This window comes from Pseudomonas sp. TE4620 (assembly GCF_056279045.1).
Genome location: NZ_JBWBQO010000001.1, coordinates 849,061 through 963,140, shown reverse-complemented (window position 1 = coordinate 963,140; position 114,080 = coordinate 849,061). Strand labels below are relative to the sequence as shown.

Here is a 114,080-nt window from a genome sequence, read left to right as displayed (position 1 = left end):
ATCGGTTTCACCCAGCGACAGCAGCAGGATCGCAGCCTTGTCGACACGGGTCAGTTTGGCGGTAAGGGCTCGGTTATCACTCATCGGCGTTGATCCACTCTTTCACGACCTGGGCCACGCGACCCGGGTCTTCGGCCACCAGGCTCTTGATTGCATTGAGCTGTGCGTCATAACCCTCGCTCGGGCTTGGCAGCAGAATGCTTTGCGGACCACCCAGGCTGACGCGGTCGTTGGCCAGCTCGCCATCCAGACCGAGCATGCCGCCCAGTTCCATGTCGCCATCGGCACCGGCGCCTTGCTTGCCATTGCCGGTGATGTTGTTAAGTACCGGACGCAGCACGCCGAACACCAGGACGAGGATGAACAGTACGCCCATGACCTGCTTGATGATGTCCCAGAACCACGGCTGCGAATAGAACGGAATCTCGGCAATTACCTCGCCACGGTCGGCGGCGAACGGCACGTTGATCACGCTGACACTGTCACCACGGCTGGCATCGAAGCCCACCGCGTCCTGCACCAGGCGGGTAAAGCGCGCCAGGTCTTCGGCAGCCCACGGGGTGCGCGCGGCATCACCGGTGGCCGGGTCGATCTTGAGCTGGTCATCGACCACCACCGCTACCGACAGGCGGGTCAGACGACCCTGCTGCTGGCGGGTGTGGCTGATGGAACGGTCAAGCTCGAAGTTCTTGGTAGACTGCTGACGCTTGTCGGCCGGGTACGGTGCAAGCATCGGCTGGCCGGTGGCCGGGTCCATGATCTGCTGGCCGTTGGCATCGAGCAGCGGCTGGCCAGGCTGGATGGCGCTGGCGGCGGTTTGCGTGCCACCGGTGGTTTGCGGCGCCGAGGCCGGGCCGGGCGGCTGGTTGCTGAGGGCACCAGGCACGCCCTGCGGGCCCATGCTGCTGGAGCGCTGTTCGTTGACCGACTGCTCGCTGCGCAGCGCCGGCTGGTCAGGGTTGAACTGCTCGGAGGTGGATTCGACCGCGCTGAAGTCAACGTCCGCCGATACTTCGGCCTTGTAGCGGTCGTTGCCCAGCACCGGCTGGAGAATGTTGTGCACACGCTGGGTGAGCAGGCCTTCCATGCGGCGGCTGTAGTCGAACTGCTTGCCGGCCATGGTCAGCTCGGAATTCTCGACCTGATCGGAGAGCAGGTTGCCCTTCTGGTCGACCACGGTGACCTGGGACTTGTTCAGTTCCGGCACGCTGGTCGCCACCAGGTTGACGATGGCCATCACCTGACCGGCTTCCAGGGCGCGGCCCGGGTACAGCTCGACCAGTACCGAAGCACTTGGCTTGCGCTCGTCACGGACGAACACCGAGCTCTTCGGGATCGCCAGGTGCACGCGTGCACCCTTGACGTTGTTGAGGCTGGAAATGGTCCGCGCCAGTTCGCCTTCGAGGCCACGACGGTAACGGGTGGCTTCCATGAACTGGCTGGTGCCCAGGCCCTGCTCCTTGTCGAGGATCTCGAAACCGACATTGCCATCGCTCGGCGCCACGCCGGCGGCTGCCAGCTTCAGGCGGGCACGGGAAATATCGTCGGCCTTGACCAGCAAGGCGCCGGAATTGGGTTCGACGTTGTAGGGGATATCGGCAGCGGCCAGGGTCTCCATGACCTGCTTGGTGTCCATGCCGGCCAGGCTGCCGTACAGCGGCCGGTAGTCCGGTTGCTGCGACCACAGCACCACGGCAAAGCCGATCGCCACGCTGGCGGCCAGACCGACCAGCAGGCCGACCTGACGCAGCATGGGCATCTGCGAGATGTTTTCCAGGAACGACATGCCGAACAACGGCGGCTTGGGCGCTGCTGCGCTGCTTTTCGCGGGCACGTTATCGACGACTGCTTCGGCCATGACTCAATCTCGCCCTTATACCGGCATCTGCATGATGTCTTGATAGGCCTGCACCAGCTTGTTACGCACCTGGGTCAAGGCCTGGAACGACACAGTGGCTTTTTGCGAAGCGATCATCACGTCGGTCAGGTCAACCCCGCTCTTGCCGATTTCGAAGGCGCTGGCCAGCTGCGAGGAAGCCTGCTGGGTGTCGTTGACCTTGTTGACGGCCTGGCCGAGCATGTCGGCAAAACTGCTGGAGCCGACCTCAGGCGCAGCGGCAGCCTTCGGCATCGACATGGCGTCCATTTGCATGGCTCGCATGTCCAACATCAATCGATTAAATTCAACACCTTGGCTCATGGACTTCTCTCTCCGACGGCCCGCATTTTTTTGACACTCACGCAGCGGATAGGCAGGACATAGCAACAAGAGTGCCAGCTCTGCCCGCGGCCCGAACAAAAACTCTAATTCATTAATGGCTCAGCTGGCGTACAGGCTGGCCTCGACATCCATGCCGGCATCACGCATCTGCGCCAGCTTGTAGCGCAGGGTGCGCGGGCTGATGCCCAGGCGCTCGGCGGCCTCCTTGCGACGACCGCGCTCGGCGCGCAAGGTGTCGATGATCATCTGGAACTCATGGCGACGCATGTCATCACCCAGACCGCCCGCCGCCTCGGTTTCAATATTCGGCACGACTGCGGCGACCGGCGCTGCAGCGAACATCGGCAGGACCCCGGCGAGACAGAAATCCGCCGCTTCGATCACCCCACCCTGCTGCAGGATCAAGGCACGCTGAATGGCGTTGTCCAGTTCGCGTACGTTGCCCGGCCAGGCATAACCTTGCAGACACGCCTGAGCATCAGGCGAGAGTCGAACCGGGGCATGCTTCATTTTATTGACGTGGCGCGCCAGCAATCGCTCGGCCAGCGGCAGAATATCGGCGCTACGTTCGCGCAGCGGCTTCCACGCCAGCGGGAACACCGACAGGCGATAGAACAAGTCTTCACGAAAACGCCCCGCCGCCACCTCGCCGGCCAGGTCACGGTTGGTGGTGGCGACCACGCGAATGTCCAGGGCAATCGGCTTGCGCCCGCCAACCCGCTCCACCTCACGCTCCTGCAACACCCGCAGCAGCTTGGCCTGCAAGCCCAGGGGCATTTCGGAAATCTCGTCGAGCAGCAAGGTGCCGCCATCGGCCTGTTCAAATTTGCCGGCCTGGGCGGCGATGGCGCCGGTGAACGAGCCTTTCTCATGACCGAACAGGGTGGCTTCGAGCATGTTGTCGGGGATCGCCGCACAGTTGATCGCCACGAACGGCTGCTCGGCGCGCAGGGACTGCTGATGTATGTAGCGCGCCAGCACCTCTTTGCCAGTGCCTGACTCGCCGGAGATCAGCACAGTCGAATCGCTGCGCGCAACCCGCGCCGCCAGCTCCAGCAACTGCGCACTGGCAGGCTCGCGCGCCACCGGTCCGTCGCCTTCGCCCGCCGCAGCCACCCCCAGAGCATGGCGTGCCACCAGCTCAAGCAATGCCTTGGGCTCAAATGGCTTGACCAGGTAATCGGCCGCGCCCTGGCGCATGGCCTCGACCGCGCGCTCGACGGCGGCATGCGCGGTCATCAGCAACACCGGCAACTGCGGCTGGCGCGCGCGCAGCAGGGCCAGTAACTGATGGCCGTCCATGCCGGGCATGTTCACGTCACTGACCACCAGGCTGAACGCCTCGCCAGCGACCACTTCCAGTGCTTCTTCGGCCGAACCTACGGCCTGGTAGGCAAAGCCGCCCAGCTCCAGGGTATCGGCCAGTGCCTGCCTCAGGGCGCGGTCATCTTCGACCAGCAGCACCTTGATTGCTTTCATTACTCTGCCTCCACCGACTGCGCGCCGATCAGCGGCAGGCTGATCCGGGCGCAGGTGCCGCGACCGGGTCGCGAACGTAATTGCAAACTGCCCTGGTGGGCCCTTGCCACCGCCTTGACTACCGCCAGACCGAGCCCGGTGCCGGTAGCCTTGGTGGTCAGGAATGGCTCGCCCAGGCGCGCCAGCAAGGCACTGTCGATACCGGCGCCGGCATCACTGATACACAGGTGCAAGACCTGCTCGCGCCGGTATAGGTGAACCTTGAGCCGCGCAGGCTCGCCACTGGCCTGCAGGGCGTTTTCGATCAGGTTGAGCATGGCGCCGACCAGGGTGTCGCGGTTGCACAGCAACTCGCCCAGGTGACTGTCGCACTGCCAGCGCACCGCATGACCCTGAACATGGGTCTGCGCCGCCTGCTGCAGGGCCTGGAACAATGCCTTGGGTGTCAGCCGATCGGTCAGCGGCAACTCGCCGCGGGCGAACACCAGCATGTCGCGCACCTGGTGCTCGAGCTCGTGCAGGCGCTCCTTGAGGTTGCCGGCAAAGCGTTGCTGGGTTTCCACCGGCAAGTTCTGCTCGGCCAGGTGGCTGGCGTAGAGCATGGCCGCCGACAAAGGCGTGCGGATCTGGTGGGCCAGCGACGCAACCATGCGCCCCAGCGACGACAAGCGCTGGTGGCGGGCCAGTTGGTCCTGCAGGTGACGGGTTTCGGTCAGGTCATTGAGCAGTACCAACTGCCCGGGCTCGGCATCCAGCGAGCGGGTGGCAATCGACAGGCGCCGGCCATCACGCAGCGACACTTCATGACCGTCATCCTCGCGCGGAGCAAAGCTGCGAGCGATCACTTCACGCCACAACTCGCCCACCAGCGGTTCGCCCAACAGGTCGCTGGCGGCGGGGTTGGCCTCACGCACCCGGCCCAGGCCATCGATAACGATCACCCCGCCCGGCAGCAGGGCCAGCAGGTTCTGCAGGCGGTTGGCCAGGCGCTCCTTCTCGGCAAGCTCGGCCATGCGCTGGGCGCTGACCACCGCCAGCTCGCCCTTGAGCTCGGTAACCCGGGCTTCGAGCAGGCTATAGGACTCACTAAGCTGGCTGGAAACCTGGTCGAACATGGCAAAGGCCTGCTCAAGACCAAGGCGGCTTTCCTGTTCGGCGGCGTTCGGCCCCTTCGGTTCAGGGACACAGGAGATGGTGGCGACCTGGGGCATCATGCTCTCTCGCGTGGCTGACCGTCATAAAACGGTGTGTTGCCTGCGATATAGCAATAGCCGTGCCGGATAGTTTGGGTGTGGCGGCGAGGAAACCAGCGAGGTGGCAGCAAAGGCCGATGGGACGGGCGTTACAGCCCCTTGAAAGATAGGGTTATTAGCCATGATGAGCGCATTGCGCGACTCACCATGGCCACCCAGGCGTCAATCCTCCGCCTGCTCATCCCCTTCACGGCGGCTCATGCCGTACTTGCGCATCTTCTCCACCAGGGTGGTGCGACGAATGCGCAGGCGCTCGGCAGCGCGGGCGACGATGCCGTTGGCATCATCCAGCGCCTGCTGGATCAGGCCCTGCTCCAGGCCACCGAGGTAGTCCTTGAGGTCCAGGCCTTCAGGCGGCAGCATCGCGTGGCTGGCGAAGTTCGGCGTATGGCCGTTGATGGCCACGCGCTCTTCGAGGTCCGAGCGCAGGCTGTCGACCAGTTGCTCGTCTTCGTCGTCGACGTAGCGGAATTTCTTCGGCAGCTCCGACACGCCGATCACCCCGTACGGGTGCATGATCGCCATGCGCTCGACCAGGTTGGCCAGCTCGCGGACGTTGCCCGGCCAGCCGTGCCGGCACAGCGACATGATCGCGGCCGAGTTGAAACGGATCGAACCGCGCTTCTCGTGCTCCATGCGCGAGATCAGCTCGTTCATCAGCAGCGGGATGTCCTCGACGCGCTCGCGCAGCGGGGCCATCTCGATGGGGAAGACGTTGAGGCGGTAGTACAGGTCTTCGCGAAAGGTCCCCACCTCGATCATGCTTTCGAGGTTCTTGTGGGTCGCGGCGATGATGCGTACATCGATGCTCTGGGTCTTGTTGCTACCCACGCGCTCGAAGGTGCGTTCCTGCAGCACGCGCAGCAGCTTGACCTGCATCGGCAACGGCATGTCGCCGATCTCGTCGAGGAACAGGGTGCCGCCGTTGGCCAGCTCGAAACGCCCGGCACGGCTGGTAATCGCCCCGGTAAAGGCACCCTTCTCGTGGCCGAACAGTTCGCTTTCCAGCAGCTCGGCCGGAATCGCCCCGCAGTTGACCGGCACGAACGGCGCTTCGCGGCGCTTGGAGTGGTAGTGCAGGTTACGCGCAACCACCTCCTTGCCGGTGCCCGACTCACCGAGGATCAGCACGCTGGCGTCGGTATCGGCCACTTGCTGCATCATCTGGCGCACGTGCTGGATCGCCCGACTGGTGCCGACCAGGCTGCGGAACAGATTGGGTTCGCGCTGGCGGCCGCGCTCGCGGGCCTGGTCGTACATCTCGCGATAGACCTGGGCACGGTGCAGCGAATCGAGCAATTTGCTGTAGCTCGGCGGCATTTCGAGGTTGGAGAGTACGCGACGGCGCAGGTCGTCCGGCAGCTCGGCAGAAGAAATTTCGCCCAGAAGCAGAACCGGAAGGAACTCATCCCATCCAGCCACTGTCTTAAGCAAGCCCATCAGACTTGCCGGAGCATTCACGGTCCCGATCAGGACACAGAGCACTTCACGACTGGATGACAACGACTCGACAACCTGCTGCCAGTCATGGCTCGAGCAGGGCAGATTTTCTTCGCCAAGAAAATTCAACACTACCGCCAGATCACGGCGGCGAGCGCTATCGTCATCGATCAGGAGAATTTTGGTTTCACGCCACATGCAATAACAACTTCCCTAGTCATCTCGGCGCCCTTGTAAGGGCAAGCTCGACATCATTCCGACTGAACGGTCAGTGTTCGGACGTCTGAAATTAGAAAACAGCCACTAGTTAAGTCAAAAAACCGTACATAGTCAAATTTATGGCGCACTGCTTTTTGTTTTGCCCAGTTTCAGCTGAACAAATGGTATACCTTTGCCGCGTTTTTGGCTTGTCGGATCTGCGTCATCTCATCGACTATTGATTGACGCTCCCCACTTGCAACTTCAATTAATTCCTTGTAGACGCCCAGCAACTCCTCGAGCTTGCTGCGCAGCGTCAGCTCATCCACCGACGCTTCGGCCAGCACATCGTCCACGCACAGACGGCAACTGACGTCGAGCTCGCTGATCGCCTCCCAGTCACGACTGGCCAGGGCACCCAGCAATGCCTCGCGGGTTTGTTCGATACGTTCGAGCACGACACTCATTGCAATCTCCTAGGCGTCGGCGAGTTGATCGCCGATCGCGTCCCAGCCTTCCTTGACGGTAATCAGCAGGCGCGCCACTTCGTTGAGGATTTCCGGATCGTTCTGCACGTTCGCCTCGACCAGGCGCTTGCTCATGTACGAATACAGGTTATCCAGGTCGGTCAGCGAATCGGCGTGGTTTTCCAGGTCCAGGCCTTCACGCAAACCGCCGACAATACCGATTGCCTTGCCGATCAGGATGCCGCGCTGGGCCACGTCGTTACGCGCCATGGCACCCTTGGCCTGGGCAATGCGATCAAGACCGCCCTGCATCAACATCTGCACCAGACGATGCGGGCTGGCCACGGAGGTCTGGGCCACGCCGTTGACTTTCTGGTACTGCCGAAGGGCCAACATCGGATTCATGTTCTACCTCGTCACCGCAAAAAAGGTTTCATATACCGCTTGTATCGCCTGCGCGTCAAAAAACTTTAGCGCGTACGGCAAAAAGCCCGGAGTCCCCCTAGGGGTACTGCCGGGCTTCTGGCACAACGCCGAATCAGGAGTTTTTCTGCTGCGCCTCGATCGAGGCGAACATCGAGGCGATGTTCTTGCGCTGGGCTTCGAGCTTGCCCACCAGGGTATCCATGGCCACGTAGCGCTTGGTCAGGGATTCGGTCAGCGAAGTGATGCGCCGGTCCAGGGCCAGCTGCTGGTTGTCGAGGTCCTTTTGCAGCTTGTCCAGGCCAGCCTTGCGGGTGTCGAGGATGCCACCTGTCTGCAGGTACGGCTCGACCGCCTTGGTCATGTGCGCGAACACGCCTTCAGTGCCGGTGAACAGCTCCTGCACGTCCGGGCCGAGCTTCTTGTCCTTCATCGCGGCATCGTACTTGGTGGAGTTGAACTCCAGGGTACCGTCCTTTGCCGTGTTAATGCCCAGCTGGCTGAGGGTGGTCAGACGACCACTGCCCGACTCGGTCGCCAGTTGCTTGCGCAAGTCCGACAGCATCGAGCGCGTGGTCGGATCGTTGGTCAGCGGCCCGAGCACAGTCTTGCCATCAGCGTCCTTGGACACCGCCGTCAGGCTGTTGGCCGCCTTGACCAGGGTGTTGTAGGCATCGACAAAGTTCTGCACCGAGGCCTTCAGGCCGGCAGTGTTTTCACCGACCGTTACCTTGATAGGCTTGTCCGTGGCAGTAATCTGCAGCAGCTCCAGGCTCATGCCACTGATTGCGCCGTCGACGGTATTGGACTTGCTGGTAACCTTCAGGCCGTCGATGCTCAGCTCGGCGTCCTGGGCGAGGCCGTCGATGTAGCCGGCACCATCACCGTTCATTTTGGTAGTACCGTTGATCTTCAGCTCGGCGATACCGTCGACTGAAATATCGGTACCCTCACCGGTCTTGGTCGAGCTGAAGACCAGGCGCGAGCCGTCCTTGCCATTGACGATGTTGGCAGTGATGCCCTGCTCGGCCAGCGACGAGTTGATCGAGTCGCGAACCGATTGCAAGGTCGCACCTGCCCCCACCTTCACAGTGTGGACCACGCCATCCTGGGTAATGGTCAGGTCGCCTTCAGGGATCGAAGTGCTGGCCCCGCCGGTAAAGTTCTGGCTGGCCACCTTGGACGCGGTCGCCAGCTTGTCGACCAGAACGGTGTAGGTACCGGGCACCGCCTTGTTGTTCGACGTGGCCTTGACCGTGGTGTCACTGCTGGAGGTCGCGGTGTAGGCACTGAAGGCTGGCGCCTTCGGATCGTTGAGCTTTTTCATCGCCTCCTGGTAAACAGAAAGCGCACTCTTGAGCGACGCTACCCCGGAAAGCATGGCCGTGTTGTTGGCGGTCTGGCGTTTGATCTGGTTCGCCTTGGGACCGGTGTCCGCCTTGACAAGCACATCAACGATCTTGTTGATGTCTACCCCGGAACCCAGACCGACACTCGGTAAAATTGTACTCGCCATTGCTACTCCCTCATGGTTGCGCGCCGCCCTAGCCTTGCCAGACTAGCGAACTTGCCGCTCAGCCGCCAGCATCAGGCCTTGGCGTTGAACAGCAGGCTGTTTACATCGCTCAGACTGTGAGCGATCTTCAACGCCTCTTCCGAAGGAAGTTGGCGGATCAGCTCTCCGGTCTCGCTGGCGATGACTTTAACTATAATTCGGCCGGATTCTTCATCCGTGGAAAATTCAAGGTTACGTCGCGATGAAGCAAGGAATTTCTCGATATCCTTGACCGCATTCTTGACCTTCTCAGCTTCGGACAGCCCCTTGTCGGTAGCTTCCTTGACTGGCGTGATGGCTTCAACTGCCGCTACAGGCTTGGCCGCAGGGCGTTCGGTGGTCGGCTCGACCGGCTTCACCGTCGGGTACGACAGGTTCAGCTTGACGCTCATATCCATGTCACCACCTCTCAATGCAAAAGGCGGAGGAGCGCCTTGAATGCACTCCCCCGCCGATAACCACTAGGTGATTAGCCCAGCAGCTTCAGTACCGCCGACGGCAGTTGGTTGGCCTGGGCCAGAACCGAAGTCGAAGCTTGTTGCAGAGTTTGCTGCTTGGTCATCTGAGCAGTTTCAGCGGCGAAGTCGGTATCTTGTACGCGACCACGAGCAGCTTCAGCGTTCTCGTTGATGTTTTGCAGGTTGTTGATGGTGCTGGTCATACGGTTCTGCACCGCACCCAGGTCAGCACGAGCGGTACCGATCTTCGCCAGAGCGGAGTCGATCGCGCCCATGGCAGCCGAGAAGTTGGTCTGGGCAGTGGTGCTGTCGCTACCGGCGATGGTGATGGCGCTGGTGATACCCAGGTCGCTGGCCAGGAACTTGGCGCTCAGGTCGATGCTGATCTGGTTTTCGCCGCCAGTGTTGGAACCAACCTGGAAGGTCATGGTGCTAGCCGAACCGTCCAGCAGGTTTTTGCCGTTCAGCTGGGTGGACTGGGCGATACGAGTCAGTTCCGCAGACATCTGCTTGAACTCGTTGTCCAGCGAGGTACGGTTAGTCGAATCGTTCGAGTCGTTTCGCGATTGCAGAGCCAGTTCACGCATACGCTGCAGGATGTTGACCTGCTCTTGCATCGCGCCTTCAGCGGTCTGGGCGATCGAGATACCGTCGTTGGCGTTTTTGATTGCCATGGTCTGACCGCGGATCTGCGAGGTCATACGGGTAGAGATCTGCAGGCCGGCGGCGTCGTCTTTGGCGCTGTTGATTTTCAGGCCGGAGGACAGACGGCTCATCGAGGTGCTCAGAGCGTCGGAAGCGCGGTTCAGGTTCTTCTGAACGCCCAGGGAGGTAGTGTTGGTGTTAACGGTTAATGCCATGACGAATTCCTCGTGTTTGGGATACTGCGGCTTCCGGCCCTGGCATCCGCCGGGTGTGGCCTAGAGAACCTTCGTAATAGTTATCGTCGTCTGGCGCGGTTGCTTTAGGGGTTTTTGCAAATTTTTTAATGGCACCCTGCCACCCCAATGAAATCAAGGGTTTGACGCCAAAAAAACACTTACCCATAAATGCTGGAGATAAAAAAAAGCGCCACCGGGCAACCGGCAGCGCTCTATTTTCAGGCTGGTGCAGAAATCAGTCGTTGCGCTCGATAATCGCCGAGCCCCACGAAAGACCTACACCGAAACCGCTCAAGGCAACGCGCTGGTGGCGCGAACCGAGCACGTGCTTCTCAAGCAGCAAGGGAATGCTCGACGACACGGTGTTACCCGTCTCGACCATGTCCTTGACGAATTTGTCCGGGTCATCTTCGAAGCGCCGGGCGACGGCGTCGACAATCGCCGCACTGCCCTGGTGGATACAGAACAGGTCGATGTCAGCCGGTGCCAACTGGCTTTCGCCCAACAGCTCATGCAGGTGCGCCGGCACCTTGAGCAAGGCAAAGTTGAACACCTGGCGACCGTTCATGAAGAACACCCCGTCACTGACCTTCAGGTGCGCAGCGCCGCCGCCGTCAGTACCGAACTTGGCCTTGCCCAGCTGCCACTGGGCGCCCTCGCCCATCCAGGTAACAGTCGCGGCATCACCAAACAGCATGGTGGTGTTGCGGTCTTCAGGGTCGACGATCTTCGAGTAAGGGTCAGCGGTGATCAGCAGACCGTTTTTCAGCCCCGCCGCCTCCATGAAGCCTTTCATGGCATACAAGCCGTAGACATAGCCCGAGCAGCCCAGGGAAATATCGAAGGCCGCCACGTGGGTCGGCAGGCCCAGTTTGTCCTGGACGATGGCTGCAGTGTGCGGCAAACCTTCTTCGTCGCCGTTCTGGGTAACGACAATCAGGGCGTCGATGGACTCAGGCACCAGGCTCGGATTGGCAGCGAACAGGGCCTTTACCGCCTCCACACACAGGTCGGAGGTTTCCTGGCCTGCGTCTTTGCGCGGCAGGAAGGTCGAACCGATCTTGCCGAGAATGAATTCCTGGTCCTTGGCGAATTTCGCACCCTGGGCGTAGTTGTCCACACCCTCGACAGGTACGTAACTCGCAATGCTTTTGATGCCAATCATTGTGGCTTCCCGATAGATATGCGGATTTTCACGGGCACTGGAACCTGGTAACCAAGGGCTTGCGAGCCTGCGCGCACCCCGCCCGCCAGTACCGCCCGACGACTCAATAGATTAAAGATGCCCGTTTCGACTGCCAAGTCACTGTTGCACAAAGATTACCCATCACAAATGTCAGCCATTGGCACTTTGTGACTATCAAAGATTGCTAGTTTGGCGGGTGTCGACGCTGCGAAAGGCACCCCGGGAGGCTGGCGACACGGGACGAGCACGCCATCCACCGGGCTGCCGATCGACTCGGGCAACGCGGTGGACGCGGGGTCAGCTGGGGATCAGGCGGGCAACCAGGCGCTGCGCCAACGCTGCAGATGATCCTCGTCGAGCATCCAGCACCGATGAACGGCATCCCTGAGCTCATCACCGCGGCGCTGGGCAGCATCAAGATTGGCCAGGTGCAGGCCAATAGCCTCGATCCAGTGCTCGTAGCTGTTGTGCACACGGGACACGGGCAAGTCGTCCTGCTCCTGGCCGATGTCGCTACAGATCACCGGCACGGCGCATGCGCCGAACTCCAGTTGACGCTGGTTACCTCTGCAAACATTGAACAGGGTCTGCTGCAGCGGCACCAGAGCGAGGTCCAGGTTCAAGCCTGCCAGCTTTTGTGGGTACTGCTGAACTTCGACACCCTCGTGGTACTCGTGTACATAGGGCCGCAGGCTATTGGGGCAGAAGCCGAAGAAAACCCACTCGACATCCGCAGCCAAGGCCTTGATAACGGGCGCGATAACCTCCAGGTCACTTGCCTGCTCGCTGCTGCCGACCCACCCCAGGCGAGGCCGGCCAGCCGTTCGGCGCTGCCCCCTTATATGGCGCCAGGCGTCGATCGACAAGCGCGTCTCGACCACCCGGATATCGCCATGCAGGCCGGCAAACGCCTGTGCCAGCGCCGCCGTCGGCACCACCAGGCGGTCGACGCACCCCAGGGCTTGCTGCAGGCTGTGGAACACATCCTCGCCCAGGCCCTCACGGCGGGCACTGCCCACCGGCAGATCCGGCAGGTAGTCGCTCAGCTCCAGAACCGTAAAGGCACGCGAGAACGCCTGAATCCGCCGCATGACTTCAAGGCGCGGTGCATCCAGCCCACCCTGGAACACCACTACATCCGCTGCCAGGCGCTCCAGCTCGACCAGGGGCGTCAACCCCGGCGACACCCGGCCATCGATGTAACCGGCAGCCTTCAAGCCATTGAATGGACGCACTACCCGCGAATAGCCCAGTTCACCCTGATCAAGCGGATGGACCACCAGCACCGGCATCTCTCGCTGCCCCTGTGGCGGCTGCCAGGTCGACTGCAGGCTGGCGACCTTGAAGCCACCGGCATGGGCCAGCGACAGATGGCGGTTGTAAGCCGGATCATGGGCCAGCACCGGCAACCAGCGCGCATACAGGGCGTCCTCTTCTTCCACACTGGCATCGGCCATTGCCGGCCTGTCGATCAACAGTTGTGCATGAGGCGTCCAGACGTTGAGGTAACCGGCCTGGCGCAGGCGCAAGCACAGATCGACGTCCATCCAGCGCGCCAGTGCAGGCGCCTCGTCAAACCCGCCGGCCTCGACAAACAGGTCGCGGCGTACCATCAGGCATTCACCGCTGAGCGCCGAGTAATTCTGATCGACCGTGAGCCGCTGCATGTAGCCGGAGTCGCTGTGAGCGTAGCCGGCAAATACCCGTCCCACCGGCCCGCGCAAGCCCAGAACCAGCCCAGCGTGGTGAATCCTGCCGTTCATCGACAGCAGCTTGGCGCCCACGGCTGCGACCTCCGGACGCTGGGCGTGATTGAGCAACTGCTGCAACCAGCCCTTGGCAATCGGCGCCGCTGTCGCATCCAGCCACAGCAGGTACTCACCGCGTGCCAGTCGCCCTGCGTCATTGCGCAACAGTGCCGGGCACTGGCCCTGGGCAAAAGACAGCACCCGCAACTGATCGCCACCGATTTGCTCGATCCCCTGCAACCATTGGCGCACTTGCGGTTCGTCACTTCCCGGATCGAGCAACAGGACCTCGTAGCAGGGGTAGTCGGTGTGCTGCAACAGCGCCTCAATGCAGCGCTGGAACTGTTCGAGGGCACCATCGAGCAAAATCACAATGCTCACCATGGGCTGATCGGCATGCCCATAGTCCAGTCGATAGTGGCCAGGCAGGTGCGAATCGACGTGCGCCTGAGCATAGCCCCGGGCCTTGAGATGACGCCCTACCACCTCCCGCTCGCTGGCACAGTCAGCGAAGCGCAACGCTTCGCTGACCAACAGCGGCTCACTGATATGCTCGATACCACTCAAGCCGCGCTGCTCGACCAAGCGCAGCTGGTACTCCAGCTCGAACGCCTGGCCACAGCCGGTATCGAAGCCGCCTTGCGCCAGGAACTCGCTACTTCGCAACAGCCAGTGCGGCGAGACACTGGCCGGCAGGCTTAAAAGCAGATCAAGGTTCAGGTCTGGCCGAAGCGAAATACCCAACGAGCCGTTGCCCATGCGCATGGCTTCGTCAGCGTAGGCGGCAACACAGGCATCGGCTGCATTGACAAGCTCCAGGGCCACCAGCAACAAACCGCCAGGGGTGAACTCGACCCCCGCCTCGACCACCATGAACCAGTCGCAGCCGCTGTCGGCCACGACCCTGTTGATGACCTCGCTACGCTGCGCTGCCTGGCACGGCCGGTGGTGCACCGATAAACCCGGCACGTCTGACGCTGGCGACGCAGCCCCGAGGGTCACCACCTGCAGGTGGCGATAAAGGCACTGATCGGGAGCAAGGCTCTCAAGGGTACGCATCAACGCCTGATCAGCGTCGTCACTACCCAGCACCAGCACGCCCAGCATCGGCGCGCGGCCGCTGGCCAGGCGCTGCATCAATGCCGCGCGTTGCGGTTCTTCGGGGCAGCGCTGCTCGAGCCAGGCCAGCATGCCTTGCTTGTCCGCCAGTGCCTGCTGTTGCGCTGCCGCCTGGGTTTTTTCAATGAAGACATCCAGCTGCTGCCAGAACGGCTCGGTGACCGCGACGTAACGCTGCAAGGCCCCCTGCACCCCGGCACGGGCAACCTCCAGCGCATCGGTTTCATCCGACAAGGCAAAACCTTGCCTGCCGAAGAAGATACCGTCGAGAAACACCTGATCGACGCTGTGCCCGGCCATGAAGATCACCGGGCAACCGCATAGCACAGCAATGGCACAGGTCATCGACCATTCATAGCTGTACAGCACTTCGGCACTGCGCAGGACCTTGGCCAGTTCAACCAGCGACAGCGGGTTGGCAACACTGAGCAGGCGAATGCCTGCCGGCAGCGAGGCATAGTCCACCTGATCCAGAGGATGCCGGTTCTGATACAGGTAATGCCCCTGGCGAGGCACGCTAGGATCAGGTGCATTGAACAGCGAGATATCGATAATCGGGAAGCACAACAGGTCGGCGACACTGACCCCCTTCTTGGCGGCGATCCGCGCATCGTAATAGAACAGCAGATCGTCCGGCTCTTCCTCCATCGCCCTGCCCGTCAGGAAGCCCTCGACGTTCAACAGGTAGCGTGCGACTACTTTGCCGCTGAGCGGGTTGCCGCTGGTGACTTCCGGATAGACCGTAATGGGCACCTTGCCGCTGGCGATATGGCGATCGGCGGTCGCCTGGTCGAGCAGTGGCGTTTTCAGCTCGGGGTTGACCACCTTGCCGCCGCAAATATAGGCCTCGCGGCCGCTCAGGTTCAACGCGTGGCACAGGTAATGAAGCGTGCAGACTCCTGAAGACGTCTCCCGGTAATCCGGCGCCGCAATATAGTAGGGATGCGCCGGCTTGGTATAGATCAGCAGCAAGCGAGCCATCGCCTGCTCAAGCCTATACCCATCAACGCCCAGGGTATTCGACATCTTCAAACTCCAGAATTGGTTGGAAACCCGACAGCCAAGGACAGGTTGCCCAGGCAACGGCGGTGGCCTGCGAGGCGAACTGTCAATAATCTGCCATCGCCCCCCTGCCAGTGCAGGAGCACAAGGCTGTAGACACGGGGGCTTAGCGAATCGCAGGCATGAAAAAGCCGGGCATTGCGCCCGGCTTTGCATATTTCGCGCCAGAGACCTGTTAAGGCAACCACTCCAGCACGCCGTTGCCACCGGCCACTACTACACGCGAAACGTCAACGCCATGCTCGACATCGACTACAACACGGGTGCTGAAGGCTGCCGGCCAGCGCTGGACCAGCGCTTGGCACTGTTCCCGCGCAGGCAATGGCACTGCGACGTTAAGCACTTGCGCCTGGGGTACGCAGATCGCCAGCAAACCGGCTTGTGCAGCCTTCAGGCACAGGTCGACATCGGTACCACCCGCAAGCTGTTCATCCAGCCCGGCACACTGCTCGAACAACGCCTTGCCCACCATCAGGCAGTCGGCCGACACCGCCTGGCAACCTCTTACCGCTTCCAGCCCGGGCAATGTCACTCGCACACGCGAAGCACCCTGCCGGGCATTGCGTACCAGGCCACTGCCGAGCAGCTCGTAACCTGCATGACTGATGACGCCATCGCGATCGAACATCTGGCAACCGACAACACCCACCTCAGGGCGCTGAGCCTGGTTGAGCAGGGATTCGATCCAGGCCGGCGACACCACCTCGCTGCGGCTCGACATCAGCACCAGGTACTGCCCCTGGGCCTGGGCCGCAGCCTGGTTGACCATCTGTACCCGCACCGACGACTCACAGGCAAACAAGCGCACCCGCGATCCCAGCCCCTGCACCGTGGCAAGGCCTGCGGCTACCGCCTCGGCATTGGCCGCCTCGCAGGTGACGATCACCTCGTAACGGGCATAGCGAGTACGCTGGACCACGCTTGCCAGGCTTACTTTGAGCTGCTCGAGATCGGAATCGGCAACCAGCACAATGCTCACTTGCGGGGTCTGCGGATGACGGAAGTCAACCTGGAAGGTACCGTCGGTACTTTCGTTGACCTGGCCACGGTAACCCAGCACGTTCAAATGACGCTTGAGGGTGGTCAGGGCTTGACCAGCCATCGACTCCGGCGCTTGCTGGCCGATCACCAGGTACTCGTCCAGGTGGGCCATGCCGCTGATACCGCTGGCTTCGACCAGACGCAGGAGCAGATCGAATTCCAGCGCTTGCGCACAGTCTTCACTGTAACCGCCCAGGTCGACAACGGCCTGGCGACGCACCAGCCAATGCCGGGCCATCAGGTCAGGACGACTGCGCAGCAGGTCCAGGTCGCAACCAGGACGTACGACGCTGAGCAGGCGCCCGTCGCTGTCGCGCTGAACTTCGTTGGCACAGATCGCATGGCACGCCTGGGCGCCAGGCAGCTCGACCTGCAAACGCAACAAGCCGCCGGTAGCCAGTACATCGCCCGCCTGCAACATCAGCAGCCATTCGCTGGAAAGCTGGCGTACCACCTGGTTCAGGTGCGCAACCATGTTGGCCGGCGTAACCTTGATAAAGTGCAGGGCATCCCGGGCCGTGGTGATGGCCGGCAGTTCGCCGGCCTTGAGCACGACAATCTTGAAGTTGCGCAAACCGCTGGCGACCAGGCTGTCGAAGGTATCCTGCAAACCTGCGTTATCGTCCGCAAGATCGATCACCACAAAGGCTGTCTGCGGCGCCGGGTTTTTCCCCAGGTGGGCAAAAATGCGCTCGCGGGCGGCGCTGTCCGGGGTGGCCGCAGCGATTGCCGCCAGCACCTTGCCCGAAGGCGTGCTCGCCAGCTGCGTCTGCACAGCGGTAGCCGGCAGCAATTGGAGCTGCTCCAGCCAGGTGCCAAGGTCGCGGCGCAGCCCCTGGTCCTGCTCGCCCAGGCCTGCCAGCAGGCGCTGGCAAACCTGCGGGTTGAACACACCCAGTGCAAAGGCCTGCCAGTAGCGGGCCATGAGGCTCTCGGCGGTATCGTTGGGATGCTCGGCAAGCAATGCTTGCTGCCGTACCCAGGTACCTTCCAGCGCCCGGCTGTGAAGCTGTCCGGCGGGCCAGGCATGGACCATGAACTCGCTCGAGCGCAACTGACCGAACACGCTGCCGTTGTAGTACGGCATATCGACAAACTGGGTTGGCTCGAACGTCACTTGTGGTTCGGACGACAGGCTGTCCCAGCGCGAAGTGAACAGCAATGGCGCCTCACAGCGCGAGTGGGTATTGCGCACGAAGGCATTGAGGACTTCGAAGCCCCTGGCACTGGCAAATACCGCTGCCTGCTCGCCATCCCAGTGCTGGAGCTGGCGCACAGCCTGGCTCAGAAACTCTTCGCGAGCCTGCTCGGAAAGACTCCAGGGACGGTATTCGACCATCGCACTGGTGTGCGCCAGCAGCCGCGATGCGCCCTGGGCCAGCAGCCCATAGGAAACCGCCACACACCAGCTATCGAACGACAGGTTCGCCGGCACGCTGCGCACCGCGGTTTTCAACACCTCGGTCCTGATCACTGCCCGCCACGCCTGCAAACCGTACTCGGCATGCACGGCAATACGCCCCAGGGCGTTGCTGGCATGCAACTGAGCCTTGGGCGCAGAGCCGATCTTGTAGTAGTCCACGTCGCCATTACCAGGCTGGTAACCCAGCGAGTAACCTTGAGCCATTACGTAATCGGCGTCGCCTTGCAAGGCTTCCACCGCTGCAGCGATGCCATCGGTCAGGAGGAAATCACACTCCAGGGTCAGCACCGCAAACGCGGTATCGACCTGCTTCAGGGTCTGCAGCACCTGCTCGGACCAGTCACCGACCGACGTTTGCGACGCCGGCGCTGCGAGTGTCTGCAGGTGTGCAAAGCGCGCCTGGTAATAGTGAGCGGCGCGCCCTGAATAGCCAGGCTCGTCCTGACCCAGCAAGACGACGGTGACGTCATCCAGCAGCGCTGCACAACCGATTGCTTGTTCGCCCATAGTGCACCTAGTTCTCATGTTATCTGTCATGGCCAGCATCAAGGCCGGCCACTGTCGTTAATCGGCCAACCAGGCGTTAGCCCAGTGCTGAAGCTTGTCGGGTGTCAGCATGAAGTCGCGCAGCACCACTTCGCGCAGGGCATCGCCCAGGCGATAACTGGCCTGGGGATCGTCCAGATGCATGCGGATCGCTTCCAGCCAGGCCTGCGTCGAGTTGCCGGCCACCCGCGTACAAGGCAGGTAGCCCTGATAAGCCTTGGTATCGGAACACACCACGGGGAAGCCGCAGGCGCCATACTCGAGCAAGCGCAGATTGCTCTTGCAGTCGTTAAACAGGTTGGTTTCCAGCGGTGCCAGCGCCAGATCCAGGTTCAGGCTCGCCAGCTTCTGCGGATAGAGCGACATGGCAATGCCGGTGTGGTACTCCTTGACGTAGGGCCTGAGCACCTCCGGGCACATACCAAAGAACACCCAGTCGACCTCGTCGGCAAGCTCCCGGACCACCTCGGCCAGCAGCTCCAGGTCACCTTGATGGCTGGTGCCCCCAGCCCAGCCGACACGCGGCTTGAGGGTGGTTTGTCGATGACTCTTGAGGTCGCTCCACATGTGCATCGCCAGCATGTTCGGCACCACCCGGATATCATGGTGCATGCTCGACAGCGCATCAGCCAGCGGCTGGGTCGACACCACCACACGGTCGCACAGGGAAATGCCGCGGCTCACCAGTTCGCGCATGTTCTGCGGCATGTTGCGGCTGTGCGCATTCTTTTTCGGCACGTCGATGATGTAGTCGTCGATCTCGTAGATTCGCCGCGCACTGGAAAAGGTTTTGACCCGCTCGATATCCCGAATGGTACTGGCCATGTAACGGCACTGCAGGATGATCGAGTCCGGCTTGCAACGCTCCATTTCGATAGTGTTGGGCGTGGCGTAATCCAGCTGACCCTGGATCCAGCCGGCCCGCTCCAGCTCGGTAAATGGCTGCACCACCCGGTAATGCCCAACCGCCGTGGTGTTGACCGGCAACGCCAGCACATAGGGCAATGGCCGGCTGATGAACGGGTCCCAACCACTACGCAAACCCGGTTCCAGATTGTAGCTGGACAGCTTCAGGCTAAGGTTGCGGTTGTAGGCCGGATCGTTGGCCACCAGGGGCAGCCAGCGCTGGTAGAAGGCGCGTTGGTCCCGTTCTATCGCCTTGGTGTCGACAACCTGCTCGACTGGCAGGCGCGCCACCATCGAAAACGGTGTCCAGACCACCAGGTAACCCTGCTCACGCGCACGCAGGCAGAAATCGGCGTCGAGCAACTCAACGCTGAATGCCTGGACATCCAGACCACCCAGCGCATCGAACAGGTCGCGCCGCACCAGCAGGCAATGGGCGCTGACAGCGCTGAGGTTCTGTACCGCAAGCAAGCGGTTCATGTAACCACCGGCATCGACCGGCTGACCGTAGAACGGGCTTCCCGCCAGGCCATGCACACCCAGCAGCAGCCCGGCATTGACCACCATGCCGGCGCTGCTACACATCTTCGGACCGACAATGCCGACTTCCGGACGCTGGCCCTGGCGCATCAATTCGCTCAGCCACTGGCCATCGAACATCAGGCAGCCAGGGTCGACCAGCAACAGATAGCTGCCTCGCGCCTGCTCGGCGGCCTGGTTGATCAGTTGCTGCCCGGCGCTGTCCTCGGACTGGACAATGTGCAACTGATCGCTGCCCAGTTGCCGCATCGCAGCAAGCCAGGACTGCAGATCCTGAGGCTCGTCACCCTTGGTGGCGATCAGTACTTCATAGTTGCGGTAGGCGGTGTGTTCGAAAATCGATTCGACACAACGCCGAAGCGCCTGCAGGTCTTGCCCGGCCACGATGATGATCGACACCGCGGGCGTATCAGCGTGCTGGTACAGCACTCGGGTCAACATGCTGTTTTCGGCCGATACCAGCTCGGCCTCGATACCCAGGCGCTGCAGGTGCGCCTGCAATACGCGTGGTGCCTGGGCCAGGCAGGCCGGCTCGGACTGCCAGCTGGAATAGCTGTACTGACTTTGCACCAGCAGTTCGGCGACGTGCTCGACCACCTGCAAACCATGGCTTTCAACCATCCGCCAGAGCAGATCTTGCGGCGCCAGGACGTCATAATCAGCCGTGAAGCCGCCCAGCTCCAACAGCCGGGTCCGCTCGAAGGCCAGCATTCGTCCGACGTAGGGGAAGCTGCGCATCAGATCGAGGTTGAAGTCGGGTTTGAAGATCGGCTGGCCAACCTGCAGGTTATCGTCACTGCCCTCATCGGTGTACAGGCACAACCGGTCCGTGTGCAAGGCCAGGCGCTCGGCCATGATCACCAGGGCATGAGGATGCAGGCGATCACCGGCGCGTAGCAGCAACACCCAGTCTGCCGATTCGGCCCTGGCGATCCGCGCATTGAGCTGTTCAAAACCATTGCCACGCAAAGCGCTGTACTCGACACCCGCATCACTCGCAGGCGGCTCTTGAGTGCCAAGCACCCAGACCTGATGCGGCGCATAAGACTGGGCGGCCAGGCTGTCGAGTGTCGACTTCAACGGCATCGCCTCGCCCTGTGGATCGAACACCACAGCAACGATGCGCGGTTGTCGTGGCCATTGCTCGATCCGTTTGGGCAGCAGGCTGATCTGCGCGGGCGACAAAGTGCGGCACTCAAGCCACTCGGCATAGAGCTCGGCAAAGCTCAGGCTGTGGGTACCGACTTGCTGCTGATAGTGGCCCATCTGCCCGGCGTACAACCGGGTCAGTTCATATTCGTCCCACTCCAGCGTCTCGCCTGGGCGAAAATCCTCAAGCGCCACGTAGCGAATCCAGCCGGTGGCCGGCGGCGCTTCGCCGGTGTTGGCGGCGAGCATCTGCTGCAACCATTCGCTCTCGGTCTTGTGTGCAAGGGTGATGCCGGCCTGATGGCTCAGACGTCCGGCATGGACCCGCTCGATACTGAGCATGTTAGACAGGTAGGCCAGGTGCCCACGGCGCAACAGGCACATGTACAGCGCCATGTCCAGGCGCGCAACGAACCCTGCGCCCTGCTGCACCAACTGCGGCAGGTACTGCTCTACCGCAGCCCGGCGCATGAGCATGTGACTGATGCCGCCAAACAGGTTGGGAACCTTGCTGGTGACCGCATCGAGCATGTCACCGCCGTTGAGGATCGCGCTGCAAGGGGCAATCACGCAGTTGGCCGGCCGCGGCGGCAACAGCGTCTCGTCCGCCGCGCAGATCAGCCGGTGGTTGACCACCATGTTGACCTCGGGGCAATCGGCCATGATCCGCGCCTGTTGCTCGATGCAGTTTTCGATCAACCAGTCGTCGTCACAAAGAAACTTGACGAACTCGCCCCGGGAGTGCTCCAGGCATTGCAGCAGGTTACCGGCAAAGCCCAGGGTCGCGGGGTTGCGCGAATAGCGCAGTTCGCAGCTTGCCTGCGCAACCCTCTCATCGAAAATGGCCTTGATCTCGTCCCCCTGACTGTCGTCGCAAACGATGACCTCGAGGTTGGTGTAGCTCTGGGAGATGGCACTGAGCAGCGCGCGACTGAAGAACTCGGGGTTGAAGGCAGGAATGGCGATGCTGACGAGGGGTTGTTCGATCATAGTGGTAGGCCTGGAGAGGGTTCCGGGTGATGCCGGCAGGGGCATCACCCGGTGATGTTGCGCAAAGATGTATCAGAGCCGGTTGAACAGGCTCAGCGAGGAGATCTTGGTGAACGCCAATTGCGACGCCTGCAGCATTGTCTGCTGCAGGTTCAGGCGGATCAGCACATCGGCCGGATCGGCGTCGCGGATCGAACTCTGGGTCTTGGTATTGGCCATCTTCAGGCTTTCGTTGGTATCGGCCTGGACGTCCAGGGCGGCACCCCGGGCACCGATTGAGCTGATCGCCTCGGCAACCTTGTTGGCGCCGCTTTCCAGGTTACCGATGGCCGACTGCAAAGCCCCCTGGTATTTCTGCCGCGCCGCCAGGTTGTTGTCGACCGGCAATTCAAGCGCCTTGCGAAACTCCGAGATGGTGTCGAGGATATTCTGGGTCTGATGGGTATCGACCTTGACCGAGAACTGGTCGCCGCTAGCCGGCACTGCCGAGAAGTCGAAGTCGACACCGGCAATATTGGCCTTGGTCGCCGGGGTACCGGTCAGGTTGCCAGTGGCCACCGGGCGCGCATCCGGCCCCATTGGCTGGGCATACACTTCATAGGCCGAGGCACTGGTGAACTTGATGATCGCGCCACCGCCAGGAAAGGCATTGTGGTACGCCGTCTGGTCGGTAATCTTGGCTCCGGTGATCTGCGATGACGAGGTATTGCCGGCGCTGCGCGAGCCACTGACTTCGTCGGGTTTGGAGCTTAGCGAGAAGCTGTGACCGGCGATGACCGCGTCCGGGTTGGCCTTGTCGGCATCCGTCAGGTTGATGTCCAGGCGCATCTCGACACCACGGAAGGTGATGTTGGCCGGCTTTTTCGGGTCGAAGGCGCCTTCACCGGTGGCTTCCAGGGTCACGTCGTTGTTGGCTGCGTCAGTGATCTTGAACTGCGTGCTGCTGGTGAAGGTGATGGTGTACGGCTCGCCACCACGGAAACGATCGTTGTACTGGGTGCTGCCGGAGACCTGGCCATTGGACAGACTGACACGGCCGTCATCCACGGCCGGCGAGGTCAGCTTGGTCTGGCTGCGGCTGGTGTTCAGCGCCTGTTCGAACACACTGTAGCCACTCTCGTTGGTAGCCATGGTGAGCATGTCACCGACCTGCAGGCTCAGGGTGCTCTGGTCGCCCTGGTAGGTGTAGGTACCATCGGCATTACGCACGTAGGGCGGGGTGTCGCCACGGGAGCCGGAGAACAGGTATTTGCCGTTCTCGTCACGGCTGTTCATCAGGCTGTAGAGCTGCTCTTCGAGCTGGGTCAGTTCCTGGGCATCGGCCTTGCGGTCGGCGTCGGTGTAGCCACCGCTGCCGGCGCTGATGGCCAGTTCCTTGACCCGCGCCAGGATGTTGGTAATGCCGTTGAGGGTCGACTCGGAGGTGCCCAGGCTGTTGCGCACGTTGGTGATGTTGCCATCGTACTGGTCGATCAGGTTGCTCTGCTGTTGCAGTTGCAGCAGGCGCGCAGCCCCTACCGGATCATCGGCAGCGGTACGCACACGAATGTTGTCGCTGGCCTGCTGGCCGGTCTTGACCACGTTGGAAAAGTTGCGCTGATAGTTCGCGGAGCTGGTTTCGTAAAACTGGGAAGTAGAAATACGCACGGTCTACCACTCCTTAAAGGGCGTTGATCAGCGTGGAGAAAATTTCCTGCGCCGCTTTGATGATTTGCGACGAGGCCGTGTAGTACTGCTGGTACTTGATCAGGTTGCCGGCTTCTTCGTCGAGCTGTACGCCCGACAGCGAATCGCGTGCGCCCCGGGCCGACTCATGCAGGGCGCCGGTAGAGTCGACGTCCATCTGCGCCTGGGCGGTCTTGCCACCGACGTTTTCCACCAGCTTGCCATAGGCGTCGGTGAGGCTGATGCCCTTGCCGTTGGCGCCGACTTCAACCGTACCTTTGGTCTGCAGGTCGATCAGCGCCTGGCCGTTGCGGTTGTTGTCCGAACCCGAGCCGGTCATGCCGATGGTGTAGTTATCACCCTGCTTGGGTGCACCCGAGACGCTCATCTCGAAGGTGAAGGACTTCTGGTTGCCGCTGGCATCCTTGATCGGCGCGCCGGTGGAATCGACCATCGGCACCGAGAACTGCAGTTTGTTTTCCTGACCGGGAATAATGGTGCCGCTACCCAGGGTACCGCCCTTGGCATCGAGCAGCTTGTAGGTCTGCGGGTTGGCCTTTTCGTCACCGAACACCAGCTTGACCGGGGTCGAGTACTTCAGGCCATTCTGCAGATCCAGGCGCTGGGCCGGGTCGTAGATGTCCAGGGTCGAGGTCAGGTTGGGCTGTCCGATGATCCCGGTGCCCTGGTTGCCGGCACCACTGGTAGACGTCAGCGGCGATGCCAGCGCCAGGCGCTTGGGGTCGGTAAGGACGGTGTCCAGGTTGGTCGCGGCATTGCGTGTCGGGGTGATCTTGAAGGTGTCACCGGCCTGCAGCGCGCCGCCATTGAGGTTGAGGCTGAAACCGTCGATGACCGGTGCCGGATCGTCATTGAGATCATAGGAACCGACCACGCTGCCCTCCGGCAGCTTCTTGACGCTGTAACCCGTGGCGCTGGTGAAGGTCACCTGATAGTCGCTGGTGCTCAGCTTGCCGGTGTCCTTGATGGTCACATCGAGGTTGCCGGAGCCTGCGCTGTTGCCCGCCTGGGCAATGCTGCGCTGGCTGATCAGTTCGGGGCTGTTGATGTTGTTGAACAGGGCCGCGCCGAACTCGCCGTTCTTGTCGATACCCTGGGCCAGCTGGCTGTTGATCCGGTCGGCCATGACCAGGGCCACGCGCCCCAGCTCGTTCAGCGACGGGTCGAGCACTTCGCTGCGATAGCGCAGCAGGCCGCCGATCTCGCCACCGCGAAGGCTCGAGGTAACGTCCATGGTGGTGCTGCCACGGTTGAGCTGCACGACAAATCGGGTCGGGTCGGTCTTGCTCGGCGCGGTCTCGAGGTTGTTGGTGGTTTTACCCAACACCAGCGGCTGGCCGTTTTCCAGATAGATATCGAGGTTGCCTTCGCGCTCGACCACCTGGGTACCGACCAGCTCGGAGAGCTGACGTACCGCCTCGTTGCGTTGATCGAGCAGGTCGTTGGGGGTGCCCTGCACCACCGCCACCTTGGAGATCTGATCGTTGTACTGGGCAATGGTTGCCGTCAGCTTGTTGACCTGGTCGGCCATCGAAGCGAGGTTGCCATTGATGTTGCTGTTCTGCTCGTTGAGCTGGCTGGCGATGGTGTTGAAGCGCTTGCTCAGCGATTGCGCGCTGGTCAGCAGCAGCTGACGCGAGGCATCTTCATTGGGCTTGGCAGCAGCGCTCTGCAAGGCACTGAAGAAGCTCTTCAAGGCACCCGTGATACCCGTGTCGGCGCCCGACAGCATCTGGTCGATCGGCCCGACCTGCTTCAGGTACGAGGCGGCATCGCTGCTCAGCGAGGTGGTGGTACGCAACTGGTTTTCAAGGTAGGCGTTGTACACCCGACGCACATCGGAGAGGGTCGTGCCGGTGCCGATGAACACACCGCCAACCTGCTGCGCGCCGTTGGACCGCTGCACATTCTGCTGGCGCGAATAACCGGCAACATCGGCATTGGCAATGTTGTTACCCGTGGTGTGCAGGCCCGCCTGGTTGGCGTTGAGCCCCGACATCCCGATGTTGATCAAACTCGCCATGGTTCAAACCTTATAGTTTCGTTGTAGTGCCAATCGCTGCGTAGCTTTCGTACGATTTCATCTGTTTGGCGATCTGCGAAATCTTGCTCGCGTAATCCGGGTCGGTTGCGTATCCGGCTTTCTGCAGCTCGCGTACAAACTGTTCCGGTTTATCGGCAGCCTTGACCGCTTCTTTATAGCGCGCGTTGTTCTGTAGCAGGCTGACCAGGTCATGGAAGCTGTCCTGGTAGGAGTCGTAGGAACGGAACGCCGCGGTCTCCTTGACGAACTGACCGTCACGAAACTCGCTGGTGATCGCCCGCGCCTGGCCGCCCTGCCAGTTGCCGGTAGCCTTGATGCCAAACAGGTTGTGACTGCTGCTGCCATCGGCCTGGCGCATGACCGATTTGCCCCAACCGGTTTCCAGCGCCGCCTGGGCCACCAGGTAGCGCGGATCGATACCGATGCGCTTGGCAGCCTGCTCGGCCATTGGCAGCATGGTGGCAACGAATTCATCCGACGAGCCGAATGCGCGCTTGGCCGGCGCCAGCGGCGGCTGGGCCACGGCGCGGCCATAAATGCGCATCGAACCCGGCGCGGCAAAGCTCTGTGCCGACTGCCAGTCACCCTTGACCACGGCATCGGTCATGGCCGTGGTGCGTTGCGGCAAGGCTGCGGTGTTGGTGGTGGCAGCGACGGCACCGGCGGACGGCACGATGCCGGCCAGCAGGCGATCGGTGAGTTTGCCCGGCAGCGCCAGGCGCCGCGAGTTGAGCGCCGCCATGTCGTTGCGGGTGACGGCGGTTTCTTCGCTGCGCGCAGGCTCGGCAACCTTGCTTGCCCACAACGGCCGCTGCTGGATATCCACGCGCGGGAACGGGCTGTTGTTGCTCGCAGCGCTGGCCTTCTGCTTGGACAGCTGGCGCATCAGCACTTCCTGCAGGCCGATACCGCCGCCCTCGCGGGACATGCTCACCGCCAGCTGCTGGTCGTACATCTGCTGGTACTGCTTGGTGGTCTCGGTGTTGAGCGGGTTGTCCTTGGCCAGCACATCGCTGGCCGAGCGCATCGACTTGAGCATCTCGTTGAGAAACAGCGACTCGAATTCCTGGGCCACCTTGCGCAGGTTGGCATCGCTGTCGCGATCACCAACCTTCAGCGAGTTCAGGCGATTGAGGTCGGTGTAGGCACCACTGTCACCGGCATTGAAAGCACTTTTAGGCATATCCATGGCCAGCCCCCTCAGATCACGATCAGGTCGGCTTGCAGGGCGCCGGCCTGTTTCAGGGCTTCGAGGATCGCCATCAGGTCACCGGGCGCAGCGCCCACCTGGTTCACCGCACGGACGATTTCATCCAGGGTGGTACCGGGGCCGAACTTGAACATCGGCTTGGCTTCCTGCTCGGCATTGACCCGTGAGCGCGGCACCACGGCAGTCTCGCCATTGGAGAACGGCCCCGGCTGGCTGACGATCGGGTCTTCGGTAATGGTCACGGTCAGGCTGCCGTGGGTGACCGCCGCCGGCGACACCTTGACGTTCTGGCCAATGACGATGGTACCGGTACGCGAATTGATGATGACCTTGGCCACAGCCTGGCCCGGATCGATCTCAAGGTTCTCGAGAATCGACAGGTAGTCGACCCGCTGGCTTGGATCGAGCGGCGCGGTAACCCGTACCGAACCACCGTCCAGGGCCTGGGCCACACCCGGGCCGAGCAGCTCGTTGACCTTGTCGACGATGCGCTTGGCGGTGGTGAAGTCCGGGCGATTAAGGTTCAGGGTCAGGCTGTTGCCCTGGTTGAAACCACTGGGCACGGCGCGCTCGACCGAAGCACCACCGGGGATGCGACCGGCCGACGGCACGTTGACGGTAATCTTCGAGCCGTCGCGGCCTTCGGCATCGAAACCGCCGACCACCAGGTTGCCCTGGGCAATGGCGTAGACGTTGCCATCGATACCCTTGAGCGGAGTCATCAGCAGGCTGCCGCCGCGCAGGCTCTTGGAGTTGCCGATCGAGGAGACGGTGATATCCACCACCTGCCCCGGCTTGGCGAACGCCGGCAGGTCGGCATGCACCGACACCGCGGCAACGTTTTTCAGCTGCACGTTGCCCGAGCCTGGCGGCACCTTGATGCCGAACTGCGAGAGCATGTTGTTGAAGGTCTGCAGGGTGAACGGCGTCTGGGTGGTCTGGTCACCCGTGCCGTTGAGCCCCACCACCAGGCCGTAGCCGATCAGCTGGTTGGTGCGCACGCCGGAAATGCTGGCGATGTCCTTCAGACGCTCGGCCTGCACGGCGAACGCAGTGGACAGCAGAATCGTAGCGGCAATCAGCTGCTTGAAGTTGAACATGGTCATCCGAACCTAGAAAGGCCAAAGCGGGCTGATGAAGAACCGGTCAAACCAACCAGGCTGGCTGGCGTCGGCAAACGAGCCGGTACCCGAATAGGTGATGCGCGCATCGGCAACACGGGTAGAAGGCACGGTGTTGTCGGTGGCGATGTCATCGGCACGGATCATCCCGGCGATACGTACCAGCTCATCACCGGTGTTGAGGGTCAGCCACTTCTCGCCGCGCACGGCAATGATGCCGTTGGGCAACACGTCGGCCACGGTGACAGTGATCGAGCCGGTCAGGGTATTGCCCTGAGCCGCCTTGCTGTCGCCCTTGGTTGCACGGTCGCCGCTGTAGCCGGCACTGAGGCTCAGATCGCCATCACCAAATGGATTATTGGTGGTCAAGCCACCGCCAAACAACGAGGTCAGGCCGATATCGGCCTTGCTGTTCTTGGCAATCTGCGAGTTGGCGTTCTTGCTCGCCTGGGTGCGCTCGTTGAGGGTAATGGTGATGATGTCACCCACCCTGAAAGCCTTGCGGTCGCTGTACAGGTTCTGGTCGAAACCGGCCTGGTAGATCGAGCCGTTGTTGGCCGCCGCCGGCAATGGCGTGCGCGGCAATACCGGCGCGTAGTAAGGATCGTTGGGCTTGGGCGTCGGCGCGACGCAGCCGGCCAGCAAGGCGATCCCACTCAGGGCAAGCACGGATAACAAACGACTCATGACTCTGACCTCACGGTGTAACAGGCGCCGTTCAAGCGACCTCGAAGACTTCACTTACAGGTTCTGGGTAACGTACGAGAGCATCTGGTCGGCGGTGGAAATGACCTTGGAGTTCATTTCGTAGGCCCGCTGGGTGGTGATCATGTTGACCAGCTCTTCAACGGTGCTGACGTTGGAGTTTTCCAGGGTTTGCTGCTGCATCACGCCAAAACCGTTGAGGCCCGGGGTACCGATCTGCGGCGCGCCGCTGGCGGCGGTTTCCAGGAACAGGTTGCCGCCCATGGCCTGCAGGCCGGCCGGGTTGATGAAGTCGGCGGTCTGGATGTTGCCGATGATCTGCGCCGCCGGGTTGCCAGCAGTGGTGATCGACACGGTGCCATCCTGGCCAACGGTGAAGGTCTGCGCCTCTGGCGGCACGACAATCGCAGGCTCCAGGGCAAAGCCGTTGGCGGTGACGATCTGGCCGTCGGAGTTCAGGTGGAAGGTACCATCGCGGGTGTACGAAACCGTGCCGTCCGGCTGCAGGATCTGGAAGAAGCCACGACCGTTGACCGCCATGTCCAGCGGGTTCTCGGTGGTCTGCAGGCTGCCGGTGCTGAAGTTTTTCTGGGTGCCGACAATGCGCACACCGGTACCCACTTGCAGACCCGACGGCAGCTCGCTGTCCTGGGTCGACTGGGCGCCTGGCTGACGCTTGATCTGGTAGAGCAGGTCCTGAAACTCGGCGCGATCACGTTTGAAGCCGGTGGTCGAGACGTTGGCCAGGTTGTTGGAAATGGTCGTCAGGTTGGTGTCCTGGGCGGACAAACCGGTTTTACTGACCCAAAGAGCCGGAAGCATGCTGTTCTCCTCGCGCGCCTGTTTTACGGCGCTACGTCTGTGTAATTAGCCGATCTGCAAAACCCGAGCCATGGCTTCGTCGCCTTCCTTGGCCGTGGTCATCATCTTGATGTGCAGTTCGAATTGACGGGACAGCGCCAGCACCGAGGTCATTTCCTCGACCGCATTGACGTTGCTTGACTCCAGGAAACCGGAAACCACCTGGACGTTGGCGTCGGCAGGCGCGGGCTGGCCGCTCTTGGTGTGGATCATGCCGTCCAGGCCCTTGGTCATGGTCTTGAGGTCCGGATTGACCAGCTTGATGCGGTCGACCTCGGCCATGACCCGCGGACCCTCGCCCATGGCGCGGATGCTGATGGTGCCGTCCTGGCCGATCTCGACCTTCTGCTCTGGCGGCACGGCAATCGGCCCGCCATTGCCCATCACCGGCATGCCGTTGCCGGCGCGCAGCACACCCAGGCCGTCAATGTTGAGGCTGGCGGTGCGCACATAGGCTTCACTGCCATCCGGGGCCTGCACGGCGATGAAGCCGTCGCCGCCGATGGCGATATCCAGGTCACGGCCGGTCTCTTGCATCGAGCCCGGGCTGAAATCGGTGGCCGGGCGCTCGGTCATGGCGTAGGCCCGCGCCGGAAAGCTGTCACCAAACACCGGCATCGAACGCGCCTGCTCCAGGTCGCGCTGAAAACCGCTGGTGGAAATGTTCGCCAGGTTGTTGGCATGGGCCTTTTGCGCCAGCGCATTCTGGCTGGCGCCGGTCATGGCCACGTATAGCATCTTGTCCACAGTCATCCTCCGCTGCGCTGGCGAACACTTGCCGTCCGCCGCTGCTCTGCAGTGCCTGTAGCAAGTTTCAAACCAACTTTTGCAAAAGACCCAAAAGCCCAATAGAACAAGGGTTTCAGCGCTGCGCGAAGACTCGCATGGAGAAAGCGCCGTCGAAATTACGGCGCCGGTTTGCCGCTAGCGGCAAGCTTAGTACTCGCGGCAGGCCGCGTTATTGAAAGGACCGGCAAAACGCTTCCAGCCCTCGCCCGGGGAAAACTGCGCGCAAACCAGGCGCCCGGTGACCTGGCTTTCCCAGCGATACCAGGGCGCGGCATCGGCCCAGACCTGGCTCATCAACAGCACGGCAAACAGCGCCAGCAGCCATCGCTGCAACATGATCGATACCCCCGAAATACAAGACCCCTTCCGAGAAAGGGGTCTGTTTATACCAACTACCTTACACCCGCATCAGGCCATCTGGATGATGGTCTGCATGATGGTGCTCTGGGTCGAGATGGTCTTGGCGTTAGCCTGGTAGTTGCTCTGCGCCTTGATCAGCTCGACCAGCTCGTTGGTCAGGTTGACGTTGGACGCCTCCAGCGAGTTGGAAGCGATGGCGCCCAGGGTACCGGTTTTCGGTGCATCGATACCCGGGATACCCGAGGAGTAGGTTTCGGTCCAGCGAGTACCACCCATAGGCTGCAGGCCTTGCTCGTTGGCGAAACTGGCAATCGCGACCTGGCCGATGGCACGCGACTGCTGGTTGCTGAAGCTTGCGAACATCACGCCGCTGGAGTCGATGCTCAGGCTCGACAGGATACCGGTAGCGTAACCGTCCTGGCTTTGCGACAGGCGCGTGGTCGGGGTGTTGTACGAGGTGGTGTCGGTCATGTCGATGGCGATACCGCCAGCATTGGCAGCCGAACCGTTGGAACCCCAGACCGGTGGCTTGGCACTGGCGTTGGTCACCTCGGCAGGAATCCAGCCGGTCAGCTTGAAGACCTTGTTGACCACTTCGTAGCCCGAGCCCGCAGCGCCGGCAGTCATGCTCTTGACGCTACCGTCGGAGTTGAACACGATGGTGCCTTCCAGCGCCTTTGGCGGCTCTTCGGCAGGGTTCAGCGGGTTGCGGCCATCGATCAGGGTGTACGACTTCCAGGTATTGGTCCCGGTCTTGACGTAGTACTGATCCATGACGTGCTCGTTACCCTGGCTGTCGTAGATCTTGGTGGCGAAGGTCTTGTTCCAGCTGTTTTCGTCGGTCGGGCTGAAGGTGGTGGTCGCCGGAATGACCTTGTCCGACGAGTTCAGGTTCAGGCCCTGATCGATCGCGGTGGTGCTCTTTGGCGCCAGCGCCGAGGTATCGATCTTAAGGTCGGTCAGCACGCCATTGATGATCTTGCCGTTTTCATCAACGCCGTAGCCGCGCAGGCGCAGGCCGTCAGCAGTGACGACATAGTTGTCCTTGTTGGTCTGGAAGGCACCGGCACGGGTGTAGCTGAGCGCACCGTTGTCGCTCAGCACGAAGAAGCCCTGACCCTGGATACCCATGTCCAGCACGTTGCCGGTGTTGGTGATATCGCCGTTGGTGAACTGCTGCGATACCGCGGCCAGGCGCACACCGTTACCGATGTTGTTGGTACCGACGCCGAGCTTGTTGGCCGAGTAGACGTCGGCGAATTCTGCGCGCGACGATTTGAAACCGGTGGTGGCGACGTTGGCGATGTTGTTGCCGGTCACGTCCAGTTGCTTGTTGGCTGCATAGAGACCGCTAAGGCCGATATTGAATGACATCTTTCACTCCTTGTGCCGCGTTAGCCGGCTCTATATACCGATGGTTTGGACTTTGGACAGGGCGATACTGCCCAGGCCGGCGAGATTGAGCATCATCTCGCCGCCAGTCTGACTGATGGTGACGCTGCTGACGGTGGCCGGCAGCATGGTGTACATGTCCAGCTGCTTGCCTTCGACGGTGGTCTTGGCGGCAAAGGTGTAGGTACCCGGGTCGACTTTCTCGCCCTTGTCGTTGGTACCGTCCCAGACGAAAGCGGCATTGCCAGCCTTCTGCGCCCCCATGTCGATGGTCTTGACCAGCTTGCCATCCTTGTCGGTAATGGTGACGGTGGCATTGCTGAGCGCCTGCGGGACCACCACCGAACCGTTGAAGCTCTTGGTGGTGTCGACCACGGCCTTGTCGGTCTGGGCGATCACCGAGCGACCGACCAGCGACGAGGCCTGCAGTGCCTGCGAGGACTTGTAGTTGCCGGAAATCGCGGTCACCGACTCGTTCAGCGAGGTGATGCCTTCCAGGCTGCTGAACTGCGCCAGCTGGGCCACGAATTCGCTGTTATCCTGCGGATCGAGCGGGTTCTGGTGCTGCATCTGGGTCACCAGCAACTGCAGGAACGCGTCCTTGCCCAGTGCCTGCTTGTTGGCGCCGGTCTTGCTGTTGGTGGCCGAGGCGATACCGGCGGCGCTGTTGGCGCTGGTTTCGCTGTTTTTCTTGCCCGACGCCTTGATGACGTCGTTCAGGCTTACGCCGGCTGTTGGGTCATTAACACTTGCCATTGGCTTAGTCCTTTATCACTGACCCAGGGTCAGGACCTTCTGCATCATGGATTTGGCCGTGTTCATCAGCTCGGCGTTGGTCTGGAACGAGCGGCTGGCGGAGATCATGTCAGCCATCTCTTCCACCACGTTGACGTTCGGGTAGTAGACGTAGCCGTCCTTGTTCGCCGCCGGATGGTTCGGCTCGTAGCGCGCCTCAAGGTTGCTCTGGTCCTCGACCACGCCGAGCACCTGCACACCCTGGCCGGCAGCGTCCTGGTCCTGAAACAGCGACTGGCTGACGCCGGCCTGGGCCTGCTGGAAGGTGGTGGCGAATACCGGGTGACGGGCGCGGTAGGTCTGGTCGATGCTCGACGAGACGGTCTCGGCGTTGGCGATGTTCGAAGCGACGGTATTCAGACGCGTGGTCTGGGCGCTCATGCCGCTACCGGCAATGTTGAAGACACTGGCGAGGGACATGACTTACTCTCCGCGCAGGGCCGATACCAGCCCTTTGAATTTACTGTTGAGCAGCGTGAAGCTGGCCTGGAAACCCACGGCGTTTTCCGCATAGCTCGATTGCTCGAGCTGGGCATCGACGGTGTTCTGGTCGATCGACGGCTGCATCGGCGTGCGGTACTGCAAGGTCTCGTCGCCCATGCTCAGGCCTTCGGCCTCGATGTGCCGGGCGTTGGTACGATCCAGTGCGAAATGGCCCTTGCTGGTCTGCTCGGCCTGCGCCGCCAGCACCGAAGCGAAGTCCATGTCGCGCGCCTTGTAGTTTGGCGTGTCGGCGTTGGCGATGTTGTTGGCCAGCACCTCGGCACGCTGGGCGCGAAAGCCCAATGCCTTTTCGTGGATGCCGAGCGCTTTGTCGAAGCTGATGCTCATGTCGTGGAAACCTTCGAAGGTTTTTCGTTGACTGTGTCAGAGCAAGAGCCATGCCAAAAAACAAAACCCCGTAAATACGGGGCTTTGAGGAGTTTGCCGCCAGCGGCAATGCCAGAAAAGTGGCAAAAGAGCGGCAAGCGGCAAGCTTCAAGCGGCAAGAAAAAGCCAGGCGGCGCGCGAGCGGCTCTCTTTCTTGCCGCTTGAAGCTTGCCGCTAAAGCCTACTTGGCCTGGTAGATGATCCCCGGGCTGCACTGGACCATCTGGTAGTGATCCGGCAAACCGTTGAGCGCTTCAGAAGCACCCAGGAACAGGTAGCCTCCCGGCTTGAGCGTGCCGTGAATGCGCAGCAGGATGTCCTTCTTGACCTGGGCCGAGAAGTAGATCAGCACGTTGCGACAGAACACGATGTCGAACTTGCCCAGGCTCGCATAACTGTCCAGCAGGTTGAACGAGCGGAACTCGACACGGCTGCGGATCGGCGCCTTGACCGCCCAGCGCCCCGGCCCCTTGACATCAAAGTAGCGCTGCAGGCGCTCCTGGGACAGGCCGCGGGCAATCGCCAGGCTGTCGTACTCGCCGGTCTTGCAATTGGTCAGCATCGAGCCGGAGAGGTCGGTGGCGACGATCTGCGCACCCATCTTCAACTGGCCGATGTTGCTGCGCTCGAACTCGTCGATGGCCATGGAGATCGAGTACGGCTCCTGACCCGACGAACAGGCAGCCGACCAGATGCGCAGGCGCTGGCCAGGGTTGGCCTTGATCTGCTCGGGCAAAACCTTGTTCTTCAGCACTTCGAACGGATAGGTGTCGCGAAACCAGAGGGTTTCGTTGGTGGTCATGGCATCGACCACCTGCTCGCGCAAACCGCTGCGCGGCTGGCTCTGGATACGCTGCACCAGTTCGCCCAGGGACTTGATGCCCTGCTGTTCCATCAGCTTGTTGAGACGGCTGGAGACCAGGTATTGCTTATTTTCGCCCAGCAGGATGCCACAGGCTTTTTCCAGGAAGACCCGGAACTGTTCGAAATCCAAATTACCCGTAGACAATGATGCCGCCTCTTAAATCGTATGTACCGCCAGGGGCAAAGGCCCCCGGCCGTTAGTGCGTGGCCTTGATCCGATCAACAACGCGCTGGGCGAGGTCGTCCGGGCGGAATTTGGCCAGGAAGTCATCAGCACCGACCTTCTTGACCATCGCCTGGTTGAACACCCCGGAAAGCGAAGTATGCAGGATGATGTGCAACTTTTGCATGCGCGGGTCGCTGCGAATCTCGGCGGTCAGGGTGTAGCCGTCCATCTCCGGCATCTCGATGTCGGAGATCATCATCAGGAATTCTTCCTCCGGCCGCTTGCCCTCGTCGACCAGCTTGCGCAGGTAGTCGAGCGCCTGGCGACCGTCGTTGAGCGCCACCACTTCGACGCCAACGGTCTGCAGGCAACGACTGACCTGCTTGCGTGCCACCGACGAGTCATCGACCGTCAGCACTCGCAGCATCACTGCCTTGTCCTGCACTTCGGCATCGACCACACCGGCGGAGATCGCCTCGGAGGTCGGCGCCACTTCGGCGAGGATCTTCTCCACGTCGATGATCTCGACCATCTTGTTGTCAACCCGGGTCACCGCCGTCAGGTAGTGATCACGCCCAGTGCCCTTGGGTGGTGGATGGATCTCCTCCCAGTTCATGTTGACGATGCGCTCCACCGAATGCACCAGAAACCCCTGGGTCTTGGTGTTGTACTCGGTGATGATGACGAAACTCTTGCTGGTTTCTTCACTCAGACCGGGCATCCCGGTCGCCATCGCCAGATCGAGGATCGGGATGGTTGCCCCACGAATATTCGCGACACCGCGCACGACGGGGCTGGATTTGGGCATAACGGTCAGGTTCGGACACTGCAGCACTTCCCTTACCTTGAACACGTTGATGCCGTAGAGCTGCTCGCCATTGAGACGGAACAACAGCAGCTCCAGGCGGTTTTGCCCTACCAGTTGCGTGCGCTGGTTCACCGAATCCATTACACCAGCCATGCCAGACTCCTTCACCAAACGCTTCGAGCTTCGTACCCAGTCGGCACGCGCTTTGCTTTTTTTAATCGTATGAACATGAAAACGACATTTTTCCGACGCCTGACCCGCCACCTGCCCGGCTTCCTTGCTGCGCTGTGCCTCGCGGCCCCTGGCGTTCGAACTCTGGCTGACGCTTTCACCTTGCCTGAACAGCTTATCGGTGTCACCCAAGGGTTTCTTGAATTCACCGTAGAAGACTACCTGGCCACCAGCCAGACCGAAGGCCGCTACGAGATCCAGGTCAACAACCTCGACCCGCGTCTGCGCATGCCACTGTGCGACCAGCAACTGGGCGCTTCGCTGGAGAGCCCGGCGCAGCCGCTGGGCCGCGTGACCGTGCGGGTTCGCTGCGACGGCAGCTCACCGTGGACGGTGTTCGTGCCCGCCCAGGTACGTCTTTTTCGCAACGTGGTGACCGTGGTCCGTCCGCTCAAGCGCGACAGCGTCGTCGGCGAACAGGACGTCGCCCTGCGCGAACGCGACGTAGGCATGCTCAACCAGGGTTTTCTCGCCAGCCTCGACCAGGCGGTGGGGCTCAAGGTTATCCGACCAACGGTCATGGATCAGGTCCTCACCCCCCAGCACCTGGAGCAGGCCGAAGTGGTGCGCAAAGGCGACCAGGTGGTGATCACCGCTCGCAGCGGCAGCCTGGCTGTGCGCATGCCAGGCGAAGCGCTGAGCAAGGGCGGCCTGAGCGAACAGATCCGCGTGCGCAACCTCAACTCCAAGCGGGTGGTCAAGGCCAGGGTGACCGGGCCGGGTCAGGTGGAAGTGGCCATGTAGAGCGCTGAATCAATATCAATGCTGGCGATCAGGAACTGCTTTTCCTAAACTGTGTCCATTGGATGCCCCGAACCGGCCGCGCACGCCTTTGAGCATTTGCGCCTAAAGTTTCTTTCGGGTTGGCCGAAAACAAGGCAAGCGTCCAAACACCCAGAGGTTTTCTGATCATGGTCATCGACTTCAGTCGTTTGAATAATTCCCCGTCGGTTGCCGGCGGCGTGCGCACTGGCAGCAGCCAGGAAAGCACCGCCAGCGCAGCTTCGGCCAAGGCCGGCAGCGTTGCTGAAAGCAGCGCCAGCGGGGAAACCGTACACCTCAGCCACGAGGCCCAGCAGTTGCAAAAGGTCAGCGACAAGCTGCGCGACCAGCCGATTGTCAACAGCGCCCGGGTGGCCGAGTTGAAACAGGCTATCGCCGACGGCAGCTACCAGGTCGACAGCAACCGCGTCGCCAGCAAACTGCTTAATTTCGAAGCCCAGCGCTAGCCCCTGGCGCGCTGACTTCAGGACGCTTGAACCAAAGAGCCAGCCATGCACGACACTACTCTGCTGCAACTGATCGAAAACGATATTGCTCCAGCGCAAGAACTGCTCGAATTGCTGCAGACCGAGAACGTTGCCCTGCACGGCCGCGACATGCCGCTGCTGGAAAACATCCTGGCGCGCAAGCAGTCGCTGGTGATCCTGCTCGATCAGCATGGCCGCCAGCGCAGTGAACTGCTTGCCGGCCTGGGCCTGTCCCAGGACCGCGAAGGTGTCGCCCAACTGGCCAGCAACTCCTCTTTCGGTGACCTGCTGCTGCAACAACTGGATGTGCTTGGCCAACTGCTGGCTGACTGCCAGGCGGTCAACGAGCGCAACGGCCGCTCGATCCAGATCCAGCAGAGCACTACCGCCAACCAGATCAGAATCCTCATGGGCGGCGAAGCACCGTCGCTCTATGACAGCCGCGGGGCCACCTCCCCCCTCGCCAAGCCGCGGGCGTTGAGCCAGGCTTGATTCCCTGTATCAAGGCACGGAACATACTGGCAAAATGCCGTAACTTGCGTGTGACGTTTTTGCCTGGAGAATGATTAACCGTGTTCAATGAAGCAGAAGCTCCGCAGCCTCCGAAGGTGCTCACTACTCCTTTGGAAATTGCCGCCAACTTGCGGTCGCTGCAAGAGAGCCATGACCCGCTGATCATCACTTTCCACGAACGCAGCCAGCGTTTTCAAAGCTATGTGGTCGAGGTCGACCGCGAAGGCAATCGCCTGGCCCTTGATGAAATGATCCCTCGTGACGGCGAACGCTATCTGCAGAATGGCGAACCATTTCGCGTTGAAGGCTTTCATGATGGCGTGCGTATCGCCTGGGAATGCAACACACCGTTGAGCATTGTCGAGGAAGATGGCCATCGCTGCTACCGCGGCACCCTGCCTACCGAAGTCGCCTACCACCAGCGCCGCAATGCCTTTCGTGCAGCGCTGAAGCTGACCCAGCTGGTGGACGTCGTGCTTGACGGCGAAAAACTCAAGGGCAACGGCGCGCTGCGCGGCAAGTTGCTGGATATTTCCGCAACCGGCTGCAAGCTGCGCTTTGAAGGCAATGTCGAAGAGCGCCTGCAATTGGGCCAGGTTTACGAGAAGTTCGCCAGCGGTGCACCGCTGGGTTTGTCCCAGGTCGAGGTCGAGTTGCGTCATCTGCATTTCGAAGAGCGCATCAACGCCACCTTCGCCGGCGTGCGCTTTCACAACCTCAACGGGCAGATGCAGCGCAAGGTGGAAACCTTCGTTTACCAGCTGCAGCGTGAAGCACGGCGCTTCGATAAAGACGACTACTGAGTCGACCCCATCGCGGGGCCCGCTCCCACGGGCCCCGCGATGGCATCACACCTGTGTCGGCTTGACCTCTTCAGCCACAACCTCAGCGTCATCCCCCTCCTGCGCCTCGGTATCTTCAGCCGCCACCGGCGTCTGCATCTGATCCTGCACCACCTGCTCGTCAACCCGTGGGTCCAGCGCTGCCGACAACGGTGAACCTGCCGCCGGCATGGCCACGTGATGCAGCGGCGCATCGTCGACCTGGTGCAAACCGGTCACCGCTTTCGGGCGGATCCGCCAGACCAGCACCAGGGCAAAGAAAACGAAGAAGGCATAGAGCATCTGGTTGCCCAGCACCTTCATCAACACCCCGGCCACCAGCGGCCCGATACTCGCGCCCACGCCATAGGTCACCAGCAGCATCGCCGTCAGCGACACCCGCCGTTCGCCCTCGACGTGGTCGTTGGAAAACGCCACCGCCAGCGGATACAGGCAGAACTGCAGCAGCGACACGGCAAAGCCTGCGACAAACAATACCTCCAGCGGCACTGATGGCATGATCGCCAGCGGCAGGGCAACAATCGCCAGGCCCACGGCAACGCTACGAATCAGCAAGGCCCGGTCATAGCGATCGGACAACCAGCCCAGCGGCCACTGCACCAGCAGACCGGCGAAGATGCAGCAGCCCATGAACAGACCGACCTGCTCGGTGCTCAGCCCCTGCTTGGACGCATACAGCGGCGCCAGGCCGTAGAACGAGCCGACGATCAGGCCGGCCCCCAGCACCGTACTCAGCGACTGCGGCACCCGTTTGATGAAGAAGCGCGGCTCCATCGGCGCCGGCCGCAATGGCGCCGGGTGAATCCGTCGGGTGAGTGCCACCGGCACCAGGCACAGGGCGAAGCACATGGCGACCAGCATCAGCAGTTCAAGGCCCAGCTGCGGGTGCGCCACCAGGATCAACTGGCCGAGCACCAGGCCCAGGTACGAGGCAATCATGTAGCCACTGAACACCGCACCTCGCTGCTTGGCGTCGGCCTGCTCGTTGAGCCAGCTTTCGATGACCATGTACTGGCACATCATCCCCAGGCCGACGATGACCCGCAGCAGCACCCAGGCCGGCAACCAGCTGACCAGGCCATGGCCGAGCACCGCCGCGCCGACAATGCCGGCGCAGGTGGCATAGGCACGGATATGCCCAACCCGGGCAATCAGCCGGTGGCCGATCTTGCCGCCCAGGGCCAGGCCGAAATAGTTGGCGGCCATCAGCGCACCGACCCAGAGGCTGTCGACATGATCGGCAGCCAGGCGCAAGGCCAGGTAGGTACTCAACAAGCCGGAGCCGATCAACATCATCAGCGCAGCGAAATACAGCGCGCGAAAAGACTTCCAGATCTGTCGCATCAGCGTCCCGAACGGCTCCTTGAGCTGGTGGAAAAACTGCTTGAAAGCATAAGTGAAAATAACCGCCTTGCAGTTGATGCAGATAAAAAAACAGGTGCCAGGGTGTTTACCAACACCGCTGCCACCTGCCTTGAAACTGAGCGATTGCCCCGGCAAAAACGCCTCGCCGGTTATGCCTGCGCGGCCAGCACGCGGCGCTCCCACGGGGTGATCTCATCGAAGAAGCTGGTCAGCTCCAGGGTCTTGGTGGCGATGTAGCCTTCGATGAACTCCTTGCCGAACAGTTCCCGCGCAAGCTCGCTACGCTTCAGACGCTCCAGGGCCGCATGCAAGGTACATGGCAGGCTCAAATGATCCGGCACCTCGAATTCGCCCTGGATCGCCGGCGTCGGTTCGAGCTGCTGCTCGATGCCATAAAGCCCTGCGGCGAGGCTGGCGGCAATTGCCAGGTAAGGGTTGGTATCGGCGCCTGGCAAGCGGTTTTCGACCCGTCGCGCCACTGGCGAGCTGGCCGGAATGCGCAGGCCGGCGGCGCGGTTGTCTTCGGACCAGCAAGCATTGTTCGGTGATGCATAGGGGTGGCAAAGGCGCTGGTAGGAGTTCACGTTCGGCGCGAACAAGGCGGTGAAGTCGGCCATGCACGCCTGCTGGCCGCCAATGAAGTGATAGAACGCCGGGGTCGGCTTGCCCTCGGCATCACTGAAGACATTGCCCCCGCCCTCCACCGCCACCACGCTCTGGTGAATGTGCATGGAACTGCCCGGCGTATGCGCCAGTGGCTTGGCCATGCACACCACGGTCAGGCCATGCTTGAGCGCGACTTCCTTGAGCAGGTGCTTGAACAACAGGGTCTGGTCGGCCAGCAACAGCGGATCGCCGTGCAGCAGGTTGATCTCGAACTGGCTGACGCCCATTTCGTGCATGAAGGTATCGCGCGGCAGGCCCAGTGCCGCCATGCAGCGATAGACCTCGCTGAAGAACGGGCGCAGGCCGTTGTTGGAACTGACGCTGAACGCCGAATGACCTTCTTCGCGCCGACCATCCTTGCCCAGCGGCGGCAAAAACGGCTGGTCGGGATCGCTGTTGGGGGCGAAGACAAAAAACTCGAGTTCCGTCGCCACCACCGGCACCAGGCCACGAGCGGCGTAACGGGCAATCACCGCCTTGAGCAGGCCACGACTGGAGAGCCCGGAGCTTTCACCGCTAAGCTCGAGCGCATCGCAAATCGCCAGGGCCCGTGGCTCGTCGCTCCAGGGCAGGCGATAGATATGCTGCGGGTCGGCGACCAGCGCCAGGTCGCCGTCGTCGCTGCCATAGAAACGCGCCGCCGGGTACCCGCCCATGATGCATTGCAGCAGCACACCGCGGGCCATCTGCAGGCGCCGGCCTTCAACAAAGCCTTCAGCGGTCATCACCTTGCCGCGCGGTACACCATTGAGATCCGGGGTAATGCACTCGATCTCATCAATGCCCGTCAATCGCTCGGCGAGAGAGTTTTGGCCATTGGTCGTCATGACTCTATCCTTGTTGTTTTCGCATGCCGGGAACGGCGACAGCTACAACATAGGCACCGGCCGTTCGAAATTTCAAGCGCCAAACGGACGATGTGATCGTAATTATCTACACGGCTTAACCTGGCAGGGTCAGGCCATTGGCTGGCAGCGGCAGCGCGGTCTTGTAGCGCACCTGCTTCAAGGCAAAACTCGAACGGATGTTGGCCACCCCCGGCAGGCGGGTCAGGTAGTCGAGAAAACGCTCCAGGGCCTGGATGCTGGGCAGCAGCACGCGCAGCAGGTAATCCGGGTCACCGGTCATCAGGTAGCACTCCATGACCTCCGGGCGCTCGGCGATTTCTTCTTCGAAGCGATGCAGCGATTGCTCGACCTGTTTCTCCAGGCTGACGTGGATGAACACGTTGACATCCAGGCCCAGCACCTCCGGCGCCAGCAAGGTCACCTGCTGGCGAATTACCCCGAGTTCCTCCATGGCCTTGACCCGGTTGAAGCAGGGGGTTGGCGAGAGATTCACCGAGCGCGCCAGCTCGGCGTTGGTGATACGGGCATTTTCCTGGAGGCTGTTGAGAATGCCGATATCCGTACGATCCAGTTTGCGCATGAGAGAAAATCACCTGTTTTTTGTCTTTATAAGGAATGTTTATCCGCTAGCCGAGGCAAAGGCAACGAAGTTGAGAAAAATATTCTTCAGGCGCCGGAATATCATGTAGGACAAGACTGACTCCCTGGTCACAAGCCGGGTGTCAACAGCGACCGCTTCAAAGCTCAACAAAAACACAAGACAGAGCGAGCGTAAAAAAGCATGAACGAGTACGCCCCCCTGCGTTTGCATGTGCCCGAGCCTACAGGCCGGCCAGGCTGCCAGACTGATTTCTCCTACCTGCGTCTGACCGATGCCGGTCAGGTTCGTAAACCTCCCGTCGATGTAGAAGCCGCCGATACCGCGGACATCTCCTCTAGCCTGATCCGGGTGCTGGATGACAAGGGCAATGCCCTGGGCCCCTGGGCCGAGGACGTCAGCCCCGAAGTCCTGCGCCAGGGCATGCGCACCATGCTCAAGACCCGGCTGTTCGACAGCCGCATGGTGGTAGCCCAGCGGCAGAAGAAGATGTCGTTCTACATGCAGAGCCTGGGTGAAGAAGCCATCGGCAGCGGCCAGGCCATGGCCCTGAACCGCAGCGACATGTGCTTTCCCACCTACCGCCAGCAAAGCATCCTCATGGCCCGCGACGTGTCGCTGGTAGAGATGATCTGCCAGCTGCTGTCCAACGAGCGCGATCCGCTCAAGGGGCGCCAGTTGCCGATCATGTACTCGGTGCGCGAAGCCGGCTTCTTCACCATCAGCGGCAACCTGGCGACCCAGTTCGTCCAGGCGGTCGGCTGGGCCATGGCTTCGGCCATCAAGGGCGATACCAAGATCGCCTCGGCCTGGATCGGTGACGGCGCCACCGCCGAATCTGATTTCCACACCGCCCTGACCTTCGCCCACGTCTACCGCGCGCCGGTGATCCTCAACGTGGTCAACAACCAGTGGGCGATCTCGACCTTCCAGGCCATTGCCGGCGGTGAGTCGACCACCTTCGCCGGGCGTGGCGTAGGTTGTGGCATTGCCTCCTTGCGTGTCGACGGCAACGACTTCATCGCTGTCTACGCCGCTTCACGCTGGGCCGCCGAACGCGCCCGCCGCGGCCTGGGTCCGACGCTGATCGAATGGGTCACCTACCGCGCCGGCCCGCACTCGACCTCGGACGATCCGTCCAAGTACCGCCCGGCCGACGACTGGAGTCACTTCCCCCTGGGCGACCCGATCGCCCGCCTCAAACAGCACCTGATCGCCATCGGTCACTGGTCCGAGGAAGAGCACCAGGCGGTCAGCGCCGAGCTCGAAGCCGAGATCATCAAGGCGCAAAAAGAAGCTGAGCAGTACGGCACCCTGGCCGGTGGCCAGATGCCAAGCCCGGCGTCTATGTTCGAGGATGTCTACAAGGAGATGCCGGAGCACCTGCGCCGGCAGCGCCAGGAACTGGGGATCTGACATGAACGATCACAACACTTCAATCCAGTTGGAAACCGCCATGGCGACCACCACCATGACCATGATCCAGGCCCTGCGCTCGGCCATGGACATCATGCTAGAGCGCGATGAAGACGTAGTCGTCTATGGCCAGGACGTCGGCTACTTCGGTGGCGTGTTCCGTTGCACCGAAGGCCTGCAGACCAAGTACGGCAAGTCGCGGGTGTTCGATGCACCGATCTCCGAAAGCGGCATCGTCGGCACCGCCGTGGGCATGGGTGCCTACGGCCTGCGCCCGGTGGTGGAAATCCAGTTCGCCGACTACTTCTACCCGGCCTCCGACCAGATCGTTTCGGAAATGGCCCGCCTGCGCTATCGCTCGGCCGGCGAGTTCGTCGCCCCGCTGACCCTGCGCATGCCTTGCGGTGGTGGTATCTACGGCGGCCAGACGCACAGCCAGAGCCCCGAGGCGATGTTCACCCAGGTCTGCGGCCTGCGCACCGTGATGCCGTCCAACCCCTATGACGCCAAGGGCCTGCTGATCGCCTCGATAGAGAACGACGACCCGGTGATTTTCCTCGAGCCCAAGCGCCTGTACAACGGCCCGTTCGACGGCCACCACGACCGCCCGGTAACGCCGTGGTCGAAACACCCGGCCAGCGCCGTGCCGGATGGCTACTACACCGTACCGCTGGACAAGGCGGCGATTACCCGCCCGGGCAAGGACGTCACCGTGCTGACCTACGGCACCACCGTCTATGTCTCGCAGGTGGCCGCTGAAGAAACCGGCGTCGATGCCGAAGTCATCGACCTGCGCAGCCTGTGGCCGCTGGACCTGGAAACCATCGTCGAGTCGGTGAAAAAGACCGGCCGCTGTGTGGTGGTGCATGAAGCCACGCGCACCTGCGGTTTTGGCGCCGAGCTGATCGCGCTGGTCCAGGAACATTGCTTCCATCACCTCGAAGCCCCGATCGAACGCGTCACCGGCTGGGATACCCCCTACCCGCACGCGCAGGAGTGGGCGTATTTCCCCGGCCCTTCACGAGTGGGCGCGGCATTGAAACGGGTCATGGAGGTCTGAATGGGCACGCACGTCATCAAGATGCCGGATATCGGTGAAGGTATCGCACAAGTTGAACTGGTGGAATGGTTCGTCAAAGTTGGCGACACCGTCACAGAAGATCAGGTCGTGGCCGATGTCATGACCGACAAGGCCACCGTCGAAATCCCTTCGCCGGTCAGCGGCAAGGTCCTGGCCCTGGGCGGCCAGCCCGGTGAAGTCATGGCGGTCGGCAGCGAGCTGATCCGCATCGAAGTAGAAGGCGCCGGCAACGTAGGAGCGGGCTTGCCCCGCGAAGAGGCCCCCGCAGTCACCGCCAAGGCCCCTGAACCCGAGCCGAAACCTGCTGCACCAGCACCCGTTGCTGCCCCCGCAGCCTCGGCCCACCAGCCCGCCGCCATCGTCCCGCGCCAAGCTCACGACCGCCCACTGGCCTCGCCTGCCGTGCGCAAGCGCGCGCTGGACGCTGGTATCGAGTTGCGCTACGTACACGGCAGCGGCCCGGCCGGGCGCATCCTGCACGACGACCTCGACGCCTTCCTGACGCAACCGGCCACCCGCACCCAGAGTGCCCCTGGCGGTTATGCCAAACGCAGCGACAGCGAGCAGATCCCGGTGATCGGCCTGCGCCGCAAGATCGCCCAACGCATGCAGGATGCCAAGCGCCGCGTCGCCCACTTCAGCTACGTCGAGGAAATCGACGTCACCGCCCTTGAAGAGCTGCGCCTGCACTTGAACAAGAAGTGGGGTGACAGCCGTGGCAAGCTGACCCTGCTGCCATTCCTGGTGCGCGCCATGGTCGTTGCCCTGCGCGAGTTCCCGCAGATCAACGCCACCTACGACGATGAAGGCCAGGTCATCACCCGCCACGGCGCAGTGCATGTCGGCATCGCCACCCAGGGCGACAACGGCCTGATGGTGCCGGTGCTGCGCCACGCCGAAGCCGGCAGCCTGTGGAGCAACGCCGGCGAGATCGTGCGCCTGGCCAATGCCGCCCGCGGCAACAAGGCCAGCCGTGAAGAACTGTCAGGCTCGACCATCACCCTGACCAGCCTCGGCGCCCTTGGCGGCATCGTCTCGACGCCGGTGGTCAACACCCCGGAAGTGGCGATTGTCGGGGTCAACCGCATGGTTGAACGGCCGATGGTCATCAATGGCCAGATCGTCATTCGCAAGATGATGAACCTCTCCAGCTCGTTCGATCACCGGGTGGTCGACGGCATGGACGCGGCACTCTTCATCCAGGCCATCCGCGGCCTGCTCGAACAACCTGCCAGCCTGTTTGTGGAGTGACCATGCAACAGACGCTCAACACTACCCTGCTGATCATCGGCGGCGGCCCCGGCGGCTACGTCGCCGCCATTCGCGCCGGCCAGCTGGGCATTCCCACGGTACTGGTCGAAGGCCAGGCCCTGGGTGGCACCTGCCTGAACATCGGCTGCATTCCGTCCAAGGCGCTGATTCACGTCGCCGAGCAGTTCCACCAGACCCAGCAGCACAGCCAGCAGTCGAACCTGGGCATCAAGGTCTCGCCACCGAGCCTGGACATCACCCAGAGCGTGGCCTGGAAAGACGGTATCGTCGATCGCCTGACCAGCGGCGTCGCCGCCCTGCTGAAAAAGCACGGGGTCAAGGTGATCCATGGCTGGGCAAAAATTCTCGACGGCAAGCACGTCGAGGTCGACGGCCAGCGCATCCAGTGCGAACACCTGTTGCTGGCCACCGGTTCCAGCAGCGTTGAACTGCCGATGCTGCCATTGGGCGGCCCGATCATCTCCTCCACTGAAGCTCTGGCCCCGAAAACCCTGCCCAAGCACCTGACCGTGGTCGGCGGTGGTTACATCGGCCTGGAGCTGGGCATCGCCTACCGCAAGCTCGGCGTCGAGGTCAGCGTGGTCGAAGCCCGCGAGCGCATCCTGCCGACCTACGACAGCGAACTGACCGCGCCGGTGGCCGAGTCGATCAAGAAGCTGGGGATCAAGCTCTACCTCAAGCACAGCGTCGAAGGCTTCGATGCCGGCCACCAGGCCTTGCAGGTGCGCACGCCCGAAGGCGAACTGCTGCAACTGAGCACCGACCAGGTGCTGGTCGCGGTCGGCCGCAAGCCACGTACCCAGGGCTTCAACCTGGAAAGCCTGGCGCTGAAGATGAACGGCTCGGCGGTGGCCATCGACGAGCAATGCCAGACCAGCATGCTCAACGTCTGGGCCATCGGCGATATCAGCGGTGAACCGATGCTCGCCCACCGGGCCATGGCCCAGGGTGAGATGGTTGCCGAACTCATTGCCGGCAAATCGCGGCGCTTCGAGCCGGCCGCGATTGCCGCGGTGTGCTTCACCGACCCGGAACTGGTGGTCGTCGGCAAGACCCCGGAACAGGTCGAGCAGGAGGGCCTGGACTGCATCGTCACGCAGTTCCCGTTCGCCGCCAACGGCCGGGCCATGACCCTGGAATCGAAAAGCGGCTTCGTGCGCGTGGTCGCCCGTCGTGACAACCACCTGATCCTTGGCTGGCAAGCGGTTGGCGTGGGCGTCTCGGAACTGTCCACAGCCTTTGCCCAGTCACTGGAGATGGGCGCTTGCCTGGAAGATGTGGCCGGTACCATCCACGCTCACCCGACCCTGGGTGAGGCGGTGCAGGAAGCGGCGCTACGCGCCCTGGGTCACGCCCTGCATCTGTAGACACTGAAGCGGCTGAGGCCGATTTGACCCGCTGCCCCGTGCAGCGGGTCCTTTTTCATTCACCGATCTCATCCTTGCCGGCCGCCTTGGCCCGGTACAGCGCCTGGTCCGCGCGGCCCAGCAATTGCGCTTGCCCTTCACCCTCCAGCCATTCGACCACGCCATAACTCATGGTCAGCAATCGCTCGCCCACCGGCGGCGCCTGCTCCAGCGCCTGGCGAATCTGCCGCGCCAGTTGCAATGCCTCTTCGCGCTGGGTGCCCGGCAGCACTGCCACGAACTCATCACCGCCCCAGCGTGCCAGCAAGTCACCGGCACGCAGGCAAACCTTGATCCGCTCAACCGATGCGATCAGCGCCTGGTCACCCTGGGCATGGCCATACTGATCGTTGATCGGCTTGAAGTCGTCGATATCCATGACAATCAGCGCCAGCGGCTGGCGAAACCGCCGTGCCCGCTCGCACTCTTGCTGCAGGACCTTTTCCAGGCGGTAACGGTTGGCCACCAAGGTCAGCGCATCGCGTTCGGCCAGGTCGCGGTTCTCGTCGAGCTGGCGCTGCAGTTGCTGGTTGACCCACGACAGCTCGCGGGTGCGCTCGGCGATCTGCGCTTCCAGCGACAGGTTTTCCAGCTGCAGTTGCTCGACCAGGCGCTTGCCATCGTCGATATTGCGATGAGCGCCGAGCATCCGCGCCACCGAACCATCCGGGTTGCGCTCAATGATGTGACCGCTGTCCTCGATCCACAGGAAGTTGCCGTCCTGGCAACGGCAACGGTACTCGATGCGGTACTGGTCGGAGCGGTCGCTGATGTAGTCCTCGAAATGGCTCATCACCCGCGGGTAGTCCTCGGGGTGGATCACGCCTTCCCAGGTCAGTACGGTGTTGTCCAGCGAGTGGCTGGGGTAGCCGAGCATCCGGTACCAGCCGGGGTTGCGGTAGACGTAGCCGGTATTGGCATTCCAGTCCCAGATACCGTCGCTGATCAGGTCCAGCAGGGTGTGCAACTGTTCTTCCCTGAAGTCGCCCAGCGGGGCCTTCAATGGTGGTGTGTCTGACGTTTGAGTCATGGACGATCTCCCTTGTCCAGGCAACTACGCCCCAGCCGGATGTTGGTGCTGCCGGTTTGAAATGACTTGCCGCTGACGGCAAGGGTTTACCTCTTCGGGGCAAAGCATGCGCCGATTCACCAGCCGCCGTACAGCGCCACCCCCTGAATATACTAGCGCGTAAGCCTGTCAGCAGAGCTGGCACAAGACTTGCCATCGATCGAAGGTCAACTTGCATCCATCAAGGAGAGTGATCAGGTGAGTAGCATCAATGCCCTCGGCGTCCACACGCCAGTCATCAACCCGACCCGTGGCGTGGCCGAAGCCGCCGCCGAACAGGCCCAGTTCCGCCCGCCGGTGCCAACCAGCAGTGCCAACCGCCAGCAGCAAAGCCAGGCCAACACCTCCCAGCAAAGTGCCGAAGACGCCCGCGAGGAAGCCTTCGCCAAGCTCAAGGTGCAACTGCAGAACCCCGACGTGGACATGCGCGAGCAAGCCACAATCAGCGCCAGCGAAACCGGCAAGAGCGCTGCCCAGCAATTTCGCGAGTACATGGCCCTGAGCCCGGCAGAGAAGATCAAGCTCAAGCTGCTCAATGAGCTGGGCATCAGCCAGGAAGAGTTCGAAGCCCTGCCGCCGGCGGAAAAGGACAAGATCGAGCGCAAGATTGCCGAGCAGATGAAAAAGCAGACCGAGCTTGAGTCGCTGGCCAGCCTGAACTCCGAACTGCAAGGCCCGGCGATGTCAGCCAAGCTGGTGGCCAACCTGACCGCCACCCAGGGCGGCAGCGATGACGCAAAGGATCAGGACCTGGCGTCAGCCTCGGCCCTGACCCAATCGGCGAAGGCCTGAACCTCGGGGCGCCGCAAGGCGTCCTGACGGCACACCAGGTAGTAGGCAAAACGCGCTGGCCAGGGTTTGTCGAGGGCCAGCTGCAGCTTGCCGCTGGCCAGGTCTTCAGCCGCGTGGGTGTCCTGCACCAGGGCGATGCCCTGGCCTGCAGCCGCGGCACGCAGTAACAGCAGGTCATCCTCGAAACTCGCACCGCGTGCTGCCCGCGGGTCCTCGGCAACGCCATGGGCCTGCAGCCAGAGCATCCAGTCGGCGCGATCGGCATCGTGCAACAACGGGTACTTCAGGCAATCGGCGGGCCGTTTTACGGCCGGCCCTTGGGCCAGCAACTGCGGGCTGGCCACCGGCAGCAAAACCGGCGCCATCAGGCGCACGGACTCCAGCCCCGGATACTGCCCCAGGCCATGGCGCAGGGCGACGTCAATGCGCTCGCGGTGAAAATCCACCAGCTTGGCCGAGGCCTCGACGCGCACTTCGATCTGCGGGTGCAAGGCGTTGAAGCGCCCTAAACGCGGCACCAGCCAGGAGGCGGCAAACGACGGTACGGTGCTGATGGTCAGAGCCTTGCCTGGCGCCAGTTGCTCCAGCAACGCCAGCGACGCCTCGATCTGATCGAATCCCCTGAGCAGCCCCGGGTACACCCGCGCACCGGCTTCGCTAAGGTGCACGCCATGGCGACCGCGCACGAACAGCACCACGCCCATGCGCTCCTCGAGCAGGCGCACCTGCTGGCTGACCGCCCCAGGCGTAACCCCCATGTGCGCCGCGGCGGCCTTGAGGCTGCCCAGCCGGGCCGCTTCAGTGAAGGCCCGCAATGCCAACAACGGTAGAACTGCGCCCATTTTCACCCTCTCCATGGTTTAGAAAAACTATCGTCAAAGCGCAGGATTGATCGTTTTTCAAGCAGCCCCGGCGCGCCTAGCATAGCCCGTCTCTGATCACTCCTGAAGAGAAAGCCCATGCCGCTAATTCTGTATAGCGATAGCTCACCTAATGGCTTCAAGATCACCATCGCCCTCGAAGAGCTGGGGCTGCCCTACACCCTCAAGCATGTACAGATCGACCATGGCGAGCATCGCCTGCCTGAGTTTCTCGCACTCAACCCTCATGGCCGCATTCCGGTGCTGGTTGATCCCGAGCGCGATATCACTCTGTTTGAGTCAGCGTCGATCCTTTTGTACCTGGCCGACAAGAGCGCACGCCTGCTGCCCGATTCCCCCCGTGAACGCTGGGCGGCCATCACCTGGTTGCAGTTTCACGCGGCGAGCATGGGGCCGATTTTGGGCCAGCGCGTGCATTTCGAACGGTTCGCCGAACAGCCCTGCCCCGAAGCCATCGCCCGCTACCGGCGCCTGAGCGAAGAGGTGTTCAGCACCCTCGACCAGCGCCTGACCGGCCGGCCCTGGCTGGCGGGCAGCAGTTACTCGATCGCCGACATTGCCACCTTCGGCTGGACCCATATCGCCCGGATCATCGACTTTGATTTCAGCCACTACCGACACCTGAGCGCCTGGCATGAACGCGTCAGTCAACGCCCTGCCGTGCAGCGCGGCATCCGCCTGCCCGCCCCCGCAACCGGCCCCTGAAGGACTAAAAGGAATTAATCGATGAACCCAACCCTGAACGGCGCCAGCGCCCACGCCTTCGCCCACCACCCTGGCTATCGACGCATGTTCGCCGCCGACCGCCTGACCCTGGGGATCTTCCTGCCGCTGCGCTTCTATCGCGGCGACATGGCCGTGCTCACTGGCCAGGCCGCGCTGGTCAGCGACATCGACCGCCTGGGCTTCGCCGGCGTCTGGGTGCGCGATGTGCCACTGTACGATCGGCACTTCGGCGATGCCGGCCAGCTGTTCGACCCCTTTGCCTACTTGAGCTACCTGGCCGCGCACACCCGGCGCATCGCCCTGGCCACGGGCAGCGCGATCTTCGCCTTGCGCCACCCGATCGACCTGGCCAAGGCCGCCTGCACCATCGACCAGCTGTCAGGCGGGCGCCTGGTGATGGGCATCGCTTCCGGGGATCGGCCGGTGGAGTTTCCCGCCTACGGTCTGGATCATGCCGAGCGCGGCGAACGCTTTGCCGAGGCCGTGAACTATTTCCGCCAACTGCTGCACAAGGGCGACCACCCGATTGAATCAACCCTCGGCCAAATGAGCGGCGCGCAACTGCTGCCCAAACCCGTTGGCAGCGCCATCCCGCTGCTGGTCACCGGCAGCTCGCGCCAATCCATGCAGTGGCTGGGCGAACAGGCCGATGGCTGGCTGACCTTTCCTGATGCGACTGAAAACATCCTCGGCCCCCGGCGCCTGGCCGAGAAAATCCGCGCCTGGCGCGACTGCATTCCCGGCGGCGGCTTTCGCCCGCACGTGACCAACGAGTGGATCGATCTGGACGCCAACCCCGATTTTCCGCGCACGGCGATGCAGGGCGGCTACGTGCTGAGGACCGGGCGCAAGGGGCTGATTGATCTGCTCGGGGAATGGCAGGATGCGGGGGTCAATCATGCGGCACTGGGCATTCAGTTTTGCCAGCGCCCGGCGGCGGAGGTGATTCAGGAGCTGGCAGAAGAAGTGCTGCCGTCATTTGCATCCCATGAAGGACCGTTGCCGTTGCGCCAGGATTGGTAGATCCCAGGCCGCAGCTGTTGCTGCGGCCTGACACCAGGCATCATCGAGTGTTGCCAATCACCGCACTCATGTATTGATTCAAATCGCGAAAATCCTGAACTCGCCAAGCGTACGGCGCCACCTTCACACCATTTTCTCGTAATGTCCTGGGGATCAAGTCGCCGTTGGGGCGAAGTATTACCGATGAGACGATAACGCCCGGGTAGTCTTTCAAGCGTTTCTTGAATGCCGAGGTGGTCAGATCAGGGGTGGGCGGGTTGCTTTTGTTCGCCAAGGGCCCGGTCCCCTTGATGTCTGCCCCATGGCACATGGCGCATCGTTGCAAAAAGAGCTGTTTGCCATTGGCATTATCCGCCAGGGACGTGGATGCCTGAATCAACGATAGAATCCCGAGCGCAGCGATGATTAGTCTTTTCATTTTCAGGGCTTTATTGACTCTTCATGCAGCTGCGCCGTTGCCACAAAGAAACGCAGCAGTCAGAAGAATGGCCAGAGAGGCGAAAGTGAGATGGTGTCCCAGGGCAGGTTCGAACTGCCAACCTTCCCCTTAGGAGGGGGATGCTCTATCCAATTGAGCTACTGAGACACAGAGCCGGCAACGGGCGTCGCGCGGCAAGGACGGCGTGCATGTTAACCAGCAGGCCGGCATTTGTCATGTCATCCGTGGGGCTTTTTGCCTGTGGGTTTTTCAACGGATCGTGCAATCTGCAATGAGGCAGTCAGCCATCATTGCAGATTGCACGCAAAAGCGCACAAAAAACCAGCTTAACCCTCTGATTTTAAAGGGTAAATCACGATAAAGAGGCTGGCATGCAGTGTGCATTGTCTAGTTCATGACACGTGGCTCGGGGCCCAGCCCCGCCTTTGCGGAGTATGTCCATGAACAGCACCCTGTTTCTGCTCAATGCCCTGGCCCTGGCCGCCCTGGTTAGCCTGGTCGTGCAACCCGACAGCATCGCCACTGCGGCACAAGCCCATGCGGCACCGGCGATGAAAGCGCAACTGGCCGTGTTCGGCGCACAGGCTGCGCAAGTGCAAAGCGCACCGCTTGCAAGCAGCGAACGGCTGGCGTTCTAGGCTTCAACCCAGGCCAGGCACACCCTGTTCGCGCAACAGCCCAAGCAAGCGCTGCACCGCCTCGTCCAGCGAGCTGGAGTTGTCCAGCACTTGCACCTCGCCTTCTTCTACCCTCACCTGCTGCGCCCGCGCCAGGCGCTGTTCGATGTCTTGCGCAGTTTCCCGGCCGCGATCCAGCAGGCGCTGGCGCAGTACGTGATGGTCGACCCGCAGCAGCACCGGCAACAGGTCGGGATAGCGTTCACGCGCCTGCTGCAGATGCGCGCGCGAGCCATTGACCAAAACCGCGTGCCCTGCAGCCAGCCAGTCATCGATTTGCACCGGTATGCCATAGGCCAGGCCATTGGCCTGCCACTGCAGGGCAAAGGCGCCCTCGGCGCTCAGGCGCTGGAACTCTTCGAGGGAAACACCGACGGCGTCTTCACCCTTGGCCTCGGCCGAGCGGGTGATCACCCGCCGGGCGATGTGCACGTTCAGGCGCTGCAATTCAGCGCGCGCTGCATCGATAAGGGAATCTTTTCCGGCCCCCGAGGGTCCCATCAGGTACACCAGGCGACCCGGGTTCGCTGTACGCCGCGTCGCGCTTGCGTCATGCTGCATAGCCACTATGCTCAATTGTAGGAAAGCACGCGCATTCTAGACGCTTTCCATGGCCTTTTCTGCCTGATGCATGGCGTTGTCGACGAAGGTCTGCAGGCGCGGAAAAAGAGAAAATGAAAACTTTTCAAACCAGTACTCATTTCTGATAATTGGTACTGGCAAAACGCCTTTATCCGGTTCAATATTTGTCACAGAATTGACGCCAAGGAACCGGCGATAATGAGGCATGATTCACGCCTCATTCACAATTCAGGTTGAACATTTTGACGCCGGGATGGTCGTAGTGACATCGTGCGGCCAATTTCGAGAACCGCTTCCCCCTGAACTAAACCGGTCAATTATATGCGCCCAATGAAACAGGCTATTTACTCAAGCCGCACCGCTGACAAATTCGTCGTCCGCCTCCCCGACGGAATGCGTGAGCGCATTGCCGAGGTAGCGCGCAACCACCACCGCAGCATGAACTCGGAAATCATCGCTCGCCTGGAGCAGAGCCTTATTCAGGAAGGTGCGCTGGGTGAAGAACTGAGCATGCGTCTGGACAGCCCGGAACTGTCCCTGCACGAACGCGAACTGCTGCAACGTTTCCGCCAGCTTTCCCATCGCCAGCAAAACGCGCTGGTGTCGTTGATTGCCCATGACGCCGAGATGGCAGCTGACGCTTCCTGATTGCGTGGCTCAATCACTCAAGGCCAATGCCCGTGCATTGGCCTTTTTTATTGCCTGGCTCAAACCCGCCTGCTGCGCGACAACAACCACAGCAGATAGAAACCACCGAGCAAACCCGTGGTCAGGCCAATGGGCAGGTTGAGATTGAAGGCCAGGCGCTGACTGATCAGGTCGGCCACCAGCAACAACACCGCGCCCATCAACGCGCCAGACAACAGCGGCACTTCTGGTGCAGCGGTCAGCCGCCTGGCCAGTTGCGGGGAAGCCAGGGCGACAAAGGCGATGGGGCCCGCTGCCGCCGTGGCAATCGCGGTCAAGCCCACAGCCGCCAATACCATGATCAGCCGCGTACGCTGCGGGGCAATGCCGAGCTGACTGGCGCTGTCATCGCCCATTTCCAACAGGTCGATGTGTCGCGCATGGCCAATCACCACGGGCACGATGGCGATGAAACCCAGTGCTGCTGGCAGCACGTGAGACCAGGTCCGGGTGTTGAGCGAGCCGGCCAGCCAGATTTGCGCCGACATCGCCCGGTCAAGGTCGCCCATCACCAGCAGTACGGTGTTGAGCCCCGAGAGCATCGCCCCCACGCCAATCCCCACCAGCACCAGGCGATAGCCACCAGTGCTGCGCCCGCGCATCGACAGCACGAACACCAGCAAGGCCGTGCCCACCCCCGCCAGCACCGCCGCCAGCGAGGTACCCAGGGGGCCGGCATCAAACAGGATGATCTGCACGATGGCACCGCTGGCAGCGCCGGTGGTAAAGCCGATGATATCCGGTGAGCCGAGGGCGTTGCGCGAGATCGACTGGAAAATTGAACCGGCCATGCCCAGCGCGCCGCCGACCAGCAGCGCCGTCAGTACCCGCGGCAAGCGAACCCGTTGAACGATCCGCTCGGCGGTCGGGTTGCCACCACCTGCGAACAGGCTGTCAAACACCTGACCTGGTGTCAGCGCCAACGAACCTACGCCCAGCAACATGATCGCCAGCCCTGCTGCCAGCAGCGCCAACAGCGCACACACCACCGCAACCCGAGGCCGCCAACGCAACGAGTAATTGCCCAGGCGCAGCACCGCACCCGTCATGACCGACTCATCCGGAACCTGCGCACGATGACGATGAAGAACGGCCCGCCGATCAACAGGGCAATGATCCCGGCCGCGACTTCCGCTGGCGCCGCCACGACCCTACCGATCACATCGGCGCCCAGCAGCAGGATCGCCGCCAACAACCCGGCATACGGCAGGATCCAGCGGTAATCAGGCCCCACCAGCCGCCGGGCCAGGTGCGGCGCGAGCAGGCCGACGAAACCAATCGGCCCGGCCGCCGCTGTTGCTGCCCCGGCCAGCAACATCACTGCCAGGCACGCGAGCAGCCAGGTGGCGCGAAGATTGACGCCGAGCGCCTGGCCAAGATCCGCGCCCAGGGCCATGGCATTGAGGTTGCCGACCATGGCGATGGCCAGCGCCAGCCCGACTGCAACGACCACCGCCAGCACGCCAAGGGTCTGCAAGCCGCTGCCTTCGACCGAGCCTGCCGACCATTTGCGAAAACTGTCGAATACCTCAAGGGGAGCATTGAGCAGGATGATGCCAGTGATCGACACCAGCATCACCGACAAGCCTGCCCCAGCCAGCACCAGGCGCACCGGATTGGTCCCGGTTTCGTGGGCCTGGCCCAGGACGAACACGGCAACCCCGGCCAGCCCGGCGCCGGCAAAGGCAAAGCCGACATACTCGACAATGCTCACCAGCTTGAACAGGGTGACAGCGATGATCACTGCCAGCGCCCGCACCGGCGTTGATGCCCAGCAGCCCGGGTTCGGCCAGCGGGTTACGCGTCAGCGCCTGCATCAGCGCCCCGGCCACGCCCAGGGCCAGGCCTGCGAGAATCGCCACCAGAGTGCGCGGAACACGCAGTTCGCGAATCACCAGATGCTGATTGTTCTGTGGGTCATACGCCCAGAAGGCATCGGCGATTTCGCCAAGAGCGATGCTGCGCGAACCGATCAGCAAGCTGCAGGCGGCGACCAGCGCAAGCACGCCCAGGCCGCACAGCAGCCCCGATGAGCGCATGCGCCGTTGGCGATTGAAAACCATGGCGGGCAACACGGCAGTCGCCATGACTCAGCGCAGGTGCCGGGCGACGGTATCGATCATCTGCCGGCCAGAGTAGTAGTCGATACGAAACGAAGTCGGGCCCAGCGCGTAGACCTTTTTCTGCACCACCGCCGGCAGGTTGGCCAGCAGCGGGTCGGCAACAAACGCCTGTACATCGGCATCGGTGCCACCCAGCAGGAACACGCTTTCACCGGTGATCGCAGCCGAAAGGTTTTCGCGGGAAATGAACTCGAAGTCGACGGCGCGAGTGACCTCACCGCTCATGGCCGGCGGCAGGCTCGCGACCTTGATCCCCAGCGCGGTGAACAAGCGGGCCTGCGGGCTGGAAGCACGGCCAACAGAATAACTGCCACCAATGTTGTAGCCGACGATACTCACCCCGCCCACGGGCGCTTTGATCGTGGCAGCGGCGCGTGCGGTGTAGTCGTCAAAATCCTTGATCGCCGCCGCTGCCTGCGCCTGCAGCCCCGCCGCCTGACCAAGGCGGGTAGCGATCTGTTGCCAGCTCTGGTTCGAATAATTGACCACGACGGTGGCGATGCCCTGGGCCTCAAGCTCGGCCTGGTGCTGGACGACGCTATCGGCGCCAGTGGCAACCAGTACCAGCAGGTCGGGATTGACGCCGATCACCGACTCGATATCGAACACCAGGTTGGGGTACAGCACCTCGACTTTGCGCTGATCCGCAACCGCCGCCCACTGGCTGAAAAAGCCCTTGCTGTCGGTCATCCGGCTCGGCGTGGTGGCCGCGCTGGCAACCAGTGGCGCCTCCATGGCCAGCAAGATGCCGGTGACACTCGGCGAAGTCGAAGCAATGCGCAGCGGTTTGGCGGGCTCGCTGGCGGCGCTTGCCGGGCTCGGCCCAACGGCGCTGCAGGCAAGCAGGATCAGCGCCGCAACAGCAAGCATTGGCGCGAAGGTGAGCTTTTTCATCGGCAATCGGTCTTTTGCTACAAGGGCGGCAGGAAGGGTTCGAGAACGGGCACAGGCTCGTCTAAACGTGGATGCGATGCAATCGCATTCCATATTGCAGAATTAATTCTGCACATGCAATACTCGCCGCCGAGCTGCCAGCAAGGAAAGGCTACCCATGACGCATCGCCTGCATGCTGACGCCGTGACGCTGCGTTACGATCAGCGCACCATCTCCAGCGACCTCTCCATCGCCATTCCCGACGGCTCTTTCACGGTGATCGTCGGGCCCAATGCCTGCGGAAAATCCACTCTGCTTCGAGCCTTGTCGCGGCTGCTGGCCCCAGCCCATGGTCGTGTGGTGCTCGACGGCAAAAGCATCACCGCGCTTGCGGCCAAAGAGGTTGCCCGGCGCCTCGGCCTGCTGCCGCAAAGCGCCACGGCCCCGGAAGGCATCACGGTCGCCGACCTGGTGGCTCGCGGGCGCTTCCCCCATCAGTCGTTCTTGCGCCAATGGTCGCCAGCCGATGAGCAGGCGGTCAACGCCGCCATGGCCGCCACCCAGGTCAGCGCGCTGGCCGAGCGGGCGCTGGACGAGCTGTCCGGTGGCCAGCGCCAGCGGGTCTGGATTGCCATGGTGCTGGCGCAGGAAACACCGATCCTGCTGCTCGATGAACCGACCACCTTTCTCGACATCGCCCACCAGATCGAATTGCTCGAACTGCTCAGCGATCTCAATCGCCAGGGCCGAACCATCGTGGCGGTGCTGCACGATCTTAACCAGGCCTGCCGCTATGCCACGCACCTGATCGCCATGCGCGATGGCGCGGTGCTGGCCGAGGGCGCGCCCGGGGCGATTTTCACCGAGGCGCTGGTGCAAGAGGTATTCGGCCTGCCGGCGGTGATCATTGCTGACCCCGTCAGCGGCACGCCGCTGGTGGTGCCCAAGGGTCGCCAGGCTCAACCGCGCTGATCGAAAATCCGCCCGCCGGTGGCCTGGTTGACCAGGCCGGCTTCGCGGTGCAGGGCGTCGCGATCCTCTGCTGACTTGAGCTGGCCAAGGTCAGTGACCGTGGTCATTACGCAGGCGATTTCCTGCTGCGCATCGAACACCGGCGCCGCCTGGCCGGTGACGTTCGAGAGCAGATGGCTGGTCAGCTCGGCCCAACGGCCATTACGCACCTGATCGAGCAGCGCCTTGTTAGGCGGCGTGCCACGAAAATGCGCGGGCTGCTGCTTGCGCGCGGCATCGATCACAGCTTTGGGCAGGAAGGCCTGGAACACCAGGCCGCACGCGGTGTTGTCGATCGGCAGGATGTCGCCCAGGGCCAGCGGGTTGATCGAGAAGTAGGCGCTGCGGTACCAGCGCACCAGGGTCGGGCCGCGGTCGGTCCAGATCGCCACCCCGCCGCTGGCGGCATGCTGTTGGGCCAGGGTCTTCATGTGCTGGGCGGCAATATCCACCGCATCGACGCGCTTCAAGGCGCTGATGCCGATGTTCAGCGCTGCCGGCCCCAGGTCGTAGAGGCCGCTGGCCGGGTCCTGCTTGGCCAGGCCTTCCTTGACCAGGCTCTGCAGGTATCGATGGGCGGTCGAGCCACCGGTCGCGGTGCGCCTGGCAACCTCCCCCAGCGCCAACTCACTCTCGGCATTGGCCAGTACCTGGAGAAAACGCACCGCAATCGACACCGACTGAATAGTGCCGGAGCGCTTTTCCGGGGCTGCTTGCGCCTCTTCGTCCAGGGCGGTCATCTCGTTGCTCAATTCTTCGCTCTCCTCGCCGGCGCGCACGGTCGCGCTTGTTGGCGGCCATGATACCGATTCCCTGAACCCGCACCTATTGCCATTTTGTGGAATGAATTCTTTATTGAGGAACGCAATAGCACCGTGCTACCCTCGAACGGGAAAGAGGATCATTCTCATTTGGGGGCATCTTGAAGGCACATCCACATCGCACACTGCGCCAAGGCTTTAGTGTGTTCACACTCTCGACATTGCTGGCTTCGCCCTACGCATTCGGGCAACCCGAGGTTAATGGCGGCAAGCCAGGCATTGTTTTCGAGCCGATCATCGTCACCGGTGAAAAGCTCGAACGCGAACTCAAGGACACCGCCTCCTCCGTGTCGATCAAGACCGCCAAGGAGATCGACAAGGAAAAGACCGGCAGCGCCTCGGTGGCCGAAGTACTCAATGATGTGCCCAACGTGATCTACACCGACTCGGTCGGCGCGCCGATCATCCGCGGCCAGGACACCCAGGGCCCGAACAACGGCCAGAACGTGTTCTGGGGCGGCACCGTGCCACGGGCGACAATCAACCTTGACGGCCATTACCTGAATTACAACGAGATGTTCTTCGGCGCCACCTCGGTCTGGGATATCGACAGCATCGAAGTGTTCCGCGGCCCGCAGACCACCTCGCAAGGGGCCAACGCGATTGCCGGTGCGATCATCGTCAACACCAAGGATCCGACCTTCACTCCCGAATCTGCCTACCAGACCGAGGTCGGCAGTTATGACGCCAAGCGCAGCTCGGTGGCTGTTTCCGGCCCGTTGATGGGCAACGAACTGGCCGGCCGCCTGGCGGTGGACTACTCGGCTCGCGACACTTTCATCGATTACGACAACCCGAAGTTCCAGCGCGGCAAGGCCGACCAGAACTTCCGCGCCGTCACCGCCCGGGCCAAGCTGCTGTGGGTGCCCGAGTCGCTGCCGGGCCTTGAGGCCAAGTACACCTTCGCGCACAACGACAGCAACCGTCCGAGCCAGGAGGCCGCCTCGGCGCCCTTGCACAAGCTCGACCACGACACCACCACCATGCCCAGCTGGGAGCAGGACACCAACACCAGCGTGGTGGATGTCAGCTACGACTTCGACAACGGCATCAAACTGTTCAACCAGGCGCAATACTCGCTGTCCAACGTGCAGCGGTTCACCGGCATCGCCGGCGAAGGCGACGCCGATATCAAGCAGAAAAACGCCTCCAACGAATCGCGCATCACCTTCGGCGACGCCCTGGATACCCTAAGCGGCATGGGTGGCATCTACTACGCCCACACCAAGACCGACGAAACCCTGAACCTGCGCGGGCTCTCGGCCTTCGATGACACCAAGGAGAACCTCGGCATCTTCGGCGAACTCAGCTACCGCCTGAGTGAGCGCTGGACCCTGAGCACCGGCCTGCGCTTTCAGCAGGATCACATCGAGCGCCAGGGCAATTCGGTGCTGGCACCGACGGCACTGGACTACGAGAAAACCTTCTCCGCCCTGCTGCCCAAGGTCTCGCTGGCTTACGCAGCGACGCCGGACTGGACCGTCGGCGCCCTGGTCAGCCGCGGTTACAATCCCGGTGGCGTGTCGCTCAATCTGACCACCCGGCAATGGGCGTACTTCAAGGAAGAGTCGATCTGGAACTATGAGCTGTTCAGCCGCGCCAACCTGCTCGACGACCGCCTGATCCTCAGCAGCAACCTGTTCTATATGGACTTCAAGGACGCTCAGTACAACATCCCAGTGGTGATTTCCCCGGGTGTCGCCCAGTCCTACACCATCAACGCCGAAAAGGCCCACGCCTATGGCCTGGAGCTGAGCGCCGACTACCGTGTGCTCGACAACCTGACCCTCAAGGCCAGTGCCGGCGCCTTGCGTACACGCATCGACAAGATCTCCAGCAACGCCGACTACCAGGCCAACGAGTTTGCCCGCTCCCCCGGTTACACCCTGAGCGTTGGCCCGAGCTGGGACATCACCGACAAACTCAACCTCAACGTCCAGGTCCGTCACCTGGATGGCTATTACTCCGACACCGCCAACACCTCGTCCTACTCGGTGAAGCCCTACACCCTCACCGATGCGCGGATGAGTTACCAGTTCAACAAGCAGGTGCAGCTGTACGGCTACGTGAAGAACGTGTTCGACGACCGCTCGCCCACCTATATGCAGCAGAACCGCGGCATCGGCGGCACCGAGGCGAGCATGACCCTGCCGCGCATGGTCGGCGTCGGCGTCAAGGGCGCGTTCTGAGCCCATCAAAAGACCACAAGGAGAATTGCAAGGATGAGTACCCCCAAGCGCCTGCACATTGGCCTGTCACTGGCACCGACCTGGTTGAGCGGCGATGGCTGGCGGCGCGAGAACAGCAACATAGAAGGTATTTTCACCGCCGAGTTTGCGATTGATCTGGCCAAGCGCGCAGAAGCTGCGCACCTGGACTTTGTCTTTCGCCCCGATGTTCATGCTTTGGTGCCGGAGATGCTCGAAAGCGGCTCGGGCTTCGCCAGCCTCGACCCGAGCATCCTGCTCGCCGCAGTTGCCCAGCACACCTCGAAGATCGGCCTGGTTTCGACCGTATCGACCACCTTCCTGCCGCCCTATGTAGTCGCCCGCCAGTTGCAGTCTTTGAACTGGATCAGCAAGGGCCGGGTCGGCTGGAACATCGTCACCGCGCTGCAAGGCCACGAGAATTTCGGCCTGACGGCAATGCCCAGTGCCGATGAGCGTTACCAGCGGGCTGCGGAGTTCACCCGGGTGGTTCATCAGCTGTGGGACAGCTTCCCCAGCGACGCCCTGAAACTGGATCGCAGCACGGGCCGTTACGCCGACGCCTCACAGGTTCGCCCGATCGACCACGACGGCGCTCACCTGAAGGTCAAGGGCCCACTCAACCTGCCGGTGTACGCCAACACCCGAATCCCGCTGGTGCAAGCCGGCGCATCCGATTCGGGCCGTGACTTTGCCGCGTCGGTGGCCGACCTGGTATTCGCCCCCACGCCGGATATCGACGCTGCGCTCGAGCTGCGTCACGACCTGTCCCGCCGCGCTGAAAAACACGGCCGCGATCCGGCCGACATTCGCCTGCTGCCCGGCCTGAGCCTGTACCTGGCCGAGACCCGCGAACAGGCCCGCGAGCTGTTCATGTGCACCCACGCGCGCATCGACAAGCCGCGCAAGTTTGCCTCGATCAAGGAGATGACCGGGCTCGACCTCAACCAATGGCCAGAAGACCGCCCGATCACCGCCGCTGACCTGCCTGCGCCCGTGAGCAATCCTGGCAGCCGTACCCACACCAACCTGCTGCGACGCCTGATCGAACGTGAATCGCTGCGGGTCAGTGAGTTACTGTTTCGCCCAGAGGTGATCTCGGCTGCACACTGGCAGGTGATCGGTACGGTGGACGATGCCGTCGAGAGTATTGTCGAATGGGCTGCATCCGGTGCCATCGATGGCTTCATCGCGGCGCCCGGTGGCTCGCTGGAATCGGTGCACCTGTTCCTTGAACAGGTGATGCCACGCCTGGTGCAGGCCGGGTTGTTCCGCGAGTGCTACAGCGGCTCGACCTTTATCGAGCACCTCACCGAGCAATAAACGCCAGGCAAAAAAACACCCCTCGCGAGGGGTGTTTTTTGTCGGATGCTCAATCAGAGCAGGAAGATGGTGGCAAGGCCCAGGAAGATGAAGAAGCCACCACTGTCGGTCACCGCCGTGATCATCACGCTGGAGCCCATCGCCGGATCGCGGCCCAGGCGCACCAGGGTCATCGGGATCAACACCCCCATCAGCGCCGCCAGCAACAAGTTGAGGGTCATGGCGCCGGTCATGACCACGCCGAGCGACCAGCTGTCATACAGCAAGTAGGCAACCACACCAATCACTCCGCCCCAGATCAGGCCGTTGATCAGCGACACCGCTAGCTCCTTGCGCATCAACCGCGAGGTGTTGCCGGGGCTGACCTGGTCGAGGGCCATGGCGCGCACGATCATGGTGATGGTCTGGTTGCCGGAGTTGCCGCCGATACCGGCAACGATCGGCATCAGCGCCGCCAGTGCCACCAGTTTTTCGATCGAGCCTTCGAACAGGCCGATCACCCGCGAGGCGACGAAGGCAGTGATCAGATTGATTGCCAGCCACGCCCAGCGGTTGCGCAGCGAGCGCCAGACCGAGGCGAAGATGTCTTCTTCTTCGCGCAGACCGGCCATGCTCAGCACTTCGCTTTCGCTTTCTTCACGAATCAGGTCGACCATTTCATCGATGGTCAGACGGCCGATCAGGCGATCGCTCTTGTCCACCACCGGCGCGGAAATCAAGTCGTAACGCTCGAACGCCTGAGCGGCATCGTAGGCGTCTTCATCCGGGTGGAAGCTCACCGGATCGCTGGCCATGACCTCGGCGACTTTCTTCTCCGGGTCGTTGACCAGCAAGCGCTTGATCGGCAGCACGCCCTTGAGGATGCCGTCGTAATCGACCACGAACAGTTTGTCGGTGTGGCCTGGCAGCTCCTTGAGCCGGCGCAGGTAGCGCAATACCACTTCGAGGCTGACGTCTTCGCGGATGGTGACCATCTCGAAGTCCATCAATGCACCGACCTGGTCCTCGTCGTAGCTCAGGGCCGAACGCACGCGTTCGCGCTGCTGGGCATCGAGGCTTTCCATCAGCTCGTGGACAACGTCACGGGGCAGCTCGGGCGCCAGGTCAGCCAGTTCGTCGGCGTCCATTTCCTTGGCAGCGGCGAGCAGCTCGTGATCGTCCATGTCGGCGATCAGGGTCTCGCGGACCGAGTCGGACACTTCGAGGAGGATGTCACCGTCGCGCTCGGCCTTGACCAGTTGCCAGACGGTCAGACGATCGTCCAGCGGCAAGGCTTCGAGAATGTAGGCAACGTCGGCGGAGTGCAGGTCGTCGAGCTTGCGTTGCAGCTCGACCAGGTTCTGGCGGTGAACGAGGTTTTCTACCAGGTCATGGTGATGACCTTCCTGACGGTGGGTCAGGTCTTCGACCACGCGTTGACGCTGCAGCAGTTCGACCACCTGGGCCAGGCGATCCTGCAGGCTTTCTTGCGTCTTTTTTACTTCTACTTCAGTCATAGGCGAACTCCACTCCCAGCAGCGGAGCACGCCGGGAGATCAATCAGTCAATTCTTGATTGGCAAAACTTGCTATTGAGTAACTACTGGGTAAGTCCATGGTGGTATTCCACAAGCCCCGGCGGGGCTGACGGGCGCAATCATACACCGCTTGAGCTGTCAGGGTGCTGAAAAAATCGCGGCTAGAACAATCGTTTGCGAGACATACTTGTGACAACGTATGCAGGCAACAGTGCGACGGCGGTAGCGCGAAAAAAAACACATCGGGATCGGCATAAAATAGCGCGGGGCTGGCACGGCAACGATGACAGTCTATTCATCACGCCTTACCGGAAGATGAATGCCGGAAAGCAAAAAGCCCGCCTTGATAGGCGGGCTTTCTGTTGTATGGTGCACTCAGGAGGATTCGAACCTCCGACCGCTCGGTTCGTAGCCGAGTACTCTATCCAGCTGAGCTATGAGTGCAGATTGGCGCTTGATGGACCAGATCACCTCTGGTTACAGCTAAAGCAACTTTCAAACTGAAAACTGCTTCGGTGTATGGTGCACTCAGGAGGATTCGAACCTCCGACCGCTCGGTTCGTAGCCGAGTACTCTATCCAGCTGAGCTATGAGTGCAGGGTTGGCGCTTGATGGACCAGATCACCTCTGGTTGCAGCTGAAGCAGCATTCAAGTTGAAAACCGCTTCGTCGTATGGTGCACTCAGGAGGATTCGAACCTCCGACCGCTCGGTTCGTAGCCGAGTACTCTATCCAGCTGAGCTATGAGTGCATTTGTTACCGCGCATTATAGGCCGCTAAATCATTTTGCCAACCACTTTTTCGTTTAATTTCAACGACTTAGGCGATCCAGGCAGATTACAGCGTCCTACATGAATAATGGCGGAGAAGGGGGGATTCGAACCCCCGATACCCTTGTGAGGTATACTCCCTTAGCAGGGGAGCGCCTTCGGCCACTCGGCCACCTCTCCGCAACACGGGGCGTATAATAACCAGACCCTTCCCCGTTTGCAAACTCTTTTTTGAAAAAAACTCGATAAAAATTAATGGGTTGGTTCTTCGTCCTTCTCTTTCTTGATCCGCAGGTAGATTTCCTCACGGTGGACGGCCACTTCTTTAGGGGCGTTGACCCCTATCCGCACTTGGTTTCCTTTGACGCCGAGCACGGTCACGGTGATTTCGCCGTCGCCAATGATCAGGCTCTCGGCGCACCGACGAGTCAGAATCAACATAGCTTTCTCCTCACGCAATTCAGTTCAGGGATAACAGTCTGCAAAAAAAAGGGCTTTAGCCTACAACCCGTGACGGCTGCTGACCTACGCCTAAGTATTGACTAGCGCGAGCAAAAGCACAGATTTCTCACGCCAGCCAGAAACACGAAGGGCGCGGCATGGCCGCGCCCCCAGAGGCAGCCGCCTTACTCGCCCTGTCGGGCAGGGGCGTCCAGCTCGAAGGCGGTGTGCAGGGCGCGCACTGCCAGCTCCAGGTACTTCTCTTCTATTACCACCGAGACCTTGATCTCGGAGGTGGAGATCATCTGGATGTTGATGCTCTCCTTGGCCAGCGCTTCGAACATGCGGCTGGCAACACCGGCGTGGGAACGCATGCCGACGCCGACGATCGAGACCTTGGCGATGTTGGTGTCACCTACCACTTCGCGAGCGTTGAGCTCGGCGGCGGTCTTGTCCAGGACCTTGTGGGCCTTGTCGTAGTCGTTGCGATGCACGGTGAAGGTGAAGTCGGTGGTGTTATCGTGCGAAACGTTCTGCACGATCATGTCGACTTCGATGTTCGCGGCACTGATAGGGCCGAGGATCTTGAAAGCAACGCCCGGGGTATCCGGTACGCCACGGATGGTCAGCTTGGCTTCATCGCGATTGAAGGCGATGCCGGAAATGATCGGCTGTTCCATGGATTCCTCTTCATCAATGGTAATGAGGGTACCCGGACCCTCCTGGAAGCTGTGCAGCACGCGCAGCGGGACGTTGTACTTGCCGGCGAACTCGACGGCGCGGATCTGCAGCACCTTGGAACCGAGGCTGGCCATTTCCAGCATCTCTTCGAAGGTGATCTTGTCCAGGCGCTGGGCCTGGGCCACCACGCGCGGGTCGGTGGTGTAGACACCATCGACATCGGTGTAGATCTGGCACTCGTCCGCCTTGAGCGCTGCCGCCAGGGCCACGCCGGTGGTGTCGGAGCCACCGCGACCGAGGGTGGTGATGTTGCCGTGCTCGTCGACCCCCTGGAAACCTGCAACCACCACCACGCGGCCGGCCTTGAGGTCGCCACGAATCTTCTGGTCGTCAATCTGCAGGATGCGCGCCTTGTTGTGCGCGCTGTCGGTGAGGATCCGCACCTGGTTACCGGTGTAGGACACCGCCGGAATACCACGTTTGATCAGGGCCATGGCCAGCAAGGCGATAGTCACCTGCTCGCCAGTGGAGACGATCACATCCAGTTCACGCGGAACCGGCTGATCGCTGATCTTCTTGGCCAGGTCGATCAGGCGATTGGTTTCGCCGCTCATCGCCGACAGTACTACCACCAGGTCATCGCCGGCTTCGCGGAACTTCTTGACCTTGTCGGCAACCTGCTCGATTCGCTCGACTGTGCCGACCGAGGTACCGCCAAATTTCTGTACGATCAACGCCATTTCAAAGCCGCCTCAGCCCATGAAGGGCACCCAATAAACATTCAAACGACGCCATGGCCCGCCACTGGACGGCGGGCCGATGTACGCCTTAAACACCCTGCTCCACGAATGGCACGGTCAGGGCCAGCGCGCTGTCCAGCGCGGCGGTGTCTACGCCACCACCTTGCGCCATGTCCGGACGACCACCGCCCTTGCCACCCACCGCGGCAGCGGCTTGCTTCATCAAATCACCGGCTTTGAGTTGGCCAGTCAGGTCTTTGGTCACACCGGCAACCAGTACGACCTTTTCCTCATGGACACTGCCGAGCAGGATCACTGCGCGGCCGAGTTTGTTCTTCAGTTGATCGACCAGCGCCAGCAGCGCCTTGCCATCCTGGCCATCCAGACGCGCGGCCAGGACTTTCACGCCCTTGACCTCGACGGCTGCACTGGACAGGTCGTCGCCAGCAGCGCTGGCAGCCTTGGCCTGCAGTTGCTCCAGCTGTTTTTCCAGCTGGCGGTTGCGCTCCAGCACTGCCGAGAGCTTGTCGATCAGGTTTTCGCGGCTACCCTTGACCAGTTGCGCGGCTTCCTTGAGCTGCTCTTCGGCAGCGTTCAGGTAAGCCAGTGCGGCAGCGCCGGTGACCGCTTCGATCCGGCGTACGCCGGAGGCCACGCCACCTTCGCTGATGATCTTGAGCAGGCCGATATCACCGGTACGCTTGGCGTGGATACCGCCGCACAGCTCGACGGAGAAATCGCCGCCCATGCTCAGCACCCGCACGCTGTCGCCGTACTTCTCGCCGAACAGCGCCATGGCGCCCTTCTGCTTGGCGGTTTCGATATCGGTCTCTTCGGTTTTCACCTCGGAGTTCTTGCGCACTTCGCGGTTGACGATGTCTTCCAGGGCCTTGAGCTGCTCTGGCTTGACCGCCTCGAAGTGACTGAAGTCGAAGCGCAGGCGCTGGCTATCGACCAGCGAGCCCTTCTGTTGCACGTGATCGCCCAGCACCTGGCGCAGCGCAGCGTGCAGCAGGTGGGTGGCGGAGTGGTTCAGCGAGGTGGCGTGCTGGACGTCGGCATCGACCCGGGTCTGCACCTGGGTGCCGACAGTCAGGGTGCCGCTGGCCACCACACCGTGGTGCAGGAAGGCGCCGCCGGTCTTGGTGGTGTCGCGCACGTCAAAGCGCACGTTGTCGGCCTGCAGGTAGCCGGTGTCGCCCACCTGGCCACCGGACTCGGCGTAGAACGGCGTGCGGTCGAGGATGACCACGCCCTCCTCGCCTTCGCCCAGCTGCTCGACAACCTTGCCGTCCTTATAAAGAGCAACGATGCTGGCGCTGCCTTCGGTGGCGTTGTAGCCGGTGAACTCGGTGGCCACGTCGACCTTGACCAGGGTGTTGTAGTCCAGGCCGAAGGCGCTGGCGGAGCGGGCACGCTCACGCTGGGCTTCCATCTCGCGCTCGAAGCCTGCTTCGTCGATGGTCAGCTCACGTTCACGGGCGATGTCGGCGGTCAGGTCCATCGGGAAGCCATAGGTGTCGTACAGTTTGAACACCACGTCACCCGGCACCACGGTGCCCTTGAGCTCGGCCAGGTCCTGCTCGAGGATCTTCAGGCCCTGCTCCAGGGTCTTGGCGAACTGCTCTTCTTCAGCCTTGAGCACGCGCTCGATGTTGGCCTGCTGCTGCTTGAGCTCGGGGAAGGCTTCGCCCATCTCGGCGACCAGGGCGGCGACGATCTTGTAGAAGAAGCTGCCGGTGGCGCCCAGCTTGTTACCGTGGCGGCAGGCGCGACGGATGATGCGGCGCAGGACGTAGCCGCGGCCTTCGTTGGACGGCAGTACGCCGTCGGCAATCAGGAAGCTGCAGGAACGGATGTGGTCGGAGACCACCTTGAGCGACGACTGCTCGGCATTGGCGCAGCCGATGGCGGCGGCCGAAGCGCTGAGCAGGTTGCGGAACAGGTCGATCTCGTAGTTCGAGTGCACATGCTGCATGACCGCACTGATGCGCTCCAGGCCCATGCCGGTATCCACCGACGGTGCAGGCAGCGGGTGCAGCACGCCATCGGCAGTGCGGTTGAACTGCATGAAAACGTTGTTCCAGATCTCGATGTAACGGTCGCCATCTTCTTCCGGCGAGCCGGGCGGGCCGCCCCAGATGTCGGCGCCGTGATCATAGAAGATCTCGGTGCAAGGGCCGCACGGGCCGGTATCGCCCATGGTCCAGAAGTTGTCGGAGGCGTAGGGCGCGCCCTTGTTGTCGCCAATGCGCACCATGCGCTCGGCCGGTACGCCGATCTCTTTGGTCCAGATGTCGTATGCCTCGTCGTCGCTGGCATAGACGGTGACCCAGAGTTTCTCTTCCGGCAGGCTCAGCACCTTGGTCAGGAAGGTCCAGGCGTAGGTGATCGCGTCCTTCTTGAAGTAATCACCGAAGCTGAAGTTGCCCAGCATTTCGAAGAAGGTGTGGTGACGGGCGGTGTAGCCGACGTTTTCCAGGTCGCTGTTCTTGCCACCGGCGCGCACGCATTTCTGGCTGCTGGTCGCGCGGGTGTAGGCGCGCTTTTCCTGGCCAAGGAAGCAGTCCTTGAACTGGTTCATCCCCGCGTTGGTGAACAGCAGGGTCGGGTCGTTGCCCGGAATCAAGGAGCTGGAGGCAACTCGGGTGTGTCCCTGCTCTTCGAAGAAGCGAAGGAAGGCTTCACGGATTTCTGCGCTTTTCATAGGTTCTTCCACGGAAACGGCGGCCTTAAGGCAAATGCTTGCGTCAAATTGACGAAACGACGGCAAAGGGCCGCATTATATCGGGCCTTAGGCTCGGGTGCAGTGTGTTTATGCTATAGAAACCGTCAATTGGACGGCCTGCAACGACAACGTCAGCGAAAAACCGCTCGCTGGCACCCTGCCCGGCCTCTCAGGGCCTGTTGTGATCTGGTGACACGGTATTACTGGGGCCGTATAAAACAATTGGCAAGGTTTCCCTGATTAAATGTCGTTCATCCGGAAAAAACCGTTAGCAGCCTATACGTTTACCTGACATCTGTGCTAATAATTCCCCGCCGCCGATACCGGTGGCAACGTTCTCAGGGCGGGGTGCAATTCCCCACCGGCGGTAATTGCGCGCAATGCGCATAGCCCGCGAGCGCTTGCAGGCCAGCCTGTAAGGTCAGCAGACCCGGTGTGATTCCGGGGCCGACGGTCATAGTCCGGATAAAGAGAGAACGGGATAGGCGCAGCCGCGCCTGTCGCTTTGCACCTGCACGGCGAAATCCCCTTCGATCCAGCGCCCTGTTTCTCATACAAACAGGAGTCCGTTTCAATGCAACCTACCGCAATCGATAGCAAGAACCCTTCCCACGAGCGCATCGCCTTCATCCAGGCTTGCTGGCACAAAGACATTGTCGACCAGGCGCGCAAGGCATTCGTCGAGGAAATGGGTAAACAAGGCTATCAGCCCAGCGACATCGACTTCTTCGAAGTCGGCGGCGCTTTCGAGATCCCCCTGCACGCCAAGCTGCTGGCCCGTGGCGGCCGCTACGCTGGCATCGTTGCTGCCGGGCTGGTGGTCGATGGCGGCCTGTACCGCCACGAGTTCGTCGCCCAGTCGGTGATCAGCGGCCTGATGCAGGTGCAACTGGAAACCGAAGTGCCGGTGTTCTCGGTAGTGCTGACCCCGCACCACTTCCATGCCGGCGACGAGCACCAGAACTTCTACTTCGAACACTTCCTGGTCAAGGGCGTGGAAGCGGCGAAAACTTGCGCCGATACCTTGCAGAAGTTGCGTGCGTTACGCCGTAACGAAGTAGCGCAAAAACGCGCAATCTAGTCCTGCATCACCAGCGCCGGCCGCACCGCTGCGGCCGGTTCTTGGGCCCGTGGCACCGCTCAGCGATGGGCCTGGCAGCCTCCCCGCCTTGCGCACAGATGCATAAATATGTAGTGCCCGGACATGTTCAAACCTCCATAGCCTGACGTTTTCCCAACGCCCAATGGAGTGGACATGTACAACTTAACCAACCCCAATCCGACTTACTACCTCACCGGGCGCGGCTCGGGCTATGCCCACTTCCAGTATGACGATGACCCGGATCCTGGCGCGGTCCGTCAAGTGATCCTGCTGCATGAGGACAGCAATGTCACCGTCACCTCGGAACACTTCAAGCACTCGAAAACCAGCGCCCCTCACACAAGCCAGGTGGATATACAGGTCCGGTCACCTGCTGAAAATATTGAAATTTCAACCCTGGACTGCAACCTGCAAGCTGTCATCGGCACGACCAGATTTGTCCTGGCGATGAACGACGATCAAATACTGGTCCTGCGCACTCAAAACGCTGGCAGCAGGATCTGGATCACTGAAGACGTGCATCACCAAGTCATTATCAATGCGGGTAATGGCAACAACCATATCGAAACGGGCAGCGGCGACAGCAAAATCTACGTCGGGGCCGGCAACAATCGTATTGTCCTCGGCACAGGGCTTACCTACATCGAAACGGGCTCAGGAGAAAACCGTATCGACGGCAACATCCTGCTGGGCAGCGCAGGCAGTGAGATCTTCTACGCCCGCAACCTGCCCGGCGACAGCCGCTTCAGCCAACCGGTAAGCCCTGAACATGCGGCCCTGGGCAATAACAGTATCCGCCCACAAGGGGACTCACGCTTTCAACGCCTGGTCGCCGACCACCTTGACCTGCTGCGCAAGACCAGCACGGGAAGACAGCTGCTGTCGGCACTGGACAACAGACCCTCGATCACGGTGGACGAAATCCTGAACCATTTACCCTCGGGCTATGAGCCCGACATGGATTTCGATGACAGTTTCGGTGATCATTTCGTTGCACCTAACGGCGATCCGGGCATTGGCGACGCTGGCGGAAAACTGCACTTCAACCCTGCAGGGCCAGCTTCCGACGACCTGCCCCTGCTGGATTTCTATCGTTGCCTGTGCAATGCCTGGAACTCCCTCACCGGCTCGGTTTTCCCAGGCACCTCAATGATCACCACACGAGCCGGCAAGCAACAGGAGGTAGCTAATTCGCAACTGCAGGCCATCGGCATTATCACCAGCCATAGGCCTTTTGATTTCGGCTTGTCCGCCGATACCCCTGCCCTGCGTACCAACCCAGCGCCCTTTACGGAAAATGCCTTGCGCCTGGAGCTGGGCCTGGCTCCGCGAATTCACTTTTAAGTTAAAACGTGCCCAACTCAGGCAAGGCCCTGATCTGACGCGGGCACGATCAAAATCCCCGCCCGAAGGCCGTTCTTGACTTTCGGGTTGGGGAAGATGATGCGCGCGCCCTGCTCTTCGACAATCCAGCGGGTATCGGCGATATCCTCGGCCAGCAGATAGCCGGGTTCGAGCTCCGAAAAGTTCTCGACATCGGCCGGCAGGTTCAGGCGAAAATGCTCGCTGTGCTTGATGATCTCGCGCGCCACGCTGAACAGTTTCAATCCATCCAGGGCCTCAGGCTGCTCGGGTTCGGTGCCATCGATAATCTGTTTGAGGCGGGTTTCCAGGCGATCGACGTTGACCGCGCCGTTCTCTCCGAACGGCCGCGCCTTGCCCAGTTCCAGGGTAAAGGCTTCGGCCCCCAGTTGCTCATAGGTATAGGCAGTGAAGGTGATCGACACCTTGCTCTGCAGCAGCACCGCCTCCATGCCGGCCGCGCTCAGGCGCGCCAGTTCGCGGCGCGAATGCTGGCGGCCTTCCTTGTACGGATAGAGCGCGAACTGCTCGATCTTCGAACCGCGAATGGCGGTGTGCAGGTCGTAATGCAGACGGGTGCGATCAGGCACACTGAAGAAAGTCGCCGCCAGGCGCTCCAGCTCGCAGGCGCGCAGGGCCTCGGGGCCGCTGGTCTGATCGTGGCGACCATTGAACAGGCGGTTGACGTCTTGCTCGATATAACGCTCGCCGCGGCGGATCGCGTCAGGGTTACCGAACAGGAACAGAATACGCGCGCGCGGCTTGAGATCGCCGCGGGCAATGTCGTGCAGCAACCGGTCAAGCAGCTCGATCGGTGCGGTTTCGTTGCCATGGATACCCGCCGAAAGCAGCAGGTCCAGGCCATTGTCAAGGGCATCGGGTGGGCGCACTTCGAGGGCGCCCTCGCCGAGCCAGCGCATGCGTACGCCTTCGACAGTCAGCTGGGTCTTCTCTGCCGGTTCACGACCGGCCAGGGTCAGTTCAAGCAGTTTGCCGAGGGCGAGCATGGGCTATTCCTTAGTGATGGTGGCCGCAATCGGGACCATGGACGTGATCATCGTCGTCGCCGGCATCAGCCGGTTCCATTTCCAGCTGCAGGCTCACCAGGTTGGTGGCCAGCGGGCGCAGCAGCAGGTTGGCGTACTCGGTGTCGTCTTCTTCAACGTCGACGCCGATCAGCAGCTGACCACGGCCATCCTGCTGAATCCATACCTCCTTGCCTTGCCAGACCACCGCAAAGCGGGTGCAGGAAGTTTCCAGCTGGGTACCATCTTCATCTTCAAGGATCAGCTGCAGGGCGTCGGACATAGTCGAATTCTCTCTCAAGGTTGGAGTTGGAACGGATAGACCGAACCCAGTTTGAGGATCTGGGTCAGTTCATCCAGTGCCGTACGACATTCCAGCAACAGCTGCGGATCGGCCAGGTCGGTTTCGCTCAGGCGATCGCGGTAGTGCTTGTCGACCCATTGGGTCAAGGTGTCGTACAGCGGTGCGGTCATGATAACGCCTGGATTGACCGCCGCCAGTTCCGTTTCATTCAATGCCACACGCAAGCGCAGGCACGCCGGCCCGCCACCGTTCTGCATGCTTTGCTTGAGGTCGAAGACCTTGACCTCGCCGACCGGCCCGCCCGAGCGGGTCAAGGACGACAGATAGGCCCAGACCCGCTCGTTGTTGCGACACTCTTCCGGCACGATCAGCAGCATCGAACCATCGGCGCGCGACAGCAACTGGCTGTTGAACAGGTACGAACGCACCGCGTCCTCTACCGTTACAGCCGAGCGCGGTACGCAGATTGCCTTGAAGTTGCCGCCTCGTTTAGCCAGTTTAGCCTGCAGTTGGCCAAGCATCGCCTCGGTCTCGAGGAAGGCGTCCTCGTGGTAGAACAGCACTTCGCCGTTACCGACCGCGATCACGTCGTTGTGGAACACGCCCTGGTCGATCACCGCCGGGTTCTGCTGGGCGAACACCACGCCCTCCTCGCTCAGGCCGTGCAGGCGTGCGACGGCTTGCGACGCCTCAAGCGTCTGGCGTGCCGGGTACTTCTGTGGCGCCGGGTAGCGGGTGTCGAAGGCGCTGCGGCCATAGACGAAGAACTCGACACCGGCCTCGCCGTAGCTGCGGCAGAAACGTGTGTGGTTGGCCGCGCCTTCGTCACCGAACTGCGCTACCGCCGGCAAAGCGGCGTGGTGGGCAAAGTGCTTGCTATCAGCAAACATGGCGCCGAGCACGCGGCTGGTGGTCGGGTGCTCGATGCTGCGGTGGTACTTGCAGTTGAGGTTGGCGGCGGTGAAGTGCACGCGGCCGTCCGCAGTGTCGGCACTGGGGCTGACGGTGGCGGCGTTGGCCACCCACATGCTCGAGGCCGAGCAGCTGGCGACCAGCAACGGCATGGCCTCTTTGGCGGCACGCTCGATCACTTGTGCGTCGGTTCCAGTGAAACCCAGGCGGCGTAGTGCTGCCACGTCCGGGCGCTCCTGCGGGGCCAGCACGCCCTGCTGGAAGCCCATCTCCATCAACGCCTTCATCTTCGCCAGGCCCTGACGCGCCGCTTCACGCGGGTTGGATGCCTGCTGGCTGTTGCTTTGCGAAGCAACGTTACCGTACGACAGCCCGCCGTAGTTGTGCGTCGGTCCGACCAGACCATCAAAATTCACTTCAAACGATTTCATCGGCAAGGCTCCGTGGACCTTTTGTTATAGGGAGACGCCGGGCGTCAGTGTCGCAGGCAGGGTCAGGCTGGCGGTCTCCAGCGAGGCTACCGGGTAAGCGCAATAATCAGCCGCGTAATAGGCACTGGCGCGGTGGTTGCCGCTGGCGCCCACGCCACCGAATGGCGCGCTGCTGGCGGCGCCGGTCAGTTGCTTGTTCCAGTTGACGATGCCGGCGCGGCTTTGCAGCCAGAAGTACTGGTAGCGCGCGTGGGAATCGGACAACAGGCCGGCGGCCAGGCCGTACTGGGTGTTGTTGGCCTCGGCGATGGCCGCATCGAAATCACTGTAGCGAATCACTTGCAGCAGCGGGCCGAAGAACTCTTCGTCCAGGCGCTCGGCGACTGCGCTGACATCGATGATGCCCGGGGTCAACAGGGCAGCGGTGGCTTGCGGCTGGGTCATTGGCAGCAGCGACACGCCGCCGTTGCCGAGCAGGTGCGCCTGAGCATCGAGCAGTGCCTTGGCCGCGCCCAGGGAAATCACCGAGCCCATGAACGGCGCCGGCTGCTGGTCGAAGGCACCGACCGTAATGTTCTTGCTCACTTCGACCAGGCGTTTGAGCAGCGCATCGCCCCAGGCGCCTTGCGGCACCAGCAGGCGGCGCGCGCAGGTGCAGCGCTGGCCGGCGGAAATGAACGCCGACTGGATGATGGTGTACACCGCAGCGTCAAGGTCCTTGACCTCGTCGACCACCAGCGGGTTGTTGCCGCCCATCTCCAGGGCCAGGATCTTGTCCGGGCGCCCGGCGAACTGCTGGTGCAGCAGGTTGCCAGTGCGGCTGGAGCCGGTGAAGAACAAACCGTCGATGCCCGGGTTGGCAGCCAGGGCCACGCCGGTTTCGCGGGCGCCCTGGACCAGGTTGAGCACGCCTGCCGGCAGGCCGGCGCCGATCCAGCACTTGACCGTCAGCTCGGCGACTTTCGGAGTCAGCTCGCTGGGCTTGAACACCACGGTATTACCGGCCAGCAGCGCCGGGACAATATGCCCGTTGGGCAGGTGGCCGGGGAAGTTGTACGGGCCGAACACTGCAACCACACCGTGAGGCTTATGGCGCAGCACGGCGGTGGCATCGGCCAGCGGGCCGCTCTTTTCACCGGTGCGTTCGCGGTAGCTCTGTACCGAAATCGCTACCTTGTTGACCATGCTGGTCACTTCGGTGGCGGCTTCCCACAGCGGCTTGCCGGTTTCTTCACCGATGCAGCGCGCCAGCTCGTCGGCATTGGCCTTGAGCGCCGCGGCAAAGGCTTCAAGCACGCTGATGCGCGCTTCCAGCGACTGCAGCGCCCAGCCGGCAAAGGCCTGGCGCGCGGCCTTGACCGCACTGTCGACCTGCCCGGCGTTGGCGCCCTGGCCTTGCCAGACAACCTGCTGGCTGACCGGGTTAAGTGATTGCAGCGCTTCGCCCTGCCCTGCCTGCCAACTGCCGGCGATAAAGTGAGTCGTCATTATTTGGCCTCCCGGGCAGCAGACAGTGGTACCGCACGCACCTGGTCACCAGCGCTCAGGCGCAGGCGTTTGGCGGTCTGAGGATCGACCACCAGGGTGCCGGCAGCAAGGCGCGCCGGTGCGGCAGTAATGCGGCAGTCTTCACGCTTGCGGTTGTGGATGATGAAGGGGGTGGCATCGTCGCCTGGAGTGCCAACAGCCAGCACCAGTGCCTGGCTGTCGTGCACCGCACGAATCTTGGCGGTCTCGCACTCCACCGCAGGGCCTGCGTCAAAGATATCGACATAGCCCTGGTAGCTGAAACCTTCGCTCTTGAGCATCGCCAGCGCAGGCTCTGTGTCGGTGTGCACCCGGCCAATGACGTTGCGCGCCGCTTCCGAGAGGAAGCAGGTGTACAACGGAAACTTGGGCATCAGCTCGGCAATGAAGGCCTTGTTGCCGACACCGGTCAGGTAGTCGGCCTGGCTGAATTCCATCTTGAAGAAGTGCCGGCCCAGGCTTTCCCAGAACGGCGAACGACCCTGCTCGTCGGACATACCGCGCATTTCGGCAATGATCTTGTTGCCGAACAGCTCCGGGAACTCGGCGATAAACAGCAACCGCGCCTTGGCCAGCAGGCGGCCATTGAGGCCACTGCGGTGATCGGCGCGCAGGAACAGCGAGCACAGTTCGGAGTTGCCGGTCAGGTCGTTGGCCAGGAACAGGGTGGGAATTTCCCGGTAGATGTTCAGCTCCTGGGAAGCGCTGACGGTCAGGCCGACCCGGTAGTTGTACCAGGGCTCACGCAGGCCGACCGCGCCGGCGATGGCAGAGATACCCACCACCACGCCTTCGTCGTTTTCCAGCACGAACAGGTAGTCGGCATCGCCGCGCTCGGCTTCGCCACGGAAGGTTTTCTCGGCCCAGCCGACCCGGTGCGACAGGCGCTGTTCATTGGCCGGCAAGGTGGTCAGGCCGGTGCCGGTGCTGCGCGCCAGCTCGATCAGCGCGGGTAAATCGCTGCTGCGTACGGGACGAACGATCATGCTATCTCCTCGGGCGGCGGCCTTTGGCCTGCCGCAAAACTCGACCTGGGTGCTCGATTATCGAACCGCAGGGATCAAACCGCGACCAGACGCACGCTGGCGCCTTCGCCGACGCCCAGGGCTTCGGCGGCTTCAAGACTGAGGCTGACCGGCTTACCGGGGGCCCAGTCGAGCTCCAGCAGCACTGCGCGGTAGTCCTGCAACTGGCCATTACTGACCAGGTACGGGCGCCCGCCCTTGCTGGCAGAGTCGTCCAGCTTGACCGGCATCACCCGGCTCTGGGCAATCGAGCGGATCCCGGAAACCCGCGCATGCAGGGTCGGGCCGCCGTCGAAAATGTCGATGTAGTGATCGGTCTCGAAGCCTTCGCGCATCAGGATGTCGAAGGTGATCTGCGCCCGCGGATGCACCTGGCCCATGGCCTCCTGCGCGGCGTCCGGCAGCAGAGGCACGTAGATCGGGTAATGAGGCATCAGCTCGGCCAGGAAGGTCCGGCTCTTGAGGCCGCACAGGCGCTCGGCCTCGGCGTAGTTGAGGTCGAAGAAGTTGCGCCCGATGGCGTCCCAGAACGGCGAATCACCATGCTCGTCGCTGTAGCCGACAATCTCGGTCACCACCGATTCGGCAAAGCGCTCCGGGTGGGCGGCCATGAACAGCAGGCGGCCACGGGAGTTGAGCTCGGCCCAGCCGCTGCCGACCAGTTCCGGCAGTACGTAGAAGCTGGTCAGCAGGCTGTTGCCGGTCAGGTCGTGGCACTGCGAGAGGACGTGGATCTTGTTGTGGATCTTCAGCTCGCGCGACGCATGCACGAAGGTCTCGTTGCGAAAGCTGTAGAACGGCTCGGAATAGCCGGCCGAGGCAACGATGGCCGAGCAGCCGACCAGCTTGCCGCTGCTGCTGTCTTCGAGAACAAAGAAGTAGCTCTCTTCACCGTTGAAGCTGACTTCAGCGGCGAAGGAGGTTTCCGAAGCGGCAATCTTGTCGCTCAGGCGACCGGCATCATCCGGCAAGGACGTGACACCAATGGGGCTGTCTGCGGCAAGACGCTGCACTTCGCCCAGATCAGCCATTTGCGCGGGGCGCATCACCAGCATGGTGTCACTCCTTTCGGGTATACAGGCCGACATCCGCCGGCTCAGATAAAAACAGCAGGCGCCCGCAGGCACCTGCTCTGGAATTCGGTATCACCGGCCCCGCAGGGCCGATGACAGGACTGCAGGCGTGAATCAGGCCTGAGTCAGTTTTGCCGCGGCACGCTCGAAACGATCCAGGCCTTCGTCGATGTCAGCATCTTCGACCACCAGGCTCGGGGCGAAACGCACGACATCCGGGCCGGCTTGCAGGACCATCAGGCCTTCTTTCTCGGCGGCGTTGAAGACGTCCTTGGCCTTGCCCTTCCAGGCTTCAGACAACACGCAACCGATCAGCAGGCCAACGCCACGTACCTGGGTGAACAGGCCGTACTTCTCGCCGATCTGCTCCAGGCGCGCCTTGAACTTCTGGTGCTTGGCCTTGACGCCGGCCAGCACTTCAGGGGTGTTGACCACATCCAGCACGGCGTTGGCCACCGCACAAGCCAGCGGGTTGCCGCCGTAGGTGGTGCCGTGGGTGCCGACGGCCAGGTGCTTGGCCAGGTCTTCGGTGGTCAGCATGGCGCCGATCGGGAAACCGCCGCCCAGGCTCTTGGCGCTGGAGAGGATGTCCGGGGTCACGCCGTAGTGCTGGTAGGCGAACAGCGAGCCAGTACGGCCAACGCCGGTCTGCACTTCGTCGAAGATCAGCAGCGCGTTGTGCTTGTCGCACAGCTCGCGGGCGCCTTGCAGGTAGGCAACGTCAGCCGGGACCACGCCGCTTTCACCCTGGATCGGCTCGATGACCACAGCACAGGTCTTGTCGGAGATCTGTGCCTTGAGCGCTTCCAGGTCGTTGTACGGCACGTGGCTGATGCCGGTGATTTTCGGCCCGAAACCGTCGGAGTACTTCGGCTGGCCGCCGACGCTGACGGTGAACAGGGTACGACCGTGGAAGCTGTTAACGGTGGCGATGATTTCGTGCTTCTCAGGGCCGAAACGGTCGTGGGCGACACGACGGGCCAGCTTGAATGCGGCCTCGTTGGCTTCGGCACCGGAGTTGCAGAAGAACGCACGGTCGGCAAAGGTCGCGTCGACCAGCTTGTGCGCCAGGCGCAGGGCCGGCTCGTTGGTGAACACGTTGGACACGTGCCACAGTTTGTTGGCCTGCTCGGTCAGGGCGCCAACCAGCGCCGGATGCGCATGGCCAAGCACGTTTACGGCGATGCCGCCGGCGAAATCGATCAGCTCGCGGCCCGCCTGATCCCACACGCGGGAGCCCGCTCCACGGACGGGAATGAAAGCCGCCGGTGCATAGTTGGGGACCATCACTTGATCGAAATCGGCGCGTTGCACCGGAGCTTGCGGAGCGGACATCGGAGTCTCCTGAAGAGGAACGCCTGCCTGGAACTGGCGAGCGATGGGGGGATTGTAAGGACAGATCGGCGCCTGACCTTGCCGCCAAGCGACAACTTCTTATAGCGCCAAACCCTGTTTTACCAAGGCTTACGGCAATGCGACAAATAGGGTCGCAAAGGCGCAGTTTAAACGCTGCGGGGAATATGCGGGAGATTCTGTATGGGCGGTTCGATCGCGGCGACCCGACTTGCCCCGCGATCAAAAATCAACCGCGCTCGGCGGGTACCGAAGACAGTTCGAACGGGCTGCTGCTTCGTCGCTGGTTACGATCTTCGCGCGGCGTGGCACCGAAGAAGTTGCGATAGGCACTGGAGAAATGCGGCCCGGAAGAAAACCCGCAAGAGAGGCCGATCTGGATGATCGACTTGCTGGTCTGCATCAGCATCTGCCGGGCCTTGTTCAGCCGCAGCTCCAGGTAATACTGGCTCGGCACGCGATTGAGGTACTGCTTGAAGATCCGCTCCAGTTGGCGGCGCGAGACGCATACATGCTGGGCGATCTCGTCGGTGGTCAGCGGCTCTTCGATATTGGCTTCCATCAGCAGCACGGCCTGGGTCAGCTTCGGGTGGCTGGAGCCCAGGCGGTTCTGCAGCGGAATGCGCTGGCGCTCGCCGCCCTCGCGAATCCGCTCGACCACCAGTTCTTCCGACACCGCACCGGCAAGCTCGGCACCGTGATCGCGGGCCAGCACCGCCAGCAACAGGTCGATCACCGACATGCCGCCGCACGCTGTCAGGCGGTCGCGGTCCCAGTCGAACAGGTGGCTGGTGGCGATGACCTTGGGGAAACGCTCGGCGAAATCATCCTGCCAGCGCCAGTGCACTGCGGCCCGGTAACCATCGAGCAGGCCCAGTTGCGCCAACGGATAGACCCCCGCCGACAAGCCGCCGACCACGCAACCGGCACGCACCAGTTGCTTGAGTGCGCTGGCCAGGCTCGAGGCCACGGCCTGCGGCGGCTCGTCCGCCAGCAGGAACAGCTTCTGACAGCCTTCGAGCTTGCCCGCCCACGGCTCGCCCGGCAGGCGCCAGGCACCCTCGCCAGGCGCTTCGGCCTGCAGGAAGGACAACTCGTAGACCACTTCCGGATGAACCTTCTGTGCTACCCGCAACACCTCCTCGGCCAGCGCCAGGGTCAGGGCTTTGGTGCTGGGCCAGATGAGAAAACCGATTCGCTGGGTGGTCATGGGATGCGGTCCGAAACCTGAGAGAGGTCAAGAAGTTAGAGCCTGGTCAGGCTGCGCTTGATACGCAGCATGACCCATTTTGGTGCAAAGCGGCAATCTTACTTCAAGCTGCCCGAGAGGAACTGCTGCAGACGTTCCGACTGCGGATTGACCAGCACTTCGCGCGGGTTGCCGCTCTCTTCCACCAGGCCCTTGTGCAGGAACACCAGCTGGTTCGACACCTCACGGGCAAAGCCCATTTCGTGGGTGACCACGACCATGGTCCGGCCTTCCTGTGCCAGCGACTGCATGACCTTGAGCACGTCGCCAACCAGCTCCGGGTCGAGCGCCGAGGTCGGCTCGTCGAACAGCATCACTTCCGGCTCCATGGCCAGCGCCCGGGCAATCGCCACGCGCTGCTGCTCACCACCGGACATATGCCCAGGATAGGCGTCCTTGCGGTGGGCGACACCGACTTTGGCCAGGTAGTGCTCGGCTTTTTCCAGGGCGTCTTTCTTCGACATGCCGAGCACGTGCACCGGCGCTTCGATGATGTTTTCCAGCGCGGTCATGTGCGACCACAGGTTGAAGTGCTGGAACACCATCGACAGGCGCGAACGCATGCGCTGCAGCTGCTTGGGATCGGCGGCCTTGAGCGCGCCATCTTTGTTGGCTACCAGCTTCAGCTCTTCGTTGTTGAGCAGGATCTTGCCCGCGTGCGGCTGCTCGAGCAGGTTAATGCAGCGCAGGAAGGTACTTTTGCCCGAACCGCTGGAGCCGATGATGCTGATCACGTCGCCTGCCTTGGCCGCCAGGGACACGCCCTTGAGCACTTCGTGACTGCCGTAGCGTTTATGCAGGTCTTGGATTTCGAGTTTGTACATGCTGTCGATTCTCACAAAGCAGTCAGTCTTGAGCTAACGCTCAGGGCGAAAAAGTGGGCGCAGGCCGTCAGTGCTTGCGCGGCGCCAGGTAGCCCAGCCAGCGGCGCTCAGCCAGCTTGAACAGGCGCACCAGAATGAAGGTCAGGCACAGGTAGAACACGCCGGCCGTGATGTAGGCCTCGAACGGCAGGTAGTACTGGGCGTTGACCGTGCGCGCCGCACCGGTGATGTCGATCAGGGTGACGATCGACGCCAGGCTGGTGGTCTGCAGCATCATGATCACTTCGTTGCTGTACTGCGGCAGCGCCCGGCGCAGGGCCGATGGCAGGAGGATGCGGCGGTACATCTTGACCCGCGACATGCCCATGGCCTTGGCCGCCTCGATCTCGCCATGGGGCGTGGCCTTGAGGCTGCCGGCGATGATCTCGGCGGTATAGGCGCTGGTGTTGATGGCAAAGGCCAGGCAGGCACAGAAGGTTGCACTGGACAGCCACGGCCAGAGGAAGCTTTCACGCACCGCTTCGAACTGGGCCAGGCCGTAGTAGATCAGAAACAGCTGCACCAGCATCGGCGTGCCGCGGATCACGTAGGTATAGAGCCAGGCGCTCATGTTCACCAAAGGCTGCTTGGAGACCCGCATCAGGCCCAGCGGGATCGCCGCCAGCAAACCGAACAGCAGCGACAGCGCCAGCAGCTTGAGGGTGGTCAGCAGGCCGCCCAGGTACAGCGGCAGCGCTTCCCAGATGACGTTGTAGTCGAAAATCATAGATCAGCCGCCTTTACGCCAACCGAGTAGCGCTTCTCGAGGTAACGCAGGGCCAGCAGCGAAACACTGGTGATCACCAGGTACAGCGCCGCTACCGCCAGGAAGAAGGTGAAAGGTTCGCGGGTGGCATCGGCCGCCTGCTTGGCCTTGAACATCATGTCCTGCAGGCCCACTACCGAAATCAGTGCGGTTGCCTTGGTCAGGACCAGCCAGTTGTTGGTGAAGCCGGGGATCGCCAGGCGAATCATCTGCGGCACCAGCACCCGGAAGAACACTTGCAGGCTGCTCATGCCATAGGCCATGCCGGCTTCGGCCTGCCCCTTGGGAATGGCCATGAACGCCCCGCGGAAGGTTTCCGACAGATAGGCACCAAAGATGAAGCCCAAGGTGCCGATACCCGCCATCAGCGGATTGAGGTCGATGTAGTCGTCAAAGCCCAGTAGCGGCGCGACGCGATTGAGCAGATCCTGGCCGCCGTAGAAAATCAGCAGGATCAGAACCAGATCGGGAATCCCGCGGATCACGGTGGAATACAGATCGCCGAGCCAGGCCAGCCAGCGCACTGGCGACAAACGCAGCGCCACACCGATCAGACCGAGCACGATGGCCAGGGCCATGGACGACAAGGCGAGCTGTAGCGTCAGCCACGCTCCGTCGAGGATGACTGCCCCGTAGCCTTTCAACATGATGAGGTCCTCGACCTTAGGGATGAAAAAATGGTGCAAACCTCAGAGTCTCTGCTGCTTGCACCATTGAACAGGTGAAACGTCGACGATTTACTTGGCGTCTGGGCCGTAGATGTCGAAGTTGAAGTACTTGTCCTGAATCTGCTTGTACTTGCCGTTGGCACGGATGGCCGCGATGGCAGCGTTGATGCGATCCAGGTTGGCCTTGTCGCCTTTGCGCACGGCAATGCCGATGCCGTCACCGAAGTACTTGGCGTCGGTGAACGATGGGCCAACGAAGGCGAAGCCTTTACCGGCATCAGTCTTCAGGAAACCGTCTTCCAACAGCGTAGCATCGGCGACGGTGCCATCCAGACGGCCAGCGGCGACGTCCAGGTAGATTTCGTTCTGGGTGCCGTAAGGAACGATGGTGGCGCCTTGCGCACCGAACACTTCCTTGGCGAAGCGATCGTGGATCGAGCCGCGCTGCACGCCGATCTTCTTGCCCTTGAGCTCAGTCAGGCCTTCGCTGACCGCAGTACCTTCCTTCATCACCAGGCGTGCCGGGGTCAGGTAGTACTTGCCGGTGAAGTCCACGGACTTCTTGCGATCGTCGGTGATCGACATGGACGACAGGATGGCGTCGATCTTGCGCACTTTCAGTGCCGGGATCAGGCCGTCGAACTCTTGCTCGACCCAGGTGCACTTGGCCTTCATTTCTTCGCACAGGGCATTACCGATGTCGTAGTCGAAGCCGGCGATGCTGCCATCAGGCTGCTTGAAAGCGAACGGTGGGTAGGCGGCCTCGATCCCGATTTTCAACGGTTTCTCATCAGCCAGCGCTGCCAGGGAAAACACGGACAGCGCCAGGGCGCCAAGCAGTGCGAGTTTCTTCATCTGGAACTCCATCGGTAAAGGGCAATACGAGGCAGGGTTGAGAACTGCCCGATATGCGAATGGGTACAACGCGAGCTGCGCAGGGTCGGCATTGAAGCAGACGCGACGAGCGAGTGATCGGCATTTTAACGACAGCTCCGAAGCCGATATTTCTTCAATGCGACAACTAGTTACAGAAGCGCAGGAACGCGGGGGCGCGGATATTGACAGCTTTCACGGAATATGCAAAAGCAAAAGACAAATAACCAATCAATGAAGCAATAAGCGGGCCTATTATTGGCAAAGCCTTCTAATCCGGCAAGCGCAGCGTTTCAGCAGGCGAAAACGGGTGGCTGAAATGCCCTGAAAACGTACGGTGGCGTTTCGCAATGCCCCGCTTTTGTGCAAAAGCGGTGACAGAAGGGTTACCGATGATTGTCGAAGTAACAGAAAGCACAAAGCCCCGCCGGAGTAACCCGGCAGGGCTTTGCGTGGACCCGATCGCTGTGCAGGAGCGGGCTTGCCCCGCGATACCTTTAGGCCGAAGCCTTGCTCATGTCCTTGTGGGTATCGATCAGGTGCTGCACCACACCCGGATCGGCCAGGGTCGAGATATCACCCAGGCCATCGTACTCGGCCGTGGCGATCTTGCGCAGGATGCGGCGCATGATCTTGCCCGAGCGGGTTTTCGGCAGGCCGGGCGCCCACTGGATGACATCCGGCGAGGCAATCGGGCCGATTTCCTTGCGCACCCAGTTCTTCAGCTCCAGGCGCAGTTGCTCGGTTGGCTCGACGCCACCATTGAGGGTGACGTAGACATAGATACCCTGCCCCTTGATGTCGTGCGGCACGCCAACCACTGCGGCCTCGGCGACTTTCGGGTGGGCGACCATGGCACTTTCGATCTCGGCGGTACCCATGCGGTGGCCGGAGACGTTGAGCACGTCATCGACGCGGCCAGTGATCCAGTAGTAGCCGTCTTCGTCGCGACGGGCACCGTCACCCGTGAAGTACATGCCGCGGAAAGTCTTGAAGTAGGTGTCGACGAAGCGGTCGTGGTCACCGTACAGCGAGCGCGACTGGCCCGGCCAGGAATCGAGGATCACCAGGTTGCCTTCGGCGGCGCCTTCGATCAGGTTGCCAAGGTTATCCACAAGGGCCGGCACCACACCAAAGAACGGACGGGTCGCCGAACCCGGCTTGAGCGCGGTAGCGCCTGGCAGCGGGCTGATCAGCACGCCCCCGGTTTCGGTCTGCCACCAGGTGTCGACGATCGGGCAACGCTCCTTGCCGACGGTGTGGTAGTACCAGTTCCAGGCTTCCGGGTTGATCGGCTCGCCCACCGAGCCCAGCAGGCGCAGGCTGGAACCATCGGCACCGGCGACGGCAGCCTGACCTTCAGCCATCATCGCGCGGATGGCGGTCGGCGCGGTGTAGAGGATGTTGACCTTGTGCTTGTCGATGATCTTCGACACGCGGGTGATGTCCGGATAGTTCGGCACGCCTTCGAACAGCACGGTGGTCGCGCCGTTGGCCAGCGGGCCGTAGACGATGTAGCTGTGGCCGGTGACCCAGCCGACGTCGGCGGTGCACCAGTAGACTTCGCCCGGACGGTAGTCGAACACCCGTTCATGGGTCAGCGCGGCGTAGACCATGTAGCCGCCGGTGGTGTGCAGCACGCCCTTGGGCTTGCCGGTGGAGCCGGAGGTGTAGAGGATGAACAGCGCTTCTTCGGCGCCCATTTCCTTCGGCGCGCAGTGGCTGGAAGCAACCTTCATCAGGTCTTCGTACCAGATGTCGCGGTGCTGGTGCCAGGCGATGTCGCCACCGGTGCGCTTGCAGACGATGATCTTCTGCACGCTGCTGGTTTCGGGGTTGGTCAGGGCCAGGTCGACGTTGGCTTTGAGTGCGGTGCGACGACCGCCACGCAGACCTTCGTCAGCGGTGATGACGATCTTCGACTTGCAGTCGATGATGCGCCCGGCCAGTGCCTCGGGCGAGAAGCCGCCGAACACCACCGAGTGGATCGCACCGATGCGGGCGCACGCCAGCATGGCGACCACGGCCTCGGGGATCATCGGCATATAGATGGTGACCACGTCACCGCGGTGCACATCCTGGCCACGCAGGGCGTTGGCGAACTTGCACACTTGCTCGTGCAGTTCACGGTAGGTGATGTTGCGGTGTTCGGAAGGGTCGTCGCCTTCCCAGATGATCGCGACTTGATCGCCGCGCTCGGCCAGATGGCGGTCCAGGCAGTTGTAGGAAACGTTCAGAGTGCCGTCAGCAAACCATTTGATATCGACATGGTGGTCGTCGAAGGAGGTCTGCTTGACCTTGGTGAAAGGCTTGATCCAGTCGAGGCGCTGAGCCTGCTCGCGCCAGAAGCCGTCCGGGTTGATCACCGACTGCTGGTACATGGCCTTGTAGGTCGCCTCGTCGGTCAACGTCTTGGCCGCAACCTCGGGACGAACGGGATACAGGGGAGCCGCACTCATCTTTGTTACCTCGGTGTAATAGTTGTTTTTGTATGACCTCGTTGTAACTGTACCAGACTGCGCCGGCCATTCGACGTTGGTAGTAACGCCCTCGTCTTTTCTCCCTGCGACAAACCGCGAAGGCTCAAGGCCGGGTCTGCACGGCGAAAAAATAAAATTACCCGGCAGTCTGCCAGGCGATTGTTACAGTTTCTGCCAACAGTGTTTATCAAAACCGTGGCTGTTTAAGCGCAGGCCGCACTCCTAGAATTCACCTCGCCAGCAACGGCACCACGATTAACTTTCTTGTAGCCCCCCACGAAGGGAAGTTAATCGGCAAATAATCGTGATAGTTGATCCTGCTGTACACGCGGCGCCACAAGCGCTGCGTGCCCCCTTACGACCTCAGACAGGTAAAAATGAAGATGAAAGCTTTACTGGTATTGGCACTGGGTAGTCTTTGCAGCGTGGCGATGGCCGACGAAGTTGCAAATGGCGGCGCCGAGCAGATTCCGGTTGAACAGTACAGTTACTCGCAACATCTGGACATCGCCAAGGTCATTTCCATGAGCGAAGTGCCGAATGTCTGCGAAGTGGTCCCGGCGCGCATGACCTACGAAGATTCCCAGGGCAAGCGCCACATTCTCGAGTACCGGGTGATGGGTAACGGGTGCTCGAACGGTTGATCCAACGGGTTGACCGCCTGCAGCGCCTCGGTTGGCATTCAACGAGGCGCGCTGCACTATTTGGACAGTACACCTGCAACTAATAACCTGCCTGTATTACCCATACTTTATTAACGCCAGATTAATTAATCCGTTTTGCCGACTGCATGTTCACGCAACTTGTTGGCAATAGTGGTGTGGGAAACTCCCAAGCGTTTACCCAGCGCCCGACTGCTGGGAAATTCGCTCATCAAGCGCTCCAGTACTGCCTTCTCGAAACGCCCGACTATTTGCCCCAGGTCGCCCTCAAGGGAAAACTCGCCCAAGGGTTGCCGGCCGCCGTAGTCCGGCAGGCGAATATGTTCAGTCTTGACCACCCCGCCGTCACATAGCGACACGGCCTGAAACAGCACGTTCTCCAGTTGCCGCACGTTGCCCGGCCAGTGGTACTGGCTCAAACGCTCCATGGCCGCTGGCGCAAGCTTGGGCAGCGGGCAACCGATCTGCCGGCTGGCCTGGTCAAGAAAGTGCTCGACCAGCGGCGGCAAGCCATCCAGGCATTCGCGCAGCGGCGGAATATGCAGCGACAGCACGTTGAGGCGGTGGTAAAGGTCCTGGCGGAATTCGCCACGGGCGCACAACTCGGACAGATCGACCTGGGTGGCACAGATGACCCGCACATCCAGGTACACCTCTTCATCACTGCCTACCCGACGAAAGCAGCCGTCCTGCAGAAAACGCAGCAGTTTTACCTGCAAGCGAGGACTCATCTCACCGACGCCATCGAGGAACAGCGTGCCGCCTGCCGTCAGTTCCAGTAGCCCCAGCTTGCCCTCGGCCCGCGCGCCTTCAAACGCCCCCGGGCCGTAACCGAACAGTTCGGTCTCGGCCATGGACTCGGGCAAGCCGGCGCAGTTGAGCGCCATCAACGGCGCCTGGCCACGGGGGCTGGCCAGGTGACAGGCACGGGCCAGCAACTCCTTGCCGGTACCGGTCTCGCCTTCGATCAGCAGTGGTGCATCCAGCGGCGCCATGCGCCGCGCTTCGCGCACCACCGCAGCCATCACCCGCGAACTCTGGAAGATGCTGTCGAAGCCACGCAGCTCCTGCTTGCGCACGTTATAGATGCGCTCGCCTATGCGGTCGGCGCGGTGCAGAGTCAACACCGCACCGGCCAGGGCTTCGCTGTCGTCGTGCTCGGACTGCAGCGGCGCAATATCAGCGAGGAACACATCGCCCTTGACCTTGACCCGCAGGCCGTTGATACGCGACTTGTTCGCCCGCACCAGCTCCGGCAGGTCGAAATCCTCGGCATAACGCGACAGCGGAATGCCCGGCACCTCGTCGACACGCACCCCGAGCAGCTGCGCCGCAGCGCGGTTGGCAGCCACAATGGAGCCGCCCATGTCGATCGACAGCACCGGGAAATCCAGTGCGCCGAGCAAGGCATTGAGCTCCATGTGCCGACGCTCGCTGGGCATCAGGCCGACGCGCTTGACCCCGAACACCCCGGCGATCGATTCGAATTTCGGCCGCAGGGCCTGGAACTGCAGGTTGATCAGGTTCGGGCAGTGCAGATAGATGGCATTGCCATGCTCGCCACCGACCTCACCGCGGGCGACGTTGATGCCGTACTCCACCAGCAGGTTGAGAATGTCGCGCAGGATGCCGATGCGGTTCTGGCAATGCACTTTAATACGCATGAAATGTCCTACAAGAAGGTCTGGTACGCGCCATGGCAAGCAAGTTTTTGCAGCGAGCCAAGAATAGTCGTAAAGATTATGTGACAGATGGCCGCAGCTTCAAGGATTAAAGCACCCGTTTTTTCGGGATGCTGGGTATTTCGTAAAGTTATCGTTACAAAATCCGAGGCAGTTCGAGCGCGAAGCTGCCGTCAGGACGCTGCAAACCGGACCAATGCGGGTTATCACTAGGGCAATGGCTTGAACACATAACAAGAATGGCCCTCAGCAGGAGAGCAGCATGAAACAGACGCAATACGTGGCTCGCGAGCCCGATGCGCAGGGTTTTATCGACTACCCGCAGCAGGAACACGCGGTGTGGAACACCCTGATTACCCGTCAATTGAAGGTGATCGAGGGCCGCGCGTGCCAGGAATACCTGGACGGCATCGAACAGCTGGGCCTGCCTCACGACCGTATCCCGCAGCTGGGTGAGATCAACAAGGTGCTGGGCGCCACCACCGGCTGGCAAGTTGCCCGGGTACCTGCCCTGATCCCCTTCCAGACTTTTTTCGAACTGCTGGCCAGCAAGCGCTTTCCGGTAGCCACCTTCATTCGTACCGAAGAAGAACTCGACTACCTGCAAGAGCCGGACATTTTCCACGAGATCTTCGGCCACTGCCCGCTGCTGACCAACCCCTGGTTCGCCGAATTCACCCACACCTATGGCAAGCTCGGCCTGCAGGCCACCAAGGAAGAGCGCGTGTACCTCGCCCGCCTCTACTGGATGACCATCGAGTTTGGCCTGGTCGACACCCCGCAAGGTCGCAAGATCTACGGCGGCGGCATTCTTTCTTCACCGAAAGAGACCGTCTACAGCCTGTCCGGCGAGCCCGAGCACCAGGCCTTCGACCCGCTGGAAGCCATGCGCACGCCGTACCGCATTGATATCCTGCAGCCGCTGTACTTTGCCCTGCCCAACCTCAAGCGCCTGTTCGACCTGGCCCACGAAGACATCATGGGCATGGTCCACACGGCAATGAAGATGGGCCTGCACGCACCGAAATTTCCACCCAAGGTCGCCGCCTGAGCGACCTTGCAAACCAATAACAAACCACTTGCGGAAAACCTTATGAACGCCTTGAACCAAGCCCACTGCGAAGCCTGCCGTGCCGATGCTCCACAGGTCAGCGACGAAGAACTGCCGGTACTGATCAAGCAGATCCCGGATTGGAACATCGAAGTCCGTGACGGCATCATGCAGCTGGAAAAAGTTTTCCTGTTCAAGAATTTCAAGCACGCCCTGGCCTTCACCAACGCCGTTGGCGAAATCTCCGAAGCCGAAGGCCATCACCCAGGCCTGCTGACCGAGTGGGGCAAAGTCACCGTGACCTGGTGGAGCCACTCGATCAAGGGCCTGCACCGTAACGACTTCATCATGGCCGCGCGCACCGACGAGGTCGCCAGCACCGCCGAAGGCCGCAAGTAATGCACTTCGGCGCCATCGGGCGCGTACCCGGCGATCCGATCCTCGGACTGATGGAGGCGTATGCCAAGGACAGCAACCCGAACAAGTTCGACCTCGGTGTCGGCGTGTTCAAGGACGCCCAGGGCCTGACGCCGATTCCGGCCGCGGTCAAACAGGCTGAACAGCGCCTGCTTGAGCAACAGGCCAGCAAGAGCTACGTCGGCGGTCATGGCGATGCGGCCTTTGGCCGACTGATCAGCGAACTGGTACTGGGCAGTGACTCGTCGCTGCTCAGCCAGCAGCGTGCCGGCGCTACCCAGACCCCGGGCGGCACCGGTGCCCTGCGCCTGGCGGCGGAGTTCATCGAACACTGTCTGCCGGGCCGCGGCATCTGGCTGAGCGATCCGACCTGGCCCATCCACGAAACCATCTTCGCCGGCGCCGGCCTCAAGGTCAGCCACTATCCCTATGTCGGCACCGACAACCGTCTGAACGTCGCCGGGATGCTGGCCGCCCTGGAAGTTGCGCCCAAGGGCGACGTAGTGTTGCTGCACGCCTGCTGCCACAACCCGACCGGATTTGACCTGAGCCAGGACGACTGGCGCGCCGTGCTCGAGGTGGTGCGCCGCCGTGAGTTACTGCCGTTGATCGACTTCGCCTACCAGGGCTTTGGCGATGGTCTGGAAGAAGACGCCTGGGCGGTACGGCTGTTCGCCGCCGAACTGCCTGAGCTGCTGATTACCAGTTCCTGCTCGAAGAACTTCGGCCTCTATCGCGACCGCACCGGCGCTCTGCTGGTGTGCAGCCACGATGCCGACAAGCTGCTGGATGTGCGTAGTCAACTGGCATTGCTGGCGCGCAACCTGTGGTCGACACCACCGGATCATGGCGCGGCGGTAGTGGCGCAGATTCTTGGCGACACCGACCTCAAGCGCCTGTGGGTCGAAGAAGTCGAGGCCATGCGCCAGCGCATTGCCGAGCTGCGGGTCGGTCTGGTCGAGGCCCTGGCGCCCCACGGCCTGAGCGAACGTTTCGCGCACATCGCCGAGCAACGCGGGATGTTCTCCTACACCGGCTTGTCACCGGAGCAGGTCAAGCAACTGCGTGAGCGCCACAGCGTGTACATGGTTGGCACTGGCCGGGCGAACATCGCCGGCGCCGATGCGGCACGCCTTGAAGCACTGGCTGCAGCCATCGCTGACGTCTGTCGTTAAAAGCATCGCGGGGCAAGTCGGATCGCCGCACCGCCGCTCCCACAGACAGTTGTGGGAGCGGCGGTGCGGCGATCCGACTTGCCCCGCGATGGCCATTAAGCAGGAAAATTCATACTGTCATTCAGACTCCTGTATCCTGCACAGGCTTTCACAAGCCCATGCGCGCCTTGCGCAGCCTTTCCACACACTTGCGAGGAACGACGAGATGCATGAAATCCCGAATCTTCCCTTCCCAAGCCTGAACCCAGAAGAGCAGACTCCTGCCACTCACAGCGCCGAACCAGCCCAGGCTGAATACGACGGCGACGAAACTTCCAGCGCCGACCAGGAATAACTCGCGCAACGATCAGACTGTGTGAAAACGGCTGATGCAGGGACCACCCCGTCAACACGTTTTCACACCGTCAAGAATTCCCCCTCTACGAAAGCCCGCACATGCCCGACTCACCGCGCCCCCTTGCGGTCACCCTGCAAGTCGTCTCCATCGTCCTGTTTACCTTTATCGGCTACCTGAACATCGGCATTCCCCTGGCCGTCTTGCCTGGCTATGTGCACAACGACCTGGGCTTCGGTGCCGTGGTCGCGGGCCTGGTGATCAGCGTGCAGTACCTGGCCACTCTGCTCAGCCGCCCCTACGCCAGCCGCCTCATCGATAACCTGGGCAGCAAGCGCGCGGTGCTCTATGGCCTGGCCGGTTGCGGCTTGAGCGGCGTGTTCATGCTGCTTTCGGCGTGGCTGCAACATGCGCCCTGGCTGAGCCTGGCCAGCCTGCTAGTCGGGCGCCTGGTGCTGGGTAGTGCCGAAAGCCTGGTGGGTTCGGGCTCCATTGGCTGGGGCATTGGCCGGGTCGGTGCGCAACACACCGCCAAGGTAATCTCCTGGAACGGCATCGCCAGTTACGGCGCGCTGGCCATCGGCGCGCCGCTGGGCGTGGAACTGGTGCAACGCTTCGGCCTGTGGAGCATGGGCGCCAGCATTTTACTGCTGTGCGTACTGGGTTTGGCGCTGGCCTGGCCGAAAACCGCCGCCCCGATAGTGGCGGGTGAACGCCTGCCGTTCCTGCACGTGCTCGGGCGGATATTCGGCCATGGTTCAGGGCTGGCCCTGGGCTCGATCGGCTTTGGCACCATCGCCACCTTCGTCACCCTGTACTATGCCAGCCACAACTGGGACAACGCGGCCCTGTGCCTGAGCCTGTTCGGCGCCTGCTTCATTGGCGCGCGACTGCTGTTTGGCAATTTGATCAATCGCATGGGCGGGTACCGGGTGGCGATCGCCTGCCTGTCGGTAGAAACCCTCGGCCTGCTGTTGCTCTGGCAGGCACCGAGCGCCGAGCTGGCCCTGGCCGGTGCGGCGTTGAGCGGCTTTGGTTTCTCGCTGGTGTTTCCGGCCCTCGGCGTCGAAGCGGTGAACCTGGTGTCCGCCTCCAATCGCGGCGCGGCCGTGGGCGCCTATTCGCTGTTCATCGACCTGTCGCTGGGCATCACCGGCCCGTTGGCCGGGGCAATTGCCGCCGGGTTCGGCTTCGCTTCGATCTTTGTCTTTGCCGCCGGCGCGTCGTTCTGCGGCCTGCTATTGAGCCTGTACCTGTACCGCCAGGCCCGCCTGCAACCGCCGCGGCATTAGCCTCAGTAATCGATCTTGCCGCGCCCGGCCTTGATGGCGCCGCGCTTGCTCTTGGTGTCCAGGCGCCGGGTTTTCGAGCCCAGGGTCGGCCGGGTCGGGCGCCGCGCCTTTTCCACCTTGGTCGCCGAAAGAATCAGTTCGCGCAGGCGCTCCAGGGCATCGGCGCGGTTCTGCTCCTGGGTTCGATACTGCTGGGCCTTGATGATGATCACCCCGTCACGGGTAATGCGGCTGTCGCTCAGCGCCAGCAGACGCTCCTTGTAAAACGCTGGCAATGACGAAGCCTGGGTGTCGAAACGCAGGTGCACGGCGCTGGAGACCTTGTTGACGTTCTGCCCGCCGGCGCCCTGGGCGCGGATGGCAGTCAACTCGATCTCGTCGTCCGGGATCTGCACCGCGTTGGATAACTGCAACATCACACATCCTTTGATCAAACATTCAGGCTGACTCAGGTATTCGGCAGCGTCCCCGCTCGGCCTCTTGCGCCCCCAGGCACAGCACCTGGGCTACACGCTGTACGCAGCCCTGGTCCACCGGGGACAACTGGCGAAACAAAATCAGCAGCTCGTTTTCGACTTCACTCAAGCGTTGCACAGGCGAAGCGTTACTTTCCGTGTTGAATGCGCAGGTTTTATGCTCCGACATGATCACCCTTCCCTAGCGAGACTGAATGCATCGACGTTACGAGCAATTCCCTGCGGACCCACCAGGACCGTTCCGAGCGTTTCGTAGGAAAATTGAGATAATAGCTATGCGCCACTACCCTTCGCGTCGTGCATGGCCCCGACAATTCTATGCACAACTTCTTGGTCAGCGATAGCCAATGATCGGTACTGAGCCAGCAATCGCTGTTCCGGTTCATTCAACGAAGCGCCATCATCGATCGTGCGCACGCCAGTGATCACGTAGCGCACATCGACACCAACCCCGGCGACCGCCGCAAGATACGCCGCGTCCGGGTTGCGCTCGCCTTTTTCATAGCTGCCCTGAGTATTGCGGTTGACCCCGCCAAGCTGGGCGAAATCATCCTGGCGAAGGCCCAGGCGGGTACGCTCCTGACGCAATCGTTCACCGCTTTCTGCCGATTTCGGTGCAGTTGTTGCACAATTTTTCAATCAAAACCCCTTTACAAGAACATTTTTTTGTGCATAATCGGCATCCGAACAACACAGACAGCCTTGCCGAGCACTATGCCCCCGCTGTTTACTCCTGGGCAAGGCCAAGCAAAGCACATAAAACCAAACATTCGCACGTTCTATCGTCTAGCCAAAACGTGTGAAAAATCGTCACGGATGACACAGGATCAGGGTTCGCCCTGGTAACTGGTACAGCAGGCATGCCTAGCGCGCCTGACGAGCCATCCGCTGCCGGCCCCACCATAAGACCAATCACGGCGCGGAGGTTCATTCATTTTCAAAGGACCGAATAATGAACACCAAGCCTTTGTGCACCCTGACCGCACTGCTGACCTTTGTCAGTGCTGGCGCTCATGCCAGCAGTACCGACGTCAATATCAGCGGCACCATCACTCCTGCAGCTTGTACGCCGTCGCTCTCCAGCAATGGCCAGGTCGATTTCGGCAACATCAGCATGCCCGATCTCACTCCGCAGCCCGGCATCCCCGACCACTCGGTCCTGGCGCCGCGCAGCCTGACCTTCAGCGTCACCTGTGACCGTGCCACCCGCTTTGCCCTGGTAGCCACCGGCAACCGTCGCGACAGCAGCTCGATCCCCCTGCCCAAAGCCTTCGGCCTGGGTTCCACCACCAGCGGCCAGGCCATCGGTTTCTACAGCGCAACCTGGCCCGACAACGGCGCGACCCTCGACAACCTGCCGGCCGACACCCTGTACTCCGAAGACAGTGGCAGCACCTGGGTGAAAGTCCCGGGCAGCGGTTTCGAGCACCTGGGCGACAAGCCCGAGTCGCGCCTGGGCTTTGCCCTGCGCGGGCAGACCAGCCCTAGCGCAGCCGAAGTCCTCAACCTGCGCCTGGACGTGGCCGGCTGGCTGCGCAATGACATGACCCATGTCGATGAGGCGCTACTCGATGGGCACATGACCATCGAGTTGCAGTACCTCTAGCGGGTAACAGAACGCCCACGCGTAACGGTCCTTCACCGACCGCCAAAAAGAACCCGGCGAATGCCCAGGTCTTTCCCTGCCACCAGCGACAGGGAACGGACTGCTGCGCTCGAAAAACGGGTCATTCGCAACACCCACCACCAACACTTAAAAGGAAAACCGCTGTGAAAAAGTCCGTACTGTCCCTTGCTGTGCTGATGACCCTGGCCACCGCCAATGCCATGGCCGCCACGACCGACCTGACCGTAACCGGCACCATTACCCCTGCCGCCTGCACGCCAACCTTGAGCAATGGCGGCCTGGTCGAATATGGCTCGCTGTCCTTGACCGAGCTTGAAGAAACCTCAATCGGTTACAAACTGCCGGCCAAATCCCTGAATCTTTCGATCGAATGCAGCGCCCCGGCCACCTTTGCGCTCATTACCAACGACAACCGCCGCGACAGCAGTCCTGCCAATGCCTGGTTGTTCGGGCTCGGCAATCACCTGGACCAGGCTATCGGTTATTTCGGCATGACCATGGACCATGAAAACACCATTGTCGACGGCGCACCGGGCACCCACCTGGCCTCCGAGGATGCCGGCAACACCTGGACCAACATCATGGACGGCATACTTCAAGACGCCGGAAGAGCTCCTGACTATCGCGCAGCCTTTAGCTCTACCGGTAGCAGCGTGGGCCCAGCTCCGGCGAGCAGCGTCAATGTCATCATGGACATCCGCGGCAGCATCAACAAAGGTCTGACCCTGAACGGTGCCATGGAGCTCGACGGCAGCGCGACTATCGAAGTCGTCTACCTCTGACAAGCGGGCCGCTAGCCTGCGCCAACATCCAACAGGAATTTGCCGTGAAAACTTCCGTACTGACCCTTGCTGTATTCATAGGCGTGGTGAGCGCCAACACCTTCGCCGCCACCACCGACTTGACTGTCACCGGCACCATCACTCCAGCCGCCTGTTCGCCAACCCTGGGCAATGGCGGCGTGATCGACTACGGCGCGGTGTCCCTGACCGATCTGGAAGGCGATTCGACCAATTACAGGCTGCCTGTCAAGACCCTGAGCCTTGCAATCGACTGCGACGCCGCAACCACTTTTGCCCTGATGACCCGCGACAATCGCCTCGACACCCTAGACCCACGGGACTACACCTTCGGACTGGGCATGCACCAGGACCAAAGCATCGGCTCATACATGATGACCTGGGAGTTTGAAAACACCCTGGTCGATGGTGAACAAGGGTTCAATTTCTATTCGAACGATGGCGGCCAGTCCTGGGACGGCATGGGAGACGACCGTGGAAACCTGCTCAATGCCAGTAGAGTGCCGTTGAGTCGAACCGGATTCAACTCAAGAATAAGTCATCGCCTTGAACCTATCAGGAACGTCAACGTGATGATGGACGTCCGAGGTTTCATCAAGAAGAGCCTGGTAGTAAACGGCAGCATCCCCATCGACGGCAGCGCGACCATCGAAGTCGTCTACCTCTGACCGCTGCCCCCAAGGGGCGCGAACAGGGACCCCTCGCACCCCGGCCATGACCCACGGCCAGCGCACTCCCCCACCATGAGCCTGCCGGATGCAGCTTGAGGGGAGCTGCGCCCGACGCCGCACAAGAACCTTACAACCATGACTATTGCGTGCAAATCCTTTGCTGGCAGCCTGCTGCCTGCGATTTTCATCTGCACCCTACCCCTGATGCAGGCACACGCCGACGGTATGGTGCCCAGAACCTCGGTGGTGATCGTTGAGGAAGCCCGCGCCAATGGCAGCGACTTCGTGGTCACCAATACCGACCCGCATGCCGCCCTGCTGGCGGTGTTCATCGAAAACCCGAGCGAAGACACTGACAACCTGCTGGTGGTCCAGCCCACCGTGGCGCGGGTCGAAGCCGGCAAAGAACAACAGGTGATCTTCCACTATGTAGGCAAGGAACCGCTGCAGACCCAACGCTTGCGCCGGGTGATCTTCGAAGGTATCCGCGAAACCGCACCGGGCGATCCCGGGGCCATGCGGGTCAACTTCGGCGTGCGCCAGAACCTGCCGGTTATCCTTCACCCCAAGGGCCTGGCGCGCAACAGCGAACCGTGGAAAGGCCTGAGCTGGCGTATCGACGGCAAGCAACTGCGGGTGGAGAACAACACCCCCTACGTGGTGCGCCTGGCCCAGGAGCTGAAACTGTTGCCCGGCCAGCACGCCCTGGACCTTGGCCGCACCTACCTGCTGGCCAATCAAACCATCACCCTCGACTTGCCTGATGCCGCCACTGCGGCCAACACCGTGCGCTTTCAGCCGGCCACGGTCTATGGCTTTGCGGTCGATCCTTACGAGGCGCGCATCCTGTGAAGGTCATCGTCAATGCCATTGGCAAACCGCGACCACGCGAGCAATTGATACTGGGCCTGTGCCTGACCCTGCTGGGACTTGAGACCTTCAAACCGGCGCGAGCCGCCAATGAAGCCGCAGCGCCCGGGCACAGCGTGTTCGACCAGGAGGTCCTGCGCCAGCGCGGTATCGACCCCAGGCTTGCTGCCCTGTTTGGCCGGCAAACCCGCTTCCCGCCAGGGCGTCAGCAGATCAGCCTGAGCGTCAACGGCCGTGACAGGGGCACTACCCAGGCGCGCTTCGGCGAGGATGGCAGCCTGTGCGTCGATAATCCCTTGCTGGCCTTCGCCGGGCTGCGCCAACCCGCCGAGTGGTCCACCACCCTGGATGCCCAGGAGCAGCCTGCCGATCCGGACTGCCTGGCCCTGGCCACGGCCTTCCCCCAGGCTCAGGTCGAACTGCAGCCCGGTCAGCACCAGGTGCGACTGTTCGTACCGGACCAGGCGCTGCTGGACGAGCGGCAATTGTCCGACGACTACAGCCAGGGCGGCATTGCCGGGCTGTTGAACTACGACATTTTCAGCTCGTTCAACCGCTACGATGGCCAGTCCAGCCGTTATGCCGCAGCCAATACCGAGCTGGGCCTGAACCTGGACAACTGGATCCTGCGCAGCCGCCAGGTGCACAGCCGCTTCGATGGCAAGATGCGCAGCGAAATGCTCGACACCTATGTGCAACGCAGCTTCGCCCAGCACCGCAGCCTGTTCCAGGCCGGCGAGATCAGCCTGGTCAACCCGGTGCTCAACGGCGCGCAGATCATTGGCGCGCAGCTCACGCCGGAGTATGGCCTGCTCTCGCAGCTGGACAACGCCAGCGTGCAGGGCATCGCCAACAGCCAGGCGCGGGTCGAGGTGCACCAGAACGGCGCCTTGCTGTACAGCACTGTGGTACAGCCCGGGCCCTTCACCCTCACCAACATCCCGCGCATCACTTCGCGTTCGGACCTGGAAGTGACGGTGATCGAAACCAATGGCGAGCAACGGCGCTTTCGCGTACCGGCCAGCCTCGCCGCCAGCGCCCGCCCGCAAAGTGGCTACAGCGTCGGCGCCGGCGTGGTGCGCAGCCATGGCCATGGCAGCGACGACCCGGCGGTGGTGAGCCTGGGCCAGAGCGGCGCGCTGGGCAATACCTCGGTCATCAGCAGCGGCCTGATCCTCGCCCAGGGCTATCGCAGCCTTGGCGCCAGCCTCGGCACCGCGCTCACGCCACAGCTCAGCACCGAGGTGTTTGCCATCGGCGCGCAAGCCAGCAGCCTCGACCAGCAGGGCGCGCAACTGGGCGGCCAGCTCAACTGGCAAATGCACGAGCAATGGAGCAGCCTGGTGGCCGCCAACCACCGCAGCCGCGGCTACCGCGAACTGCTCGACAGCACCTACCGCAACAATGATCAGTTCGCCTCCAGCTACCGCGACCAGTTCAGCACCAGCCTGCGCTGGGCCAGCCGCGCCCTGGGCAGCCTCAACCTGGGGTACACGCAAAGCACCTACTACGAGCACGACAGCACGCAACGGCTGTTTTTGTCCTGGGGCAACAGCTACGGCGGCGTCACATTCTCGGCGACGGTGGAAAAAGCCCTGGGCAGCAGCGACGGCTACAACGACGACGCCGTGTATTTCAGCGCCAGCATCCCCCTGGATGGTCGCCGGCGTCTGCGCAGCAGCGTGCGCCACAACGACAGCAGTACCACCAGCACGGTGGCTTACAACGAGCAGGTCAGTGACAGCCTTGGCTATCGCCTGGGCGCCGAACATCGTTCCGGCGATTCCAGCACCCTGGCCAGCGCCGGGCTTTCGGCATTACCTCGCTACACCCAGCTAGACCTGAACTACAGCGGCGACGGCGACAACAGCAACTACAACCTCGGCCTGCGCGGCGGCATAGCCGTGCATGGTGCCGGGATCACCCCCTCGCCCTATCCGATCCGCGATACCTTCGCGATCCTCTCGGTCACCGAGACCCCCGGAGTCAAGGCCAGCACCCCGAGCGGCCCAGTGTGGACCGATCATGCCGGCAACGCGGTGGTGGCCTCGCTCACCGCCTATGGCAAAAGCCCGGTCGAGGTCGACACCCAGAGCCTGCCGACCCACATCAACGTCGACCAGGGCGCCGGCGTGCTGCGCGCCACTCGCGGCGCGGTGCCGCGCCTGAGTTTCCGCGCCTGGAGTGTCCGTCGGCTGCTGCTGACCCTGCTCGACAGCAGCGGCCAGCCATTGCCCAGCGGCGCGTCGGTGTTCGACGACCGTGGGCGCTTCATCAACCTGGTGCAACCGGGCGGGCTGGTGTTCATCGACAACAGCGCCGACATCGGCCACCTGATCATCAGCGACCACCAGGCCCGCGAATGCCGCGTCACCCTCGACCCGGATACCGGCGCCAGCAGCGACAGCTACTACACCCAGGCCCAACGCACCTGCAGTTGACCCCCCTTCGCGACGACATGACGCCAGACGGCAGCTACACCTTGTGTCGTCCTTCCATACACCGCTTTGGTGAGGATGCGTCAAATCATGAACACCCGGTACAAACCCCAGCTTGCAATGCTCCTGCTCTTCGGCCTGCCGCTGACAGCCTTCGCCAATGAATGCCGATTACAGATCACGCCGACGCCGCTGGACTATGGCACCCTCGACCGCAGCCGCCTGCAGCCCGGCAGCCCAGGCCTGGCACTGCCGGAGAAATCCGCGCAGTTGGCCCTGAGCTGCAGCGAAAGCACCGACCTGAGTGTGTTCTATACAGCCAATGCCCTGGACGGCGAGCGCTTCGAACTCGCCGCTGGCGGGCACTACCGAATACGTGCCGCCGATGCCGTGGTCGACGGCGAACGCGTTGACCTGGCCCGGATCGAACAAACCGGCGCCGTGCCGGGCCCGGCCAGCGCCTCGCTGGGCTGGCAGCCGCGTAGCGGCATGGTCCCGGTCCGGGCCGGCAAAGCCGTGCAAGGCCGCAGCCTGAATCTGACTCTGGTGTTCGAAGCCGAGCTGTCTGCCAAGGCTTTCGAAGTGCGCGAGTCGACCTCATTGCGCAGCAGCGGGCAGTTCGCTGCCCCGGCCTCCGGCAGCACTGCCGAACTGGCCTTGCAATGGCAGATCCAGCCAGCGGCCTGCACGCCATTGCTGTCCCAGGGCGGGGTGGTGGACTACGGCAAGATCAGCCTGCAGAGCCTTAACAGCGACAAGCGCACGCGCCTGCCCACGCGCCAGCTGAACCTGTCGATCCAGTGCGACAGCCCGGCGCGCTATGCCCTGCTAATGCAGGACAACCGCGAGGGCACGGCGGTGGTCGATTCGCTGAATTTCTACGGTTTGGGCCGCGATGCCAGCGAGAACAAAATCGGCCTGTACGAGGTGCAGATCGACCCGTTGCACATCAGCGCCGACCAGTTGCCGGCGGTGTACCTCACCCAGTCAACCCGCGGCACCGGCTGGAGCACCGCAGGCAGCACCAGCAAAGCGCTGACCACCACCACCCTGCTCGGCTTCAATGATGTCGAGAACAACAGCAACGGCCCGATCGCCATCCGCCACCTGAGCACGCCAATCAACATCATGCCGGTGATCGCCGCCACCAGCGAGCTGGACAACCGCCAGGACATCCACCTCGACGGCTCGGCGACGATCGAGATCATCTACCTGTAAACGAAAACGCCCCGGATAACCGGGGCGTTTTTTCAACCGTGCGAATCAGCGCTTGAGCGAGGCCGGGGTAGCCGCTGCCGCCGCTTTGCTGCGGTTGGTTTTCAGGCTGTAGCAGACCACCATCACCAGCAGCCAGACCGGAATCGCGTAGACCGAGATCTGGATGCCCGGGATCTGCAGCATGATGCCCAGGATCAGCACCACGAAGGCCAGGCAGATGTAGTTGCCATAGGGGTACCACAGCGCCTTGAACAGCGGAGTCTGGCCGGTCTTGTTCAGGTGCTGGCGGAACTTCAGGTGCGAGTAGCTGATCATCGCCCAGTTGATCACCAGGGCGGCCACTACCAGCGACATCAGCAGCTCCAGCGCGTGCTGCGGGATGAAGTAGTTGAGCAGCACTGCAACCAGAGTCACCGCTGCCGAAGCCAGGATCGAACGCACCGGCACACCGCGCTTGTCGATCTTCGCCAGGCCCGCCGGGGCATCGCCCTGTTCGGCCATGCCGTAGAGCATACGGGCGTTGCAGTAGGTACCGCTGTTGTACACCGACAGCGCCGCGGTCAGCACCACGAAGTTGAGGATGTGCGCAGCAACATCACTGCCCAGCAGCGAGAACACTTGCACGAACGGGCTGGCGCCGTAGGTTCCACCGGCGGCATCGAGGCTGGTGACCAGGCTGTCCCATGGGGTCAGCGACAGCAGCACGACCAGGGCACCGATGTAGAAAATCAGGATGCGGTAGATCACCTGGTTGATCGCTTTGGGGATCACAGTCTTCGGCTTGTCGGCTTCAGCGGCGGTGAAACCGAGCATTTCCAGGCCGCCGAAGGAGAACATGATGATCGCCAGGGCCATGACCAGGCCGCTGACGCCATTGGGGAAGAAGCCGCCGTGTTCCCACAGGTTGCTCACCGAAGCTTGCGGGCCGCCGCTACCGCTGGCCAGCATCCAGCTGCCCAGGGCGATCATGCCGACAATGGCCAGGACCTTGATGATCGCGAACCAGAACTCGGCCTCGCCGAACACCTTGACGTTGGCCAGGTTGATCGCGTTGATGAGGATGAAGAAAGCAGCCGCCGAGGCCCAGGTCGGGATCTCCGGCCACCAGTAGTGCACGTACTTGCCGACGGCGGTGAGCTCCGACATGCCCACCAGGATGTACAGCACCCAGCAGTTCCAGCCCGACAGGAAGCCGGCAAAACCGCCCCAGTATTTGTGCGCGAAGTGACTGAAGGAGCCGGCCACCGGCTCTTCGACGATCATCTCGCCGAGCTGGCGCATGATCATGAAGGCAATGAAGCCACAGATCGCATAGCCGAGGATCATCGACGGGCCCGCCGACTTCATCACCCCGGCCGAACCCAGGAACAGCCCGGTACCGATTGCACCGCCCAGGGCGATCAACTGGATATGGCGATTTTTCAGGCCGCGTTTCAGCTCGCCTGAATGCGTGTTTTGTCCACTCATGAACGAAGTCACCTGCTTGTTTTTATCTGTGACGGAATCGGACCCACCGCGCTCGTGGCGCAGCGGAATTAACAAGGTGATTACCTTGAGGATCTTGGCCAACTGCTGCCCGTCCAGGGCATAAGCCGTGGGCGAATCAGCCGGGTGTCAGCAAGAGTGCGCGGTACGCATTGGGGTCACAGTTAAAACGCGGCGCATTGTATACCCCTACAGACGCGCAGGGGTCAACACGTTGCGTGACTGTCTGACGACAAAACGCACCGGTCCTGAGGAAGGGTTCTAGCCTGGGGAGGTAATCGGCGTACATGGCGCCTCCATTTGTTCTTATTGAATGCCCGGCTCTCCGGCCCGGCTTTGCACACGGCAATGGCGCCTATCTCACCGCTCCCGGGGCCTGCGAACAAGCTGTTGACGGGCAGGTAAAGCGCCCTGGCCCGGGGCTTTCGGCAAGTTCTGTTTACACCCATAGAAATCTCCAGCCAGGGCCCGTGTACCGGCTGACATTTGTGACGATTTATTTACACAATGGTGTAAAAACTTTCCACGGCTTACGGAAGTGTCTGTAAGACAAGGAAATTTGCGCAAAAAAAAGCCAACCCGAAGGTTGGCTTGTTTAACCGGCCCGACTTACGGGCGCGGTTTGTTGCGGGTGCTGCCCGGACGCTTGGGCGCCGGCTTGCCGCGCTTGTTCATGTCGCTTGGGCGCTCGGCCACGGTGCTGCTGCCACGGCCGCTGTCCTTGCGCGGCGCTTCACCACGCGGCTGACGGGCTGGACGCTCGTCGCCACGGGGCTGGCGAACCGGACGCTCGGCTTCACCACGAGGCTGGCGCGCAGGGCGCTCGCCGGTTGCAGCGCCATCCTGGGCCGGACGCAGGGTGCGCACGCGCTCGCCACGGCCCAGCGGACGGGTGGACTTGCGCTGCAGGCGCTCGAGCTTGTCCTTGCTCTTGTGGTTCAGGGCCGGCATGGCCACTGGGGTCAGGCCCACTTCGGCGGCAAGAATGTCGACTTCCTGCTGGCTCATTTCGCGCCAGCGGCCCATCGGCAGGTCGGAGTTGAGGAACACCGGGCCGAAACGCACGCGCTTCAGACGGCTGACCACCAGGCCCTGGGATTCCCACAGGCGGCGTACTTCACGGTTGCGACCTTCCATCACCACGCAGTGGTACCAGTGGTTGAAGCCTTCACCGCCAGGGGCTTCCTGGATGTCGGTGAAACGCGCCGGGCCGTCTTCGAGCACGACACCGGCCTTGAGGCGGGCAATCATGTCTTCGTCGACTTCACCACGCACACGCACGGCATACTCACGGTCCATTTCGTAGGACGGGTGCATCAGGCGGTTGGCCAGCTCACCGTCGGTGGTGAACATCAGCAGGCCGGTGGTGTTGATGTCGAGGCGACCGATGTTGATCCAGCGGCCTTCTTTCGGCCGTGGCAGGCGGTCGAACACGGTCGGACGGCCTTCCGGGTCGTCACGGGTGCAGATCTCACCGTCGGGTTTGTTGTACATGATCACCCGGCGCACGGTTTCGGCAGCTTCTTCGCGCTTGATCACGCGGCCGTCGACCGAGATCGCATCGTGCAGGTCGACGCGCTGGCCAAGGGTGGCATTGACGCCATTGACCTTGATCCGGCCCTGGCTGATCCAGGCCTCGACGTCGCGGCGCGAGCCCACGCCGATACGGGCGAGAACTTTTTGCAGTTTCTCGCCTGATGGCGGCAATGGCTGGGTTTCTTGCAGGTCTTTTTCACTCATGCTGGGCACCTCCCGGTGTATTTACGAAAATCTGGTATGGCGAACAAGCGCCAAAAAGGGTCGCGTATCATACGCTGATCGCGACGTGAACGCACCTGAGACTAGCCGAAATTGCAAAAGTTGCCGGGTCTATCCGCCCGAAGGCCAGGGTTACTGATGCGGCGTCTGCGGTTCGGTTGCCAACGGCTCGTCGTCCAGATCCACCTGGGTGTCGTCGACCAGGTCATCGAAATCGGTCTTGAGCCCTTCTTCCATGGCGTCCAGTTCGGTCAACAGGCTGCGGAAGCTGGTTTCTTCCTGGGGCTCTTGCGGCTCGGCACTGGCATCGGCCAGGGCCTGCAGGTGCGCCGGTACCGGGGCATCGTCCAGTTCCAGTACCGGTTCGGGCTCAGGCTCCATCTCGCGCAACTCGGCCAGCGGCGGCAGGTCATCGAGGTTCTTCAGGTTGAAGTGGTCGAGAAAGGCCTTGGTGGTGGCGAACATCGCCGGTTTACCCGGCACTTCACGGTAGCCGACGATGCGGATCCACTCGCGCTCGAGCAGGGTCTTGATGATGTTGGTGTTGACCGCCACACCGCGCACGTCCTCGATCTCGCCGCGGGTGATGGGCTGGCGGTAGGCGATCAGCGCCATGGTCTCCAGCAGGGCCCGGGAGTAGCGCTGCGGGCGCTCTTCCCACAGCCGGCCGACCCAGGGTGCGTAGTCTTCGCGGATCTGCAGGCGGTAACCCGAGGCCACCTCCTTGAGCTCGAAGGCGCGGCCATTGCAGGACTTGCGCAGCACCTCCAGGGCCTTCTTGAATACCGCAGGTTCCGGGCGCTCGGCTTCCTCGAACAATTCGTACAGGCGCTCAAGGGATTGCGGTTTGCCCGAGGCCAGCAAAAAGGCCTCGAGCAGGGGCGCCAGGTCGCGCGGTTCGTTCAGGTTCATGGGCTTGCTCAGTTGTTACTCGGCGCGGGCGCGGACATGGATCGGCGCAAAGGGCTCATTTTGCACCAGTTCGATCAAGGATTCCTTGACCAGTTCGAGAATCGCCATGAAGGTCACCACCACCCCGAGCTTGCCCTCCTCGGCGCTGAACAGCTCGACGAAGGGCACGAAGCCGCCGCCCTTGAGGCGCTCAAGCACTTCGCTCATGCGCTCGCGGGTCGACAACGCCTCACGGCTGACCTGGTGGCTTTCGAACAGATCACCACGGTGCAGCACTTCGGCCATCGACACCAGCAGCTCTTCCAGGCTGACCTCGGGCAACAGCTTGCGCACCTTGGCCTGCGGCGCGTCCAGGCGCGGCACGATGACCTCGCGGCCAACCCGGCTAAGGCCGTCGATGCCTTCGGCGGCGGCCTTGAAGCGCTCGTACTCCTGCAGGCGGCGGATCAGTTCGGCACGCGGGTCAGCCTCTTCTTCCTCGACCTCGGCCGAACGCGGCAGCAGCATCCGTGACTTGATCTCGGCAAGCATCGCCGCCATCACCAGGTACTCGGCGGCCAGCTCCAGGCGCACGGTCTTCATCAGTTCGACGTAACCCATGTACTGGCGGGTGATTTCCGCCACCGGGATGTCGAGGATGTCGACGTTCTGCTTGCGAATCAGGTACAGCAGTAAATCCAGAGGCCCTTCGAAGGCCTCCAGAAACACTTCCAGGGCGTCCGGCGGAATGTACAGGTCTACCGGCATCTCGGTCATGGCTTCGCCATACACCAGCACCAGCGGCAGTTCCTGCTGGGCGCCTGCTTGCGGGTCGATACTGGCTTCGGGGGTAGTCGCCTGGCTCACGCTTCGACCATGAACGGCGCAGGGTCGCCGCAACCGACGCGGATCACTTCCGGCTCATCGCCCGCCAGGTTGATCACGGTCGAGGCCTTCAGGTCACCAAAGCCGCCATCGACGATCAGGTCGACATGATGCTCCAGGGCCTGGCGAATCTCGTAGGGATCGGTCATCGGCTGGTCTTCGCCGGGCATGATCAGGCTGACGCTCATCAGCGGCTCGCCGAGCTCTTCGAGCAGGGCCAGGGCAATCGGGTTGGACGGCACGCGCAGGCCGATGGTGCGGCGCTTTTCGTGCAGCAGCAGGCGCGGCACTTCGCGGGTGGCGTTGAGGATGAAGGTGTACGGCCCCGGTACATGGGCCTTGAGCAGGCGAAAGGTGGCGGTGTCGATCTTGGCGAACAGGCCCATTTGCGACAGGTCGCAGCAGATCAGGGTGAAGTTGTGGTTCTTGTCCAGCTGACGCAGGCGACGAACCCGTTCAACCGCGTTCTTGTCGCCGATCTGGCAACCCATGGCGTAGGAGGAGTCGGTGGGATAAACCACCACGCCGCCCTTGCGGATGATTTCGACGGCCTGTTTGATCAGGCGCGGTTGCGGGTTTTCCGCATGAATCTGGAAAAACTGACTCACGTTCTCTTCCTGTTCAGACTGCCGCGATAGGCTGCTCATGTTTGAATCGGCGCCACAGTGGTGGCAGGTCCTCTGGCAATGGCCGGTAGACACCGATCTCGCCCCAGGTGCCAGGGCCATGGAAATCACTGCCGGCACTGGCCAGCAGACCGAATTCACGGGCCAGGATCGACAGAGTGCCTACCTGTTCGGCCGGCATCATGCCGTTGACCACTTCCAGCGCCTGCCCGCCTGCTTGAATATAGTCGGCAATCAGCCGGCGGCGCTTGCTGCGGGTTAAATCGTAGTGCATCGGGTGGGCCAGGCTGACCCAGGCATCGGACTGGCGCAACGTCTCGACGGTCTCCTCCAGGGTTGGCCAGTGCAGCTTCACGTCGCCCAGCTTGCCGGCCCCCAGCCACTTGCGAAACGCCTCGGCGCGGTCTTTTACATAGCCTGCGCGCACCAGGTACTCGGCAAAATGCGGGCGCGCCGGGGCATTGCCGCTGTCGCCCAGTTCCTGCTGGATGGCCCGCGCGCCGTCGAGCGCGCCCTTCATGCCCTTGAGTGCCAACCGTCGGTCGATTTCTTCCGAACGCAACCAGCGACCACGGTGCAGCGACTCGACGGCGGCCTGCAACGGCGCGGCGTCGAGGGGGAAGTTGTAGCCCAGCACGTGAATGGTCGCCCCGCCCCAGGTGCACGACAGCTCGATGCCGCTGACCCAGTGCATGTCCAGGGCCTGGGTGGCGGCGCGGGCTTCGAGCTGGCCTTCGAGGGTGTCGTGGTCGGTCAGCGAGAGCATCCGCACGCCGTGCTCATGGGCCCGGGCGACCAGAACCGTTGGCGACAAGGCGCCGTCGGAGGCCGTACTGTGGCAGTGCAGATCAACATTCATAGGTGGCGCTTTCGCTGTCATTGATGTTTGTTATTATGCCGTCACATCCTGCTTCTGGCTGCCACTGTGAAACAATTCATCGATTTCATCCCGCTGCTCCTGTTCTTCATCGTCTACAAGCTCGAACCGCGTGCCATCGAATTTGCCGGGCACACCTTCGAACTGGGCGGCATCTACAGCGCCACGGCGATGCTGATCATCAGCTCGCTGGTGGTCTACGGCGCCCTGTTCCTTCGCCAGCGCAAGCTGGAGAAAGGCCAGTGGCTGACCCTGGTGGCCTGCCTGGTGTTCGGCGGCCTGACCCTGGCCTTCCACAGCGAAACCTTCCTCAAATGGAAGGCGCCGGTGGTCAACTGGCTGTTCGCCCTGGCCTTCACCGGCAGCCACTTCATCGGCGACCGGGTGCTGATCAAGCGCATCATGGGCCACGCCCTGACCCTGCCGGAGCCGGTATGGACGCGCCTGAACATCGCCTGGATCGGCTTTTTCCTGTTCTGTGGCGCGGCCAATCTGTTCGTTGCCTTCACCTTCCAGAGCTTCTGGGTCGACTTCAAGGTATTCGGCAGCCTGGGCATGACCGTGCTGTTCCTGGTGGCCCAGGGTGTCTACCTGTCGCGCCACCTGCACGACAGCGACCCGACCACTCCGCCTTCCACTCCCAAGCACGAGGAATGACATGCTTTACGCCATCATTGCCACAGACGTAGCCGATTCGCTGGAACAACGCCTGGCCGCGCGCCCGGCGCATATCGAACGCCTGCAGCAGCTCAAGGAGCAAGGCCGCGTGGTACTGGCCGGCCCGCACCCGGCCGTTGACAGCAACGACCCGGGCGCCGCCGGGTTCACCGGCAGCCTGATCGTCGCCGAATTCGACTCGCTCAGCGCCGCCCAGGCCTGGGCCGACGCCGACCCGTACATTGCCGCCGGCGTCTACGCCAACGTCATCGTCAAGCCGTTCAAGCAAGTCCTGCCGTAATGCCGCAGGGCGGTGGCCAAGCCGGCGCACCGCCCCTTGCAGCTTTCTCTTGGCAAATGCTCATTATTCTCGCCCGATGGCCGACAACCTCCTGAACCATCCAATGGAATCAGGAGTTCCGATGCGTCAAGGTCCGTTGTCCCTGCTGCTGTGCCTGTTGCTGCTGACCCCATTGGCCCAGGCTGAAGAGCCCAGCGGCTCCAGCACCCCGCTGTCGCTCAGTGCCGGCAGCCAGATCACCGAGCTGCAACAGCGCCTCAAAGAAAGCGAGCGCCTGCGCGAAACCCTGGTCCAGCAACTGCACAACGCCGACAGCGAACGTGAAAGCGCCCAGCTCACCCGTCTGCGCCAGGAAAACCAGAAACTGAAGCTGGCACTCAAGGAATTGCAGGCCAGCGCCGCGCCGAAACTCATCACCGAGCAGCAACAATGGTTCCTGATTGGTGGCGCAGTTGCCCTGTTTGCAGCACTCTGCGGTATCTTTGCCAGTGGCGGACACAGAAAGCGTCGGCAATGGTTGAATTGAGTGAGTCATGAGCGAGCTGTTACTGATTGATGATGACCAGGAACTCTGCGAGCTGCTCGGCAGCTGGCTGACCCAGGAAGGTTTCGTGGTACGTGCCTGCCACGATGGCCACAGCGCCCGCAAGGCGCTGGCCGAACAGGCGCCGGCCGCCGTCGTGCTGGACGTGATGCTGCCCGACGGCAGCGGTCTTGAGCTGCTCAAGCAGCTGCGCAGCGAACACGCCGAACTGCCGGTGCTGATGCTCTCGGCCCGTGGTGAGCCGCTGGACCGGATTCTCGGCCTGGAGCTGGGCGCCGACGACTACCTGGCCAAACCTTGCGACCCGCGTGAACTCACCGCCCGCCTGCGCGCCGTGCTGCGCCGCAGCCACCCCAACGCGACGCCGAGCCAGGTGGAAATCGGCGACCTGTGCTTCAGCCCGGCCCGCGGCGTGGTCAGCATCGACGAGCAAGAGCTGGCCCTGACCCTCTCCGAGAGCCGCATCCTCGAAGCCCTGCTGCGCCAGCCCGGCGAGCCGCTGGACAAGCAGGAACTGGCGCAGATCGCCCTGGGCCGCAAGCTGACCCTGTACGACCGCAGCCTGGACATGCACGTCAGCAACCTGCGCAAGAAGATCGGCCCGCACGCCGATGGCCGCCCGCGCATCGTCGCCCTGCGCAGCCGCGGCTACTACTACAGCCTGTAATGTCAGCACGGCGCGCAGGCATCTTTACCCAAGCTTTACCCTTGCCTGACCGCCGCTGACCTTGATCTCCCTAGACTGGGCACATCCGGTAACGACCGGCCTCAGAAAGGAGAGTCACCATGCGCAAGACCCTTATCGCCCTGATGTTCGCCGCTGCTCTGCCCACCGTTGCCATGGCCATGCCAGATGCCGGCGGCCCGCGCCACGGCGAGCACCACCGCGGTGGAGCGCCTTTCGCCCAGCTGGACCTGAGCCGCGAACAGCGCCAGCAGATCGGCAAGCTGATGGGCGAGCAGATGAAAAGCCGTCAGGAAATCACCCAGCGCTACCTGGAAAAACTCCCGGCCGCTGACCAGAAGGCCCTGAAAGACGAGCTCAAGGCCAAGAAGGACAAGACCCAGGCCGAGATTCGCGCCCTGCTCAAACCCGAACAGCAAAAACAGTTCGACGAAATGAAGAAAAAGCAGGATGAACGCCGCGCCGAATGGGCCGAGTTCAAAGCCTGGAAAGCTGAAAAAGCCAACAAGGCCCAGTAAGCTGTCAGCCACCCGCCCGGCCTGCCCCAGCAGGCCGGGCTTTTTCCGTTAGAGGTGCCTCTTTTGCGTTCATTGTTCTGGCGCATCCTGGCCAGTTTCTGGCTAGCCATCGCCCTGGTTGCCGGGCTGTCGATCCTGCTCGGGCACATGCTGAACCAGGACGCCTGGATTCTCAGCCGCCACCCGGGCCTCAATACCCTGGCCAAGAACTGGACCCAGCGCTATGAACAGCAAGGGCCGGAATACGCCCAGCATTACCTCGAACACCGCAAGCGCCGCTACAACATCGATGTGCAAGTGCTCAACGACAGTGGCGACGCCGTCGTGCCCGGCACCTTCCCGCGCCGCGCCGCCGCCTTCGAGGCGCGCCGCCACAACGACGACCGGCGCCTGCCGTGGCGCCGCCTGACCGAGGAATACACCAGCCCCGACAGCGGCGAGACCTACCTGCTGATCTATCGCATCCCGCACCCGGAACTGGATGCCTGGCACCGCGACAGCCTGCTCTGGCCGTTGAGCGCCCTAGGCATCGCCCTGGTGGTGCTGACCCTGTTCAGCCTGCTGGTGACCCTGTCGATCACCCGCCCGCTGAGCCGCTTGCGCGGCGCCGTGCATGACCTGGGGCAAACTACCTACCAGCAGAACAGCCTGGCGCGCCTGGCCAACCGCCGTGACGAGTTCGGTGTACTGGCCAACGACTTCAACCGCATGGGTGCGCGGCTGCAGAGCCTGATCGGCAGCCAGCGCCAGCTATTGCGTGACGTTTCCCATGAACTGCGCTCGCCGCTGGCACGCCTGCGTATCGCCCTGGCCCTGGCCGAACGCGCCGAACCCGAGCAGCGCCAGGCCCTGTGGCCGCGCCTGACCCGCGAATGCGACCGCCTCGAAGCGCTGATCAGTGAGATCCTGGTGCTGGCCCGGGTCGATGCCGAACAGGCACGGGCCGAACCAGTGGACCTTGATGCCCTGCTGGCCGCCGTGCACAAGGACGCGCAACTGGGCGCGCCGGAGCAGGAGATCCTGCTGCAGCATGAACCCGGGCTCAACCTGCAAGGCTGGCCGACGCTGCTGGAGCGGGCGCTGGATAACCTGCTGCGCAATGCCGTGCGCTTCAACCCGGCCGGGCAGCCGATTGAAATTACCGGGGTGCGCGAAAGCGACAAGATTGTGCTGAGTGTGCGTGACCATGGCCCGGGAGTGGCCGCAGAGCACCTGGCGCAACTGGGCGAGCCGTTCTACCGGGCGCCCGGGCAAAGTGCCGCTGGCCATGGCCTGGGGCTGGCCATTGCGCGCAAGGCGGCGGAGCGCCATGGCGGCAGCTTGAGCCTGGGCAATCATCCCCAGGGCGGGTTTGTTGCCACGCTAGAGTTGCCACTGGCAAGGCCTGACTCAATATAGCTTCGCGGGGCAAGCCCGCTCCTACATTGTGGGAGCGGCGGTGCGACGCCTCGACTTGACCCGCGATGAGGCCCTACCCCCCGCGGCTACTCCCAGGCACTGACAAAATCAGCCGTCGCCAGCACCGGCGCGGTGCGCGGATCATTTTGTGGAGTACCCAGGTACAGGAAGGCGATGATCTCTTCGTTGTCCGCCAGCCCCAATCCCTTGGCCACATGCTTGCTGTACGAAAGCTCACCGGTACGCCATACCGCACCAATACCCTGGGCATGAGCCGCGAGCAAAATACCGTGGGCCGCGCAACCGGCCGCCAGGCGCTGCTCGGACTGCGGCACCTTGAAGTGATCCTGCAGCCGCGCAACCACAACCACCAGCAACGGCGCCCGCAACGGCATGGCCCGGGCCTTGTCCAGCGCCGCCTGGCCGGTCTCGCCATTGAGTTTGACCGCTTCGGCGAGCAGTTCGCCGAGCTTGGCCCGCGCCTCGCCCTCGACCGTCAGGAAGCGCCAGGGCCGCAGCTGGCCGTGGTCCGGTGCCCGCAAGGCAGCCTGAAACAGCGCCTCGCGTTGTGCGGCATTGGGTGCCGGATCCAGCAGACGTGGAACCGAAACCCGGTTGAGCAATGCGTCGAGAGCCTCCATTGGCTACCCCTTGTGGATAAATGTCGGGCTATTCTAGCGTTTACTTAAAAAGGTCCATAGGTAGAATGGCGCCCTTCCGTTTCGAGTCAGAGCAGATCACATGGCGTTGCCGACCTTAAGGATCATTGGTTTCATCATCGGCATCTTCCTGATCACCCTGGCGATCAGCATGGTCGTGCCCATGGCCACCCTGGTGATCTTCGACCGCACGGGCGACCTGCCGTCGTTCCTGTGGGCCAGCATGATCACCTTTATCGCAGGCCTGGCGCTGATCATCCAGGGCCGCCCCGAGCACGTGCACCTGCGCCCGCGCGACATGTACCTGCTGACGGTCAGCAGCTGGCTGGTGGTGTGCATCTTCGCCGCCCTGCCGTTCCTGCTGACCCAGCACATCAGCTACACCGACGCCTTTTTCGAAAGCATGTCCGGCATTACCGCCACCGGCGCCACCGTACTCAGCGGCCTCGACAGCATGTCGCCGGGTATCCTGATGTGGCGCTCGCTGCTGCACTGGCTCGGCGGTATCGGCTTTATCGCCATGGCCGTGGCGATCCTGCCGCTGCTGCGCATCGGCGGCATGCGCCTGTTCCAGACCGAGTCCTCGGACCGTTCCGAGAAGGTCATGCCACGCTCGCACATGGTCGCCAAGTCGATCGTGCTGGTGTACATCGGCATCACCACCCTCGGCGCCCTGGCCTTCTGGCTGGCGGGCATGAACGCCTTCGATGCGATCAACCACGCCATGTCGGCGATTTCCACCGGCGGTTTCTCTACCTCCGACCAGTCCCTGGCCAAGTGGGACATACCGGCGGTGCACTGGGTAGCGGTGGTGGTGATGATCCTCGGCAGCTTGCCGTTCGCCCTGTACGTGGCGACCATCCGCGGCAACCGCAAGGCGCTGATCAAGGACCAGCAGGTCCAGGGCCTGTTGGCGATGCTGGTAGCGACCTGGCTGGTGCTCGGCACCTGGTACTGGGCCACCACCAACCTGCACTGGCTCGACGCCCTGCGCCACGTGGCCCTGAACGTCACCTCGGTGGTCACCACCACCGGCTTCGCCCTGGGCGACTACAGCCTGTGGGGCAATTTCTCGCTGATGCTGTTCTTCTACCTGGGTTTTGTCGGCGGCTGCTCGGGCTCGACCGCTGGCGGCATCAAGATTTTCCGCTTCCAGGTGGCCTACATCCTGCTCAAGGCCAACTTGAACCAGCTGATTCACCCCCGGGCGGTGATCAAGCAGAAGTACAACGGCCACCGCCTCGATGAAGAGATCGTGCGTTCGATTCTGACCTTCTCGTTCTTCTTCGCCATCACCATCTGCGTCATCGCCCTGGCCCTGTCGCTGCTGGGTGTCGACTGGATGACCGCCCTGACCGGCGCCGCCAGCACCGTATCGGGCGTCGGCCCGGGCCTGGGCGAAACCATCGGCCCGGCCGGCAACTTCGCCACCCTACCGGATGCGGCCAAGTGGATTCTGGCCTTCGGCATGCTGCTCGGGCGTCTGGAGATCATTACGGTGCTGGTGCTATGTATGCCGGCGTTCTGGCGTCACTGACCGGCGGATCCTCTACCGGGGCCACCACGGCCCCGTTCAAGCGCGCCCGGTACTCGCCAGGGGTGACATCGAACCAGCGGCGAAACGCCCTGAAAAAATTGCTCGGGTCGGCGAAACCCAGAAGATAGGCAGCCTCCAGCAGGGTCATGTTGGCTTGCGCCAGGTACTGCTCGGCAAG

General features: G+C 62.1%; 105 protein-coding genes, 5 tRNA genes, 2 pseudogenes and 1 riboswitch (2 of these 113 only partly in view). Of the genes and pseudogenes, 37 read left to right on the top strand and 75 right to left on the bottom strand.

The features are described from left to right. The 29 genes from fliG to ACZ9A3_RS04455 form a co-directional block, all read right to left on the bottom strand. On the bottom strand, positions 1-84 hold the 5' portion of the coding sequence (gene fliG / locus ACZ9A3_RS04595; RefSeq protein ID WP_045189054.1) for a flagellar motor switch protein FliG. It extends 936 nt beyond the left edge of the window; the window shows 84 of its 1,020 coding nt (coding positions 1-84); its start codon is at positions 82-84; its stop codon lies off the left edge, out of view. Beyond that, positions 77-1,858: a flagellar basal-body MS-ring/collar protein FliF gene (gene fliF / locus ACZ9A3_RS04590; protein WP_476252183.1), complete on the bottom strand. Its 1,782-nt coding sequence runs from the start codon at positions 1,856-1,858 to the stop codon at positions 77-79. Before fliF ends, fliG begins: the two co-directional genes overlap by 8 nt. Positions 1,859-1,873: 15 nt before the next feature. Continuing rightward, on the bottom strand, positions 1,874-2,200 hold the full coding sequence (fliE, locus tag ACZ9A3_RS04585) for a flagellar hook-basal body complex protein FliE (protein WP_045200283.1): 327 nt from the start codon (positions 2,198-2,200) through the stop codon (positions 1,874-1,876). A 120-nt stretch (positions 2,201-2,320) separates the two neighbouring features. Beyond that, positions 2,321-3,700 (bottom strand): sigma-54-dependent transcriptional regulator, encoded by a 1,380-nt coding sequence (locus tag ACZ9A3_RS04580; RefSeq protein ID WP_045200281.1) that lies wholly within the window; start codon positions 3,698-3,700, stop codon positions 2,321-2,323. Further along, entirely contained in the window at positions 3,700-4,911 is a 1,212-nt protein-coding gene (locus tag ACZ9A3_RS04575) for a sensor histidine kinase (protein WP_045200279.1), read from the bottom strand. The genes ACZ9A3_RS04580 and ACZ9A3_RS04575 overlap by 1 nt, the downstream gene beginning before the upstream one ends. A 204-nt stretch (positions 4,912-5,115) precedes the next feature. Beyond that, the gene (gene fleQ / locus ACZ9A3_RS04570) at positions 5,116-6,591 is read right to left on the bottom strand and encodes a transcriptional regulator FleQ (protein WP_038996385.1); all 1,476 of its coding nucleotides are present in this window, start codon (positions 6,589-6,591) and stop codon (positions 5,116-5,118) included. A 170-nt stretch (positions 6,592-6,761) separates the two neighbouring features. Beyond that, on the bottom strand, positions 6,762-7,058 hold the full coding sequence (fliT, locus tag ACZ9A3_RS04565; protein ID WP_045200277.1) for a flagellar protein FliT: 297 nt from the start codon (positions 7,056-7,058) through the stop codon (positions 6,762-6,764). Positions 7,059-7,067: 9 nt separating this feature from the next. Next, positions 7,068-7,463, bottom strand: coding sequence for a flagellar export chaperone FliS (fliS, locus tag ACZ9A3_RS04560; protein WP_045200275.1), 396 nt, complete (start codon positions 7,461-7,463; stop codon positions 7,068-7,070). Positions 7,464-7,596: 133 nt separating this feature from the next. Next, on the bottom strand, positions 7,597-8,997 hold the full coding sequence (fliD, locus tag ACZ9A3_RS04555) for a flagellar filament capping protein FliD (RefSeq protein ID WP_476252182.1): 1,401 nt from the start codon (positions 8,995-8,997) through the stop codon (positions 7,597-7,599). Between the two features lie 71 nt (positions 8,998-9,068). Beyond that, positions 9,069-9,434: a flagellar protein FlaG gene (locus ACZ9A3_RS04550; protein WP_093385619.1), complete on the bottom strand. Its 366-nt coding sequence runs from the start codon at positions 9,432-9,434 to the stop codon at positions 9,069-9,071. A gap of 71 nt (positions 9,435-9,505) precedes the next feature. Then, positions 9,506-10,354 (bottom strand): flagellin domain-containing protein, encoded by an 849-nt coding sequence (locus ACZ9A3_RS04545; protein WP_045200267.1) that lies wholly within the window; start codon positions 10,352-10,354, stop codon positions 9,506-9,508. Positions 10,355-10,610: 256 nt separating this feature from the next. Then, entirely contained in the window at positions 10,611-11,540 is a 930-nt protein-coding gene (locus ACZ9A3_RS04540) for a ketoacyl-ACP synthase III (RefSeq protein WP_093385623.1), read from the bottom strand. A 329-nt stretch (positions 11,541-11,869) separates the two neighbouring features. After that, positions 11,870-15,454 (bottom strand): glycosyltransferase, encoded by a 3,585-nt coding sequence (locus ACZ9A3_RS04535; RefSeq protein WP_476252181.1) that lies wholly within the window; start codon positions 15,452-15,454, stop codon positions 11,870-11,872. A 211-nt stretch (positions 15,455-15,665) separates the two neighbouring features. Beyond that, positions 15,666-18,461, bottom strand: a complete 2,796-nt coding sequence (locus ACZ9A3_RS04530; RefSeq protein WP_476252180.1) for a glycosyltransferase — start codon at positions 18,459-18,461, stop codon at positions 15,666-15,668. Between the two features lie 57 nt (positions 18,462-18,518). Continuing rightward, positions 18,519-22,085, bottom strand: a complete 3,567-nt coding sequence (locus ACZ9A3_RS04525; RefSeq protein ID WP_213602065.1) for a glycosyltransferase — start codon at positions 22,083-22,085, stop codon at positions 18,519-18,521. A gap of 72 nt (positions 22,086-22,157) precedes the next feature. Continuing rightward, complete coding sequence (locus tag ACZ9A3_RS04520) at positions 22,158-23,732, bottom strand: flagellar hook-associated protein 3 (protein ID WP_093385639.1); 1,575 nt, start codon at positions 23,730-23,732, stop codon at positions 22,158-22,160. 13 nt (positions 23,733-23,745) lie between these two features. Further along, a complete protein-coding gene (gene flgK / locus ACZ9A3_RS04515; protein ID WP_045200252.1) occupies positions 23,746-25,794 on the bottom strand; it encodes a flagellar hook-associated protein FlgK in 2,049 nt (682 codons plus the stop codon). A 10-nt stretch (positions 25,795-25,804) separates the two neighbouring features. After that, a complete protein-coding gene (gene flgJ / locus ACZ9A3_RS04510; protein WP_476252179.1) occupies positions 25,805-27,004 on the bottom strand; it encodes a flagellar assembly peptidoglycan hydrolase FlgJ in 1,200 nt (399 codons plus the stop codon). Between the two features lie 11 nt (positions 27,005-27,015). After that, the gene (locus tag ACZ9A3_RS04505; RefSeq protein WP_010224970.1) at positions 27,016-28,125 is read right to left on the bottom strand and encodes a flagellar basal body P-ring protein FlgI; all 1,110 of its coding nucleotides are present in this window, start codon (positions 28,123-28,125) and stop codon (positions 27,016-27,018) included. A gap of 12 nt (positions 28,126-28,137) precedes the next feature. Continuing rightward, the gene (gene flgH, locus ACZ9A3_RS04500) at positions 28,138-28,833 is read right to left on the bottom strand and encodes a flagellar basal body L-ring protein FlgH (protein WP_045200248.1); all 696 of its coding nucleotides are present in this window, start codon (positions 28,831-28,833) and stop codon (positions 28,138-28,140) included. 54 nt (positions 28,834-28,887) lie between these two features. Next, entirely contained in the window at positions 28,888-29,673 is a 786-nt protein-coding gene (flgG, locus tag ACZ9A3_RS04495) for a flagellar basal-body rod protein FlgG (protein WP_045200246.1), read from the bottom strand. Between the two features lie 45 nt (positions 29,674-29,718). Next, on the bottom strand, positions 29,719-30,459 hold the full coding sequence (locus ACZ9A3_RS04490) for a flagellar basal body rod protein FlgF (RefSeq protein WP_045200237.1): 741 nt from the start codon (positions 30,457-30,459) through the stop codon (positions 29,719-29,721). A 189-nt stretch (positions 30,460-30,648) separates the two neighbouring features. Next, complete coding sequence (locus tag ACZ9A3_RS04485; RefSeq protein WP_195883366.1) at positions 30,649-30,837, bottom strand: hypothetical protein; 189 nt, start codon at positions 30,835-30,837, stop codon at positions 30,649-30,651. 72 nt (positions 30,838-30,909) lie between these two features. Further along, positions 30,910-32,235 carry a flagellar hook protein FlgE gene (gene flgE, locus ACZ9A3_RS04480; RefSeq protein WP_045200234.1) on the bottom strand — a complete coding sequence of 442 codons (1,326 nt, stop codon included), beginning with the start codon at positions 32,233-32,235 and terminating at the stop codon, positions 30,910-30,912. A 30-nt stretch (positions 32,236-32,265) separates the two neighbouring features. Further along, the gene (gene flgD, locus ACZ9A3_RS04475) at positions 32,266-33,009 is read right to left on the bottom strand and encodes a flagellar hook assembly protein FlgD (protein ID WP_045200232.1); all 744 of its coding nucleotides are present in this window, start codon (positions 33,007-33,009) and stop codon (positions 32,266-32,268) included. Positions 33,010-33,024: 15 nt separating this feature from the next. Beyond that, the gene (flgC, locus tag ACZ9A3_RS04470) at positions 33,025-33,468 is read right to left on the bottom strand and encodes a flagellar basal body rod protein FlgC (RefSeq protein ID WP_045200230.1); all 444 of its coding nucleotides are present in this window, start codon (positions 33,466-33,468) and stop codon (positions 33,025-33,027) included. A gap of 3 nt (positions 33,469-33,471) precedes the next feature. Next, complete coding sequence (gene flgB, locus ACZ9A3_RS04465) at positions 33,472-33,879, bottom strand: flagellar basal body rod protein FlgB (RefSeq protein ID WP_038996408.1); 408 nt, start codon at positions 33,877-33,879, stop codon at positions 33,472-33,474. Between the two features lie 220 nt (positions 33,880-34,099). Beyond that, entirely contained in the window at positions 34,100-34,927 is an 828-nt protein-coding gene (gene cheR / locus ACZ9A3_RS04460; protein WP_038996410.1) for a protein-glutamate O-methyltransferase CheR, read from the bottom strand. A gap of 52 nt (positions 34,928-34,979) precedes the next feature. After that, on the bottom strand, positions 34,980-35,909 hold the full coding sequence (locus ACZ9A3_RS04455) for a chemotaxis protein CheV (protein ID WP_010224956.1): 930 nt from the start codon (positions 35,907-35,909) through the stop codon (positions 34,980-34,982). 69 nt (positions 35,910-35,978) lie between these two features. Here ACZ9A3_RS04455 and flgA point away from each other — a divergent pair, with 69 nt between their 5' ends. The 4 genes from flgA (at position 35,979) to ACZ9A3_RS04435 (ending at position 38,553) form a co-directional block, all read left to right on the top strand. Then, positions 35,979-36,731, top strand: a complete 753-nt coding sequence (gene flgA / locus ACZ9A3_RS04450) for a flagellar basal body P-ring formation chaperone FlgA (protein ID WP_045200223.1) — start codon at positions 35,979-35,981, stop codon at positions 36,729-36,731. A 167-nt stretch (positions 36,732-36,898) separates the two neighbouring features. Next, on the top strand, positions 36,899-37,216 hold the full coding sequence (gene flgM, locus ACZ9A3_RS04445; RefSeq protein ID WP_045200221.1) for a flagellar biosynthesis anti-sigma factor FlgM: 318 nt from the start codon (positions 36,899-36,901) through the stop codon (positions 37,214-37,216). Between the two features lie 45 nt (positions 37,217-37,261). Beyond that, on the top strand, positions 37,262-37,729 hold the full coding sequence (locus ACZ9A3_RS04440) for a flagella synthesis protein FlgN (RefSeq protein WP_045200219.1): 468 nt from the start codon (positions 37,262-37,264) through the stop codon (positions 37,727-37,729). A gap of 80 nt (positions 37,730-37,809) precedes the next feature. Then, positions 37,810-38,553 (top strand): flagellar brake protein, encoded by a 744-nt coding sequence (locus tag ACZ9A3_RS04435; protein ID WP_045200217.1) that lies wholly within the window; start codon positions 37,810-37,812, stop codon positions 38,551-38,553. A gap of 45 nt (positions 38,554-38,598) precedes the next feature. On the opposite strand, the gene ACZ9A3_RS04430 is transcribed toward ACZ9A3_RS04435, so the two are convergent. The 3 genes from ACZ9A3_RS04430 to bkdR form a co-directional block, all read right to left on the bottom strand. After that, positions 38,599-39,936: an MFS transporter gene (locus ACZ9A3_RS04430; RefSeq protein ID WP_045200559.1), complete on the bottom strand. Its 1,338-nt coding sequence runs from the start codon at positions 39,934-39,936 to the stop codon at positions 38,599-38,601. A gap of 170 nt (positions 39,937-40,106) precedes the next feature. Continuing rightward, positions 40,107-41,348: a glutamine synthetase family protein gene (locus ACZ9A3_RS04425; protein ID WP_258597793.1), complete on the bottom strand. Its 1,242-nt coding sequence runs from the start codon at positions 41,346-41,348 to the stop codon at positions 40,107-40,109. Between the two features lie 217 nt (positions 41,349-41,565). Then, positions 41,566-42,051, bottom strand: a complete 486-nt coding sequence (bkdR, locus tag ACZ9A3_RS04420; protein ID WP_045189126.1) for a Bkd operon transcriptional regulator BkdR — start codon at positions 42,049-42,051, stop codon at positions 41,566-41,568. A gap of 201 nt (positions 42,052-42,252) precedes the next feature. On the opposite strand from bkdR, the gene ACZ9A3_RS04415 reads away from it, so the two are divergent. The 4 genes from ACZ9A3_RS04415 to lpdA are packed head-to-tail and all read left to right on the top strand — an operon-like array spanning position 42,253 to position 47,205. Further along, entirely contained in the window at positions 42,253-43,485 is a 1,233-nt protein-coding gene (locus tag ACZ9A3_RS04415) for a 3-methyl-2-oxobutanoate dehydrogenase (2-methylpropanoyl-transferring) subunit alpha (protein ID WP_045200210.1), read from the top strand. Position 43,486: 1 nt separating this feature from the next. Further along, positions 43,487-44,545, top strand: a complete 1,059-nt coding sequence (locus tag ACZ9A3_RS04410; RefSeq protein WP_258610088.1) for an alpha-ketoacid dehydrogenase subunit beta — start codon at positions 43,487-43,489, stop codon at positions 44,543-44,545. Continuing rightward, positions 44,546-45,817: a dihydrolipoamide acetyltransferase family protein gene (locus ACZ9A3_RS04405; RefSeq protein WP_093385667.1), complete on the top strand. Its 1,272-nt coding sequence runs from the start codon at positions 44,546-44,548 to the stop codon at positions 45,815-45,817. A gap of 2 nt (positions 45,818-45,819) precedes the next feature. Next, positions 45,820-47,205: a dihydrolipoyl dehydrogenase gene (lpdA, locus tag ACZ9A3_RS04400; RefSeq protein ID WP_093385671.1), complete on the top strand. Its 1,386-nt coding sequence runs from the start codon at positions 45,820-45,822 to the stop codon at positions 47,203-47,205. Positions 47,206-47,260: 55 nt separating this feature from the next. On the opposite strand, the gene ACZ9A3_RS04395 is transcribed toward lpdA, so the two are convergent. Next, positions 47,261-48,274 carry a sensor domain-containing diguanylate cyclase gene (locus ACZ9A3_RS04395; protein WP_045200204.1) on the bottom strand — a complete coding sequence of 338 codons (1,014 nt, stop codon included), beginning with the start codon at positions 48,272-48,274 and terminating at the stop codon, positions 47,261-47,263. A gap of 237 nt (positions 48,275-48,511) precedes the next feature. On the opposite strand from ACZ9A3_RS04395, the gene ACZ9A3_RS04390 reads away from it, so the two are divergent. Then, entirely contained in the window at positions 48,512-49,105 is a 594-nt protein-coding gene (locus tag ACZ9A3_RS04390; RefSeq protein WP_176794287.1) for a hypothetical protein, read from the top strand. Here the strand turns inward: ACZ9A3_RS04390 and ACZ9A3_RS04385 are convergent. Beyond that, positions 49,057-49,947 carry a LysR substrate-binding domain-containing protein gene (locus ACZ9A3_RS04385; RefSeq protein WP_093385675.1) on the bottom strand — a complete coding sequence of 297 codons (891 nt, stop codon included), beginning with the start codon at positions 49,945-49,947 and terminating at the stop codon, positions 49,057-49,059. The genes ACZ9A3_RS04390 and ACZ9A3_RS04385 overlap by 49 nt on opposite strands. Before the next feature lie 117 nt (positions 49,948-50,064). On the opposite strand from ACZ9A3_RS04385, the gene ACZ9A3_RS04380 reads away from it, so the two are divergent. Then, on the top strand, positions 50,065-50,691 hold the full coding sequence (locus tag ACZ9A3_RS04380) for a glutathione S-transferase family protein (RefSeq protein WP_093385680.1): 627 nt from the start codon (positions 50,065-50,067) through the stop codon (positions 50,689-50,691). Positions 50,692-50,712: 21 nt separating this feature from the next. After that, positions 50,713-51,735 carry an LLM class oxidoreductase gene (locus tag ACZ9A3_RS04375; protein WP_093385685.1) on the top strand — a complete coding sequence of 341 codons (1,023 nt, stop codon included), beginning with the start codon at positions 50,713-50,715 and terminating at the stop codon, positions 51,733-51,735. Positions 51,736-51,775: 40 nt separating this feature from the next. Here the strand turns inward: ACZ9A3_RS04375 and ACZ9A3_RS04370 are convergent, their stop codons facing one another. After that, positions 51,776-52,153 carry a cytochrome c gene (locus ACZ9A3_RS04370; protein ID WP_258597015.1) on the bottom strand — a complete coding sequence of 126 codons (378 nt, stop codon included), beginning with the start codon at positions 52,151-52,153 and terminating at the stop codon, positions 51,776-51,778. A 91-nt stretch (positions 52,154-52,244) separates the two neighbouring features. Further along, positions 52,245-52,321, bottom strand: a tRNA-Arg gene (locus tag ACZ9A3_RS04365). 293 nt (positions 52,322-52,614) lie between these two features. Here ACZ9A3_RS04365 and ACZ9A3_RS04360 point away from each other — a divergent pair. Further along, complete coding sequence (locus tag ACZ9A3_RS04360) at positions 52,615-52,812, top strand: hypothetical protein (protein WP_093385694.1); 198 nt, start codon at positions 52,615-52,617, stop codon at positions 52,810-52,812. A gap of 3 nt (positions 52,813-52,815) precedes the next feature. On the opposite strand, the gene phnN is transcribed toward ACZ9A3_RS04360, so the two are convergent. Both phnN and ACZ9A3_RS04350 read right to left on the bottom strand, forming a co-directional pair. Beyond that, a complete protein-coding gene (gene phnN, locus ACZ9A3_RS04355; RefSeq protein ID WP_093385699.1) occupies positions 52,816-53,412 on the bottom strand; it encodes a phosphonate metabolism protein/1,5-bisphosphokinase (PRPP-forming) PhnN in 597 nt (198 codons plus the stop codon). 36 nt (positions 53,413-53,448) lie between these two features. After that, positions 53,449-53,640 (bottom strand): hypothetical protein, encoded by a 192-nt coding sequence (locus ACZ9A3_RS04350; protein ID WP_082075482.1) that lies wholly within the window; start codon positions 53,638-53,640, stop codon positions 53,449-53,451. 114 nt (positions 53,641-53,754) lie between these two features. Here ACZ9A3_RS04350 and ACZ9A3_RS04345 point away from each other — a divergent pair, with 114 nt between their 5' ends. Further along, positions 53,755-54,081, top strand: coding sequence for an Arc family DNA-binding protein (locus ACZ9A3_RS04345; RefSeq protein WP_010226671.1), 327 nt, complete (start codon positions 53,755-53,757; stop codon positions 54,079-54,081). Positions 54,082-54,140: 59 nt separating this feature from the next. Here the strand turns inward: ACZ9A3_RS04345 and ACZ9A3_RS04340 are convergent, their stop codons facing one another. The 3 genes and pseudogenes from ACZ9A3_RS04340 to fepB form a co-directional block, all read right to left on the bottom strand. After that, positions 54,141-55,169, bottom strand: a complete 1,029-nt coding sequence (locus ACZ9A3_RS04340) for a FecCD family ABC transporter permease (protein ID WP_476252178.1) — start codon at positions 55,167-55,169, stop codon at positions 54,141-54,143. Continuing rightward, positions 55,166-56,183, bottom strand: a pseudogene (locus ACZ9A3_RS04335) (FecCD family ABC transporter permease). The gene ACZ9A3_RS04340 and the pseudogene ACZ9A3_RS04335 overlap by 4 nt, the downstream one beginning before the upstream one ends. Positions 56,184-56,210: 27 nt before the next feature. After that, the gene (fepB, locus tag ACZ9A3_RS04330; protein ID WP_045200185.1) at positions 56,211-57,137 is read right to left on the bottom strand and encodes a Fe2+-enterobactin ABC transporter substrate-binding protein; all 927 of its coding nucleotides are present in this window, start codon (positions 57,135-57,137) and stop codon (positions 56,211-56,213) included. A gap of 157 nt (positions 57,138-57,294) precedes the next feature. Here fepB and ACZ9A3_RS04325 point away from each other — a divergent pair, with 157 nt between their 5' ends. Then, positions 57,295-58,089 carry an ABC transporter ATP-binding protein gene (locus ACZ9A3_RS04325; RefSeq protein WP_045200183.1) on the top strand — a complete coding sequence of 265 codons (795 nt, stop codon included), beginning with the start codon at positions 57,295-57,297 and terminating at the stop codon, positions 58,087-58,089. Here the strand turns inward: ACZ9A3_RS04325 and ACZ9A3_RS04320 are convergent. Beyond that, positions 58,077-58,868: an IclR family transcriptional regulator gene (locus ACZ9A3_RS04320; protein WP_093387648.1), complete on the bottom strand. Its 792-nt coding sequence runs from the start codon at positions 58,866-58,868 to the stop codon at positions 58,077-58,079. The genes ACZ9A3_RS04325 and ACZ9A3_RS04320 overlap by 13 nt on opposite strands. Before the next feature lie 182 nt (positions 58,869-59,050). Here ACZ9A3_RS04320 and ACZ9A3_RS04315 point away from each other — a divergent pair, with 182 nt between their 5' ends. Further along, complete coding sequence (locus ACZ9A3_RS04315; RefSeq protein ID WP_476252177.1) at positions 59,051-61,138, top strand: TonB-dependent receptor; 2,088 nt, start codon at positions 59,051-59,053, stop codon at positions 61,136-61,138. A gap of 33 nt (positions 61,139-61,171) precedes the next feature. Then, a complete protein-coding gene (locus tag ACZ9A3_RS04310) occupies positions 61,172-62,479 on the top strand; it encodes an NtaA/DmoA family FMN-dependent monooxygenase (RefSeq protein WP_476252176.1) in 1,308 nt (435 codons plus the stop codon). A 53-nt stretch (positions 62,480-62,532) separates the two neighbouring features. Here the strand turns inward: ACZ9A3_RS04310 and mgtE are convergent, their stop codons facing one another. From mgtE to alaS, 8 genes are all read right to left on the bottom strand, one after another. Beyond that, positions 62,533-63,975 carry a magnesium transporter gene (mgtE, locus tag ACZ9A3_RS04305; RefSeq protein ID WP_045200179.1) on the bottom strand — a complete coding sequence of 481 codons (1,443 nt, stop codon included), beginning with the start codon at positions 63,973-63,975 and terminating at the stop codon, positions 62,533-62,535. Between the two features lie 387 nt (positions 63,976-64,362). Beyond that, positions 64,363-64,439, bottom strand: a tRNA-Arg gene (locus ACZ9A3_RS04300). 76 nt (positions 64,440-64,515) lie between these two features. Then, positions 64,516-64,592 (bottom strand) — tRNA-Arg (locus ACZ9A3_RS04295). 77 nt (positions 64,593-64,669) lie between these two features. Next, positions 64,670-64,746, bottom strand: a tRNA-Arg gene (locus ACZ9A3_RS04290). A gap of 108 nt (positions 64,747-64,854) precedes the next feature. After that, positions 64,855-64,945: transfer RNA gene (locus ACZ9A3_RS04285), tRNA-Ser, on the bottom strand. Positions 64,946-65,017: 72 nt separating this feature from the next. Beyond that, entirely contained in the window at positions 65,018-65,206 is a 189-nt protein-coding gene (gene csrA, locus ACZ9A3_RS04280; RefSeq protein WP_010226667.1) for a carbon storage regulator CsrA, read from the bottom strand. Positions 65,207-65,391: 185 nt separating this feature from the next. Further along, the gene (locus ACZ9A3_RS04275; protein WP_010226665.1) at positions 65,392-66,627 is read right to left on the bottom strand and encodes an aspartate kinase; all 1,236 of its coding nucleotides are present in this window, start codon (positions 66,625-66,627) and stop codon (positions 65,392-65,394) included. 88 nt (positions 66,628-66,715) lie between these two features. Next, positions 66,716-69,334, bottom strand: a complete 2,619-nt coding sequence (gene alaS, locus ACZ9A3_RS04270; RefSeq protein WP_476252175.1) for an alanine--tRNA ligase — start codon at positions 69,332-69,334, stop codon at positions 66,716-66,718. Positions 69,335-69,685: 351 nt separating this feature from the next. Then, positions 69,686-69,837, top strand: a riboswitch (FMN riboswitch). Positions 69,838-69,929: 92 nt separating this feature from the next. On the opposite strand from alaS, the gene ACZ9A3_RS04265 reads away from it, so the two are divergent. Continuing rightward, positions 69,930-70,436, top strand: coding sequence for a 6,7-dimethyl-8-ribityllumazine synthase (locus tag ACZ9A3_RS04265; protein WP_045200175.1), 507 nt, complete (start codon positions 69,930-69,932; stop codon positions 70,434-70,436). Between the two features lie 174 nt (positions 70,437-70,610). Next, a complete protein-coding gene (locus ACZ9A3_RS04260; RefSeq protein WP_093385723.1) occupies positions 70,611-71,801 on the top strand; it encodes a M91 family zinc metallopeptidase in 1,191 nt (396 codons plus the stop codon). A 17-nt stretch (positions 71,802-71,818) separates the two neighbouring features. Here the strand turns inward: ACZ9A3_RS04260 and astE are convergent, their stop codons facing one another. The 13 genes from astE to acs all read right to left on the bottom strand — a co-directional run bounded on the left by astE (position 71,819) and on the right by acs (position 86,347). After that, positions 71,819-72,826, bottom strand: a complete 1,008-nt coding sequence (gene astE, locus ACZ9A3_RS04255) for a succinylglutamate desuccinylase (RefSeq protein WP_476252174.1) — start codon at positions 72,824-72,826, stop codon at positions 71,819-71,821. Between the two features lie 10 nt (positions 72,827-72,836). After that, the gene (locus tag ACZ9A3_RS04250) at positions 72,837-73,127 is read right to left on the bottom strand and encodes a topoisomerase II (protein ID WP_045200170.1); all 291 of its coding nucleotides are present in this window, start codon (positions 73,125-73,127) and stop codon (positions 72,837-72,839) included. A 14-nt stretch (positions 73,128-73,141) separates the two neighbouring features. After that, a complete protein-coding gene (gene astB / locus ACZ9A3_RS04245; RefSeq protein WP_476252173.1) occupies positions 73,142-74,491 on the bottom strand; it encodes an N-succinylarginine dihydrolase in 1,350 nt (449 codons plus the stop codon). Between the two features lie 24 nt (positions 74,492-74,515). Further along, the gene (astD, locus tag ACZ9A3_RS04240; protein ID WP_476253315.1) at positions 74,516-75,982 is read right to left on the bottom strand and encodes a succinylglutamate-semialdehyde dehydrogenase; all 1,467 of its coding nucleotides are present in this window, start codon (positions 75,980-75,982) and stop codon (positions 74,516-74,518) included. Next, on the bottom strand, positions 75,979-77,004 hold the full coding sequence (gene astA, locus ACZ9A3_RS04235; RefSeq protein ID WP_093385737.1) for an arginine N-succinyltransferase: 1,026 nt from the start codon (positions 77,002-77,004) through the stop codon (positions 75,979-75,981). Before astA ends, astD begins: the two co-directional genes overlap by 4 nt. Positions 77,005-77,078: 74 nt before the next feature. Then, on the bottom strand, positions 77,079-78,098 hold the full coding sequence (gene aruF / locus ACZ9A3_RS04230; RefSeq protein WP_045200162.1) for an arginine/ornithine succinyltransferase subunit alpha: 1,020 nt from the start codon (positions 78,096-78,098) through the stop codon (positions 77,079-77,081). A gap of 132 nt (positions 78,099-78,230) precedes the next feature. Further along, on the bottom strand, positions 78,231-79,451 hold the full coding sequence (locus ACZ9A3_RS04225) for an aspartate aminotransferase family protein (RefSeq protein ID WP_045200160.1): 1,221 nt from the start codon (positions 79,449-79,451) through the stop codon (positions 78,231-78,233). A gap of 247 nt (positions 79,452-79,698) precedes the next feature. Next, a complete protein-coding gene (gene argR, locus ACZ9A3_RS04220) occupies positions 79,699-80,679 on the bottom strand; it encodes a transcriptional regulator ArgR (RefSeq protein WP_010226652.1) in 981 nt (326 codons plus the stop codon). A gap of 98 nt (positions 80,680-80,777) precedes the next feature. Further along, entirely contained in the window at positions 80,778-81,542 is a 765-nt protein-coding gene (locus ACZ9A3_RS04215; protein WP_045200156.1) for an ABC transporter ATP-binding protein, read from the bottom strand. A gap of 67 nt (positions 81,543-81,609) precedes the next feature. Further along, the gene (locus ACZ9A3_RS04210) at positions 81,610-82,308 is read right to left on the bottom strand and encodes an ABC transporter permease (RefSeq protein WP_130263707.1); all 699 of its coding nucleotides are present in this window, start codon (positions 82,306-82,308) and stop codon (positions 81,610-81,612) included. After that, on the bottom strand, positions 82,305-82,994 hold the full coding sequence (locus ACZ9A3_RS04205) for an ABC transporter permease (protein WP_045200553.1): 690 nt from the start codon (positions 82,992-82,994) through the stop codon (positions 82,305-82,307). Before ACZ9A3_RS04205 ends, ACZ9A3_RS04210 begins: the two co-directional genes overlap by 4 nt. A 90-nt stretch (positions 82,995-83,084) precedes the next feature. Further along, a complete protein-coding gene (locus tag ACZ9A3_RS04200; protein ID WP_045200152.1) occupies positions 83,085-83,870 on the bottom strand; it encodes an ABC transporter substrate-binding protein in 786 nt (261 codons plus the stop codon). A gap of 515 nt (positions 83,871-84,385) precedes the next feature. After that, positions 84,386-86,347: an acetate--CoA ligase gene (acs, locus tag ACZ9A3_RS04195; protein ID WP_045200150.1), complete on the bottom strand. Its 1,962-nt coding sequence runs from the start codon at positions 86,345-86,347 to the stop codon at positions 84,386-84,388. A gap of 404 nt (positions 86,348-86,751) precedes the next feature. Here acs and ACZ9A3_RS04190 point away from each other — a divergent pair, with 404 nt between their 5' ends. Next, positions 86,752-87,012 (top strand): DUF2790 domain-containing protein, encoded by a 261-nt coding sequence (locus ACZ9A3_RS04190; RefSeq protein WP_045200148.1) that lies wholly within the window; start codon positions 86,752-86,754, stop codon positions 87,010-87,012. Positions 87,013-87,137: 125 nt separating this feature from the next. Here ACZ9A3_RS04190 and ACZ9A3_RS04185 read toward each other — a convergent pair whose 3' ends face one another. Beyond that, entirely contained in the window at positions 87,138-88,694 is a 1,557-nt protein-coding gene (locus tag ACZ9A3_RS04185; protein WP_093385747.1) for a sigma-54-dependent transcriptional regulator, read from the bottom strand. 280 nt (positions 88,695-88,974) lie between these two features. Between ACZ9A3_RS04185 and phhA the strand changes: the two genes are divergently transcribed. The 5 genes from phhA to ACZ9A3_RS04160 all read left to right on the top strand — a co-directional run bounded on the left by phhA (position 88,975) and on the right by ACZ9A3_RS04160 (position 92,981). Beyond that, the gene (gene phhA, locus ACZ9A3_RS04180) at positions 88,975-89,763 is read left to right on the top strand and encodes a phenylalanine 4-monooxygenase (protein WP_045200144.1); all 789 of its coding nucleotides are present in this window, start codon (positions 88,975-88,977) and stop codon (positions 89,761-89,763) included. A gap of 42 nt (positions 89,764-89,805) precedes the next feature. Beyond that, positions 89,806-90,162: a 4a-hydroxytetrahydrobiopterin dehydratase gene (locus ACZ9A3_RS04175; protein ID WP_036994257.1), complete on the top strand. Its 357-nt coding sequence runs from the start codon at positions 89,806-89,808 to the stop codon at positions 90,160-90,162. After that, complete coding sequence (locus ACZ9A3_RS04170) at positions 90,162-91,355, top strand: amino acid aminotransferase (protein WP_093385751.1); 1,194 nt, start codon at positions 90,162-90,164, stop codon at positions 91,353-91,355. Before ACZ9A3_RS04175 ends, ACZ9A3_RS04170 begins: the two co-directional genes overlap by 1 nt. A gap of 205 nt (positions 91,356-91,560) precedes the next feature. Beyond that, a complete protein-coding gene (locus tag ACZ9A3_RS04165; protein WP_256326754.1) occupies positions 91,561-91,689 on the top strand; it encodes a hypothetical protein in 129 nt (42 codons plus the stop codon). 101 nt (positions 91,690-91,790) lie between these two features. Then, positions 91,791-92,981, top strand: a complete 1,191-nt coding sequence (locus ACZ9A3_RS04160) for an MFS transporter (RefSeq protein ID WP_093385756.1) — start codon at positions 91,791-91,793, stop codon at positions 92,979-92,981. A gap of 2 nt (positions 92,982-92,983) precedes the next feature. On the opposite strand, the gene arfB is transcribed toward ACZ9A3_RS04160, so the two are convergent. From arfB to ACZ9A3_RS04145, 3 genes are all read right to left on the bottom strand, one after another. Further along, on the bottom strand, positions 92,984-93,397 hold the full coding sequence (gene arfB, locus ACZ9A3_RS04155) for an alternative ribosome rescue aminoacyl-tRNA hydrolase ArfB (protein WP_093385761.1): 414 nt from the start codon (positions 93,395-93,397) through the stop codon (positions 92,984-92,986). Between the two features lie 22 nt (positions 93,398-93,419). Then, complete coding sequence (locus tag ACZ9A3_RS04150) at positions 93,420-93,626, bottom strand: hypothetical protein (protein ID WP_093385766.1); 207 nt, start codon at positions 93,624-93,626, stop codon at positions 93,420-93,422. 104 nt (positions 93,627-93,730) lie between these two features. Continuing rightward, a complete protein-coding gene (locus tag ACZ9A3_RS04145) occupies positions 93,731-94,096 on the bottom strand; it encodes a helix-turn-helix domain-containing protein (protein ID WP_249744369.1) in 366 nt (121 codons plus the stop codon). Positions 94,097-94,409: 313 nt separating this feature from the next. On the opposite strand from ACZ9A3_RS04145, the gene ACZ9A3_RS04140 reads away from it, so the two are divergent. From ACZ9A3_RS04140 to ACZ9A3_RS04115, 6 genes are all read left to right on the top strand, one after another. Next, a complete protein-coding gene (locus ACZ9A3_RS04140; RefSeq protein WP_093385776.1) occupies positions 94,410-95,063 on the top strand; it encodes a DUF1120 domain-containing protein in 654 nt (217 codons plus the stop codon). A gap of 164 nt (positions 95,064-95,227) precedes the next feature. Then, positions 95,228-95,866 (top strand): DUF1120 domain-containing protein, encoded by a 639-nt coding sequence (locus ACZ9A3_RS04135; RefSeq protein WP_258597000.1) that lies wholly within the window; start codon positions 95,228-95,230, stop codon positions 95,864-95,866. 44 nt (positions 95,867-95,910) lie between these two features. Beyond that, on the top strand, positions 95,911-96,552 hold the full coding sequence (locus ACZ9A3_RS04130; RefSeq protein WP_256326755.1) for a DUF1120 domain-containing protein: 642 nt from the start codon (positions 95,911-95,913) through the stop codon (positions 96,550-96,552). Between the two features lie 138 nt (positions 96,553-96,690). Continuing rightward, a complete protein-coding gene (locus ACZ9A3_RS04125) occupies positions 96,691-97,407 on the top strand; it encodes a fimbria/pilus chaperone family protein (RefSeq protein WP_093385785.1) in 717 nt (238 codons plus the stop codon). Next, positions 97,404-99,866: a fimbria/pilus outer membrane usher protein gene (locus ACZ9A3_RS04120; RefSeq protein WP_476252172.1), complete on the top strand. Its 2,463-nt coding sequence runs from the start codon at positions 97,404-97,406 to the stop codon at positions 99,864-99,866. Before ACZ9A3_RS04125 ends, ACZ9A3_RS04120 begins: the two co-directional genes overlap by 4 nt. A gap of 87 nt (positions 99,867-99,953) precedes the next feature. After that, on the top strand, positions 99,954-101,081 hold the full coding sequence (locus tag ACZ9A3_RS04115; protein ID WP_476252171.1) for a DUF1120 domain-containing protein: 1,128 nt from the start codon (positions 99,954-99,956) through the stop codon (positions 101,079-101,081). A 45-nt stretch (positions 101,082-101,126) separates the two neighbouring features. Here the strand turns inward: ACZ9A3_RS04115 and ACZ9A3_RS04110 are convergent, their stop codons facing one another. The 6 genes and pseudogenes from ACZ9A3_RS04110 to ACZ9A3_RS04085 all read right to left on the bottom strand — a co-directional run bounded on the left by ACZ9A3_RS04110 (position 101,127) and on the right by ACZ9A3_RS04085 (position 107,585). Continuing rightward, a complete protein-coding gene (locus ACZ9A3_RS04110; protein ID WP_045200547.1) occupies positions 101,127-102,548 on the bottom strand; it encodes an amino acid permease in 1,422 nt (473 codons plus the stop codon). Positions 102,549-103,175: 627 nt separating this feature from the next. Then, a complete protein-coding gene (rluB, locus tag ACZ9A3_RS04105) occupies positions 103,176-104,306 on the bottom strand; it encodes a 23S rRNA pseudouridine(2605) synthase RluB (protein WP_045200126.1) in 1,131 nt (376 codons plus the stop codon). 171 nt (positions 104,307-104,477) lie between these two features. Further along, positions 104,478-105,236 (bottom strand): annotated as a pseudogene (gene scpB, locus ACZ9A3_RS04100) (SMC-Scp complex subunit ScpB); the annotation flags it as partial. Positions 105,237-105,251: 15 nt separating this feature from the next. Further along, positions 105,252-105,950: a segregation and condensation protein A gene (locus tag ACZ9A3_RS04095; RefSeq protein ID WP_476253314.1), complete on the bottom strand. Its 699-nt coding sequence runs from the start codon at positions 105,948-105,950 to the stop codon at positions 105,252-105,254. A 128-nt stretch (positions 105,951-106,078) separates the two neighbouring features. Beyond that, a complete protein-coding gene (locus ACZ9A3_RS04090) occupies positions 106,079-106,708 on the bottom strand; it encodes an L-threonylcarbamoyladenylate synthase (protein WP_045200120.1) in 630 nt (209 codons plus the stop codon). Positions 106,709-106,721: 13 nt separating this feature from the next. Beyond that, positions 106,722-107,585, bottom strand: a complete 864-nt coding sequence (locus tag ACZ9A3_RS04085; protein WP_045200118.1) for a PHP domain-containing protein — start codon at positions 107,583-107,585, stop codon at positions 106,722-106,724. A 66-nt stretch (positions 107,586-107,651) separates the two neighbouring features. Here ACZ9A3_RS04085 and ACZ9A3_RS04080 point away from each other — a divergent pair, with 66 nt between their 5' ends. The 6 genes from ACZ9A3_RS04080 (at position 107,652) to ACZ9A3_RS04055 (ending at position 111,706) form a co-directional block, all read left to right on the top strand. Further along, positions 107,652-108,260 carry a septation protein A gene (locus ACZ9A3_RS04080; RefSeq protein WP_476252170.1) on the top strand — a complete coding sequence of 203 codons (609 nt, stop codon included), beginning with the start codon at positions 107,652-107,654 and terminating at the stop codon, positions 108,258-108,260. Between the two features lies 1 nt (position 108,261). After that, positions 108,262-108,561, top strand: coding sequence for a YciI family protein (locus ACZ9A3_RS04075; protein ID WP_093385819.1), 300 nt, complete (start codon positions 108,262-108,264; stop codon positions 108,559-108,561). Between the two features lie 121 nt (positions 108,562-108,682). Next, positions 108,683-109,087, top strand: a complete 405-nt coding sequence (locus tag ACZ9A3_RS04070; protein ID WP_045200111.1) for an SH3 domain-containing protein — start codon at positions 108,683-108,685, stop codon at positions 109,085-109,087. A gap of 7 nt (positions 109,088-109,094) precedes the next feature. Beyond that, a complete protein-coding gene (locus ACZ9A3_RS04065) occupies positions 109,095-109,772 on the top strand; it encodes a response regulator transcription factor (protein ID WP_045200109.1) in 678 nt (225 codons plus the stop codon). A gap of 119 nt (positions 109,773-109,891) precedes the next feature. After that, positions 109,892-110,308: a Spy/CpxP family protein refolding chaperone gene (locus tag ACZ9A3_RS04060; RefSeq protein WP_045200107.1), complete on the top strand. Its 417-nt coding sequence runs from the start codon at positions 109,892-109,894 to the stop codon at positions 110,306-110,308. A gap of 63 nt (positions 110,309-110,371) precedes the next feature. Beyond that, positions 110,372-111,706, top strand: coding sequence for a sensor histidine kinase (locus ACZ9A3_RS04055; RefSeq protein ID WP_045200105.1), 1,335 nt, complete (start codon positions 110,372-110,374; stop codon positions 111,704-111,706). 86 nt (positions 111,707-111,792) lie between these two features. On the opposite strand, the gene ACZ9A3_RS04050 is transcribed toward ACZ9A3_RS04055, so the two are convergent. After that, positions 111,793-112,347 carry a nitroreductase family protein gene (locus tag ACZ9A3_RS04050; protein WP_476252169.1) on the bottom strand — a complete coding sequence of 185 codons (555 nt, stop codon included), beginning with the start codon at positions 112,345-112,347 and terminating at the stop codon, positions 111,793-111,795. Between the two features lie 100 nt (positions 112,348-112,447). Between ACZ9A3_RS04050 and ACZ9A3_RS04045 the strand changes: the two genes are divergently transcribed. After that, on the top strand, positions 112,448-113,902 hold the full coding sequence (locus tag ACZ9A3_RS04045; RefSeq protein WP_045200101.1) for a TrkH family potassium uptake protein: 1,455 nt from the start codon (positions 112,448-112,450) through the stop codon (positions 113,900-113,902). Here the strand turns inward: ACZ9A3_RS04045 and ACZ9A3_RS04040 are convergent. Next, positions 113,859-114,080: the end of an AraC family transcriptional regulator gene (locus ACZ9A3_RS04040; protein ID WP_045200099.1), read on the bottom strand. The gene runs 858 nt beyond the window's last position; the window shows 222 of its 1,080 coding nt (coding positions 859-1,080); the start codon falls outside the window, past its right edge — the gene reads right to left on this strand; it ends in the stop codon at positions 113,859-113,861. The two genes, ACZ9A3_RS04045 and ACZ9A3_RS04040, sit on opposite strands and share 44 nt — an antisense overlap.

Coding starts and splice junctions, on each gene's coding strand:
- ACZ9A3_RS04175 (WP_036994257.1), top strand. CDS start 89,806: ATGAACGCCTTGAACCAAGCCCACTGCGAAGCCTGCCGTGCCGATGCT.
- ACZ9A3_RS04575 (WP_045200279.1), bottom strand. CDS start 4,911: ATGCCCCAGGTCGCCACCATCTCCTGTGTCCCTGAACCGAAGGGGCCG.
- ACZ9A3_RS04205 (WP_045200553.1), bottom strand. CDS start 82,994: ATGTTGAAAGGCTACGGGGCAGTCATCCTCGACGGAGCGTGGCTGACG.
- arfB (WP_093385761.1), bottom strand. CDS start 93,397: ATGTTGCAGTTATCCAACGCGGTGCAGATCCCGGACGACGAGATCGAG.
- ACZ9A3_RS04440 (WP_045200219.1), top strand. CDS start 37,262: ATGCACGACACTACTCTGCTGCAACTGATCGAAAACGATATTGCTCCA.
- flgK (WP_045200252.1), bottom strand. CDS start 25,794: ATGGCGAGTTTGATCAACATCGGGATGTCGGGGCTCAACGCCAACCAG.
- ACZ9A3_RS04545 (WP_045200267.1), bottom strand. CDS start 10,354: ATGGCATTAACCGTTAACACCAACACTACCTCCCTGGGCGTTCAGAAG.
- astB (WP_476252173.1), bottom strand. CDS start 74,491: ATGAAATCGTTTGAAGTGAATTTTGATGGTCTGGTCGGACCGACGCAC.
- flgD (WP_045200232.1), bottom strand. CDS start 33,009: ATGGCAAGTGTTAATGACCCAACAGCCGGCGTAAGCCTGAACGACGTC.
- ACZ9A3_RS04165 (WP_256326754.1), top strand. CDS start 91,561: ATGCATGAAATCCCGAATCTTCCCTTCCCAAGCCTGAACCCAGAAGAG.
- flgE (WP_045200234.1), bottom strand. CDS start 32,235: ATGTCATTCAATATCGGCCTTAGCGGTCTCTATGCAGCCAACAAGCAA.
- bkdR (WP_045189126.1), bottom strand. CDS start 42,051: ATGCGCAAACTGGATCGTACGGATATCGGCATTCTCAACAGCCTCCAG.
- ACZ9A3_RS04505 (WP_010224970.1), bottom strand. CDS start 28,125: ATGTTCAACTTCAAGCAGCTGATTGCCGCTACGATTCTGCTGTCCACT.
- rluB (WP_045200126.1), bottom strand. CDS start 104,306: ATGAGTGAAAAAGACCTGCAAGAAACCCAGCCATTGCCGCCATCAGGC.
- ACZ9A3_RS04380 (WP_093385680.1), top strand. CDS start 50,065: ATGCCGCTAATTCTGTATAGCGATAGCTCACCTAATGGCTTCAAGATC.
- ACZ9A3_RS04260 (WP_093385723.1), top strand. CDS start 70,611: ATGTACAACTTAACCAACCCCAATCCGACTTACTACCTCACCGGGCGC.
- ACZ9A3_RS04530 (WP_476252180.1), bottom strand. CDS start 18,461: ATGGGCGAACAAGCAATCGGTTGTGCAGCGCTGCTGGATGACGTCACC.
- ACZ9A3_RS04185 (WP_093385747.1), bottom strand. CDS start 88,694: ATGCGTATTAAAGTGCATTGCCAGAACCGCATCGGCATCCTGCGCGAC.
- ACZ9A3_RS04525 (WP_213602065.1), bottom strand. CDS start 22,085: ATGATCGAACAACCCCTCGTCAGCATCGCCATTCCTGCCTTCAACCCC.
- ACZ9A3_RS04310 (WP_476252176.1), top strand. CDS start 61,172: ATGAGTACCCCCAAGCGCCTGCACATTGGCCTGTCACTGGCACCGACC.
- ACZ9A3_RS04225 (WP_045200160.1), bottom strand. CDS start 79,451: ATGTCCGCTCCGCAAGCTCCGGTGCAACGCGCCGATTTCGATCAAGTG.
- ACZ9A3_RS04375 (WP_093385685.1), top strand. CDS start 50,713: ATGAACCCAACCCTGAACGGCGCCAGCGCCCACGCCTTCGCCCACCAC.
- ACZ9A3_RS04065 (WP_045200109.1), top strand. CDS start 109,095: ATGAGCGAGCTGTTACTGATTGATGATGACCAGGAACTCTGCGAGCTG.
- flgC (WP_045200230.1), bottom strand. CDS start 33,468: ATGTCCCTCGCCAGTGTCTTCAACATTGCCGGTAGCGGCATGAGCGCC.
- ACZ9A3_RS04325 (WP_045200183.1), top strand. CDS start 57,295: ATGACGCATCGCCTGCATGCTGACGCCGTGACGCTGCGTTACGATCAG.
- aruF (WP_045200162.1), bottom strand. CDS start 78,098: ATGCTGGTGATGCGCCCCGCGCAAATGGCTGATCTGGGCGAAGTGCAG.
- flgJ (WP_476252179.1), bottom strand. CDS start 27,004: ATGGATATGCCTAAAAGTGCTTTCAATGCCGGTGACAGTGGTGCCTAC.
- ACZ9A3_RS04140 (WP_093385776.1), top strand. CDS start 94,410: ATGAACACCAAGCCTTTGTGCACCCTGACCGCACTGCTGACCTTTGTC.
- ACZ9A3_RS04200 (WP_045200152.1), bottom strand. CDS start 83,870: ATGAAGAAACTCGCACTGCTTGGCGCCCTGGCGCTGTCCGTGTTTTCC.
- ACZ9A3_RS04350 (WP_082075482.1), bottom strand. CDS start 53,640: ATGCCTCATTATCGCCGGTTCCTTGGCGTCAATTCTGTGACAAATATT.
- ACZ9A3_RS04160 (WP_093385756.1), top strand. CDS start 91,791: ATGCCCGACTCACCGCGCCCCCTTGCGGTCACCCTGCAAGTCGTCTCC.
- ACZ9A3_RS04215 (WP_045200156.1), bottom strand. CDS start 81,542: ATGTACAAACTCGAAATCCAAGACCTGCATAAACGCTACGGCAGTCAC.
- argR (WP_010226652.1), bottom strand. CDS start 80,679: ATGACCACCCAGCGAATCGGTTTTCTCATCTGGCCCAGCACCAAAGCC.
- ACZ9A3_RS04415 (WP_045200210.1), top strand. CDS start 42,253: ATGAACGAGTACGCCCCCCTGCGTTTGCATGTGCCCGAGCCTACAGGC.
- ACZ9A3_RS04360 (WP_093385694.1), top strand. CDS start 52,615: ATGAACAGCACCCTGTTTCTGCTCAATGCCCTGGCCCTGGCCGCCCTG.
- ACZ9A3_RS04320 (WP_093387648.1), bottom strand. CDS start 58,868: ATGACCGCCCTGGACGAAGAGGCGCAAGCAGCCCCGGAAAAGCGCTCC.
- fepB (WP_045200185.1), bottom strand. CDS start 57,137: ATGAAAAAGCTCACCTTCGCGCCAATGCTTGCTGTTGCGGCGCTGATC.
- ACZ9A3_RS04085 (WP_045200118.1), bottom strand. CDS start 107,585: ATGAATGTTGATCTGCACTGCCACAGTACGGCCTCCGACGGCGCCTTG.
- ACZ9A3_RS04405 (WP_093385667.1), top strand. CDS start 44,546: ATGGGCACGCACGTCATCAAGATGCCGGATATCGGTGAAGGTATCGCA.
- ACZ9A3_RS04550 (WP_093385619.1), bottom strand. CDS start 9,434: ATGGATATGAGCGTCAAGCTGAACCTGTCGTACCCGACGGTGAAGCCG.
- ACZ9A3_RS04060 (WP_045200107.1), top strand. CDS start 109,892: ATGCGCAAGACCCTTATCGCCCTGATGTTCGCCGCTGCTCTGCCCACC.
- ACZ9A3_RS04075 (WP_093385819.1), top strand. CDS start 108,262: ATGCTTTACGCCATCATTGCCACAGACGTAGCCGATTCGCTGGAACAA.
- mgtE (WP_045200179.1), bottom strand. CDS start 63,975: ATGACTGAAGTAGAAGTAAAAAAGACGCAAGAAAGCCTGCAGGATCGC.
- ACZ9A3_RS04395 (WP_045200204.1), bottom strand. CDS start 48,274: ATGACTCAAACGTCAGACACACCACCATTGAAGGCCCCGCTGGGCGAC.
- fliT (WP_045200277.1), bottom strand. CDS start 7,058: ATGAGTGTCGTGCTCGAACGTATCGAACAAACCCGCGAGGCATTGCTG.
- fleQ (WP_038996385.1), bottom strand. CDS start 6,591: ATGTGGCGTGAAACCAAAATTCTCCTGATCGATGACGATAGCGCTCGC.
- ACZ9A3_RS04430 (WP_045200559.1), bottom strand. CDS start 39,936: ATGCGACAGATCTGGAAGTCTTTTCGCGCGCTGTATTTCGCTGCGCTG.
- ACZ9A3_RS04125 (WP_093385785.1), top strand. CDS start 96,691: ATGACTATTGCGTGCAAATCCTTTGCTGGCAGCCTGCTGCCTGCGATT.
- fliD (WP_476252182.1), bottom strand. CDS start 8,997: ATGGCGAGTACAATTTTACCGAGTGTCGGTCTGGGTTCCGGGGTAGAC.
- ACZ9A3_RS04410 (WP_258610088.1), top strand. CDS start 43,487: ATGAACGATCACAACACTTCAATCCAGTTGGAAACCGCCATGGCGACC.
- fliE (WP_045200283.1), bottom strand. CDS start 2,200: ATGAGCCAAGGTGTTGAATTTAATCGATTGATGTTGGACATGCGAGCC.
- ACZ9A3_RS04150 (WP_093385766.1), bottom strand. CDS start 93,626: ATGTCGGAGCATAAAACCTGCGCATTCAACACGGAAAGTAACGCTTCG.
- flgA (WP_045200223.1), top strand. CDS start 35,979: ATGAACATGAAAACGACATTTTTCCGACGCCTGACCCGCCACCTGCCC.
- acs (WP_045200150.1), bottom strand. CDS start 86,347: ATGAGTGCGGCTCCCCTGTATCCCGTTCGTCCCGAGGTTGCGGCCAAG.
- ACZ9A3_RS04070 (WP_045200111.1), top strand. CDS start 108,683: ATGCGTCAAGGTCCGTTGTCCCTGCTGCTGTGCCTGTTGCTGCTGACC.
- flgH (WP_045200248.1), bottom strand. CDS start 28,833: ATGAGTCGTTTGTTATCCGTGCTTGCCCTGAGTGGGATCGCCTTGCTG.
- csrA (WP_010226667.1), bottom strand. CDS start 65,206: ATGTTGATTCTGACTCGTCGGTGCGCCGAGAGCCTGATCATTGGCGAC.
- astA (WP_093385737.1), bottom strand. CDS start 77,004: ATGATCGTTCGTCCCGTACGCAGCAGCGATTTACCCGCGCTGATCGAG.
- astE (WP_476252174.1), bottom strand. CDS start 72,826: ATGCTCGCCCTCGGCAAACTGCTTGAACTGACCCTGGCCGGTCGTGAA.
- ACZ9A3_RS04115 (WP_476252171.1), top strand. CDS start 99,954: ATGAACACCCGGTACAAACCCCAGCTTGCAATGCTCCTGCTCTTCGGC.
- ACZ9A3_RS04540 (WP_093385623.1), bottom strand. CDS start 11,540: ATGATTGGCATCAAAAGCATTGCGAGTTACGTACCTGTCGAGGGTGTG.
- ACZ9A3_RS04110 (WP_045200547.1), bottom strand. CDS start 102,548: ATGAGTGGACAAAACACGCATTCAGGCGAGCTGAAACGCGGCCTGAAA.
- ACZ9A3_RS04580 (WP_045200281.1), bottom strand. CDS start 3,700: ATGAAAGCAATCAAGGTGCTGCTGGTCGAAGATGACCGCGCCCTGAGG.
- fliF (WP_476252183.1), bottom strand. CDS start 1,858: ATGGCCGAAGCAGTCGTCGATAACGTGCCCGCGAAAAGCAGCGCAGCA.
- ACZ9A3_RS04045 (WP_045200101.1), top strand. CDS start 112,448: ATGGCGTTGCCGACCTTAAGGATCATTGGTTTCATCATCGGCATCTTC.
- ACZ9A3_RS04535 (WP_476252181.1), bottom strand. CDS start 15,454: ATGTCGAATACCCTGGGCGTTGATGGGTATAGGCTTGAGCAGGCGATG.
- ACZ9A3_RS04170 (WP_093385751.1), top strand. CDS start 90,162: ATGCACTTCGGCGCCATCGGGCGCGTACCCGGCGATCCGATCCTCGGA.
- ACZ9A3_RS04050 (WP_476252169.1), bottom strand. CDS start 112,347: ATGGAGGCTCTCGACGCATTGCTCAACCGGGTTTCGGTTCCACGTCTG.
- ACZ9A3_RS04485 (WP_195883366.1), bottom strand. CDS start 30,837: ATGTTGCAGCGATGGCTGCTGGCGCTGTTTGCCGTGCTGTTGATGAGC.
- ACZ9A3_RS04340 (WP_476252178.1), bottom strand. CDS start 55,169: ATGACGGGTGCGGTGCTGCGCCTGGGCAATTACTCGTTGCGTTGGCGG.
- ACZ9A3_RS04265 (WP_045200175.1), top strand. CDS start 69,930: ATGCAACCTACCGCAATCGATAGCAAGAACCCTTCCCACGAGCGCATC.
- ACZ9A3_RS04385 (WP_093385675.1), bottom strand. CDS start 49,947: ATGGGCGCAGTTCTACCGTTGTTGGCATTGCGGGCCTTCACTGAAGCG.
- alaS (WP_476252175.1), bottom strand. CDS start 69,334: ATGAAAAGCGCAGAAATCCGTGAAGCCTTCCTTCGCTTCTTCGAAGAG.
- ACZ9A3_RS04190 (WP_045200148.1), top strand. CDS start 86,752: ATGAAAGCTTTACTGGTATTGGCACTGGGTAGTCTTTGCAGCGTGGCG.
- phnN (WP_093385699.1), bottom strand. CDS start 53,412: ATGCAGCATGACGCAAGCGCGACGCGGCGTACAGCGAACCCGGGTCGC.
- ACZ9A3_RS04345 (WP_010226671.1), top strand. CDS start 53,755: ATGCGCCCAATGAAACAGGCTATTTACTCAAGCCGCACCGCTGACAAA.
- fliS (WP_045200275.1), bottom strand. CDS start 7,463: ATGAATCCGATGTTGGCCCTTCGGCAGTACCAGAAAGTCAACGGCGTG.
- flgG (WP_045200246.1), bottom strand. CDS start 29,673: ATGCTTCCGGCTCTTTGGGTCAGTAAAACCGGTTTGTCCGCCCAGGAC.
- flgB (WP_038996408.1), bottom strand. CDS start 33,879: ATGAGCATCAGCTTCGACAAAGCGCTCGGCATCCACGAAAAGGCATTG.
- ACZ9A3_RS04455 (WP_010224956.1), bottom strand. CDS start 35,909: ATGGCTGGTGTAATGGATTCGGTGAACCAGCGCACGCAACTGGTAGGG.
- ACZ9A3_RS04425 (WP_258597793.1), bottom strand. CDS start 41,348: ATGACCGCTGAAGGCTTTGTTGAAGGCCGGCGCCTGCAGATGGCCCGC.
- lpdA (WP_093385671.1), top strand. CDS start 45,820: ATGCAACAGACGCTCAACACTACCCTGCTGATCATCGGCGGCGGCCCC.
- ACZ9A3_RS04250 (WP_045200170.1), bottom strand. CDS start 73,127: ATGTCCGACGCCCTGCAGCTGATCCTTGAAGATGAAGATGGTACCCAG.
- flgM (WP_045200221.1), top strand. CDS start 36,899: ATGGTCATCGACTTCAGTCGTTTGAATAATTCCCCGTCGGTTGCCGGC.
- ACZ9A3_RS04210 (WP_130263707.1), bottom strand. CDS start 82,308: ATGATTTTCGACTACAACGTCATCTGGGAAGCGCTGCCGCTGTACCTG.
- phhA (WP_045200144.1), top strand. CDS start 88,975: ATGAAACAGACGCAATACGTGGCTCGCGAGCCCGATGCGCAGGGTTTT.
- ACZ9A3_RS04370 (WP_258597015.1), bottom strand. CDS start 52,153: ATGAAAAGACTAATCATCGCTGCGCTCGGGATTCTATCGTTGATTCAG.
- ACZ9A3_RS04275 (WP_010226665.1), bottom strand. CDS start 66,627: ATGGCGTTGATCGTACAGAAATTTGGCGGTACCTCGGTCGGCACAGTC.